The sequence below is a fragment of the Azospirillum sp. SYSU D00513 genome, from assembly GCF_017356015.1.
Lineage (GTDB): Bacteria > Pseudomonadota > Alphaproteobacteria > Azospirillales > Azospirillaceae > Azospirillum.
In genome coordinates this window covers 1-93,998 of record NZ_JAFIQV010000032.1, presented here as the reverse complement: position 1 = coordinate 93,998, position 93,998 = coordinate 1, and the positions used below count along the sequence as shown (strand labels likewise).

Annotated in this window: 86 protein-coding genes and 3 pseudogenes; 47 read left to right on the top strand and 42 right to left on the bottom strand. The window is 67.6% G+C overall.

Features of this window, described 5'->3' with window-relative positions; translation table 11 throughout:
* The first annotated feature begins 321 nt into the window (after positions 1-321).
* From ytfR to JUB11_RS22220, 6 genes are all read left to right on the top strand, one after another.
* Positions 322-1,842, top strand: coding sequence for a galactofuranose ABC transporter, ATP-binding protein YtfR (gene ytfR, locus JUB11_RS22245; protein WP_207460934.1), 1,521 nt, complete (start codon positions 322-324; stop codon positions 1,840-1,842).
* A gap of 5 nt (positions 1,843-1,847) precedes the next feature.
* Positions 1,848-2,849 carry an ABC transporter permease gene (locus tag JUB11_RS22240; RefSeq protein ID WP_207460945.1) on the top strand — a complete coding sequence of 334 codons (1,002 nt, stop codon included), beginning with the start codon at positions 1,848-1,850 and terminating at the stop codon, positions 2,847-2,849.
* On the top strand, positions 2,846-3,823 hold the full coding sequence (yjfF, locus tag JUB11_RS22235) for a galactofuranose ABC transporter, permease protein YjfF (RefSeq protein WP_207460932.1): 978 nt from the start codon (positions 2,846-2,848) through the stop codon (positions 3,821-3,823). Before JUB11_RS22240 ends, yjfF begins: the two co-directional genes overlap by 4 nt.
* Before the next feature lie 10 nt (positions 3,824-3,833).
* Positions 3,834-4,595, top strand: coding sequence for a FadR/GntR family transcriptional regulator (locus JUB11_RS22230; protein WP_207460930.1), 762 nt, complete (start codon positions 3,834-3,836; stop codon positions 4,593-4,595).
* Positions 4,596-4,679: 84 nt separating this feature from the next.
* Entirely contained in the window at positions 4,680-5,114 is a 435-nt protein-coding gene (locus JUB11_RS22225; protein WP_207460928.1) for a cupin domain-containing protein, read from the top strand.
* Positions 5,115-5,423: 309 nt separating this feature from the next.
* Positions 5,424-6,002, top strand: coding sequence for a manganese efflux pump MntP family protein (locus JUB11_RS22220; protein ID WP_207460926.1), 579 nt, complete (start codon positions 5,424-5,426; stop codon positions 6,000-6,002).
* Positions 6,003-6,046: 44 nt separating this feature from the next.
* On the opposite strand, the gene JUB11_RS22215 is transcribed toward JUB11_RS22220, so the two are convergent.
* Together JUB11_RS22215 and JUB11_RS22210 are read right to left on the bottom strand one after the other, a co-directional pair.
* Positions 6,047-6,547, bottom strand: a complete 501-nt coding sequence (locus JUB11_RS22215; protein WP_207460925.1) for a DUF892 family protein — start codon at positions 6,545-6,547, stop codon at positions 6,047-6,049.
* Positions 6,548-6,669: 122 nt separating this feature from the next.
* Positions 6,670-7,713 carry a zinc-dependent alcohol dehydrogenase family protein gene (locus tag JUB11_RS22210; RefSeq protein WP_207460923.1) on the bottom strand — a complete coding sequence of 348 codons (1,044 nt, stop codon included), beginning with the start codon at positions 7,711-7,713 and terminating at the stop codon, positions 6,670-6,672.
* A gap of 280 nt (positions 7,714-7,993) precedes the next feature.
* On the opposite strand from JUB11_RS22210, the gene JUB11_RS22205 reads away from it, so the two are divergent.
* The 5 genes from JUB11_RS22205 (at position 7,994) to JUB11_RS22185 (ending at position 12,975) form a co-directional block, all read left to right on the top strand.
* Complete coding sequence (locus JUB11_RS22205; RefSeq protein ID WP_207460921.1) at positions 7,994-8,230, top strand: hypothetical protein; 237 nt, start codon at positions 7,994-7,996, stop codon at positions 8,228-8,230.
* Positions 8,223-9,659 (top strand): DEAD/DEAH box helicase, encoded by a 1,437-nt coding sequence (locus tag JUB11_RS22200; protein WP_207460919.1) that lies wholly within the window; start codon positions 8,223-8,225, stop codon positions 9,657-9,659. Before JUB11_RS22205 ends, JUB11_RS22200 begins: the two co-directional genes overlap by 8 nt.
* A 120-nt stretch (positions 9,660-9,779) precedes the next feature.
* Positions 9,780-10,253: a (2Fe-2S)-binding protein gene (locus JUB11_RS22195; RefSeq protein WP_207460917.1), complete on the top strand. Its 474-nt coding sequence runs from the start codon at positions 9,780-9,782 to the stop codon at positions 10,251-10,253.
* Complete coding sequence (locus JUB11_RS22190) at positions 10,253-12,544, top strand: xanthine dehydrogenase family protein molybdopterin-binding subunit (RefSeq protein ID WP_207460916.1); 2,292 nt, start codon at positions 10,253-10,255, stop codon at positions 12,542-12,544. The genes JUB11_RS22195 and JUB11_RS22190 overlap by 1 nt, the downstream gene beginning before the upstream one ends.
* A gap of 17 nt (positions 12,545-12,561) precedes the next feature.
* Positions 12,562-12,975 carry a hypothetical protein gene (locus JUB11_RS22185; protein WP_207460914.1) on the top strand — a complete coding sequence of 138 codons (414 nt, stop codon included), beginning with the start codon at positions 12,562-12,564 and terminating at the stop codon, positions 12,973-12,975.
* A 76-nt stretch (positions 12,976-13,051) separates the two neighbouring features.
* Here the strand turns inward: JUB11_RS22185 and JUB11_RS22180 are convergent, their stop codons facing one another.
* The 3 genes from JUB11_RS22180 to JUB11_RS22170 all read right to left on the bottom strand — a co-directional run bounded on the left by JUB11_RS22180 (position 13,052) and on the right by JUB11_RS22170 (position 15,755).
* Positions 13,052-13,306 carry a hypothetical protein gene (locus tag JUB11_RS22180; RefSeq protein ID WP_207460913.1) on the bottom strand — a complete coding sequence of 85 codons (255 nt, stop codon included), beginning with the start codon at positions 13,304-13,306 and terminating at the stop codon, positions 13,052-13,054.
* A 111-nt stretch (positions 13,307-13,417) separates the two neighbouring features.
* Positions 13,418-15,178 (bottom strand): thiamine pyrophosphate-dependent enzyme, encoded by a 1,761-nt coding sequence (locus JUB11_RS22175; RefSeq protein ID WP_207460911.1) that lies wholly within the window; start codon positions 15,176-15,178, stop codon positions 13,418-13,420.
* A gap of 121 nt (positions 15,179-15,299) precedes the next feature.
* Positions 15,300-15,755 carry an Rrf2 family transcriptional regulator gene (locus JUB11_RS22170; RefSeq protein ID WP_207460908.1) on the bottom strand — a complete coding sequence of 152 codons (456 nt, stop codon included), beginning with the start codon at positions 15,753-15,755 and terminating at the stop codon, positions 15,300-15,302.
* Positions 15,756-15,922: 167 nt separating this feature from the next.
* Between JUB11_RS22170 and JUB11_RS22165 the strand changes: the two genes are divergently transcribed.
* Both JUB11_RS22165 and sugE read left to right on the top strand, forming a co-directional pair.
* On the top strand, positions 15,923-16,825 hold the full coding sequence (locus tag JUB11_RS22165; RefSeq protein ID WP_207460907.1) for an NAD(P)/FAD-dependent oxidoreductase: 903 nt from the start codon (positions 15,923-15,925) through the stop codon (positions 16,823-16,825).
* Positions 16,826-16,986: 161 nt separating this feature from the next.
* Positions 16,987-17,307 carry a quaternary ammonium compound efflux SMR transporter SugE gene (sugE, locus tag JUB11_RS22160; protein ID WP_207460905.1) on the top strand — a complete coding sequence of 107 codons (321 nt, stop codon included), beginning with the start codon at positions 16,987-16,989 and terminating at the stop codon, positions 17,305-17,307.
* Between the two features lie 239 nt (positions 17,308-17,546).
* Here the strand turns inward: sugE and JUB11_RS22155 are convergent, their stop codons facing one another.
* Together JUB11_RS22155 and JUB11_RS22150 are read right to left on the bottom strand one after the other, a co-directional pair.
* Positions 17,547-17,906 carry a zinc ribbon domain-containing protein YjdM gene (locus tag JUB11_RS22155; protein ID WP_207460903.1) on the bottom strand — a complete coding sequence of 120 codons (360 nt, stop codon included), beginning with the start codon at positions 17,904-17,906 and terminating at the stop codon, positions 17,547-17,549.
* 106 nt (positions 17,907-18,012) lie between these two features.
* On the bottom strand, positions 18,013-18,966 hold the full coding sequence (locus JUB11_RS22150) for an NAD(P)-dependent oxidoreductase (RefSeq protein ID WP_348771488.1): 954 nt from the start codon (positions 18,964-18,966) through the stop codon (positions 18,013-18,015).
* Positions 18,967-18,977: 11 nt separating this feature from the next.
* On the opposite strand from JUB11_RS22150, the gene JUB11_RS22145 reads away from it, so the two are divergent.
* Positions 18,978-20,159 carry an FAD-dependent monooxygenase gene (locus JUB11_RS22145; protein WP_207460899.1) on the top strand — a complete coding sequence of 394 codons (1,182 nt, stop codon included), beginning with the start codon at positions 18,978-18,980 and terminating at the stop codon, positions 20,157-20,159.
* 23 nt (positions 20,160-20,182) lie between these two features.
* Here JUB11_RS22145 and JUB11_RS22140 read toward each other — a convergent pair whose 3' ends face one another.
* From JUB11_RS22140 to JUB11_RS22115, 6 genes are all read right to left on the bottom strand, one after another.
* Positions 20,183-20,941: an amino acid ABC transporter ATP-binding protein gene (locus JUB11_RS22140; protein WP_207460896.1), complete on the bottom strand. Its 759-nt coding sequence runs from the start codon at positions 20,939-20,941 to the stop codon at positions 20,183-20,185.
* On the bottom strand, positions 20,938-21,597 hold the full coding sequence (locus JUB11_RS22135; protein ID WP_207460943.1) for an amino acid ABC transporter permease: 660 nt from the start codon (positions 21,595-21,597) through the stop codon (positions 20,938-20,940). The genes JUB11_RS22140 and JUB11_RS22135 overlap by 4 nt, the downstream gene beginning before the upstream one ends.
* Positions 21,598-21,654: 57 nt before the next feature.
* Entirely contained in the window at positions 21,655-22,428 is a 774-nt protein-coding gene (locus JUB11_RS22130) for an amino acid ABC transporter substrate-binding protein (protein ID WP_207460894.1), read from the bottom strand.
* Positions 22,429-22,593: 165 nt separating this feature from the next.
* Positions 22,594-23,709 (bottom strand): glycine oxidase maturase GoxB, encoded by a 1,116-nt coding sequence (gene goxB / locus JUB11_RS22125; protein WP_207460892.1) that lies wholly within the window; start codon positions 23,707-23,709, stop codon positions 22,594-22,596.
* The gene (gene goxA, locus JUB11_RS22120) at positions 23,706-25,781 is read right to left on the bottom strand and encodes a CTQ-dependent glycine oxidase GoxA (RefSeq protein WP_207460886.1); all 2,076 of its coding nucleotides are present in this window, start codon (positions 25,779-25,781) and stop codon (positions 23,706-23,708) included. Before goxA ends, goxB begins: the two co-directional genes overlap by 4 nt.
* A 160-nt stretch (positions 25,782-25,941) precedes the next feature.
* Entirely contained in the window at positions 25,942-26,487 is a 546-nt protein-coding gene (locus tag JUB11_RS22115) for a hypothetical protein (RefSeq protein WP_207460879.1), read from the bottom strand.
* Positions 26,488-26,841: 354 nt separating this feature from the next.
* Between JUB11_RS22115 and JUB11_RS22110 the strand changes: the two are divergent.
* Positions 26,842-27,896 (top strand): annotated as a pseudogene (locus JUB11_RS22110) (IS481 family transposase).
* On the opposite strand, the pseudogene JUB11_RS22105 reads toward JUB11_RS22110, so the two are convergent.
* Together JUB11_RS22105 and JUB11_RS22100 are read right to left on the bottom strand one after the other, a co-directional pair.
* Positions 27,883-28,644, bottom strand: a pseudogene (locus tag JUB11_RS22105) (transposase). The pseudogenes JUB11_RS22110 and JUB11_RS22105 overlap by 14 nt on opposite strands.
* A gap of 39 nt (positions 28,645-28,683) precedes the next feature.
* Positions 28,684-29,124, bottom strand: coding sequence for a hypothetical protein (locus tag JUB11_RS22100; protein ID WP_207460878.1), 441 nt, complete (start codon positions 29,122-29,124; stop codon positions 28,684-28,686).
* A gap of 274 nt (positions 29,125-29,398) precedes the next feature.
* Here JUB11_RS22100 and JUB11_RS22095 point away from each other — a divergent pair, with 274 nt between their 5' ends.
* Both JUB11_RS22095 and JUB11_RS22090 read left to right on the top strand, forming a co-directional pair.
* Complete coding sequence (locus JUB11_RS22095; protein WP_207460876.1) at positions 29,399-30,178, top strand: S8 family serine peptidase; 780 nt, start codon at positions 29,399-29,401, stop codon at positions 30,176-30,178.
* Entirely contained in the window at positions 30,111-31,259 is a 1,149-nt protein-coding gene (locus JUB11_RS22090) for a S8 family serine peptidase (protein ID WP_207460874.1), read from the top strand. The genes JUB11_RS22095 and JUB11_RS22090 overlap by 68 nt, the downstream gene beginning before the upstream one ends.
* A 395-nt stretch (positions 31,260-31,654) precedes the next feature.
* Here the strand turns inward: JUB11_RS22090 and JUB11_RS22085 are convergent, their stop codons facing one another.
* Together JUB11_RS22085 and JUB11_RS22080 are read right to left on the bottom strand one after the other, a co-directional pair.
* Positions 31,655-31,843, bottom strand: a complete 189-nt coding sequence (locus tag JUB11_RS22085; protein WP_207460873.1) for a hypothetical protein — start codon at positions 31,841-31,843, stop codon at positions 31,655-31,657.
* A gap of 165 nt (positions 31,844-32,008) precedes the next feature.
* Positions 32,009-32,800, bottom strand: a complete 792-nt coding sequence (locus JUB11_RS22080; RefSeq protein ID WP_207460872.1) for a trypsin-like serine protease — start codon at positions 32,798-32,800, stop codon at positions 32,009-32,011.
* A 255-nt stretch (positions 32,801-33,055) separates the two neighbouring features.
* On the opposite strand from JUB11_RS22080, the gene rpoH reads away from it, so the two are divergent.
* From rpoH to JUB11_RS22060, 4 genes are all read left to right on the top strand, one after another.
* A complete protein-coding gene (gene rpoH / locus JUB11_RS22075; protein ID WP_207460871.1) occupies positions 33,056-33,958 on the top strand; it encodes an RNA polymerase sigma factor RpoH in 903 nt (300 codons plus the stop codon).
* Positions 33,955-34,641, top strand: a complete 687-nt coding sequence (locus tag JUB11_RS22070) for a nitroreductase (RefSeq protein WP_207460870.1) — start codon at positions 33,955-33,957, stop codon at positions 34,639-34,641. The genes rpoH and JUB11_RS22070 overlap by 4 nt, the downstream gene beginning before the upstream one ends.
* A gap of 70 nt (positions 34,642-34,711) precedes the next feature.
* Positions 34,712-34,981, top strand: a complete 270-nt coding sequence (locus JUB11_RS22065) for a BrnT family toxin (RefSeq protein ID WP_207460869.1) — start codon at positions 34,712-34,714, stop codon at positions 34,979-34,981.
* Positions 34,968-35,294 carry a helix-turn-helix domain-containing protein gene (locus tag JUB11_RS22060; protein WP_348771487.1) on the top strand — a complete coding sequence of 109 codons (327 nt, stop codon included), beginning with the start codon at positions 34,968-34,970 and terminating at the stop codon, positions 35,292-35,294. Before JUB11_RS22065 ends, JUB11_RS22060 begins: the two co-directional genes overlap by 14 nt.
* A 9-nt stretch (positions 35,295-35,303) precedes the next feature.
* Here the strand turns inward: JUB11_RS22060 and JUB11_RS22055 are convergent, their stop codons facing one another.
* Genes JUB11_RS22055 through JUB11_RS22045 form a run of 3 tightly spaced genes read right to left on the bottom strand, consistent with a single transcriptional unit; the run spans position 35,304 to position 38,286 of the window.
* Positions 35,304-36,446 (bottom strand): thiolase family protein, encoded by a 1,143-nt coding sequence (locus JUB11_RS22055; RefSeq protein ID WP_207460868.1) that lies wholly within the window; start codon positions 36,444-36,446, stop codon positions 35,304-35,306.
* Positions 36,428-37,861 (bottom strand): AMP-binding protein, encoded by a 1,434-nt coding sequence (locus JUB11_RS22050; protein WP_207460866.1) that lies wholly within the window; start codon positions 37,859-37,861, stop codon positions 36,428-36,430. Before JUB11_RS22050 ends, JUB11_RS22055 begins: the two co-directional genes overlap by 19 nt.
* Before the next feature lie 23 nt (positions 37,862-37,884).
* Positions 37,885-38,286, bottom strand: a complete 402-nt coding sequence (locus tag JUB11_RS22045; protein WP_207460865.1) for an antibiotic biosynthesis monooxygenase — start codon at positions 38,284-38,286, stop codon at positions 37,885-37,887.
* Between the two features lie 121 nt (positions 38,287-38,407).
* Here JUB11_RS22045 and JUB11_RS22040 point away from each other — a divergent pair, with 121 nt between their 5' ends.
* Complete coding sequence (locus JUB11_RS22040) at positions 38,408-39,118, top strand: helix-turn-helix transcriptional regulator (RefSeq protein ID WP_207460864.1); 711 nt, start codon at positions 38,408-38,410, stop codon at positions 39,116-39,118.
* Between the two features lie 67 nt (positions 39,119-39,185).
* Here JUB11_RS22040 and JUB11_RS22035 read toward each other — a convergent pair whose 3' ends face one another.
* Entirely contained in the window at positions 39,186-39,542 is a 357-nt protein-coding gene (locus tag JUB11_RS22035; RefSeq protein ID WP_207460863.1) for a helix-hairpin-helix domain-containing protein, read from the bottom strand.
* 157 nt (positions 39,543-39,699) lie between these two features.
* On the opposite strand from JUB11_RS22035, the gene JUB11_RS22030 reads away from it, so the two are divergent.
* From JUB11_RS22030 to JUB11_RS22020, 3 genes are all read left to right on the top strand, one after another.
* On the top strand, positions 39,700-40,131 hold the full coding sequence (locus tag JUB11_RS22030) for a hypothetical protein (RefSeq protein ID WP_207460855.1): 432 nt from the start codon (positions 39,700-39,702) through the stop codon (positions 40,129-40,131).
* Between the two features lie 19 nt (positions 40,132-40,150).
* Positions 40,151-40,564, top strand: a complete 414-nt coding sequence (locus JUB11_RS22025; RefSeq protein WP_207460853.1) for a hypothetical protein — start codon at positions 40,151-40,153, stop codon at positions 40,562-40,564.
* Between the two features lie 182 nt (positions 40,565-40,746).
* A complete protein-coding gene (locus JUB11_RS22020) occupies positions 40,747-41,517 on the top strand; it encodes a hypothetical protein (protein WP_207460851.1) in 771 nt (256 codons plus the stop codon).
* A gap of 19 nt (positions 41,518-41,536) precedes the next feature.
* Here the strand turns inward: JUB11_RS22020 and JUB11_RS22015 are convergent, their stop codons facing one another.
* Both JUB11_RS22015 and JUB11_RS22010 read right to left on the bottom strand, forming a co-directional pair.
* Entirely contained in the window at positions 41,537-42,490 is a 954-nt protein-coding gene (locus JUB11_RS22015) for a response regulator transcription factor (protein WP_207460849.1), read from the bottom strand.
* A gap of 1 nt (position 42,491) precedes the next feature.
* Complete coding sequence (locus tag JUB11_RS22010) at positions 42,492-45,968, bottom strand: ATP-binding protein (protein WP_247887238.1); 3,477 nt, start codon at positions 45,966-45,968, stop codon at positions 42,492-42,494.
* Positions 45,969-46,261: 293 nt separating this feature from the next.
* Between JUB11_RS22010 and urtA the strand changes: the two genes are divergently transcribed.
* The 5 genes from urtA (at position 46,262) to urtE (ending at position 52,035) form a co-directional block, all read left to right on the top strand.
* Positions 46,262-47,515 (top strand): urea ABC transporter substrate-binding protein, encoded by a 1,254-nt coding sequence (urtA, locus tag JUB11_RS22005; protein ID WP_247887243.1) that lies wholly within the window; start codon positions 46,262-46,264, stop codon positions 47,513-47,515.
* 290 nt (positions 47,516-47,805) lie between these two features.
* Positions 47,806-49,434, top strand: coding sequence for an urea ABC transporter permease subunit UrtB (gene urtB / locus JUB11_RS22000; protein ID WP_207460845.1), 1,629 nt, complete (start codon positions 47,806-47,808; stop codon positions 49,432-49,434).
* A 3-nt stretch (positions 49,435-49,437) separates the two neighbouring features.
* The gene (urtC, locus tag JUB11_RS21995; protein WP_207460843.1) at positions 49,438-50,571 is read left to right on the top strand and encodes an urea ABC transporter permease subunit UrtC; all 1,134 of its coding nucleotides are present in this window, start codon (positions 49,438-49,440) and stop codon (positions 50,569-50,571) included.
* Positions 50,572-50,576: 5 nt separating this feature from the next.
* Positions 50,577-51,323, top strand: a complete 747-nt coding sequence (gene urtD / locus JUB11_RS21990; RefSeq protein ID WP_207460842.1) for an urea ABC transporter ATP-binding protein UrtD — start codon at positions 50,577-50,579, stop codon at positions 51,321-51,323.
* A 16-nt stretch (positions 51,324-51,339) separates the two neighbouring features.
* Positions 51,340-52,035, top strand: a complete 696-nt coding sequence (urtE, locus tag JUB11_RS21985) for an urea ABC transporter ATP-binding subunit UrtE (protein WP_207460841.1) — start codon at positions 51,340-51,342, stop codon at positions 52,033-52,035.
* A 947-nt stretch (positions 52,036-52,982) separates the two neighbouring features.
* Here urtE and JUB11_RS21980 read toward each other — a convergent pair.
* Entirely contained in the window at positions 52,983-54,425 is a 1,443-nt protein-coding gene (locus JUB11_RS21980) for a hypothetical protein (protein ID WP_207460840.1), read from the bottom strand.
* A 133-nt stretch (positions 54,426-54,558) separates the two neighbouring features.
* On the opposite strand from JUB11_RS21980, the gene JUB11_RS21975 reads away from it, so the two are divergent.
* Entirely contained in the window at positions 54,559-55,137 is a 579-nt protein-coding gene (locus JUB11_RS21975) for a hypothetical protein (protein WP_207460839.1), read from the top strand.
* 106 nt (positions 55,138-55,243) lie between these two features.
* Here JUB11_RS21975 and JUB11_RS21970 read toward each other — a convergent pair whose 3' ends face one another.
* Positions 55,244-56,224, bottom strand: a complete 981-nt coding sequence (locus tag JUB11_RS21970; protein WP_247887237.1) for a LysR family transcriptional regulator — start codon at positions 56,222-56,224, stop codon at positions 55,244-55,246.
* A 318-nt stretch (positions 56,225-56,542) separates the two neighbouring features.
* Here JUB11_RS21970 and JUB11_RS21965 point away from each other — a divergent pair, with 318 nt between their 5' ends.
* The 11 genes from JUB11_RS21965 (at position 56,543) to JUB11_RS21915 (ending at position 68,436) form a co-directional block, all read left to right on the top strand.
* A complete protein-coding gene (locus tag JUB11_RS21965) occupies positions 56,543-57,838 on the top strand; it encodes an ArgE/DapE family deacylase (protein ID WP_282189132.1) in 1,296 nt (431 codons plus the stop codon).
* Positions 57,839-57,852: 14 nt separating this feature from the next.
* A complete protein-coding gene (locus JUB11_RS21960) occupies positions 57,853-58,614 on the top strand; it encodes a class II aldolase/adducin family protein (protein WP_207460837.1) in 762 nt (253 codons plus the stop codon).
* A 98-nt stretch (positions 58,615-58,712) separates the two neighbouring features.
* On the top strand, positions 58,713-60,341 hold the full coding sequence (locus JUB11_RS21955; protein ID WP_207460836.1) for an ABC transporter substrate-binding protein: 1,629 nt from the start codon (positions 58,713-58,715) through the stop codon (positions 60,339-60,341).
* 100 nt (positions 60,342-60,441) lie between these two features.
* Positions 60,442-61,422: an ABC transporter permease gene (locus JUB11_RS21950; RefSeq protein ID WP_207460834.1), complete on the top strand. Its 981-nt coding sequence runs from the start codon at positions 60,442-60,444 to the stop codon at positions 61,420-61,422.
* Positions 61,419-62,261, top strand: coding sequence for an ABC transporter permease (locus tag JUB11_RS21945; RefSeq protein ID WP_207460833.1), 843 nt, complete (start codon positions 61,419-61,421; stop codon positions 62,259-62,261). The genes JUB11_RS21950 and JUB11_RS21945 overlap by 4 nt, the downstream gene beginning before the upstream one ends.
* 46 nt (positions 62,262-62,307) lie before the next feature.
* Positions 62,308-63,993: an ABC transporter ATP-binding protein gene (locus tag JUB11_RS32890; protein ID WP_207460831.1), complete on the top strand. Its 1,686-nt coding sequence runs from the start codon at positions 62,308-62,310 to the stop codon at positions 63,991-63,993.
* Positions 63,990-64,967: a 2-dehydropantoate 2-reductase gene (locus JUB11_RS21935; RefSeq protein ID WP_207460829.1), complete on the top strand. Its 978-nt coding sequence runs from the start codon at positions 63,990-63,992 to the stop codon at positions 64,965-64,967. The genes JUB11_RS32890 and JUB11_RS21935 overlap by 4 nt, the downstream gene beginning before the upstream one ends.
* 45 nt (positions 64,968-65,012) lie before the next feature.
* On the top strand, positions 65,013-66,080 hold the full coding sequence (locus JUB11_RS21930) for a histone deacetylase family protein (protein ID WP_207460827.1): 1,068 nt from the start codon (positions 65,013-65,015) through the stop codon (positions 66,078-66,080).
* Entirely contained in the window at positions 66,077-67,000 is a 924-nt protein-coding gene (locus JUB11_RS21925) for a DMT family transporter (RefSeq protein ID WP_207460825.1), read from the top strand. Before JUB11_RS21930 ends, JUB11_RS21925 begins: the two co-directional genes overlap by 4 nt.
* Positions 67,001-67,141: 141 nt before the next feature.
* Positions 67,142-67,537, top strand: coding sequence for a lactoylglutathione lyase (gene gloA / locus JUB11_RS21920; protein WP_207460823.1), 396 nt, complete (start codon positions 67,142-67,144; stop codon positions 67,535-67,537).
* A 47-nt stretch (positions 67,538-67,584) separates the two neighbouring features.
* Positions 67,585-68,436: an SDR family NAD(P)-dependent oxidoreductase gene (locus JUB11_RS21915; protein ID WP_207460822.1), complete on the top strand. Its 852-nt coding sequence runs from the start codon at positions 67,585-67,587 to the stop codon at positions 68,434-68,436.
* 32 nt (positions 68,437-68,468) lie between these two features.
* Here JUB11_RS21915 and JUB11_RS21910 read toward each other — a convergent pair whose 3' ends face one another.
* The gene (locus JUB11_RS21910) at positions 68,469-69,395 is read right to left on the bottom strand and encodes a LysR family transcriptional regulator (RefSeq protein ID WP_207460820.1); all 927 of its coding nucleotides are present in this window, start codon (positions 69,393-69,395) and stop codon (positions 68,469-68,471) included.
* 190 nt (positions 69,396-69,585) lie between these two features.
* On the opposite strand from JUB11_RS21910, the gene JUB11_RS21905 reads away from it, so the two are divergent.
* Positions 69,586-72,189 carry a tetratricopeptide repeat protein gene (locus JUB11_RS21905; RefSeq protein ID WP_207460818.1) on the top strand — a complete coding sequence of 868 codons (2,604 nt, stop codon included), beginning with the start codon at positions 69,586-69,588 and terminating at the stop codon, positions 72,187-72,189.
* 30 nt (positions 72,190-72,219) lie between these two features.
* Here JUB11_RS21905 and JUB11_RS21900 read toward each other — a convergent pair whose 3' ends face one another.
* The gene (locus tag JUB11_RS21900; protein WP_207460816.1) at positions 72,220-73,851 is read right to left on the bottom strand and encodes a histidine kinase dimerization/phosphoacceptor domain -containing protein; all 1,632 of its coding nucleotides are present in this window, start codon (positions 73,849-73,851) and stop codon (positions 72,220-72,222) included.
* A 269-nt stretch (positions 73,852-74,120) separates the two neighbouring features.
* Here JUB11_RS21900 and uvrB point away from each other — a divergent pair, with 269 nt between their 5' ends.
* Entirely contained in the window at positions 74,121-76,283 is a 2,163-nt protein-coding gene (gene uvrB / locus JUB11_RS21895; protein WP_207460815.1) for an excinuclease ABC subunit UvrB, read from the top strand.
* Between the two features lie 87 nt (positions 76,284-76,370).
* Here the strand turns inward: uvrB and JUB11_RS21890 are convergent, their stop codons facing one another.
* Positions 76,371-78,029: a methyl-accepting chemotaxis protein gene (locus JUB11_RS21890; protein WP_247887236.1), complete on the bottom strand. Its 1,659-nt coding sequence runs from the start codon at positions 78,027-78,029 to the stop codon at positions 76,371-76,373.
* A 546-nt stretch (positions 78,030-78,575) separates the two neighbouring features.
* On the opposite strand from JUB11_RS21890, the gene JUB11_RS21885 reads away from it, so the two are divergent.
* Positions 78,576-78,800 carry a hypothetical protein gene (locus JUB11_RS21885; protein WP_207460813.1) on the top strand — a complete coding sequence of 75 codons (225 nt, stop codon included), beginning with the start codon at positions 78,576-78,578 and terminating at the stop codon, positions 78,798-78,800.
* 9 nt (positions 78,801-78,809) lie between these two features.
* Here the strand turns inward: JUB11_RS21885 and JUB11_RS21880 are convergent, their stop codons facing one another.
* The 10 genes from JUB11_RS21880 to JUB11_RS21835 form a co-directional block, all read right to left on the bottom strand.
* Positions 78,810-79,421 (bottom strand): chemotaxis protein CheX, encoded by a 612-nt coding sequence (locus JUB11_RS21880; protein WP_207460812.1) that lies wholly within the window; start codon positions 79,419-79,421, stop codon positions 78,810-78,812.
* Positions 79,422-79,438: 17 nt separating this feature from the next.
* Positions 79,439-80,629, bottom strand: a complete 1,191-nt coding sequence (locus tag JUB11_RS21875; protein ID WP_207460811.1) for a histidine kinase dimerization/phosphoacceptor domain -containing protein — start codon at positions 80,627-80,629, stop codon at positions 79,439-79,441.
* Positions 80,630-81,157: 528 nt separating this feature from the next.
* A complete protein-coding gene (locus JUB11_RS21870; RefSeq protein ID WP_207460810.1) occupies positions 81,158-83,611 on the bottom strand; it encodes an EAL domain-containing protein in 2,454 nt (817 codons plus the stop codon).
* Positions 83,612-83,830: 219 nt separating this feature from the next.
* Positions 83,831-84,100 (bottom strand): hypothetical protein, encoded by a 270-nt coding sequence (locus JUB11_RS21865; RefSeq protein ID WP_207460809.1) that lies wholly within the window; start codon positions 84,098-84,100, stop codon positions 83,831-83,833.
* Positions 84,101-84,409: 309 nt separating this feature from the next.
* Entirely contained in the window at positions 84,410-84,868 is a 459-nt protein-coding gene (locus JUB11_RS21860) for a PRC-barrel domain-containing protein (protein ID WP_207460808.1), read from the bottom strand.
* Positions 84,869-85,018: 150 nt separating this feature from the next.
* Positions 85,019-85,225 carry a hypothetical protein gene (locus JUB11_RS21855; RefSeq protein WP_207460806.1) on the bottom strand — a complete coding sequence of 69 codons (207 nt, stop codon included), beginning with the start codon at positions 85,223-85,225 and terminating at the stop codon, positions 85,019-85,021.
* A 135-nt stretch (positions 85,226-85,360) separates the two neighbouring features.
* A complete protein-coding gene (locus JUB11_RS21850) occupies positions 85,361-85,573 on the bottom strand; it encodes a helix-turn-helix domain-containing protein (protein ID WP_207460804.1) in 213 nt (70 codons plus the stop codon).
* Positions 85,563-85,811: a hypothetical protein gene (locus JUB11_RS21845; RefSeq protein WP_207460802.1), complete on the bottom strand. Its 249-nt coding sequence runs from the start codon at positions 85,809-85,811 to the stop codon at positions 85,563-85,565. Before JUB11_RS21845 ends, JUB11_RS21850 begins: the two co-directional genes overlap by 11 nt.
* Positions 85,812-86,091: 280 nt before the next feature.
* Positions 86,092-86,274: a hypothetical protein gene (locus JUB11_RS21840; RefSeq protein WP_207460800.1), complete on the bottom strand. Its 183-nt coding sequence runs from the start codon at positions 86,272-86,274 to the stop codon at positions 86,092-86,094.
* 410 nt (positions 86,275-86,684) lie between these two features.
* Positions 86,685-87,212 (bottom strand): CYTH domain-containing protein, encoded by a 528-nt coding sequence (locus JUB11_RS21835; protein WP_207460799.1) that lies wholly within the window; start codon positions 87,210-87,212, stop codon positions 86,685-86,687.
* A 329-nt stretch (positions 87,213-87,541) separates the two neighbouring features.
* On the opposite strand from JUB11_RS21835, the gene JUB11_RS32885 reads away from it, so the two are divergent.
* Together JUB11_RS32885 and JUB11_RS21825 are read left to right on the top strand one after the other, a co-directional pair.
* On the top strand, positions 87,542-89,593 hold the full coding sequence (locus JUB11_RS32885) for a HAMP domain-containing methyl-accepting chemotaxis protein (protein ID WP_247887235.1): 2,052 nt from the start codon (positions 87,542-87,544) through the stop codon (positions 89,591-89,593).
* A gap of 189 nt (positions 89,594-89,782) precedes the next feature.
* Positions 89,783-90,145: a hypothetical protein gene (locus tag JUB11_RS21825; RefSeq protein WP_207460798.1), complete on the top strand. Its 363-nt coding sequence runs from the start codon at positions 89,783-89,785 to the stop codon at positions 90,143-90,145.
* A gap of 360 nt (positions 90,146-90,505) precedes the next feature.
* Here JUB11_RS21825 and JUB11_RS21820 read toward each other — a convergent pair whose 3' ends face one another.
* The 4 genes and pseudogenes from JUB11_RS21820 to JUB11_RS21805 form a co-directional block, all read right to left on the bottom strand.
* Complete coding sequence (locus JUB11_RS21820; RefSeq protein ID WP_207460797.1) at positions 90,506-91,126, bottom strand: hypothetical protein; 621 nt, start codon at positions 91,124-91,126, stop codon at positions 90,506-90,508.
* Positions 91,116-91,553, bottom strand: coding sequence for a hypothetical protein (locus JUB11_RS21815; RefSeq protein ID WP_207460796.1), 438 nt, complete (start codon positions 91,551-91,553; stop codon positions 91,116-91,118). The genes JUB11_RS21820 and JUB11_RS21815 overlap by 11 nt, the downstream gene beginning before the upstream one ends.
* Positions 91,543-92,664 (bottom strand): hypothetical protein, encoded by a 1,122-nt coding sequence (locus JUB11_RS21810; RefSeq protein WP_207460795.1) that lies wholly within the window; start codon positions 92,662-92,664, stop codon positions 91,543-91,545. Before JUB11_RS21810 ends, JUB11_RS21815 begins: the two co-directional genes overlap by 11 nt.
* Positions 92,665-93,140: 476 nt before the next feature.
* Positions 93,141-93,881 (bottom strand): annotated as a pseudogene (locus JUB11_RS21805) (IS1595 family transposase); the annotation flags it as partial.
* Positions 93,882-93,998 lie beyond the last annotated feature (117 nt).

The following is a 93,998-nucleotide window of genomic DNA, read 5'->3' as shown; positions in this document are numbered from 1 at the left end:
AAGATGCCGTAGAAATCGCTGCTTTCGATCGAGCACTCCGCGCCTATGGCCGAGATTACAAGCCAGAAGCCTAATCAAACAGGCTCTGAGGGTTTAAGAAAGCACGGGTCGATCCCCTCTCCCGTCCCGGGAGAGGGTTGGGGTGAGGGTGCGAATTAGGCGAAGGGACCATCGGTCCCTTCGCGGCTTCTGGAGGACGCCTTGCCCTCACCCTCCCACCGCTTCGCGGCGGGTCCCTCCCTCTCCCCGGCGGGGAGAGGGGTGCACCGGGCCATGTCCTTCCTGATTCAGTGCTCGCCCACCTGCCTTCAAGAGGCCTTCATGACGGCATCGACGGACAGCCCGCCGCTCCTTCAGGTGCGGGGGCTGGTGAAGAGTTTTCCGGGCGTGCGCGCCCTGGACGGCGTGGATTTCACCCTGCGCCATGGCGAGATCCACGCGCTGCTGGGCGAGAACGGCGCCGGCAAATCGACGCTCATCAAGACGCTGACCGGCGTCTACCAGAAGGACGGCGGGTCCGTCCGGATGGAGGGGCGGGAGATCGCGCCGCGCGACGTCGCCGACGCCCAGCGGCTCCAAATCGGCACCGTCTATCAGGAGGTGAACCTGCTGCCGAACCTGTCGGTGGCGGAGAACCTGTTTCTGGGGCGGGAGCCGACACGCTTCGGCTTCACCGACGGGCGGGCCATGCGGCGCCGCGCGCGCGAGATCATGCGCGGCTACGGCATGGACATCGATCCGGCGGCGTCGCTCGGCGACTTCTCGGTCGCGGTGCAGCAGATGGTCGCCATCGCCCGCGCCGTGGACCTGTCCGCCCGCGTCCTGATCCTGGACGAGCCGACGGCGAGCCTCGACGCGCAGGAGGTCGCCATGCTGTTCGACGCCATGCGCCGCCTGCGGGGGCAGGGCATGGGAATCGTCTTCGTCACCCATTTCCTGGACCAGGTCTACGCGGTCAGCGACCGCATCACGGTCCTGCGCAACGGCCGGCTGGTGGGGGAGCGGGTGACGGCGGATCTCGACCGGCTGGACCTCGTCTCCATGATGCTGGGACGCGAACTCGCCGCCGAGGCGCACCACATCGCCGCCGCCCCGGACCTTCCCCAGGGAGAGCCGCTGGTCTCCTTCAAGGGGTTCGGGCGCCGCAAGTCCGTGGAGCCCTTCGACCTGGAGATCCGTCCCGGCGAGGTGGTCGGCGTGGCCGGCCTGCTCGGCTCCGGCCGGACGGAGACGGCGCGGCTGCTGTTCGGGGTGGACCGTGCGGACACGGGCGCGGTCACGGTCGGCGGCCGCAAGGCGCGGCTGCGCTCGCCCCGCGACGCCGTCGCCCACGGCTTCGGCTACTGCCCGGAGGACCGCAAGGTCGAGGGCATCGTCGGCGAGCTGTCGGTGCGCGAGAACATCATCCTCGCCCTCCAGGCCCGGCGGGGCTGGCTCCGCCCCCTGCCGCGCCGCGAGCAGGAGGAGATCGCCGACCGCTTCATCAAGCTGCTGGACATCCGCACCTCCGACGCCGAGAAGCCGATCCAGAACCTGTCGGGCGGCAACCAGCAGAAGGCGATCCTGGCCCGCTGGCTGGCGACCGAACCGCGTTTCCTGATCCTGGACGAGCCGACGCGCGGCATCGACGTCGGCGCGCACGCGGAGATCATCCGGCTGATCAACCGGCTGCGCGGCGACGGGCTGGCCCTCATGGTGATCTCCTCCGAGCTGGAGGAAATCGTCGCCTACGCCCGGCGGGTCGTCGTGCTGCGCGACCGGCGGCACGTCGCCGAGCTGCGCGGGCCGGAGGTCACCGTCGACCGCATCATGACCTCCATCGCCGCGGGGAGCCCGACGTGAGCGCCATGTCCATTCCATCCTTTCCGGCCCTGTCGCGCAGCCTGCCGCAGGTCGCGGCCCTGCTGGCCGTGATGATCGCCAACTGGCTGGTCTTTCCCGACTTCTTCGACATCCGCTTCCAGGACGGCCGGCTGTTCGGCAGCCTGATCGACGTGCTGAACCGCGGCGCGCCGGTGGCGCTGCTGGCGCTCGGCATGGCGCTGGTGATCGCGACCAAGGGAGTGGACCTGTCGGTCGGCGCCGTCATGGCCATCGCCGGGGCGGGGGCGGCGACGCTCGCCCAGGACGGGCACGAGCTGCCGGTGATCCTGCTCGTCTCGCTCGGGATCGGCGTCGCCTGCGGCCTGTGGAACGGCATCCTCGTGGCGGTCCTGCAGATCCAGCCGATCATCGCCACGCTGATCCTGATGGTGGTCGGGCGGGGCATCGCCCAGCTCATCACCGAGGGGCAGATCGTCACCTTCACCGACCCGGCACTCGCCGCCGTCGGCAGCGGCGCCTTCCTGACCGTGCCCATGCCGGTGGTCATCATGCTGGGGATGCTGGTGCTGACCGCGGCGGTCGTCCGGCTGACGGCACTCGGCCTCTTCATCGAATCGGTCGGGGTGAACCGGCTGTCCAGCGCCTACGCCGGCGTCAACACGCGGCTCGTCACCATCGCGGTCTATGTCTGGTGCGGCCTCTGCGCCTCGGTCGCCGGGCTGATCGTCGCCGCCGACATCCGGGGGGCGGACGCCAACAACGCCGGGCTCTGGCTGGAGCTGGACGCCATCCTCGCGGTGGTCATCGGCGGCGCCTCCCTGTTCGGCGGTCGGTTCAGCCTAGCCCTGGCGGTGGTCGGCGCGCTCATCATCCAGGCGATGAACACGGGCATCCTGCTCAGCGGCTTCAAGCCGGAATTCAACCTCATCGTCAAGGCGACGGTGGTGATGGCGGTGCTGCTGCTCCAGTCGCCCGCCCTGAAATCCATCCTCGCCCGCCGCGCCAACCGGAGGGACCGGGCATGACCCGCCGCTACCTGCCGCTGATCGCCACCATCCTCGTCTTCATCGCCGGCTATGCCTTCTGCGCGATGCAGTTCCCGAACTTCACCTCCACGCGGGTGCTGGGCAACCTGCTGACCGACAACGCCTTCATCGGCATCGCGGCCATCGGCATGACCTTCGTCATCATCTCCGGCGGGATCGACCTGTCGGTGGGATCGGTGATCGCCTTCACGACCGTGTTCCTGGCCATCGCCATCGAGCAGCACCAGGTTCCGCCCTGGCTCGCCTTCGCGATGGCGCTGGGGCTGGGCGGGCTGTTCGGCGCCGCGATGGGGTGGATCATCCATTACCTGGAGATGCCGGCCTTCATCGTCACGCTGGCCGGCATGTTCCTGGTCCGCGGCATCGGCTTCCTGCTGACCACGGATTCGGTGCCGATCAACCACCCGCTCTACGGCGAGCTGAACGACGTGGCTCTGGCCCTGCCGGGCGGGGGACGGCTCAGCCTCATCGCCATGGCGATGCTGGCGCTGTTCTTGGCGGCCATGGTTCTGGCGCATTTCACGCGCTTCGGCCGGAACGTCTACGCGATCGGCGGCAACCGGACCTCCGCGCGGCTCATGGGCGTGCCGATCGCGCGCACGACGGTGCTGATCTACACACTGTCGGGCGGTCTGGCGGCGCTTGCCGGGATCGTCTTCTCCCTCTATACCTCCGCCGGCTATCCGCTGGCCGCGACGGGGGTCGAACTCGACACCATCGCCGCCGTGGTCATCGGGGGCACGCTGCTGACGGGCGGGTACGGCCATGTGATCGGCACCTTCGTCGGCGTGCTGATCCAGGGACTGATCCAGACCTACATCACCTTCGACGGGACGCTCAGCAGTTGGTGGACCAAGATCGCCGTCGGAGTCCTGCTCTTCGCCTTCATCGCGCTCCAGCGGCTGCTGCTGGTCGCCTGGCCGGCGCGCGGCGCGGTTCCCGCCCGTGCGTGAGGCCCTGGTCATGAGGCGGCGCGGCGCGGCGGACGTGGTCCGCTCGGCCCACAGCCTCATCACCCGGTCCATCGGCACCAGCATCCTGCGCGGGGACTACGCCGCCGGATCGCTGCTGCCGTCGGAAGGCGAGTTGCTGGAGCGCTTCGCCGTCTCGCGCACGGCGCTGCGGGAGGCGCTGAAGACGCTGACCGCCAAGGGGCTGGTCGTGTCCAAGACCAAGGTCGGCACCCGCGTGCTGGCCGAGAACAACTGGAACATGTTCGATTCCGACATCCTCGCCTGGCGGCTGGAGCTGGGCATGGACCGGCGGTTCCTGGGCAGCCTGTTCGAGATCCGCCAGGCGCTGGAGCCCTGCGCGGCGGCGCTGGCCGCCACGCGGCGTGGCGAGACCGACCTGGAGCGGCTGCGCGCCAGCCTGGACCGGATGGACGCCGCCCGGTACGACCTCGAACGCTTCACGGCGGCCGACCTGGATTTCCATCTCGGCATCATCGAGGCGGCCGGCAACGGCTTCATGCAGTCCATCGAAAGCCTCATCAGCACGGCGCTGACCTCGGCCTTCACGCTGAGTTCGCCGGTGGACAGGCCGGACGACCACGAACGCTCGGTGCGCCAGCACCGGGCGGTGTTCGACGCCATCGCCGGGCGGAACCCGCAGGCGGCCGGCGACGCCATGTGCGCCGTCATCTCGCAGGGCGCCCGCTCCGCCGGCGTGCTCGACGACGAAAAGACCATCGCACGGCTGGACCTGCGCGCCTACGGCGGCTGAAGCCGCTCCTGGAAGAGATCCGGGTGGACGCCCGAGCCTGCCTGCACGACTATGGCAGGGAAGGATCTCGGCCGGGAGGATGCCATGAGGACGCAGGACGAGGACAACGTGGTGCGCATGGGGGCTCTCGAACTCCGTTTCCTCGTGGACGAGGAGCAAAGCGCGGGCAGCACCGTGACCTTCGAATTCGTGGTGCCCACGAACGCCCGGGTTCCGGCACCCCACTATCACGAAGCCGTGGACGAGGTGGTCTATGGGCTGAGCGGAACGCTCACGACGACCATCGACGGCCGGAAGCAGGCGGTCCGGCCGGGGGATTGCGTCTTCATTCCGCGCGGCAGCGTCCACCATCACGAGAACCCTCATCCGGAGACCGCGCGCGCCCTGGTCGTCCTGACGCCGGGAACGATCGGGAAGCGGTATTTCGTGGAATTGGCGGAGCTGGTGAACGGCCCGGGCAAGCCCGATCCCGACAGGGTGAAGGAGATCATGCATCGGTACGGGCTGGTCACCGTTTGAGCCATCCGTTCGATGCGCCGGGGGCTTCGCCCCTCCTCTTTTGAACCCCTCTAAGTATATGAATAGCTGTTCATATGCGTTGACGTGCGTGCCGGGCGCCTGTAGGGTCCGGCCACCATTGGGGAGTAGCCACCCTCTGCGGAGGGGCGCGTGCCAACAGACTCAGGACCCGCTTCAAGACGGGTCCTGTGGTGCGTGCGGTGCCGGACGGATCCGGCGGCTCGGCGAGACCGATGGCGCGACCGCCATCCCGAAGGCCAGCCGGGGGTGGGCGCGCTGTCGCGTGTCGTATGGCCCGGAGTGCTGCTCATGTTCGGTGCGACTTCCCTCGCGCTCGCCGTCAGCCTGTCCATGGACAGCTTCGCCGCCGCCCTCGGGCAGGGTGCCGCGCGGTCGCGCACCGGCATTCCGGAAGCCTTTCGCGTCGGCCTCGCCTTCGGCGCCTGCCAGCTTCTCATGGCGGTGGTCGGCTGGGGGCTCGGCGTCGCCTTCGCCGACCTTGTCCAGGCCGTCGATCACTGGATCGCCTTCGGCCTTCTGCTGGTCATCGGCGCCTCCATGGTCCGCAACGCCGTCGCCGGGGAGGCCGATGACGCCGCCGCCGCGAAGCGGTCGGGCTGGCTCTCCCTGCTGACCATGGCCGTCGCCACGAGCATCGACGCCAGCGCGGTCGGGGTCGGCCTCGCCATGGCCGACATGGACATCGCCACGACGGCGACGCTGGTCGGCATGGTCACCTTCCTGATGGGCTTCGCCGGCGTGCTGCTGGGCCGCGCCGCCGGCCCGCTGCTGGGCCGCCGCGCCGAGTTCGTCGGCGGCCTCGGCCTCGTCGCCATCGGCGCCAAGATCCTCGTCGAGCACACGCTGATCGAGGGCGTCCCCTTCTGAGGGGAACGCCCGCCACCTGACCTCCGCCGAGCCCGAAAGCGCGGTCAGGCGGCCTTCAGCGCCTTCTGGTTGATGTCCTCGACCGCGAGCCGGTTCAGCTTCTCGTCGGTCGAGCGCTCCTCGTCCAGCGTCTGCTCCAGGAGCTTGGCGATCTCCGTCTCGCCCATCGCCTCCGCGAAGGCGTGCACCGTGCCGTAGCAGGCGATCTCGTAATGCTCGATCTTCTGCTGGGCGGCGATCAGCGCGGCGTCGAGCAGTTCGGGCGGCAGGTCCATCTCCAGGACCTCCTTGGCTTCCTCGATCAGCCCCTCGACCGCCTGGCAGCGGCTGCCATGAACGCGGACATCCAGCGTCTCGAAGATCTGCACCAGCCGCTCGATCTGCTCCTGAGTCTCCTCCTGGTGCTGTTCGAAGGCCTGCTTGATCCGCTCGTCGGTCGCGGCACGCGCCAGCTTCGGCATGGCCTTCAGGCTGCGGCGCTCGCCGTCGTAGATGTCGCGGAGGCTGCCGATCAGAAGATCCTGCATGGTGCGCGTCTTCGCCATGGATGAAGGCTCCTTGAGATGTTGCCGCGGCAAGAGCCGCGATGGCGGAGCCTCCAACAGGGGGCGGGCAGGGCGGTTCCCGGCCGCCCCAAGAGGACGGGTCCGGGAACCGCGAAGCCGGATCAGAACCGGTCGATCACCGTGATTCCGGCACCGGTGTAGCCGTTCATGGCGGCCAGCGCGGCACCCGCCTCCTCCAGCGGGATGGTCTTGGTGATCAGCCGCTTGGGGTCGAGCCGCCCGCTCTCGATCATCGCCAGCAGGGCGGGGAAGCGGCTCGACGGGATGCCGCGCGTGCCCATCAGCGTGATCTGCCGGGAATAGACCAGCTCCAGCAGCGGGATCGTCGGTTCGGCGTGACGGCCCAGCGGCATGCCGATCTGCACGTGCCGGCCCAGCTTGCGCAGGCCCCGGATGGAATTGTGGAAGGTGTCGGTGATGCCCAGCGCGTCGATGGACACCCGCGCCCCGCCGTCGGTCAGGTCCCGCACGGCCGCGCCGACGTCCTGGATGCCCGTGGCGTTCAGCGTCTTGGTGGCGCCGAGTGCGCGGGCCATGGCCAGCGCCTCCTCGTTCACGTCGATGGCGAGCACCGGCGCGCCGATGGCCGCGGCGATCATGACGGCGGACAGCCCGACGCCGCCGCAGCCATGCACCGCCAGCCATTCGCCGGGCTGGAGTGCCGCCCGGTCCACGAGGCCCCGGAAGGCGGTCGTGACCCGGCAGCCCATGCCCGCCGCCTCGACGAAGCCGAGCTGGTCGGGAAGCCGGACGAGGTTGAAGTCGGCGCGCGGGATGGCGATGCGCTCGGCGAAGGCGCCCCAGGAGGAGAAGCCGATGACGTGCTGGTCGTTGCAGACCGTCGGATCGCCGCCCACGCAGTCCGGGCAGTGACCGCAGGCCAGGATGAAGGGGGCGGTGACCCGGTCGCCCACCCGGACGCGCCGGCAATCCGGCCCGACCGCCTCGACCACGCCCGCGAACTCGTGGCCCGGCACATGCGGGGCGGACACGTCGGAGTCGGCGCCCGTCCAGGCGTGCCAGTCGGACCGGCAGACCCCGCAGGCCTCGACCCGGACGACGGCGCCGTCCCTGGGGCAGTCCGGGTCCGGCACGCTCACCACCTCGAGCGGTCCGTTGAAGCGGTTGAAGATCGCGGCTTTCATGGCGGGAACGGTTCCATATGGTCCAAACGGACCGGGACCATGGAACCGCGCGCGACGGCCTGTCAACGGGGCCGGTCGAAGGACCGAACCTGCGCCGTGATGGCCGCCCTTGCCGATGCGGGCGGCACCGTCCGCGCGGGCGAACTGGGCGCCGGATGCCGACCGACGCGGCCATCGCAAAAGCAGGCCGGAAATCCTATATTCGAGCTGTGTGGCCGCCGTGCCCCGCTCTTCCGGGACGGGCCGTGGCGCACGATAACGAGAACTTCGGTGTAAGTGTATGCAGATCAACGAGTATCTGGGCTTTCGCAAGGGCGACGAGGTCCTCGACGCGGCGGAGCTGACCGCCGGGACGGCGCGCATCAAGGAAATTCACCTGGCCTTCGACGACATGGGGCTGGCGGCGGTCGCCATCATGGAGAACGGCGCCGAGCGCTACATCACCCAGCTCAAGAAGGTCCGTTCCGCCCCGCAGGCGGACGGCAGGCCGAACAACGTGACCGCCCTGCATGGCTGAGGCCGCCGGTCCGGCGGCCTTCATCCCCCGCGCCCACCAGATCGAGGCGCGCGACGCGATCCTCGCGCGCCGGCGGGCGGGGCGTTCGGGGTTCCTGCTCGGCGACCGCACGGGCCTCGGCAAGACCCTGTCGGTCTGGCTGGCCGTCGCGGCCATGCCGGAAGAGGACGTTCTGGTCGTCTGCCCGAAGAGCGCCCTGGCCCACTGGCGCCGGACCATCGCCCGGTCCGGCTGCGCGCCCAAGCGCGTCACCCTCACCAATTACGAGCGCACCAAGTCGCTGCTGAAGCCGGTGGAGGGCAGCACCCGCCGCTCGGCTCGGGCGAAGAACAACGAACTCGCCAGGCAGGGTGAGCCGAAGCGCGTCTGGCCCATCGTCATTTTCGACGAGAGCCACCGGCTGCGGAATCCCTACGCCCAGCAGACCATGGCCTGCCGCACCGTCGCCGACGCCGCGGCCTTCCGCATCTACATGAGCGCCACGGCGGGACAGGCCCCGCACGAGCTGGCCTATCTCGGCCCGCTGCTCGGCCAGGCGGCCGGGCTGGACACCGCCGAGCTGGGCGGCTTCCGTGACCTGATGAAGCGGCTCGGCATCGGCAAGGCCAAGGGGCGCTGGACCAACTGGAAGTGGGAACCCAACGAGCGGGACTGCCGCGTCATGGCCGACCTGCTCTACCGGGGGCCGGGCTCGGTCGGGCTGCGCCGCAGCCCGGAGGACATCGAGGGCTGGCCCGAGGTGGAGCGGGCGCTGGCCCCGACCGAATTCGACCGCGAGGAACGGCGCCTCTACGAGGCGACATGGCGCGAGTTCCGGCGGGAGTTCGGGCTCGCCGGCGGCGGCACGCGCCGGCCGCAGGGCTGGGCGGCCGACCTGCGCTTCCGGCAGAAAGGCTCGCTGCTGCGCGTGCGCGGCACCGCCGACCTCCTGGAGGAGCTGCTCGCCAACGGCCACAAGGCCGCTGTGTCCGTCGCCTTCCTGGAGACAGGGGCGATGCTGGAGGAAACCCTGAAGGGCCGGGGCTGGCGCGTCGCCCGCATCACCGGGGAAAGCGGGATGGACGCCAACGAGGCCACGCGCGTCGCCTTCCAGACCGGCGAGCTGGACGTGGTGGTCTTCACCGTCACGGAATCCATCTCGCTGCACCAGGGCGAGATGCCCGGCGGCGAGGCGCCGCGCGCGCTGGTCGTCCACGACCTGCGCTACTCCGCCATCCAGATGCAGCAGATCGAGGGCCGCTGCCACCGCGACGGGCGCAAGGCGACGGTCTGGTACGCCTACGCCGAGGACACGGTGGAGGAGCGGGTGGCGGAGGCCGTGGTCGCCCGCATGCGCTCCATGGACGCGATGGCCGGCGACGACACCGGACTGCTGGACGAGATCTACGGCGTGCTCCGCGCCGAGCTTGGCGAAGAGCAGCCCGCCTGACCTTCCGGATAGCTCCGGAAACTCTCCCGCCCCGGGGATGTTGATGCCCGTATGTCCGTCTCCCGCGCGTCGTTTGCGGGGGCGGAACGATTCGCATGCGTCGGGAAAGGACGAGCCCCCATGATGACCCTGACCGTGAATGGCGTCGAACACCGGTTCGACGGCGATCCGGAGATGCCCCTGCTGTGGTACCTGCGTGACGAGCTGGGCCTGACGGGCACCAAGTTCGGCTGCGGGGTCGCGCAGTGCGGTGCCTGCACCATCCATGTGGACGGGCAGGCCGCCTTCTCCTGCGTGACGCCCATCGGCACGGTGGAAGGGACGAAGATCACGACCATCGAGGGGCTGTCCAGCGACGGCAACCATCCGGTGCAGACCGCCTGGCGCGAGCTGAACGTCTCGCAGTGCGGCTACTGCCAGGCCGGCCAGATCATGCAGGCCTCCGCCCTGCTGGCCGCCACCCCCAACCCGTCCGACGAGGACATCGACGGGACGATGAGCGCCAACCTCTGCCGATGCGGCACCTACACCCGCATCCGCACCGCCATCAAGCAGGCGGCGCAGGGCCAGTCCGCCGAGCGGAGGACCGAGTGATGGGCGATCTCTCCCTCAGGAACGTCAGCCGCCGCGGCCTGCTCGGCGGCATGGGTGCGGCCGCCTTCGTGCTGGCGGTCGGGCTGCCCGTCCTGTCGCGCGCGCAGGAGCAGGAAAAGAAGAGCTTCGGCGCCGACGCCATGCCGAACGGCTGGAAGGACGATCCGCACCTCTTCGTTTCCATCGCCAAGGACGGGGCGGTGACGATCACCTGCCACCGGTCGGAAATGGGGCAGGGTGTCCGCACCTCCATCGCCATGGCCATCGCCGACGAGCTGGAGGCCGACTGGGCGCACGTCAAGGTCGCCCAGGCGCCCGGCGACGAGGAGCGCTTCGGCAACCAGGACACCGACGGCTCGCGCAGCCTGCGCCACTTCTTCATGCCGATGCGCCGCGCCGGCGCCGCGGCCCGCGCCATGCTGGAGCAGGCGGCGGCAAAGCAGTGGGGCGTCCCGGCCGCGGAGGTGCGGGCCGAGAACCACAAGGTCGTCCACGCCGCCTCTGGCCGTTCCATCGGCTACGGCGATCTGGCGGAGACCGCCGCGGCCCTGCCGGTTCCAGCGGGCGACGCGGTCCGGCTGAAGGACCCGAAGGACTTCCGCTACATCGGCACGGAAAAGATCGGGCTGGTGGACAACTGGGACATCACCACCGGCAAGGCGATGTACGGCATCGACACCCGGCTGGAGGGCATGCTCTACGCCGTGATCGCCCGCCCGCCGGTCTTCGGGGGCAAGGTCGCCACGTACGACGCCGCCGAGGCCCTGAAGACGCCGGGCGTGGTGAAGGTCGTCGCCATCGATTCGCCGCAGATCCCCTCGGAGTTCGAGCCGCTCGGCGGCATCGCCGTCATCGCCCGCAACACCTGGGCGGCCATTCAGGGCCGTGAAAAGCTGAAGATCCAGTGGGACGACGGGCCGAACGCCGGCTATTCGTCCGACAGCTACCGCAAGCAGCTGGAGGAAGCCGCGCGCAAACCGGGCAAGCTGGTGCGCGCCCAGGGCGATTTCGACGGCGCGATGGCGAAGGCCGCCAAGCGCGTGGAAGCCGAATATTACATCCCCCATCTCGCCCAGGCGCCGATGGAGCCCCCGGCGGCCGTCGCCCGCATCGTGGACGGGCGTTGCGAGGCCTGGGCCTGCACCCAGGCCCCGCAGGTCACCCGCCTGCGCCTCGCCAAGCGGCTCGGGCTGGAACCGGACAAGGTCACGGTCAACGTCACGCTGCTGGGCGGCGGCTTCGGCCGCAAGTCCAAGCCGGACTATGTGCTGGAGGCCGGCATCCTCAGCAAGGCGATGGACGGCGCGCCCGTGAAGGTCACCTGGACGCGCGAGGACGACCTGCACCACAGCTACTACCACACCGTCTCGGTCGAGCGGCTGGAGGCCGGCCTGGACGAGCAGGGCAAGCCGGTCGCCTGGCTGCACCGCAGCGTGGCGCCCACCATCGGCTCGATCTTCGCGCCCGACCCGAAGCACGAGATGCCCTTCGAGCTGGGCATGGGCCTGACCAACACGCCCTTCCCGATCGCGAACTTCCGCGCCGAGAACCCGGAGGCGCCGGCCCATGTCCGCATCGGCTGGTACCGGTCCGTGTCCAACATCCCCCACGCCTTCGCCATCCAGTCCTTCGTGGCCGAACTGGCCCATGCGGCCGGACGCGACCCCAAGGACTATCTTCTGGAGCTGATCGGCCAGCCGCAGCGGATGGATCCGACCGAGCTGGGCGACGTCTGGAACTACGGCGAGAACCCCGACCGCTACCCCATCGACACCGGCCGCTTGAGGGGCGTGGTCGAGGCCGCCGCCAAGGGCATCGGCTGGGGCCGCCAGCTGCCGAAGGGCAGCGGCCTGGGCATCGCCGCCCATTACAGCTTCGTCTCCTACGTCGCCGTCGCGACGGAGGTGGCGGTGGGCGAAGGCGGCCGCCTGTCGGTCCCCCGCGTGGACATCGCCATCGATTGCGGCCCGCAGGTGAACCCGGAGCGCATCCGCTCGCAGATGGAGGGGGCGGTCATCATGGGCCTCGGCCAAGCCTTGCGGGCCGAGATCACCTTCAAGGACGGGCGCGCCCAGCAGAACAACTTCGACGGTTACGAGCTGGTGCGCATGGACACGTCCCCGCGCGCGATCCACGTCCATCTGGTCAAGCCGGCCGACCCGAACGTGGCGATGGGCGGCGTCGGCGAACCCGGCCTGCCGCCGGTGATGCCGGCCGTTGCCAACGCCGTCTTCGCGGCCACCGGCAAGCGCATCCGCCAGTTCCCCATCCGCGACCAGCTCGCCGTCTGACGGCAGGGAGACCAGTCATGAAGCCAGCCCTCACTCTCGCGGCCGCCTTCGCCGGGCTCCTCGCCTGCGGCCCGGTCCTCGCCGCCTCCTGCACGGAGCGGATAACCGCACTGGAGGCCAAGCTGGACGAGGCGGCGGAATCCGCCATCTCCACCTCCTCCGCCGGCCAGGGCGTCGCCGGCGCCCGCGAGGGGCAGGCCATCCACGCCGAGAACAAGGACGTTCCCGTCGGGGCGCCCGCCGTCCCCTACCAGAAGGAGAACAAGGAAGCCGGCGCCGTCCGCTCCGCCGAGAACGCGGGCGGCGCCGGCGACCGCGTCATGCAGGCCAAGGCCTCGCTGAACCAGGCCAAGAGCTTCGACCAGCAGGGCAACGCCGCCAAGTGCGACGAGGCCGTGGCGGAGGCGCAGAAGCAGCTCGATCCGGACTGAGCGCGGACGGGCGGTAGGTGATGCACATGGCCCGCCGTGGCCGCCTCGGGATAGGAGGCGGGCACGGCGGGCCTTTTCATTCGGCTGTATGGCCCGCCGGGTTTGGTCCACCTATCTTGGAAAGATGATTGCTCGGATCACGCATGGGGTCGTCGTGCCCGCCGACTACCCGGAACTGGCTCTGCTTGCCTGGAACCGTGATCCTGCCCGCCCGATCGACGCCGAGGAAGCGTTCGCCCTTTATGAGCGGAACTGGCGGCACGTCGATAAAGAGCACCTCACCGCTCGGGAAGCGGACCTCATCCGCGACCTCACGGAGCGTTTCGGGCATGGGTACTTGCTCACGTCCTGACGCGGAGGCGGGACGTGTTCCGGAGCCCTGAACGTCGGGTTATCGCGCCGGCGCGTGCGGCCATGAACGCGCCGATCTTGTCCCTTCCCGTCACTCCTTCACCGCCGTCCGCGCCGGTTCCTCCGAGAGAGCGCGTTCGATCTGCTCGCGGCCGGGCGTGCCGGCGTCCAGCGCCTGTTGCAGGTGCTTCATGTATTCCTCGCGGCGCTTGGGCGGCAGCATGGGTTCCCACTGGTCAACGACGGCGTCCACCAGCACCGGCCCCGGCTCGGCGAAGGCGCGGTCGAGGATGGCCGCGCAATCCTCGGACCGCTCGATCCGGTAGCCTTTAAGCCCCAGCCCCTCCGCGACCTTGGCGAAGTCGATGGGCTGCAGGTCGCAGCCGAATTCCGGGTTGCCGAGGAACATCATCTGCTCCCACTTGATCTGGCCGAGCGTGGAGTTGTTGATGACGATCACCTTCACCGGCAGGCCATAGCGCCGGCAGGTCGCCAGCTCCCCCAGCGACATGGCGAGGCCGCCGTCGCCGACGCAGGCCACCACCTGCCGGCCGGGGAAGGCGAGCGCCGCCGCGATGGCGTAGGGCACGCCGGCCCCCATGGAGGCGAGGGTGCCGGACACGCCGAATTTCTGCGTTCCCCGGATCGTCACATATTGGGCGGCGAGGCCGGTGTTGTGGCCGCAGTCCGTGACGATGATGGCGTCGTCGGCCAGCCGCCGGTCGAGGTCGCGCACGACGCGCTGGGGCTTCATCGGCTCGCCCGGCCGGTCGGCTCCCTCCTCCAGCGACCGCAGCCACTCCGCCTTGGCGGCCTGGACGCGCTCCAGGAACGTGCGGTCGGACTTGCGTTGCAGCTTCTCGTTCAGGGCGCGCAGGCTCTTGGCCACGTCGCCGACGACCGCCGCCTCGGCCGGGTAGCGCAGGCTGATGCGGGTGGGGTCCAGGTCGATCTGCACCGCCCGCGCCTGTCCGGGCTTGGGGTAATATTCGATGTAGGGGAAGCTGGAGCCGACGATCAGCAGCGTATCGCACTCCTCCAGCCCCAGCTGCGACGGGCGAGTGCCGAGATAGCCGACGCCGCCGGTGACGTGGGGGTGGCCGTCGGGCAGCACCGCCTTGCCGAGCAGCGCCTTGGCGATGGGTGCCCCAAGCAGTTCCGCCGTGCGCAGCAGCTCATCGCCCGCGCCGAAGGCGCCCTGGCCGGCCAGGATCATCACCTTCTTGCCGGCGTTCAGCACCTCCGCCGCGCGGGCGATGGCGTCCTCCGTCGGCTCGCGGGCGGACTCCACATAGGCGGTGCTGGTGTGGCCCGGCTTGTTGCGGGGGGAGAATTGCGCCTCCTCGACGGACTGCTCCTGCACGTCGGCGGGCACGGCGACATGGGTGGCGGCGCGGTTGGACAGAGCCGTCCGGCAGGCCAGCGACACGGCGTTCTGCACATGGGCGGCGCTGAAGATCTGCGCCGAATAGGCCGTGGCGTCGGTGAACAGCCGCGTGTGGTCGATGTCCTGCTGGGTGTAGGTCTGGTTCAGGTCCTGATAGGGCAGGCCGGTGATGGCTATGACCGGCGCGCGGTCGAACTTCGCGTCGTACAGCCCGTTCAGCAGATGCACCCCGCCCGGCCCGGTGGTGGCAAGGCAGCAGCCGAGCTTGCCGGACCATTTCGCGTAGGCGCAGGCCATGAAGGCCGCCGCCTCCTCGTGCCGGGCCTGCACGAAGCGGATGCGGTCCTGCCGCGTGCGCAGGGCCTCCATGATCCCGTTGATGCCGTCGCCCGGCATGCCGAAGACGGTGTCCACGCCCCATTCGATGAGCGTTTCGATCAGGATGTCGGAGGTGTTCTGCGCCATCGGCCGGGCTCCCGCGGGTTGGCCCCGGATCCGGTCCGGGGCGTGTTGCGCGGGAAGAACAGGGCGGCGCGGCGCTTTGTCACCGCCCGGCCGCCCGCATGGCAGGGGCGCGGAGGCGGGTTCAGCCCTCGTCCTGGAGCGGCGGGCGTCCGGACGCGCCGAAGCGCCGGTCGAAGTCGCGGGCGAGGTCGGCCAGCGTGACCTGGCCGAAGCGCGCCAGCAGCATCGCCTCCGCCTCCCGCAGGGCGTCGGCCAACGCCGCGTTGACGGCCTGCTCCACGAGGCAGTCCGGCTGGTCGTCGGCCGGCCCGATGGCGAAGACGGACGGGTTGCCGAGCGCCCGGTGGATGTCCAGCAGGGTGATCTCCTCCAGCGGGCGGGCGAGCGTCCAGCCGCCGCCATGGCCCTTCTCCGACCGCACATAGCCCTGGTCGCGCAGCCCGGCCATGGTCCGGCGGACCACGACGGGGTTGGTGTTCAGCATGCCCGCGATCGTCTCCGACGTGGCGCGCTCCCCCTGCCGGTCCATGTGGATCAGCACATGCAGCATGCGCGACAGGCGGCTGTCGTTCCTCATCGTTCCCACATCGTCCCGCTCGTTCCGGCGCCCCCGAGGATAGCGCGCCGATAAATACGCAACAAGAAAAGTTACGGGAAGGCTTGACCGTGCCCGTTTACGTAACTTATCAAGATGCGAGAGCGGGCCGGGCGCTTCGGCCGCCAACGGAGAGAGGGGATCAACCTATGTCCTATGATGCGATCATCATCGGCGGCAGCTTCGCCGGCCTGTCCGCGGCCATGCAGCTCGCCCGCGCCCGCCGCCGGATCCTGGTGGTGGACGCCGGCCTGCCGCGCAACCGCTTCGCGGAGGCCTCCCACGGCTTCCTCGGCCAGGACGGCATGCCGCCCCACGCCATCATGCGCGAGGCGGTCCGGCAGCTCGGCGTCTACCCGACGGTCGAGTTCGTCCGGGGCGAGGCCACCGCCGCCCACGCGGTGGCGGAGGGCTTCACCGTGGCCCTGGGCGATGGGCGGGAGGAGCGGGCGGCGCGGCTGGTCCTCGCCACCGGGCTGCGGGACGAGCTGCCGCCGATCCCCGGCATGGCGGAACGCTGGGGCGTGACGGTCCTGCACTGCCCCTACTGCCACGGCTATGAAGTGTCCGGCCAGCCCCTGGGCGTCGTCGCCAGCCAGCCCTTCTCGGCGCACCAAGCCGCGCTGATCCCCGACTGGGGGCCGACCACCTATTTCACGCAAGGGCGGTTCGAACCGGAGGCGGAGCAGGCGGCCCGTCTCGCCGCGCGCGGCGTGCGGATCGAGCGAAGCCCGGTCGTGGAACTGCTGGGCCGGGCGCCCGACCTAGAAGGCGTCCGCCTCGCCGACGGCCGGGTGGTGACGGTCGGGGCTGTTTTCACGGCGCCCAAGACCAGCATGGCGAGCCCGCTCGCGGCCGACCTCGGCTGCGCCTTCGAGGAGGGGCCGGCCGGTCCATACCTGCGTGTGGACGGCTGGCAGGAAACCACGGTGCCCGGCATCTACGGCGCCGGCGACGCCGCGAGCCCCCGGCACAACGCCACATTGGCCTCGGCCTCCGGCGTGCTGGCGGGCGTCGGCGCGCACCAGTCGCTCGTGCCGGGCCTGCGCTAGGCCGCGCCGCCGCGCTTCCGGTCGGGTGTCCCGTTGGTCAAATGCCTTGATGTTGGGCTCTATATGCCTAGTATTTGGACACTGCTTCCGCGGGGACGACCCCGCCTCCGATCCGGGAGCCCCGGCCGGGACGACCCGGTCTCCGGTCAGAAGACCCTTCCATGTCCTGGTTCATTCTCTTCGTCGCCGGCCTGCTGGAGGTGGGCTGGGCGGTCGGCCTGAAATACACCAACGGCTTCACCCGCCCGATCCCGACGCTGCTCACGCTCGCCTCCATGGTGGCGAGCCTCGGCATGCTAGGCCTCGCGCTCAAGACCCTGCCGCTGAGCATCGCCTACGCGGTGTGGACCGGCATCGGCACGGTCGGCACGGCGCTTCTCGGCATCCTGCTCTACAACGAGCCGGCCGACGCCGTCCGGCTGGCCTGCATCGGCCTGATCCTCGCGGGCATCGTCGGGCTGAAGCTGGCGGCACCGCACTGACCGGATGCCGCCATCCCGGCATGGATGTTGCTGTGCTCCCCCCGGGCTTTCAGCCGGGGGAGTGGCACATGCGCGCGTGGCAGCGGTTGCGAGGGATCTATGGAACGTCATGCGTCCGCATGCGGGGCGGCGCGCTCGCCCTGATCCAGGCGCGGGCGAGCGCCATGCATCCGTGGCTGTTCAACAAGGCGGACGGTCCGGGGGCGTAGACGCCAAGCGCCCGTAGGCCTGCCGTTCCGTCAGGCCTTCTTGACGAACTCCGACTTCAGGTTCATCGCGCCGATCCCGTCGATCTTGCAGGCGATGTCGTGCCCGTCGGCGCCCTCCACCAGCCGGATGTTCTTCACCTTGGTCCCGCCCTTGACGACCAGGGACGACCCCTTGACCTTCAGGTCCTTGATCACGGTCACGCTGTCGCCGTCGCTGAGCGGATTCCCGTTGGCATCCCGCACGTCCCGTTCCTCAGCGGCCTCCGTTCCGGAGCCGGACGCCACGGCTTGCGGGTTCCATTCATGCGCGCACTCCGGGCAGATCCACAGGCTGCCGTCCTGGTAGACATGTTCGGAGTCGCACTGCGGGCATTTCAGATCGTCGGCCATGGTCTTCCTCTTCTGGAGGCGGCACCCTAATGCACCGGGCCGGCGGTCCGGAAACACAAAGCCGCCGGTGCCGCCGGTTTTCCCCCGCCGATCCGCAGCCCTCCGCTCAGTCCAGCCCGGCCCGGCGGGCGGAAACCCTGGCGAGTGCTGCCCAGTCCTTGTCGGCGTCGCCATGGGCGACCGCTTCCAGAAAGCCGTCGCGCAGCAGGCTGGCGAGCGGCAGCGGCACGTTGGCCGCATCGCCAGCCGCCAGCGCCAGCCGCACGTCCTTCAGCCCGAGCGTCAGCTTGAAAGCCGCCGGGTCGTAGCGTTCCTCCGTGATGATCCCGCCATACCCCTTGTAAACCGGGGAGGAGAAGAGGGTGTTTGTCATGATCTCCAGCAGGTCGCCGGCGGCGATGCCGTGGCCGCGCCCCAGCGCCACCGCCTCGCCCATCGATTCGATGGCGGCGGCGATCATGAAGTTGCCGGCGATCTTCACGATGTTGGCCCGCAAGGGGTCGTCGCCCAGCGGCCAGGTCTTCTGCCCCATGGCGTCGAGCAAGGGCTGCACCCGCTCCACCGCCGCCGGGTCGCCCGCCGCCAGGATGTTCAGCTTGCCGGCAGCCGCCACGTCAGTCCGCCCGAACACCGGGGCGGCGACATAGCCGAGGCCGCGTTCCGCGTGGGCGGCCATCAGTTCCCGCACGAAGGCGGCGGAAACGGTCGCCATGTTCACGTGGATCAGCCCCTTCGCCGCCCGGTCCAGCGCGCCGCCCGCCAGGAACACGTCGCGCATGGCGCTGTCGTCTGCCAGGATGGACAGCACCGCCTCGCCCTGCATGGCGTCCTCGACGCGGGCGACCGGCTCGGCTCCCGCCGCGCGCATCTCCTCCGCCGGCCCGGATGAGCGGTTCCACACCCGCACGCGATGCCCCGCCTTGACGAGGTTGGCCGCCATGCCACGGCCCATGCCGCCCAGCCCCACGAAACCGATGTCCATGCCACGCTCCCGTCCGTTTGATCGTTCCCGCTCCCAACAAGGTGCCGGATCGGCTGTTGTCCTTCCAGCGGAGGCCACGGGAGGCAGCCATGACGGACAGTCCGGAACGGACCGACATTCCTGAGGAAACCGACGTGCTGATCGCCGGCGCGGGGCCGACCGGGCTCGCGCTGGCCCTGGCGCTCCGGCGGCTTGGTGTCGCGGCGCTGTTGATCGACCGGCAGGCGGAAGGGGCGAACACCTCGCGCGCCGCTGCCGTGCACGCCCGCACGCTGGAGGTGCTGGAGCCGCTGGGCGTCACGCCGGATTTGCTGGCGCAGGGAATCCGCGTGCCGGTCTTCCGCGTGCGGGACCGGTCGCGGGTGCTGCTGTCGGTGCCCTTCGCCGGCCTTCCCACGCACTATCCCTTCACCCTCATGTGCCCGCAGGACCGGACGGAGGCGGCGCTGCTCGCCCGGCTGCGGGCGCTCGGCGGCGGCGTCCTGCGCCCGGCGGAGCTGGCGTCGCTGCAAGAGGACGGCGACGGCGTTCTCGCCGTGATCGTCCGGAACGGCGTGCGCCGGACCGTCCGCGCCCGCTGGCTGGCCGGCTGCGACGGCGCGCACAGCCTCGTCCGGACGGAAGCTGGCATCGCGTTCGAGGGCGGCACCTACGGCCAGGACTTCGTGCTGGCCGACCTGCGGATGGACTGGCCGTTCCCGCGCGAGGAGGTCAGCCTTTTCCTGGTGCCCGGCGGGCTGATGGTGGTGGCGCCGCTTCCCGACGACCGCTTCCGTATCGTCGCGACGGTGGAGTCCGCGCCGGAAGCGCCGCGGCCGGGCGACGTCCAGCGCATCCTGCGAGAGCGGGGTCCCGAAGCCGCCGAGGCGCGCCTGCGGGAGATGGTCTGGAGTTCCCGTTTCCGGGTCCACCACCGGCTCGCGGCCACGATGCGCCGGCGGCGGGTGCTGCTTTGCGGCGACGCCGCCCACCTGCACAGCCCGGCCGGCGGCCAGGGCATGAACACCGGCATCCAGGACGCCGTGTCGCTCGCCGAACCGCTGGCCCAGGCGCTGCGGACCGGCGGGGAGGAGGGGCTGGATGCCTGGGCCGCCCGGCGCCGCGCCATCGCGGGGCGGGTCGTCGGCTTCACCGACGTCATGACCCGCACGGCCACCCTCTCCTCCGCCCCGGCGCGGAGCTTGCGCAACGGCGCGCTGGCCGTGCTGGGCCGCCTGCCGCCGGTCACCCGGCGGATCGCGCGCGGGCTGGCGGAGCTGGACAACGTATAGCCAGTATCAGGGTCTGACCGGCGTCAGGCGCCCGGCACCGCCTGCGTTAGGGTGGAGATGAAGCGCTTCGTGCGCTCCTGCGCCGGGCGGTCGAACAGATCGCGCGCGGGGCCGGTCTCGACCACCGTGCCGGCCTCCAGGAACACCACCTCATGCGCGATGGCCGAGGCGAGGCGGAGGTCGTGGGTCGCCATGACCATGGTCGTGCCCTCGCGGGCGAGCTGGGCCAGCACCTCGACCACCTCGCCCGACAGTTCGGGGTCGAGCGCCGAGGTCGGCTCGTCGCAGAGCAGCACGCGGGGGGAGGGCGCCAGCGCGCGGGCGATGGCGACGCGCTGCTGCTGGCCGCCGGACAGGGTGGCCGGCCAGGCATCGGCCTTGTGCGCCATGCCGACCTTCTCCAGCAGCTCCATGGCCCGCGCCCGCGCCCGGTCGGCCGGCCATTTCAGCACGGTCACCAGCCCTTCCATGACGTTGCCGGCAGCCGTCTGGTGGGGGAAGAGCTGGAAGTTCTGGAACACCATGCCGGTCTGGCGGCGGATCGCCTGGACCCCGGCCCGGTCGGGCTTGGCGCCGGGGCGGAAGGCGAGTTCGGCGTCGCCGATCCGCACCGTGCCGGCCGTCGGGATCTCCAGCAGGTTGATGCAGCGGAGCAGCGTGCTCTTGCCGCCGCCGGACGGGCCGATCAGGGCGGTGACGCTGCCCTCCGCGACGGTCAGCGACACGCCGCGCAGCACGGCCAGCTCGCCGAAGCGCTTCTCGATGCCGGTGAGGCGGATCATGACCGGGCCTCCAGGAATCCGCCGTAACGGTTGAGCCGCTTTTCCAGCCGGACCTGCAGCGCCGACAGGACCGAGCTGAGCGCCAGGTAGATCAGCGCCGCCTCGATGTAGAGGATCAGCGGCTCGTAGGTGGTGGCGACGATGCGCTGTGCGGCCTGGAACAGCTCCGGCACCGTGATGGCGGCGGCCAGGGAGGTGTCCTTCACCAGCGAGATGAAGGTGTTGGACAGGGGCGGCACCGCCACCCGCGCCGCCTGGGGCAGGATGGTCCGGCGCATGGCCTGGGACCAGCTCATGCCGATGGAATAGGCGGCCTCCCACTGGCCGCGCGGGACCGAGGCGATCACCGCGCGGATGATCTCCGAGGTGTAGGCGCCGACGTTCAGCGTGAAGCCGATCAGCGCCGCCGGGAAGGCGTCCAGCACGATGCCGACGCTGGGCAGCCCGTAGAAGATCAGGAAGAGCTGCACCAGCAGCGGCGTGCCGCGGATGATCCAGACGTAGAAGCGGACCAGTGCCGCCAGCGGCTTCGGCCCGAACAGCCGGATGACGGCCGACGCCAGCCCGACCAGCAGGCCGAGCGCGAAGGAGGACAGGGTGAGCGGCACGGTGAAGACCAGCCCGGCCCACAGGAGCGGGCCGAGCGAATCCACCATCAGCGCAAGCCAGTGCGGCACGGGACGAAGACCTTTCGGGTAAGCCGGAGCCTCAGCTTACTTCGAAACGTCCTGGCCGAAGTATTTTTCCGAGATCGCCTGATAGGTGCCGTCGGCCTTCATCGCCGCCAGCGCCTCGTTGATGGCGGCCAGCAGCTGCGGCTCGCCCTTGCGGATGATGACGCCGGAATAGTCGGCCTTGTCCTGCGTCGCCGCGACCTTCACCCGGGCGTCGGGCTTGTGCTTCTTGAAGTCCAGGAAGGACAGGTTGTCGTTGACGGTCGCGTCGGCGCGCCCGTTCAGCACGAGCTGGATCGACTGGTCGAAGCCGTCCGTCGCCACGAGCTGGGCGCCGTTGCTCTCCGCCAGCTTGCCGAAGTTGCTGGTCAGCGACTGCGCCGCCCGCTTGCCCTTCAGGTCGCCGAAGCCCTTGATAGCCTCGTTGTCGGCGCGCACGATCAGCGCCGCCTTGCTGGCGATGTAGGGCTCGGAGAAGTCGTACTTCTGCTTGCGGGCCTCGGTGATGCCGACCTGGTTGATCACGGCGTCGTAGCGCTTGGCGTCCAGCCCGGCGATCAGCCCGTCCCACTTGCCTTCCAGGAACTCCGCCTTCACGCCCATCCGCTTGGCGATCTCCCGCCCGATCTCCACGTCGAAGCCGACCAGCGCGCCGGACGCGTCATGGAAGGTGAAGGGCGCGTAGGTCCCTTCGGTGCCGATCTTGAAGACCCCGGCCGTCTTGATCTGGTCGAGGTTCGACTGGGCATGGACGGGCGCCACGGCGATCGTCTGGAGCGCTGCGGCGACGAGGAGCGACTTCAGCCATTTCATGATCGGGCAACCTGGGATAAGGGAAGGGCAATTCGATTAAGATCTAGGCGGCGGGACGCTAAGAGCAATCCTACGCGTTCGCAAGACATTATTTTTCATAAATACCGAATGGTTTTGTAGATAAGCGGTGCAGCAAAAGGCCGACCGCGCCGGGCACCGGCGGGATCAGGCCACCGGCGCGTCCGGCATCTCCGCCCTGCGCCGCCAGAAGGGCTGCCCGGCGAAGCGCCGCACCTCGGCGTAGACGGCCCGGCGCTGCTTCAGGAACTCCCCGACCGCCCCATTGAGCGTGGCCGCGTAACGGTCGAGCGGTCCCGCGTCGCCGTCCAATGCCGCCAGTGCCGCCTGTGCCGCGCGGCGACCGCCCCACAGAGCCGAGGTCAGTCCGTGGGAGGAAAGCGGGTCGAAGGCCGCCGCCGCGTCGCCCGCCGCCACCCAGCCGTCCCCCGCGGCTCGCTCCAGCCAGAGGGTGCCGGCGCTGGCGAGCCTGGGCGCAGCAAAATCCTCATAGCCGGCGCTGTCCAGCCAACGCGCCACCCATTCCGTGTCCTTCAGCATGGCCCGCCACAGGCCGGGGTCGCGCGACAGGCCGCGCGGCAGCCGGTCGGGGTCGGAGAAGAAGGCGAGCGCCAGCCGCCGGTCCGGCAGCAGGCTCGCGTACCACCAGCCCTCCGCCACCGCCTCGATCAGCGTGGCGGGGGTCGGCTCCACATCCTCGTCCCGCTGCGTCAGGAAGCCATAGGCCGCCACCAGCCGGTCGGCGCGGCGGCGGGCGGAAAAGCGGCGCGCCACGACGGCGGCCCGGCCGCTCGCGTCGATCAGGAAGCGCGCCTTGTGTTCCGTTCCGTCGGCGAGCGTCAGGCGCCACGTCCCGCCGTCCCGCTCCACGGCGGCGAGCGGGGAGGCGAGCCGAGGCACCCCGGCGCGGGCCACGGCGCCGGAGAGCGCGTGCTGGAAGGCCGGGCGGTCGAGCACGCGCCCCGGCCCCTCCGTGTGGGTGATGGCGCTGCGCTGGGCCAGCAGCGGCGCGGTCCAGGCCGCGTAGGTGGCGTTCGCCACCCGGTGCGGGCCGGAATCGACCAGTTCCGCCAGCCCGAGTTCCGCCAGGATGGCGTTGGCGGCCGGGGACAGGAACTCGCCCGGCCGGTCCTCCGGTCCCTCTTCCGGGCCGATGCACAGCACCGTCCGGCCGGCGCCGGCCACCGTCAGGGCGGCGGCGGCACCGGCGACGCCGCCGCCGATGACGGCGACGTCGGCAACATCCGCGCCGGCGGCGCTCATGTCGGGTTGCGGGCCGCCGGGGAGGTCTGGGTCTGCTGCGGGCTCAGCGGGGTCAGGCCCCGGTTCGGCGGCTGGTCCAGGAACAGATCCATCGACCCGCGCCCGACCTCGACATAGAGGGTGCCCGGAATCGCCTCCGGCCGGCCCGCGTCCGTCGGGCCGGGGCGGCTCACCACGAAGCCCATGCGGTCCCACAGATAGATCATCTGGTTCAGCCCGTCGGTGTAGCTGGCCTCGGCGTGATAGCCGATACCGGCGACGCCGCGCGACCAGGCCACCCGGCTTTCGAAGAACTTCAGCCGCTCGGCCGGAGCCAGGTCCTTGTCCATAAGCTTGTCGTAATAGAGCTGCGGCAGCACGTCGATCGGCAGCAGGGCCGGCCACCATGTGGCGGCGGGGAAGTCGTTGGAGAAGACGACCTGCTGGCAGCTGAAGGCGTCGCACTGCCAGGGCAGACCCATCCAGCGCGTCAGGTCGCCCGGCATCTGCGGGGCGACGGCGGGCGGCGTCTTGCCATGCCCCTGGAAGGCCTTTTCCGGCGTCAGCAGCAGGCCGAGATCCTGGATCAGCGACGGGTCGCGCGCCGTGGACAGGGCGATGCGGAAGGGGCCGCGGTACAGCTCCTTGTGACGCAAGGGCCATGTCAGCTCGACGCCGGGGTGGAAGGCGCCGCCCGAGCAGGGCTCCAGCGCGGCGCGGGTCAGCGCCTCGGGCCGTTCGGAGAGCGGGATGGAGTCGAGATCGACGACGGCCGGCGCGCCGTCCGTCAGGTCGTTCTCGAACTCGCCCTTGGCCCAGGCCGCCAGCAGGGCGTATTGCGCCTTCGGCATCTTGAACCAGCGTAGCGGCGAGGCGCTGTAGTTGATTCCGTCGCCCGGCATGTAGGGCAGCTTGTACTGCTGCTGGTCCTCGCTGTTCGGATCGCGGATCGCCGCCAGCACGCCCTCGCGGAACGTCTGGTTCGCGGGGGAGGGGTCCGCCAGCCGTTTCATGTAGGCGGGGTCGGAGAAGTCGCCGATCCTGATCCAGCCCTGGTCGAGGTTGGAGGCCGCCGCCACCCAGTCCATCAGCGCCAGCCGGTGGAACAGTGGGTAGATGTACTTCTGGAAGGACAGCTTGCCCTGCGGCGGCTGGGTCCAGCCCGCCTCGACGTTCAGGTCGTTGATGACGTCGTAGAGCGAGATGAAGGGGGGAATGTCGGGGGCGAAGTCCGGGCCGCAGCAGGCGACCCAGCCGTTCTCGACCTCCAGGTTCGGCCCGCCGCCGGTGAAGGTGACCTTCGCCTGGACGACGCCGTCGCACCAGTCGTCCTGCCAGCCGTCATTGTCGGAGAAGTTGCTGATCGGGTTGTTCGGCACCGCCGACTGCGACACGCCGTCGCCGGGGAAGACGAGCAGCCGGCCCCGGTCGTCGGTGCGCAGATGGCCGAGCTTGATGTCCAGCTTCTTCCAGAAACGCCCGACCATGTCGTAGGCCGGGCTGGCGCCGTCGCCGTTCTCGCCGATGCCGACGATGGAACGCGGGCCGGGATCGATCACCAGCATTTCGGCGCGCTTGTCGTTCCCGATGACGAACTGGTTGCGCGGCTGGCCGGGCAGGCCCGGCGCCGCCTCGCCGTTGTCGAGCGGGTTGTTGAAGCCGTACCAGGCCGCCTTGGTGTTGGCGACATGGACGGTCCATTCGATCCGGGCCTCGGCCGCCGTCACCTCGCGGATGACCTCGCCCGCCTTGTTGAAGGCGTAGACGCGGAAGCGCTGGACCTGCTTCTTGATCCGCTGGTCGCCGTCCTTGTAGTCGCCGTTCGGCAGGGCGGGCAGGCCCGGCACCTCGGGCGCCAGGAACCAGCCCTCGCCCTGCTTGGGGTTGGTGCTGTTGCCGACGCGGCAGATGCCCAGCGGCGGATAGACAGCCAGCCGCGCGATGGCGGTGTCGGCCGGAGGCGTGGCCGGCGCGTTCTGCGCGAAGGCGGCCCGCGCCATGAGCGGCATCGCCATCGACGCCAGACCGGCGGTCGCCAGGAAATCGCGGCGCTTGATCCCGCCCGCCGGGCGGTTGCTGTTGTCGGCGGCCATCACTGCTCCCCCATATTGAGTACTGCTTTGGTGGGAGCATAGGATGGTTTCGTTAAAGGAATAAGCGCTTACCTGCCCCTAAGTCATGCGTATGTATTGCCAGGCATCTTTTCTTTGCGTTCTGCCGGGCGGCGGGGGGTTTGCCGCACCTGCGCCCGCATCAGTGGGCTTCGTCCCGCAGTTCGGCGACCTGGTTGAGATCGACCTTGGCGGTCCGGCTCTCGGCGGGGATGGCGAGGCCGAGCTTGCCGCGGGCGAAGTTCAGGTGATCCCGTGCTTGCGCCTGCTTACCTTGGGTGCTGAACGCCTGGGCTGCCTTCAGCGACGGGGCGGCGGCCTCACGGACGTCGCGGCCAGCACCGGACAGGGCGTCCATGGCTTCGGTCAGCTGCGCGTCGAAGCTCGCGGCGCCGACGGCCGGGCCGGCCACGACCGGCGTGGCGACCAGGGCCGAGCCGTTGGAAAGGCCGAGCTGGCCGCGGGCGTAGGCCAGGAAGTCCCGCGCCTGGGCCGTGTCGCCGAAAGCCTCGAGCGACCGGGCAGCCTTCAGGGCCGGCGCGACCGCCTCACGGACGTCGCGGTTCGCGGTCTGGCCGAGGATGGTGGCCTCGCGCAGGTCCGACGCGAAGTCGCCGGCAAGGGCGGTGCCCGACAGCAGGGCGGCGGCGGACAGCGCGGCGGCGGCAATGGTGTGGCGGATGGTCATCGGTCTTCTCCTTGGGTCCGGGCTCCGATCCGGAGCCCCTGGTTTGTGCCGGTGCGTCGTGCGCCGGCCGTGGACCAAGAAGTAGCCTTCCCTGGGTTGGCGATAAACGCGCTGTTCCGAACATGATTATTCAGATCGCGTGAACAATGGGTGGCCGCGCTGGCATCCGTGATGCATGTCTATAAAATGTAGCTAAGATAGAAATCTGCAATGAAGCGACAATCTTAGAGTACACTTAAAAGATCTTTGCAGGGCAGGCCATAGAACATTAATGGGAATTATTTGGCACGAAGTTCAGAGTCAGGACTCCGAAAATCATTGAAAAGCATTGGTTTGCTCCGGACTAGATGCGTTATAGGCCAGGTTCTCCACAGAAGCGCCACCACGCACAGGCGGTGCGTCGAGTGATGCAGCATAGTCAGAGAGCCTGATGGCTCTGGCTCGGCGGTACGGCATCAACCCGAAGATCTGGCGAAGTAGAAAAAGCATGAGACAGTTACGGACCGGCGGACGAGTCCACAGGAGGTGAAATCCACGGTACTATCTGCGGAGGAGGAAGCGACCATCCTCGCGTTCCGCCAGCATACGCTTCTGCCCCTGGACGATTGCCTGTATGCCCTGCAGGCGACCATCCCTCACCTGACCCGCTCATCCTTGCACCGCTGCCTTCAGCGCCACGGCATCAGTCGCCTGCCCGAGGTATCAGGCGACAAGCCCGACAAGCGCAAGTTCAAGCCCCACCCGATCGGCTATTGCCATATCGACATCGCCGAGGTGCGGACCGAGGAGGGCAAGCTCTACCTGTTCGTGGCGATCGATTGTACATCCAAGTTTGCGGATACCGAACTGCTTGAGAAGGCGACCACACGCGTCGTGGCGGATTTCTTGCGCGCCCTGCTCACAGCTATTTCTACCAGGTCTACACAGTGCTGACTAACAACGGGATTCACTTCACCATGCCTGGCAATACAAGTTCGGCGGCACCGGACATTAAGGCCGCGCTGGAAGGTGGGGAACGCCTCCGAGCGCACGCTTTCGAACCGTCCTGCGCTCAGGGCGACATTGATCACCGCCTGACCAAACCACGCCATCCCTGGACCAACGGTCAGGGAGAGCGCATAAACCGCGTGCTCAAAGAGGCCACGGTTAAACGCTACCGCTACGAAAATCACGACCAACTCCGGTGCTACCTCGCCGACTTCGTCGCCCCTTGCAACCTTGCCCGAAGGCTCAAAACTCTCAAGGGTCTGACACCTTACGAGTTCATCTGCAAAGCCTGGAAAAAGCTGTCGGATAGGGCTACCGCTCTTGGGTCGAAGTGGCGAGGTTCCGTCACGAATTTTTGCGACGCCAACCGCCACACTGCTTATGGCTCGCGGCCTCGGGCAGAAATCTTTAGAGGCTGTTAGGGACCTGGAGCGGCGCCACGACTTTGCCGAGCATGAGCAATGCGAAAACGACAAAGTGTAGTCCTGCCAGGGTTTCCGGCAAGCGCTCATAGTCGCGCACGAGACGTCGGAAGCGTGTAGCCCAGGCGAAGAAGCGCTCGATGACCCAGCGGCGCGTCAGCAGGACGCAGCTGCGCTTGGCCTCCGGCGTGCTAACGGCTTCCAGACGGATGCCGTGTTCGTCCTTGGTTGGCGCGGGGCGAGTTCGTCTCCGGTGCAGCCTTGGTCCACCCAGGCCAGTTCAACGCTCTGGCCGGTGACCGCCTGGACCGCCCGCGCCCGCGCATCGCGCCTACGCCCGATCCTGCTCGGTGGCCGCCGACATGCTGGGCCAGTGGATGGCCCAGCATGTCGGCGGCCACGTCGGTCTTGGAGCCGTTCTTGTGCTTGGCTCCATCATAGCCGGCGCGCCCTCCATTCTCCGGAGTCGAGCGCAATGTGCAGCTGTCGAAGAACACGGCGCTGAGGTCGGGCACCCGCCAGTCCGCCAAGCGCAGGGTGGCGCGCAGGTCATCCACCACGGCGGCAGGCCGTTCGGCATCAGGTGCCACGGAGCGCTGCTCTTCACGATGTAACGCAACCCGTTGAACACCTCACGCAACGCGTGGCGGCACCGACCGGCGTCTTCGGGCAAAAGGCTCAGGTAAGACGCGACGAAGCTCCACTCCGCGTCGCTCACGTCCGATCGGTAAGACTTGCGATCCGTCATGCCCCTTCATGTGGCAAACCAGAACGCGAAGTCCAAACCTCAGTCCCTGATGGCCTGCAAACGCAACGGCTTGCCAACCTCCACCGCAAGGACATGAGGATCCCGTTCGAGCAGCATCAGAGAGTCGATAGATGTCTCTCCCGTGAACATATTCCCGGAGACCCGCGAACGCACCGTCACGCCATTCGGGACGTACCCCGCTTCATTCACCTGAACAATCACTCTGACCTTGTTCCCTACCCTGCGGCCCGACAGACCCCGAGCTTCGAGTGCCATAGGAAGATCCAGCTTGCTAGCAGGTTCAACCTTCACCTTTCCAAATCTATGCACACCCGCAGAGGCAGCCGATGCAAGACGCATGGACGAGGTATGCCCAACCGGTTTCGCAGCCTCACTGCTTACCAGCACATAATTCTTCTTCTGACCCGGATCTAAAGGAGCGCCGCTATCTTTGATATAAATTCGGTTATTCTTTAGCATAAGATGGGGCTCCTTAATCGCCTTTGATGACCTGTTAACCAATTGCACGCCCGTTTGTCCCATGCCCTTACCCTACCACAACGATTTTACCCATGATACCTAACACAGGATGGGATCGCGTTGGCGTGATCGCAAGGTCAGTTGCGCTTCCCAGAAGGCGCTACCTATTATAATGTTTTGGTGGCGGACGAGCTCGTCCGGTCCGCGCCATATTGTCATTCCTCCACGGTTTCGTTAACATTCTTATTATAATTTTGGTAGCGGAGTGCATGTGATGCGGCGTCCCTTCGACCCTAGGCTGGAATTCGCATTGGATCGGCAAAGCAGGGGAGCGGCTGTGGCTTTCGGCTCGGCCGCCGACGCTGGCGAAGTAACTGTTATTGCCAAGGTCAAGAACCTCGATGCTTGGATGAAACGTACCGATGTCCGTCATGGCGTGATAATCCCGTTACCTGATGAATCGAGTAATATTGTAACTGCGCGTGTTCCTGTAGCTCGGTTAGAGAAGCTACACAACAGCGACGATATTCTGTCCATTGAGGCAGCACGACCACTGCGCCCCGAACTGGCACGGACCGCAACGGACATTCGGGCGGTAGCGCCGTCGAACGATCAGCGATATCGGGCGGACGGCGTCGTGGTCGGCATCGTCGACATCGGTTGCGATTTTGCGCACAGGAACTTTGTTGACGGCAAGGGTAATAGTGTGATTGCCGAGATCTGGGACCAAGATGGTCCGGTCGATCCGACCGAAGCCCAGAACATTCCAGAGGGCCGTGTCTATTCTCGGAGCGAGATAGAGGCGGCTCTGGCAACCTCATCTCCCTACGACACGTTGGGGTATGGTCCTGAGGTCGATCAGCCGCCTACCTCCATCGGAAGTCATGGCACGCACGTCATGGACATTGCTTGCGGCACGGGTATCGGGACGAAGGTGCCTGGGATTGCGCCCGGCGCTGAGGTCGTATTTGTCGATGTAGCCATCAATGATATCGCTTGGTCAGGTGAAGAAGTACTCGATTATAGCTTTTGGGGATTCGGCTATTCTCCTTGAGGGGCTCACGTACATTTTTCGTTATGCGGAGAAAGTGAATCGTCCTTGTGTCATCAATGTGAGCCTTGGCACCAACGGGGGACCGCATGACGGGTCCTCGCTAGTCGAGCAGGGAATAGACGCTCTTGTTACAGAAAAGCCAGGGCGCGCAGTCGTGCTTGCCGCCGGTAATGCGTATGATGACGGAATCCATTGCCAAGGGACACTCCAGCAGGGTGCGGCCGTGGATATCCCTTGGGTAATTCCTCAGATGGGCAAGACTCATTGCGAACTTGAGATTTGGTACGATGGCGCTGACGAGTTTGAGGTGGAACTCCTTGATCCCAATGAAAGTTCCGTTGCTACTGTAGCGCTTAATAATGTCGCGAGGCTTTATGAAACTGATGAGCAGGCAGCCATTGTCTTGACACACCGGGTCAAGGAACGTTTTGGACGGGAGCCCTTGAACCAAATCGGCGTTTTCATCGAGAAAGAGCTCGGAGGTATTTGGACACTTCGATTGCATGGGAAAAAGGTCGTGCACGGTGATTATCACGCCTGGATTGAGCGTCAGGATGGCAATCAGTCTTCTTTCCCTTTAGATAATCAGGACAGCACCTGCACGCTTGGATCGCTGTCCTGCGGCAAAGAAAGCATTGTTGTCGGGAGCTACCACGCTGGAAGGCCCGATGCACCTATCTCGTACTTTTCATCCGCCGGACCAACACGAGACGGCCGCGAGAAGCCGGAAATCTCGGCGCCAGGTCATGACGTTTTGGCAGCATGGTCACGGACCGGTACCAAGGTCGTGCGAAAGATGGGCACTAGCATGGCTGCCCCCGCGGTTACCGGAGCCATCGCAGCCATGTTGTCGTATGCTGCTTCACAGGGAGTGACACTTACTTCAACCGAAATTAGAAATATTTTAATCCAATCCGCCCGGCCCAATCCCGCCCAGGTCACGCCGTGGGATCCACGCTATGGCTACGGAATGGTCAACCTTCAAGCTATGCTGGAAGCTGTCGATAAGTTGGCAATTGCCCATCTTGGAAAAATTGCCAACATTGAGAATCCCGTTGGTGGTAATCCATCTCAGAATTGAAGGTAAGGATGAAACTCACTTCGGTGGTGCTTGGAGTGTGTTTGCTGTCGCACGTCTCGGATAGTGTTGGGTAGGATGCTGCTTTAGGCTGAACAGAGGCATCGTTGCAGGGGGATGGTCTGGTAGTTCCGCGGGCTTTACCCTGACCACATAGAACCGCACTCAATGGGCACAGCCATTTGCTCTGCAAACTTCGGCTTGGCATCCTAAAACGCGTTCTCGGACATTGGCACTTTCGTTGATAAGGAGCTGATTAAGTTTGTGAAGATGAAAGCGGCAGGTATGCGGCCGAGGCAGAGTTAAGACGACCAAACGGAAACGCCCCGGCTCTGGCGAGCCGAGGCGTTTCCGCAAGCTCCGGCCGGCCCGTGTCGTCGGGCCGGCCAGGGGTGGCGTCAGTCCACCGCCTTGTCGATGGAACGGCCGGCCTTCTCCATCGGGCCCGGCGGATCGATGGCATCCTTCACGCCCTGCGCGGCGTTGTCGATGGACTCGCCGGCGCGCTCGCCCGGACCTTCGCTGGAGCAGGCGGCGATCGCCAGGATCGGCAGGACGAGGGCGGCGGCACGCAACATGGTAACCATGAAAATCTCCACTGCTGTAAACGACGAGCGGCCCTGGATGGCCGGTCTCAAGCTTCGTTACACACGGTGGATTGAACGCCGCATTGGCGTGGATGGGTTCAAGACGCGGCTTCGTCCATCCATTATTTCCCTTCTTCGGCCCGGACGGAGTGCCCTTTCGGGCGATTACGGCCCCGCCAGCGTCGCGGCGGTGCCGGTGATCCAGTCGCGGACGGAGAGCGCGTCGGTGATGACGCCCGGACCGCGGCAGGCGCGGCCCGAGACGAAGGAGATGACGCCCAGCAGGTAGAGCCGGCCGCTCTTCTCCACATAGACCGGCCCGCCGGAATCGCCGGAACAGGCGCGGCCCCCGCGCGCGCTCACCACCATCTCGGTCTTCCCGCGCGGATGCACGATGCGGGTGGTTCCCTGCCGCAGGACACCGACGCCGCTGCGCGCCCGCGCGTCGTCGATGCCGTATCCCGCCAGCAGGATGCGGTCGCGGATGGTCAGGGTCATGTCGCCGGACAGGATCTCCATCCGGCGCGCCCCGGCCGGTGCCGTCCCCCGGAAGCGGACGAGCGCGATGTCGCCCCGGTCGCGCTGGCTGTGCCGCTCCCAGTTCGGGTGGAGCGTCCAGGACAGCACCTCGCGCCGTTCCGCGCCGGGATGGTTGATGTCGGTCCCGAACAGGACGGCGGAATGGGCCGGATCGCCCTGGATGCAGTGTGCCGCCGTCACCAGCACGCCGTCGGCGATGAGTGCGGCGGAGCAGAGGCCGAGGAAGTCGTTGCCGGCGTCGCCGAGTTTCACGGCGGCGGCCGACGCCGCGATGGCCTCGCCCTCCCGGACGTCCGAGCCCTCGATCACCGCGCGGGCGGGGCCGGCGGAGAGGAGCGGGGAGGCGAGCAGGCAGGCGGCAAGCAGCGCCGCCCGCCCGCGCGCAACACCTCTTGCCGCCGCCCTCTTCATCCTCATGCCGCCCTCACCACCGGTCCCGAGACCCATTTGCCATGCTACGGGCAGGCCGGTCCCGCGCGCAGCAAAACCATGGTCATACGGACGAATTTATCAACAGGGCAGGATTGCGGTGGGGTGGTGCAGCACCCACACGATGCCATTGACCGCCGCCGCGCGCTGATTAAAATCGCCCGTGCCTGCTCCGCCGGAGAGGCCCCGGTTCGCCATGTCGGGAACCGGGATCCGTCATATCGCTTCGCATGAGGATGTGACATGAGCACCGCGATTGCGCTTTCTTCGCCCGATTCCGGCGAAGCCCTGTCCAACTACATCCAGCAGACCCACCGCTACCCGATTCTCGGGTCGGAAGAGGAATACATGCTGGCGAAGGCCTGGCGCGAGCACGGCGACGTCCGGGCCGCCCAGACGCTGGTGCAGAGCCATCTGCGGCTGGTCGTGAAGATCGCCGCCGGCTACCGAGGCTACGGCCTGCCCCTGACCGACCTCATCAGCGAAGGCAACGTCGGGCTCATGGTGGCCGTGAAGAAGTTCGAGCCGGACCGGGGATTCCGCCTGTCCACCTACGCGATGTGGTGGATCAAGGCGACCATCCAGGAATACGTCCTGCGCTCCTGGAGCCTCGTGAAGATCGGCACCACGGCGGCGCAGAAGAAGCTGTTCTTCAGCCTCGGCCGGCTGAAGCGCAAGCTCGGCGAACTCGGCAACGGCGACATGGCGCCGGAGAATGTCGGGCTGATCGCCCGCGAGCTGTCGGTGACGGAGGACGAGGTCGTCGACGTAAACCGGCGCATCAGCCAGCCGGTCGCCTCGCTGAACGCGCCGGCCAGCGCCGACGGAGGCACGGAAATCCAGGACCTCATGGCCGACGACCGGCCGAGCGTGGAGGAGACGCTGATCGAGCGGTCGGAGGCCCGGCGCCGCAGCGCCCTGCTCCAGAAGGCGCTCGACGTGCTGAACGAGCGGGAGCGCACCATCCTCCTGGCCCGCCGCCTGTCGGAGCGCCCCCTGACCTTGGAGGACCTGTCGGCCCGCTTCGGCGTCAGCCGCGAGCGCATCCGCCAGATCGAGGAGAAGGCCTTCGAGAAGGTCGCCCGGCAGGTCCGGGCGCTGGCCGAGGCGGTGCAGGGCGTTCCGGGCGCGCTGGTCCCGGCATGACCGCGGGCGAAGGGGCGGGCGTCTTCGAGGCGCTGGCCGAGGGCCGGCGCTCGACGCGGCGCTTCCTCGACCGCCCCGTGCCGGACGACCTTCTCGAACGGCTCTTCGCCGCCGCGCGCCGGGCGCCCAGCGGCGCCAACCTCCAGCCCGGCGGCTTCGTCTTGGTCCGCGGCGCCGCGCGCGACCGCCTGACCGCCGCCCTGACCGAGGCCTTCCGGGCGGGTGCCGCCGAGCCGGAGGACTACAGCTACTTCCCCGACCCCATGCCCATGGCGCTGAAGAAGCGCCAAGTGGCCGCCGCCAAGGCGCTCCAGGACGCCGCCGGCATCCGCCGCGAGGACCGCGCCGCCCGCGACGCGCAGTTCGCCCGCAACTTCCGCTTCTTCGACGCCCCCGTGGCGCTGGTCGCCACCATCGACGCCCGGCTCGGCACCGGCTGCTACATGGATTTCGGCATGTGCCTCTACGGCCTGATGCTGGCCGCCACCGCGCAGGGGCTGGGAAGCTGCGGCATCGGCGCGCTGGCCTCCTACCCGACGGTGATCCGCCGGGCGCTGGACCTGCCCGACGACCAGCTCGTCGTGTGTGGACTGGCGATCGGCTGGCCGGACGAAACGGCGCCGGAGAACGCCGTGCGCACTGAGCGGCTGGCGGTCGGAGAGTTCGTGAGCGTGCGGGAGTAGGGCGGCGAAGCGCCCCTTTACGCTTGGCAACCCGCTTCCCTGCCATACGCCTTAAGCGTATGATTTTCCCATGCGGTATGAATGGGACCCGGCGAAGGACGAGGCGAACATCGCGACGCGCGGCCTCTCGCTCGCGCTGGCCGAACTGCTTTTCAATGGCACGGAGCGGATCGCCGAAGATGACCGTTTCCAGTATGGCGAGACTCGAATGGTCGCGCGCGGACTGATCGACGGACGGCTGTTCGTCTGCGTCTACACCGACCGTGATGATGTCCGCCGGATCATATCGCTGCGCAAGGCCAACAGGAGGGAACAGGATGCCTACCGTGCAGGGGAGTAGGGAGGCGGCGCTGCGGGCATTGCGGGAAACCGACTGGGCCGCGTTCGACGCGACGACGGACGAGGACATCGCCCGGCAGATCGAAGAGGATCCCGACGTCGCTCCCGACATGGCGCTGCCGTTCGACGTCGCGGCCGTGCGGCGGCGAACGGGCCTGAGTCAGGCGGCCTTCGCCGAAACCTTCGGCCTGCCGTTGCGCACGCTCCAGGAATGGGAGCGCGGGGCCAAAATGCCGAGCGGGCCGGCCAAGACGCTGCTGCTGGTCATCGACAAGGAACCCGACGCGGTGAAGCGCGCTTTGAAGGCCGCCTGACCGCAACTCCTACGCCCGCTCCACCACCACCGCCGACCCGATCCCGCCCGCGCCGGCGATGGTCGCCAGCCCCAGCGCGCCCGGCGGGGCGTCCCGATCCAGGTCGGCGAGCAGGCGGACGAGGCTGACGGCGCCGGACGCGCCGATGGGGTGTCCGCGGCCGAGCCCGCCGCCGCTGGGGCTGACGATGGCCGGGTCGAGGCCGAGGTCCTGCATGACGCAGAGCGCCTGCACGGCGAAGGCCTCGTGCAGTTCGAAAGCCCGGAGATCACCCACACCGATGCCGGCGCGCTCCAACGCGCGGCGGCAGGCGGGGAGGCAGGCGAGCATCGGTGTTTCCGGCGCGCCGCCGGACGAAGCGCCGGCCCGGTAGAGGGCGCGCGGCTTCACCCCCAGCCGCCGCGCCGCGTTTAGCGTGGCGAGCAGGACGAAGGCGGCGCCGTCGGCGCTGGGGGACGCCGCGATCCGGCTGAGGCCCGTGTCGCCGTTCCCGGTCACGAGCGGCATCCGCCGCAGCAGGGCGGGTGTCAGCGGGCGGGCGTAGGGGTCGTGGTCCAGCCCGTCGAAGGGCACGATCTCCGCCCGCATCGCCGCGCGCATCCCGAGCGCGCGGGCGTGGCTCTCCACGGCCCAGGCCTCCTGCGCCGCGCGGGTGATGCCGCGCCGGGCGGCGAGGTCCGCGGCCGCCTCGAACAGGTCGGGATCGCGCGCGGGGTCGGGGGCGAAGGGCGGGCGGTCGTAGGGCTCCGGCGCTTCCTCAGGGCCGGCGGGGCGGTGGAAGCGCAGGGGCGCCCGGCTCCAGGCCTCCACCCCGCCGGCCACCACCAGCTCCGCGTTTCCGGCGGCGATCAGGCCGGCCGCCGTGATCACGGCGTCGAGTCCGGCGCAGCACTGGCTGTCCAGGCTCAGCGCCGGGGTGCCGTCCGGCAGCCCCGCCGCCAGCGCCACCATGCGCGCCGGGTTGCCGCCGGCCCCCAGCGCGTTGCCGGCGACCAGCGCACCCACCGCCTCCGCCGGGACGCCCGTGCGCTTCAGCAGAGCCCGCACCACCGGCGCGCCCAGCCCATGCGGCGTCAGCCCGCGCAAGAGCCCGCCCACGGGGGCCACCGGGCTGCGCGCCCAGCCGAGGATGGCTAGATCCGGCGCAGGCACGCGGCCTCTCCGTCGCCTTTGCCATCGGCGCCGCCGAGCAGGGCGGCCAGTTCGGCGGCGATCCGCGCGTGGTCGGTCTTGCCGCCGGCGGTTCGCGGCCAGTCTTCGCGCGCGAAGAACAGGCGCGGCACCTTGAAGGCCTGCAGCCGCTCCCGGCAGAAGGCGGCGAGCGCCTTGTGGTCCAGCGCTTCGCCGGGCCGGGCCTGCACCACCGCCGCCACCTTCAGGCCACGCAGGGGGTCGGGCGTGCCGAGCACGGAGACCTCGGCGACGGCGGGATGGGTGGCGAGCACGCCTTCCACCTCCTCGGGGAAGAGGTTCTGGCCCTGGGTGACGATCATCCGCTTCTCGCGCCCGACCAGATGCAGCCGCCCCGCGCCGTCGAGAAAGCCCATGTCGCGGACGGAGATCCAGTCCCCGTCGCGCAGCAGGCTGCCGTCGTCGCCCAGCGCGTAGCCGTCGAACAGCATCGGGCTGCGCACGAAGATCAGCCCGGCCTCGCCGGCGGGGCAGGGCGTCCCGTCCGCCCGGCGGATCGACAGCTCGACATTGTCGAAGGGGCGCCCGACCAGCGTGCCGGGCAGATCCGGCGCGCTGTCGGTCCAGGCGATGAAGCTGGTCTCCGACGCGCCGTAGAACTCGACGACGCGCGCGTTCGGGAAGAGGGCGGCGAGGCGTGGCGTCTCCTGCCGCATCCAGCGCGCCCCGCTGATCAGGATCAGCCGCACCCCCAGGATCGGCGCACCCCCGCGCCGCTCCGCCGCCTCGAGCATCAGCATCAGCTGGCTCGGCACCGCCACGAGGCAGCCCGCGGCACCGGCCTCCAGCAGGTCCAGGCAGCGGGGTGCTGAGAAGCGGTCCTGGACATGCACCCCGCCGCCGGTCCACAGCCCCAGCAGCATGGCGAACAGGAACAGGGAATGGGACAGGCGCCCCGGCGCCAGGATGGTGGCGTCGGCGTCATGCCCGAACTGCTCCCGGCAGATCCGGAAGCTTTCCGTCCAGCTCCGGTGGTCGCGCCGGAAGCCCTTGGGCAGGCCGGTGCTGCCGGAGGTGAAGCCGAGATAGAAGGGGCTCTCCGGCCCGAGCGGCGGCACGGGACGGCGGCTCCCGCCCAAAGCCTCCTCCACCCGCGCGCGGAGCCGCGGCGGCCAGGACGGGTCGGACACGGCCGCCGCCCGGCCGGTCGCGGCGATGGCGCAGAAATCCACCAGACGGTCGATCTGGAACTCGGCGTCGCGCAGCCAGTGGACGGGCCCGTGCCCCTGCGCCTCGATCTCCGCCGCGCGGCGGCGCACCGCCTCGGCCAACTCCGCGAAGCCGAGCCGGCGCGCGCCGTCATCGACCGCCATGGCCGCGCCGCGGACCGCCGCCCAATGCGCCAGGGGCGCCGTCACCGTCGGGAAAGACTGCATCGGGGATGTTCTGAAAGGGATGGTCACGGCTGTCGACAAAGGCCCATGGCCGCCCGGCCTGTCAAAGCTTTTCCGCCCCCGCCGCCGTGATGGCGCCGGGAATCCTCCGGCGCCTGTTCCCGGTCAGCCAGCCCGTAGGCCCGGACGACCTCCGCGACGGACAGCCGGTAATCCTCGAACACGCCGCCGCGCCCCAACGCCTGCGCTTCCCGGTGCGCCGCGAGGCTGCGCCAGGCGCGGACCGCCTCCTCGTCGCGCCAGAAGGACAGCGACAGGATCTTCCGCTCGTCCTTCAGGCTCTGGAAGCGCTCGATGGACAGGAAGCCGTCGATCCCCTCCAGCAACGGCCGCAGCTCCGCCGCGAGGTCGAGATAGGCGGCCCGTGCCTCCGGACGCGGGACGACCTCGAAGATGACGGCGATCATGGCGAACTCCCGGCCCATGGAACGGAATGAGGATCGCATGGGACGGGCGGGGAATGCTTCGGCCACGGCCGAAGCGACGGGCGCGCCTTCCCCTGCTATCCTCGCGTCAGGAGGATGCCCCATGGTCAGCACGAACCGGATCGCCGAGGTCGCCACGCTGGTGGGGGAGCCCGCGCGCGCCGCGATGCTCTCCGCCCTCATGGACGGCCGGGCGCTGACCGCGACCGAGTTGGCCGGGGTGGCCGGGATCACGCCGCAGACCGCCAGCGGCCATCTGGCGCAACTCGCCGACGCGCGGCTGATCCTGGTGGAGCGGCAGGGCCGCCACCGCTACCACCGGCTGGCCACGCCGGACGTGGCGCGGATGATCGAGACCGTGATGCAGGTCGCCTCCGCCATGGCGCCCCCGTCGCGCGCCCTGCCGGCCGTCGGCCCGCGCGACGCGGCGATGCGCCGCGCCCGGCTCTGCTACGACCACCTCGCCGGCGAACTGGGCGTGGCCGTCACCGACGCGCTGCTGGAACGCGGCGCCGTCGAGTTCGAGGATGGGGCGGGGATCGTCACCGACGCGGGAACCGCGCTGCTCCGCGACCTGGGCATAGCGTTGGATGACTTGGGCGATGACGGACGGCGGCGCTCCTCGCGCCCGCTCTGCCGCCCCTGCCTGGACTGGAGCGAGCGCCGGCCGCACCTCGCCGGACGGATCGGGGCCGCCCTCTGCGCCCGGTTCCTGGAACAGGACTTCCTCCGCCGCATCGGCAACAGCCGTGCGCTGTCGGTCACGCCGAAGGGGCAGGGCGCGCTGCGCGAACTGTTCGGCATCCAGATGTAAGAACGGGTCCGCGGGATGACTCCCACGGACCCGTTCCGATCACGTCGCCGGATTCAAGGCGCCGGGATCACACCGTCAGCCGGTCGCGGTGGCGCGCCAAGGTCTCTTCCGGCACCAGCCCCTTGGAAACCAGTTCGTCCACCGACCGGAAGGGGCGGCTCTGCAGGATGCGCTTGGCGCGCGCCTTGCCGATGTGCTTCAGCGTCATCAGGTCGGCCGGCTTCGCCTGGTTGAGGTTGATCGGCCCGGTGGGGGCCGCCGCTTCCTGGTTCTGCTGGGCTAGCTTGGCCTTCCCCTTGGTCGGCTTCGCCCGCTTCTCGCCCTTTTCCGACTTGCCGAGCGTGGTGTAGGCCACGGCTGCCCCGATGGCGCCCACGGCCACGGCGGCCACGGCGCCGGCGATCGTCTTCTTGTCCAAATCCATAGCTTTGACCTCCCGATCTTTTCAGGCCCTGCAACGCTTTGGGGGTGGGGAGGGTTCCGCGCGAGGGCAGAGGCAGCAGTTCATGTCTTGCAAAACCTAACAGGTTGGGATATCCCTTCAGGCATATTTGAAACCCATCTTGTTAGGTTTATACTCCATGCCTATTGCTCAGGTTGGCAACATTGAAATCGTTGTTAAAACCCGTGGTGAGCATTGCCCTCCGCATGTTCACGCCGATTGCGACGCGGAGGGTTGGTCAGCTCGATTCAAATTCTACTTTGAATCGGACGATGTTGATTTTTGGGATCTGCGCCCAAGGAACGCCCGAAAAGCACCGCAGGCATCGGTTCTTGATGAGGTTGGTGAAGCGGTCTACCGGAACTTGGTTCAGGTTCGAAAGCGCTGGTGGGAGGTGATGGGCACCGTTTGCCTTTCGAACCAATATGTCCACTGCCGGGCGGGAAAAATCATCGTGTTGGAACGCTTCGAAAAAGGAGCACTCCAGATTTTGGAAGCGGCTTATGAACCAAGCAGGAAGACTCTAAGGGTCGGTCTCTCGGATGGATCCATATATGAACAACTCCTTTAGCAAGGTTGGGTAAACGGCAATGGCCTATAACAAAATCACGCCCGAGCAATATGAGGCTGGGCTTGCGGTTGGGCGAGCCCAGCTCGCAAAGGCGAGTCTTGCGGAAGGGGTGCGGTACAACGGTGCTGACGATGCAGTGATCATTGAGATGCCGAAAGCCACCATCGCGATCCCGCGTTCGGAAATCAGGGAGTTCTCTCATTTCACGCAGGCGGAAATGACAGAGCTGCGCTTGTCGGCTCTTGGGGACGCCCTTGCGGTCGGCTCATTCGACGTTCATGTCGATATTGGAGGGCTGTTGGCGGATCTGCTGCCGCTCGGCACCGTGTTTGCGCGCCGTGGAGGTGCCACGAAATCCGACGCGAAGGCCAGAGCGGCAAAAGAGAACGGCAAGCTCGGTGGACGTCCCCGGAAGGCTGCCGCCGCAGAATAACGGGTAAAGAATAGCGCCATTGGCTCTTTGGACTTGCGAATGGCGTAATCGGCCATGGAGCATACAAGAGAATTCGCCGGCACATGAAGTCCACTTGGATAGAGAATCCAAAAAGATTTACGTGAAATCCGTCCCCGGTTCAGGTCAACATGTGCCGAACATCCGGGGAGGAGCCTCCAGCCATGCGTGCCCTTGCCATCCTCTCCCTCGCCCTGCTCGCGGGTTGCGCCGGAAGTGCCGCGGTCCCGCCGGTCGCCACGGCGCCGGAGCCGCCCGACGCCCAGCAGCTCTACCTGACCGCGCTCAAGAACGCCGCCATCCCCGAACAGGCGGAGGTCTACAGTGGGCTGCTGGCGCTCACCCGTTCCACGCCGGGGCTGGTCTGGGACAGTGAGGGGCCGAACGCTCGGGTGAAGGTGGCGAGCTTCATGAACGAGGCAGCCTTCCAGAGATACTACGCGGCCGACCCGCCGGCCCGCACGGCCCCGGCGAGCTGGGGCACCGTGTGGGTCACGCCGGTGCCTCAGTTGCAGGCCTTCTGCAAGGCGGTTCCCGGCGACACCACCGCCAAGGTCTCACGGGTGAAGCAGTGGCTGGGGCTCCGTCCTGAGGCGGCTTACGACCGGGTGGTCGAACTCTGGATCAAGCCGTCGGACCTCGCCCGGCCCTGCCCTGACACGGAGGTGACGGACGGTTCCTGCTCGGTGGACACGGGCATGCCGCCAGCCGGCGCCGACCCGGCCTATACGGCCTGGTACAACGGCAATTTCCGCGGCTCCTACCAGGCCAACGGCTATCCCTGGACGCGGCTCGGCTACACCTACGACTGGGCGCCCGCCACCGACAGGCTGAACCCCGTGCGTCCGGTGGGCGGCAGCGAGTACATCATGCGGCCGAAGGCCTCCTACGGCATCGCCGGTCGCTACACGGTCGCGCAATATTGCGGGGGCTGAGCCGGGCGGGAACCGGGCCTCACGCCCCGCGCGCCGCCAGCGTCCGCATGGCGATGGCGGTGGCCGACGCCCGGTTCTCCACGCCCAGCTTGCTGAAGACCTGCTCCAGGTGCTTGTTCACGGTGCGCGGGCTGATGCCCAGGATCTCGGCGATGTCGCGGTTGGACTTGCCGCGCGCGATCCACAGCAGCACGTCGGCCTCCCGCGCGGTCAGGCCGTGGGCCTCCTTCAGGAACAGCTCGTCCTTGCCGGCGACGGGCTCGCTGAGGCGGAACAGGAACTCGCCGGGGTTGCCGGGGCTGAGGTAGGAGAATTCCAGCCGCCGTGCTTCCTCGGCCTCGGCGCCCTCGCCGCTGCCGCCAGTGGCGTCCACGTCCAGCGTGAAGGTGGCGCCGCCGCCGCCACCCTGCCGCAAGCGGGTCAGCCCCTCGGCAAGCCGGGCGGAGACCGCCGTCTCCGGCGCGTCGGCGCCGGGCAGAAGGCCGGCCAGCAGGCGACCGGCCTGGGGCGTGCACCAAAGAAGCCGCCCCCCGGCGTCCGTCGCCAGCAGGAAGCGGCCGGTGGCGTCCAGCGCCATGCGGGCGCCCTGGGCCGCGCGCGCGTTGGCGAGATGGACGCGGATGCGGGCCAGCAGCTCGTTCACCACAATGGGCTTGGTGACGTAATCGACGCCGCCGGCCTCCAGCCCGCGCACGACATGCTCGGTGTCGCTGAGGCCGGTCATGAAGATCACGGGCAGGTGCGACAGGTGCGCTTCCTGCTTCAGGCGGCGGCAGGTCTCGAACCCGTCCAGGCCGGGCATCACCGCGTCCATCAGCACCAGCTCCGGCGTGATCTGGCCCAGCAGATCCAGGGCGCTCTCCCCGTCCGTGGCGACCAGCACGGTCAGCTCCGCCGCCTCCAGCGCGTCCGTCAGGAATCCCAGCGTCTCGGGCGTGTCGTCCACCACCAGCACCATGCCGCGCTGCTGCATGTCAGGCGCCGTCCCCGATGGTGTTGGAGGGATTTGCAGCCGCCTTGGTCGTGTCGAGCAGCGTCATGAAGCCCTTCAGGTCGAACGCGCGCACCAGCCCCCGCGACCGCTCGACGAAGGGGCCGTTGGCCGGATCCTCCGCCTCCATGTCGCGCAGCTTGGTCTCGATCCCCCGAATATAGCCGATCCGGCCCAGTTGTCGCAGGTCGTCGATGTGGCGCAACGACGCAACCGGCAGGGCGGCCCGCTGCGGCTCGGGCGCCGGGACCGGCTCGGGGGCCGGCGGCACGGCGTGGGTCCATTCCAGCCCGGTCAGCGCCTGCACCTTGTCGAGCAGCGCCTGGATCTCGATGGGCTTGGCCAGGAAATCGTCGTGCGGCGCCCGGCCGTCGCCCGGCCCCTGCGCCTCGTAGGCGTTGGCCGAGACCATCATGATCCGCACGGCGTCGCCGCGCATCCCGCGGACCGCCTCGGCGATGTCCCAGCCGCTCTCGCCGGGCAGCGAGATGTCGAGCAGGGCGAGGTCCGGCTCGCACTGCGCGGCGAGGTCCAGGCAGCTCGTGGCGTCCGACGCGATGAACAGCTCGAACCCCAGAGGCTGGAGGATGTTGCGCATCAGCTCCAGATGGTGGCGGTCGTCGTCGGCCAGCAGCACCTTGATGCGCGGCCCGGCATAGCCGGCGGGCGGGCGCCGGTCGGCGTCGGAGCCTCCGTCGTGCATGGCCTCCGACAGCAGCAGCCGCACCTGGAAGCAGCTCCCCTCGCCGAAGCGGCTCGTCACCGTGATGTCGCCCCCCATGATCCGCGTCAGCAGCCGCGTGATGGTCAGCCCCAGCCCCGTCCCCGGCACGGCGCGCACCGCCGGCCCCTGGCCACGCTCGAAGGGCTCGAACACGCGCTCCAGATCCTCCTCGCGGATGCCGATGCCGGTGTCGGTGATGGAGAATTCGGCGATCTGGCTGCGGTAGCGCACGCTGAGCCCGACCGAGCCCTCCCTCGTGTATTTCACGGCGTTGGACAGCAGGTTGATCAGGATCTGCCGCAGGATCTTCTCGTCGGTGTGGACGTAGGCCGGCAGGTGCGGCGGGCGGGCGTAGGTGAAGTCCAGCCCCTTGGTCGCCGCCTGGATGCGGAACATGTCCACGATCTGGTCCAGCAGCTCGATCAGCCGCACCTTGTCGCGGTTGATGCGGCGCTGGCCGGATTCGATCTTCGAAATGTCGAGCAGCCCGTCGATCAGGTTCGAGAGATGCTCGGAGCTGCGGCGGATCACGCGCACCGCGTCCTCCGGCCGCTCGGCGGCCTTGCGCTCCAGAAGCTGGGCATAGCCGGAGATGGCGTTCAAGGGCGCCCGGATCTCGTGGCTGACGCCGATGATGTAGCGGCTCTTGGCGGCGTTGGCGGCCTCCGCCACCTCCTTGGCCTTCTGGAGGGCCGCGTCGGTGCGCTCGTGCGCCTCGATCTCCTCCATCAGCATGGCGGTCTGGCGGCTGGTTTCCTCCTCCGCCTTCTGGCGGCTCTCATGCGCCAGCACCAGCAGCCAGGAGGCCACGCCCGCCAGGATCAGCAGGCTGAAGAAGACGGTCAGGAGTGCGGCGTGGATGGCCGCGCGCTCGGTCGGGGCGGCGGCGCTGAAATGGAAGTCGATGATCAGCATCAGCCCGCCGATCACCAGCGTGAACAGGCTCATCACCCCGATGAAGTGGCCCGTGCGCTTGCGCACCCCGGCGGCGAGCGGGCGGGGCAGGGCCTTCTGGAGGAAATGGGCGATCTGGTCGCCGAAGCGGCTGTTCGTCTTGCACAGGTCGTGGCAGCGCGCCTCCAGCGAGCAGCAGAGCGAGCAGATGGGGGCGGCGTAGGCCGGGCAATGCGCCATGTCCGGCCGCTCGAAGCTGTTCTCGCAGATCGAGCAGCGCAGGGGCTCGGTGCCCTCCGGCAGCCCCTCGGACCGGCGGGCGATGTAGTGGCGTCCCCCCGTGGCCCAGCCGATGGCCGGCACGGCGGCCACGGCGACCAGCAGCCCCAGAAAGGGCGCCAGCGCCTGGAGCACCGGCCCGAACAGCCCGAAGAAGGCGAGCGTGGAGGACAGCACCGACAGCAGCAGCGCGCCGATTCCCACGGGGTTGATGTCGTAGAGATGCGCGCGCTTGAACTCGATGTGGCGCGGGCTGATGCCCAGCGGCTTGTTGATCGTCAGGTCGGCCGCCACCGCCCCCAGCCAAGCCACCGCCAGGTTGGCGTAGAGCGCCAGGATGCTCTCGATCACGCCGAGGATGCCGATCTCCATCAGCAGCAGGGCGAGCAGCGCGTTGAAGACCAGCCAGACCACCCGGCCCGGATGGCTGTGCGTCAGGCGGGAGAAGAAGTTCGACCAGGCGATGGAGCCGGCGTAGGCGTTGGTGACGTTGATCTTCATCTGACAGACGACGACGAAGATCCCCGTCAGCGCCAGCGCCGCGCCCGGCGACCCGAACAGGTCGAGGAAGGCCATGTGGTAGAGGATGGTCGGCTGGGCCGCGTCCAGCGCCGGGATGCCGTGCTCCAGCGCTACGAAGGCGAGCAGCGAGCCGATGGCGAGCTTCAGGCTGCCCACCACCACCCAGCCCGGCCCGCCGGCCAGCATCGCCCACCACCAGCTCCGCCCCGAGATGCGCGCGCGGTCGGGCAGGAAGCGCAGGTAATCCACCTGCTCCCCGATCTGCGGCAGCAGCGACAGCAGCATCGAGGCCGCCATGCCGAAGGGCAGCAGGGACAGACCCCCGTCCGACCGCCCCTCGATGCCCGGAAAGGCCGTCCAGGCCGCGAAGTCCGATCCGTCCAGCAGGAACAGATAGGCCAGGGGAACGCATTGCAGGACCAGCCAGACCGGCTGGGTCGCGACCTGCATGCGGCTGATGAAGCGGATGCCGTAGACGGCGATGGGGATCACCGCCAGAGAGCTGATCACGTGGGCCACCGCCAGCGGGATGCCCAACACCAGCTCCAGCCCGGCGGACATGATGCTCGCCTCGATGGCGAAGAGGATGAAGGTGAAGGAGGCGTAGACCAGCGAGGTGATGGTGGAGCCGAGATAGCCGAAGCCGGCGCCGCGCGTCAGCAGGTCGATGTCCACCCCGGCGCGCACCGCGTGGCGGGTGATCGGCAGACCGACCAGGAAGTTCAGGATCCCGACCGCCAGGATCGCGGCCATGGCGTTGGCGAAGCCGAAGGACAGGGTGATCGCGGCGCCGATGGCCTCGCAGGCGAGGAAGGAGATGGCGCCCAGCGCCGTGTGCGAGACCCGCCAGGCCGGCCAGCGCCTTGCCCGCTGCGCCGTATAGCGCAGGGCATAGTCCTCCAGCGTTTCGTCGGCGGCGAGCTGGTTGTACTGCCGCCGCTCGCGGACGATCCTCTGCGTGGCGCTCATGCCGTCCCGCTCCGCCCCGCCGCGGCCGCGCAGGCGCCGCCGCACCGCGGCATCCTGGATGCTCCAGGCCATGATGACAAGCCTCCGGCAATGTTGCGGCGCACGCGCGCCGTCTTCGGCTGTCTCATGGCACACCACCGGACGGGGGTCGGAGCATATGGGGCATTTGACGTAGATACGCGCACCGGACCCCGTGGGTAAAGTCTCCGGCATAGGGCTTCTGTATGGCGCGCGCCGCTCGAAGGCGCGCAGATCCAGGCTTTGCAGCCGAGCCGGCCCCGGCCAACGGGCACCGGTCAATGAACAGGGGAAGCAAGACGATGTTGAAGACCACCCGCACGCTGGCCGCCGCCGCCGGCCTCGCCATGCTCGCCGCCTCCGTCTTCGCGCCGGCCGTCGCCCGCGCGCAGGACACCATCAAGGTCGGCATCCTGCACTCGCTGTCGGGCACGATGGCGATCAGCGAGACGACCCTGAAGGACGTCATGCTGATGCTCATCGAGGAGCAGAACAAGAAGGGCGGCGTCCTGGGCAAGAAGCTCGAGCCGGTGGTCGTCGATCCGGCCTCCAACTGGCCGCTCTTCGCCGAGAAGGCCCGCGAGCTGCTGAGCAAGGACAAGGTCGCCGCCGTGTTCGGCTGCTGGACCTCGGTCAGCCGCAAGTCGGTCCTGCCGGTCTTCGAGGAGCTGAACGGCATCCTCTTCTACCCGGTGCAGTATGAGGGCGAGGAGTCCTCGCGCAACGTCTTCTACACCGGCGCCGCCCCGAACCAGCAGGCGATCCCCGCCGTCGACTATCTGCTGGCGAACGAGAAGGTCGAGCGCTGGGTGCTGGCCGGCACCGACTACGTCTACCCGCGCACGACCAACAAGATCCTCGAGGCCTACCTGAAGGGCAAGGGCGTCAAGGCCGAGGACATCATGGTCAACTACACGCCGTTCGGTCATTCCGACTGGCAGTCGATCGTGTCGGACATCAAGAAGTTCGGCTCGGCCGGCAAGAAGACCGCCGTCGTCTCCACCATCAACGGCGACGCCAACGTTCCCTTCTACAAGGAACTCGGCAACCAGGGCGTCAAGGCCCAGGACATCCCCGTCGTCGCCTTCTCGGTCGGCGAGGAGGAGCTGGCCGGCGTGGACACCAAGCCGCTGCTCGGCCATCTCGCCGCCTGGAACTACTTCCAGTCCGTGGACACGCCGGAGAACGCCGACTTCATCAAGAAGTGGCAGGCCTTCACCAAGAACCCCAAGCGCGTGACCAACGACCCGATGGAAGCCCACGTCATCGGCTTCAACATGTGGGTCAAGGCGGTCGAGAAGGCCGGCACGGTCGCCAGCGACGCGGTCATCGACAGCCTGATCGGCGTCACCGTCCCGAACCTGTCCGGCGGCTATTCGGCCATGATGCCGAACCACCACATCAGCAAGCCGGTCCTCATCGGCGAGGTGCAGGAGAACGGCCAGTTCGAGATCGTCTCCCAGACCCCGGGCCTGGTGGTCGGCGACGAATGGTCGGACTTCCTGCCGGACAGCAAGAGCCTGATCTCCGATTGGCGCGCCCCGATGTCCTGCGGCAACTTCAACACCGCCACGGGCAAGTGCGGCGGCAAGGGGTCGTGAGGATCTGAGGCTCTAGTTCGCCAGCCTTGGACAGCCCTCTTCCCTGCGGGGGAGAGGGCTCTCTCGCCGGATCGAAGCCTCTCCCCTTCATGCGTCATCCCCGCGAACGCGGGGATCCAGGGCAACTCGGGAACGTTGCCGCATTGGCCTGGATCCCCGCTTTCGCGGGGATGACGGAAGGGTAGGGCAAAGTCTCGGCTCGATAGGTCGGGGAGGTCTCGCGGCTTCCCGCACCCTGCTTCTCCCCTCCGGGGGAGAGGGCATCGACAGTTTGCCTGAGGAATTCCGCCATGCCACGCGCTCTCCGCCTCTGGGCGGCCATGCTCCTCGTGGTCGCCGCCACCGCCGCCACCCTGTCCGGGGCGCTCGCCGCCGATCTGAAGCCGCTGGTCCGCAACCTCGGCGCGGGCGGCTTCGCCGACACCGAAGCCGCCATCGCGGCCCTGGCCCAGACCGGGGACCCGGCCGTCGTGCCGGTGCTCCAGGCGCTGGAGGCCGGCGACCTCTATGTCCGCAAGGAGGACAGGGAGGTGGTCCGCGGCAGCGCGTCCAATGGCGGCTACACCCTGACCGATCCGCTCGGCGGCGCGGCGCTCGGCGAGGCCGGGCGCGGCGCGGTGGACAAGATCCGCATCAACAACAGCCTGCGCCGGGCCATCAGCGCGGCTCTCGGCTCGCTGACGCTGATGAGCCCCGACGCGGGTGCGCGCCGTGCGGCGGCGGACTCGGTGTTCAAGACCCGCAACCCGGACGGGCTGGCGGCGCTAGAGACGGCGCTCGGGCGCGAGAACGACCCGGCCGTGCGGAGCATCATGGAGCAGGCGCGCGCCGCCATCCTGCTGACCGCCGCCGGCACGCCGGACGCCGACCGGCTCGGCGCCATCGAGACCATCCGCGCGCGCGGCGACCAGGAATCGCTGGCCCTGCTGAACGCCGTGCGCTCGGCCGAGGGCGCCAGCGCGGCCGTCAGGGCCGCGGCCGACAAGGCCTTCGAGGCGGTGGAGATGCGCCTGTCGCTCTGGGGCATGGCGCAGAATCTCTGGTACGGGCTGTCGCTCGGCTCGGTGCTGCTGCTCGCCGCCATCGGTCTGGCCGTCACCTTCGGGGTCATGGGCGTCATCAACATGGCGCACGGCGAGATGGTGATGATCGGCGCCTACGCGACCTTCCTGGTGCAGGACGCCATCCGCACCTACGCGCCGGGCCTGTTCGACGCCTCCATCCTCATCGCCATTCCCGTCGCCTTCCTGGTGTCCGGCGCCGTCGGCGTCCTGATCGAGCGCACGGTGATCCGCTGGCTCTACGGCCGCCCGCTGGAGACTCTGCTCGCCACCTGGGGCCTGTCGCTGGTGCTCCAGCAGGCGGTGCGGTCGATCTTCGGCCCGACCAACCGCGAGGTCGGCGCCCCCTCCTGGATGTCCGGCTCCTTCGAGCTGGGCGGGCTGGTGATCACCCATGGCCGGCTGTGGATCGTGATCTTCGCCTTCCTGGTCTTCGGGCTGCTGCTGGTGGCGCTGAAGCGCACCTGGTTCGGCCTGGCGATCCGCGCCGTCACCCAGAACCGCAACATGGCGAGCGCCATGGGCATCCGCACGGCCCGCATGGACGCGCTGACCTTCGGGCTCGGCTCCGGCATCGCCGGTCTGGCGGGGGTGGCGCTGAGCCAGATCGACAACGTCAGCCCCAACCTCGGCCAGAGCTACATCATCGACAGCTTCATGGTCGTGGTCTTCGGCGGGGTGGGCAACCTGTGGGGCACGCTGGTGGGTGCCCTGGCGCTCGGCACCGTCAACAAGTTCCTGGAGCCCTACGCCGGCGCCGTGCTCGGCAAGATCCTCGTGCTGATCTTCATCATCCTGTTCATCCAGAGACGCCCGCGCGGACTGTTCGCGCTGAAGGGCCGCGCGGTGGAGGCCTGACCCATGCTGACCCGTTTCCTTCTCCTCGGCCTCGACAAGCGCGCCGGCGTGCTGCTGACGGTGCTCGCCGTCCTGGCGGTCGCGGTGCCGGTCATGGCGCTGGCCGTGCCGCCGGACTCGCCCTTCCACCTGCCGATGCATTCGGTCAGCCTGCTCGGCAAGTATCTGAGCTTCGCGCTGCTGGCGCTGGCGCTGGACCTCGTGTGGGGCTATTGCGGCATCCTGTCGCTCGGCCACGCGGCCTTCTTCACGCTCGGCGGCTACGCCATGGGCATGTACCTGATGCGCCAGATCGGCCCGCGCGGCGTCTACGGCCACCCGGAGCTGCCGGACTTCATGGTCTTCCTGAACTGGAAGGAGCTGCCCTGGTACTGGCAGGGCTTCGACCAGTTCTGGTTCGCCGCGCTGATGGTGCTGGCGGTGCCGGGCCTGCTCGCCTTCGCCTTCGGCTGGTTCGCCTTCCGCAGCCGCGTCACCGGCGTGTACCTGTCGATCATCACCCAGGCCATGACCTTCGCGCTGCTGCTCGCCTTCTTCCGCAACGACATGGGCTTCGGCGGCAACAACGGCCTGACCGACTTCAAGGAGATCCTGGGCTACGACATCCAGGCACCGGCCACGCGGGTGGGGCTGTTCGTCGCCACGGTGGCGGCGCTGGCCGCGGGCTACATGGTTGCCTCGTCGCTCGTCGCCTCCAAGCTCGGCAAGGTGCTGGTGGCGGTGCGCGACGCGGAGAGCCGGGTGCGTTTCCTGGGCTATTCGGTGGAGCGCTACAAGCTCTTCGTCTGGACGCTGTCCGCCTGCATGGCGGGTGTGGCGGGTGCTCTCTACGTGCCGCAGGTCGGCATCATCAACCCGTCGGAATTCGCGCCGGCCGCCTCGATTGAGGCGGTGATCTGGGTCGCCGTCGGCGGGCGCGGCACGCTGGCCGGCGCGGTGCTGGGTGCCGTGCTGGTCAATTACGGCAAGACCTACTTCACGGCGGCCCTGCCGGAGCTGTGGCTGTTCGCGCTGGGCGGTCTGTTCGTCCTGGTCACGCTGTTCCTGCCCAAGGGCATCCTGGGGCTGGCCGCCGACCGCTTCAGGAAGCGGGAGCCGGCCGCCGCCGTCCCCGCCGCCGCATCCAAGGGAGCCTGAGACCCATGTCCGCCGAGAACACCCTGCTCTACGTGGACGGCGTGTCGGTCAGTTTCGACGGCTTCCGCGCGCTGAACAGCCTGTCGCTGATCATCGGCCCCGGCGAGATGCGCGCCATCATCGGGCCGAACGGGGCCGGCAAGACGACCATGATGGACGTCATCACCGGCAAGACGCGCCCCAACACCGGCACCATCCTGTTCGAGGGCGGCACCGACCTCACCCGCATGGACGAGGCGGCCATCGCCAACCTCGGCATCGGCCGCAAGTTCCAGCGCCCGACCGTCTTCGAGAACCACACGGTCTGGGACAACCTGGAACTGGCCCTGAAGAACCCGCGCAAGACCTGGTCGGCGCTCGCCTACGGAATGAACCCCAAGGACCGGGCGCGGATCGAGGAGATCCTGGACATCACCCGCCTGTCGCCCCGGCGCGAACGGCTGGCCGGCAGCCTGTCGCACGGCGAAAAGCAGTGGCTGGAGATCGGCATGCTGCTCGCCCAGGATCCGAAGCTGCTGCTGGTGGACGAGCCGGTCGCCGGCATGACCGACGCCGAGACCGAACAGACCGCCCATCTGCTGAAGACCATCGCGGGCACCCGCTCGGTCATCGTGGTGGAGCACGACATGGTCTTCGTGCGCGAACTGGGCGTGAAGGTCACGGTCCTGCACGAGGGCTCCGTCCTGGCCGAAGGCTCGCTCGACTCCGTCAGCGCCAACCGCCAGGTCATCGACGTCTATCTTGGACGCTAAGGTTAGGATTGATGCCATGCTCGACGTTCAATCGGTCAACCTGCATTACGGCGCCGCCCAGGCGCTGCGCGGCGTCTCCCTGAAGGCGGAGGTGGGCAAGGTGACCTGCCTGCTCGGCCGCAACGGTGTGGGCAAGTCCAGCCTGCTGCGCGCCATCGTCGGGCTGAAGCCCGTGTCGGGCGGAACCATCCGCTGGGACGGCGGCGACATCACCAAGCTGGCGCCCTACGAGCGGGCGCGGCGCGGCATCGCCTATGTCGCCCAGGGCCGCGAGATCTTCCCGCTGCTGACCGTGCGCGAGAACCTGCTCACCGGCTACGCCCCGCTGCCGCGCGCCCAGCGCTCGATCCCCGAGGAGGTGTTCGAGCTGTTCCCCGTGCTGAAGTCGATGCTCGACCGCCGCGGCGGCGACCTGTCCGGCGGCCAGCAGCAGCAGCTCGCCATCGGCCGCGCGCTGGTGACCCGGCCCAGGCTGCTGGTGCTGGACGAGCCGACGGAGGGCATCCAGCCCTCCATCATCAAGGACATCGGCCGCGCCATCTCCTACCTGCGCGACCGGGGCGGCATGGCGATCCTGCTGGTCGAGCAGTATTACGAGTTCGCCCGCGACCTCGCCGACGACTGGGCGGTGATGGAACGCGGCGAGGTCATGCTCGCGGGCTCCCGCCACGGGCTGGACGAGTCCGAGGTGCGCAAGTACCTAACGGTGTGAGAAACCGCGATGCGGAGCAAGCAGGAATAAGGTTGTCGTGCCAGTTGGTCGTCACGTTTCAAGGCTGGCTGGTTTGGCATGCGCTCGACTGGCAGTTGACCGTTGGATTTCAGGCGGTTTTATTCTGGGTTAGGATGGATTTATAAAATTGACGCTAACGGGTGTAATAAAAACTGCGTCTGTGAGCGTGTGCATGGCGGCGGTGATGGCGGGTCGACCGGTCTGGTGTAGGAGCATAGGCAATAAAATTCAGCCAGCCGGCAAGAGTGTGGGCGAAAGAGGCGAACTCCCGGGAGGCTAGACTGACCAAACGACGAATTTGGAAGGCTTCCTTTATAGAACTTCGATAGTGTGGGCGTTTACCGTGTTTTCTAGAGCTTCAGCGTACGACCTTGGCTTTATCTGGAACTCACTAAAGAAATAGCTGTAAAATTTGATCCAGTTAACGGATGAAAGCTTGCATAGCATAATTTTGACAGCGCAATTCGGCGCTCGCCGCTTAATTTCTACATCTAGTCCTAGAGGTTGGCACGCACTGATATCTGCAATTCCTCGAAAATTAGGGCAGATATCTTTCGCTACTTCTGAGAAAGGTATCATTCCATTGGAGAACTCAAGGCGCCCACAAGAGCTGTGTGTGAAGAGTACGACGGGCTTATCATCCTTAAGATTGCACGAGAAGTCATGGGACGATGCATATCGAATGATCCGCAATCCGCTTCCTTTCTCGAAGACAGATAAATACGTTGTAAAAGCTCTGATAATGCAGTCCTCATACTGCGTGAAATCTTTGAAGTTGAGGCAGAATTCTCCATAGGCTTGTGCTTTTGTGAATTGTCGCCGCGTTGAAGGAAGGCCTGATATAAAAGTCCAGTCATTTGTGGAGTATAGAGTGCGGAAAATCGAAGGCGATCTACTTGTAGCCATTTCACGCTGCCCCTTTCATGCTATTCGATGCTGGCAAAGTTTCTTGCCAAAAAGTGCATTGGAATGCCGTATTCTACAATTTTTATCTTAGGAACTTGGCTTCCCATGAAAACTTCCATGCCGACAACGTTGTCTTCCTGCTTCTTGAGTTCTCTATTTTGGTAGTAGGCGCGTTGAATTGAATCTCTAATATCCCTTCTCAGCATTTCAACGGTCGTGGCATCCATTGCAGTTTGAGCCATTGGGTAGCGATTAAGGAAGCGGTCAGCTGTTACGATCAGGTGGGCCATCATCTCCGCAGTTTTAGAGAAAAAACGATATATAAAGTTCCCTGCTTTCATATCAGCTGAAAAACTATTATTGGCGCGTGTTATCTCAATTTCACGCCATGGACGCCCATCCTCAATGGATCCTAGTGAAGCCAAGCGGGGTTTAAGGCTTTCCGGAACTTTGAATGAGAACGAACTTTGTACATTTCCTCCGACTTTGAATGAGGCTGTATTTGAACGCGCACTGATTTCCAAGGTCAGGCGAGCAGCATCCATGTCATGTTCATCGGAGTCTCCGGACAAGATCAATACAGGCGGAGGAGCGCCCCCCTTGTCTTTCCAAGCTTTTTGTGCAACTGCTGCAACATTAGAAAGTGCGTCATTTCCTATTACCGCTACTGGCGGCTCGTTTCCGGTAAAAAGAAAATATTGTGGTGGGCCAGGCGGGTCTAGGAGTGTAGGATTCCCAGAAAAATCGACGTTGGCACCTACTCGTAGAACAATGAACCCGTTAGGCTTTCCCTGGGGAGTTTTAGAATTTGCAATTGATTGGTATTCCGACATGATCGGCAGTTCAACCGCATACCCTAAATTGCCGCTCCTTAGCAATGAGTAAATACCATATGGATCGGCATTTAAGCTTGCCATCTGAGTTGACAGGCCGAGTTGTGATACCATAATATTCTTTCGCATATCCCAAACTATATCTTGCGATAACTCTTTTTCTGCTTCCAGTGCTTTTAGCGCTTCGGAGACGTCCGAGGTACTCTCTCCAAATTCGGGAGTGACAACACTGTTTTTAGAAACATTTATTCGAATATCTTTATTGCTCACAAGGCTGATAAACTCTAATTCTTCCGTCGTTCCCGTGCCTCTGATGGCTAACAGTTTCTGGCTAATAGCCTGCTGCAAAGTTAGTGTTTTTCCTTCGATTTCAACAGATACATCCTGAAGCGTTGCGGACGCTCCAGAAAAAGTGTCAGAATTTGAGGGGGTGGAACGTGCTTCATCTAAGCAAAATGCATTCGCGCTGGTAACTCCGCCAGGCGAAATAGAGAAAGACTGCTGAGGCAAGAGCATGCGTTGAACCGCTGCCTGAGAATGCAGCGGGAAAAAGGAGGAAATGAATAAAATCACAAAGAACGCAATTGTATGCATGCTTGATTTGTATCGGATTTTAGGAAGGTATCCCATGATCTTCCTTGCCTCCTGCTTCCGTGCGTAGATTTCTTAATTGAGGACTCAAAAAAAGATAGAAGTCAAGGCCATTTTTCCTTATTAGATTGGCGTATAACCCTTCCCATTGGAACTCCCTCAGGAGAACAAAATGACTTTCAACAGAAACATTTTCACGCTTTCTGATGCGGCGCAAAGGCGTATGAAGCTAACAAAAAGTCCTTTTCATAGAGTTGGTCAGGAAGACAAACTGGCAGAGCCAGGACCCGTGGACGGACCCTCCCTAGGAAATAGACAGGATGGTGGACCATTTCTGGGAAAGGATGTTGACGTCCCGAAGGCGGTAGATCCTGATCAATGGCACCAAAGATTAATAAAATATTTTCCCGGGGAGGCGCTCAGTCTTTATCTTGCCTTGGATGGAATTCTCAGGTCTGCAGTATCTGGCTACGAATTAATTTTCTGGTTAGGTATAGTAACAATAACCTCCTGCGTTTTTAATGCATTGTATTTAAAAAAGGTCTGGAAAGTTAACCGCAAAGCACAGATCGCGATCTCAACGCTAGCGCTGTTAGTGTATATCTTCTCCATTGGCGGAGTATTTAAGGAGTTTCTGTGGTGGAAGCCCTTTTATGGATCCCTTGCTGTCATTTTGACTTCGGCGTTTTTGTCCTTCGTAGATCCGCCTGGACAAAATGCCACAGGCGATTTGTCACAAGATGGGACTTGAGTACGAGCCCGAGCGCACCTTGTGACTGGGGTGTGGCAACACACTGAGGTGTGGCGACACTACGATCGCGTATAGTAAGATGTAGACCTACGCTGCCCCGCCGCACTCAGGGCAGCCGTTCCTCCGGCGGGCGGCCGCGCACCTGGGCGAGCAGGAAGTCGAGGAACATCCGCTCCGCCCGGTTCAGCCGGCCCTGCTGGCTCCAGATGATGTGGACGTCCACCGGCGTTACGCCCTCGTAGGGCGGCAGCTCCCACAGCAGGCCGTCGGCCACGTCGCGCGCGGCGATGTGCTCGGGCAGCGGGCCGATGCCGAGGCCGCAGAGGATCATGCGGCGCACCTCGTCCAGGTTGGCCGAGGAGCCGAGGATGCGCCCGGCGAAGCCCTCCCGCGCGCGGAACAGGGTAAGCGGCGACAGGGCGCCGTCGATCTGGTCGGACGTGAAGGAGACGAAATTCTCCTGCCGCAGCTCCGCGATGTCGATGCCGGACTTGCCGAAGAAGCGGGAATCCGGCCCGCAATAGAGCCGGTAGGTCTGGTGGATGAAGACCTCGTTGGCGAGGCCCGGAATGGGCTCCCGCAGCAGGCAGATGGCGAAGGAGCCCACGCGCTGCTGGAGGGCGATGTGCGCGTCGGCCGAGGCCATGACGTCGATCCGGTAGGTCACCTGCGGGTGCAGCCGGTGGAACTCGCGCAGGCAGCGGTCGAGCAGGCCGGTCTGGATGCGGCTGGCCAGCAGGATGTGGACATGGCCGCTGACCTCTTCCCGTGCCTCCTGCACCAGCGCGCCCAGCCGCGAGATCGTGCCGAAGATCCCGACCACCTCGTCATAGACCTGCTCGCCGGCCGCCGTCAGCTCGAAGCGGCCCGGCGCGCGGTCGATCAGCTGCCGGCCGAACTGCTCCTCCAGCCGCTTCAGCGCGAGGCTGACGGCGGGCTGCGTCAGGTACAGCCGCACCGACGCCTTGGTGATGCTGCGCTCCTGCGCGATCACCATGAAGGTGCGCAGCAGGTTCCAGTCGAGCTGCGTGCCGAGCCGTTCGAGCGTCCGCCGGTCGAAATCCGTGCCGCCCGCCATCTGATCCATCCCGCCGCTCCGTTCCCTCATGCTTCAAAGCAGCATAAATCAAAATCATGTGGGCAATCAAAAATCCTTATTTGCCCCGCTGCCGCGTCACGGCGCCTAATTCCCGAGGCGGTCTTGCAGAAGATCTTCCAAGCATTGGGGAATATGCACTGAAAAAGACCGCCCGATGATGAAATTATGGGCTCGGCTCCGAAAAGGCCGTCTCCTCCTCATCTTGCGCCTGCCCGAAAGATCGGCAACTTTGGGAGATGTATAGTGGCGCCCGTTTCGAACCGTTCGACCATCCTGGCCCGCGACGGCGTCGTCGCCGACCCGGCCCTGCGCCAGGCCATCCTGGACGCCGCGGACGCCGCACAGCCGCGCTGCGTCGCGCATCTCTCGGACCTCGTGCGCCAGCCGTCGCTGCTGGGCGAGGAGGCCGGGGCGCAGGAGGTGATGGCCGAGGCCTTCGCCGGGCTGGGGCTGGAGGTGGACCGCTTCGCCATCGACGAGGCGGCCATCGCGCGGCTTCCCGGATTCTCGCCGCCGGTCACCTCCTATGACGGGCGGGAGAACGTCGTCGGCGTCCACCGGCCGCGCGAGGCCGCCGGCCGGTCCCTGATCCTGAACGGCCACATCGACGTCGTCCCGGCCGGCCCGGCGGAGCTTTGGACCAGCCCGCCCTTCGAGCCGCGCGTCCACGAGGGCCGCCTCTATGGCCGGGGCGCCGGCGACATGAAGGCGGGCATCGCCGCCTACACCGCCGCCTTCGCCGCCCTGCGCTCCATCGGCTACCAGCCGGCCGCACCCGTCTTTCTCCAGTCCGTGGTCGAGGAGGAATGCACCGGCAACGGCGCGCTGGCCTGCCTGCACCGGGGCTACCGAGCCGACGCCGCGATCATCCCGGAACCTTTCAACCACACGCTGATGACCGCCCAGCTCGGGGTGATGTGGATGCGGGTGACGGTCACCGGCACGCCCGCCCATGTGCTGGACACCTCGGCCGGCAGCAACGCCATCGAGGCCGCCTTCGCCCTGGTCGGGCACCTGAAAAAGCTGGAAGCGCTCTGGAACGAGCCCTGCCGGCAGCATCCGGCCTTCGCGGGCCACAGGCATCCCGTCAACTTCAACCTCGGCCGGATCGAAGGCGGGGAGTGGACCTCCTCGGTGCCGACGCGCTGCGAATTCGACCTGCGGGCCGGCTTCTACCCCGGCCAGGACCCGGCCGAGGTGCGGGCCGCCCTGGCCGGGGCGGTGGAGGCGGCGCGGCGCGAGGATCCGGCCCTGGCCGGCGTCGGGGTGGAGCTGTCCTGGCGGGGCTTCCAGGCGGAGGGCTGCGTCATCGACCCGGCCCACCCGATGATGCGTCTGCTGGCCGACAGCCACCGCGCCGTGCTCGGCGGGGAGCCGGCGGAGCTTGCCGCGACCTGCACCACCGACGCCCGATTCTTCAATCTCTACGGCGACACGCCGGCCACCTGCTACGGCCCCGAGGCGACGCGCATCCACGGCATCGACGAGTCCGTCTCGCTGGACAGCCTGCGCGACGTCACCCGCGTGCTGGCCCTCTTCATGGCCGGCTGGTGCGGGCTGGAACCCGCCGCCGCCCAGACCCTCGGAATCAAGACCCTCTGAACCGGGAGACACCCATGACCATCCTCCAGCCCCCCGCATCGGCGGCCGGCAACCGGTCCGAGGCGGAAGGAAAGACCCGCCGCGACCTCGCCGCCGCCTACCGGCTCTTCGACCGGCTCGGCATGACCGACCTGATCTACACCCACATGTCCGCGCGCATCCCGGACGCGCCGCACCATTTCCTGATCAATCCCTACGGCATGATGTTCCACGAGGTGACGCCCGAGAACCTCGTCAAGGTGGACATCGACGGCAACCTGGTCGAGACGGACGGCAGCGGCATCAACCCCGCCGGCTTCACGATCCACAGCGCCATCTACCAGGCGCGGCCCGACGTGGGGGCGGCGATCCACCTGCACACCACCGCCGGCACGGCGGTCAGCGTCCAGGCCGAGGGGCTGCTGCCGCTGACCCAGCATTCCCTGCGCTGGTACGGCCGCATCGCGTATCACGATTACGAGGGCATCGCCCTGGACCTGGAGGAGCGGGAACGGCTGACCCGCGACCTCGGCCGGCACCACACGATGATCCTGCGCAACCACGGCCTGCTGACCGTCGGCGCCGACGTGCCCGAGGCCGCCGTGCTGATGTACTACCTGGAGGAGGCCTGCAAGGAGCAGATCGCCGCCCTCTCCGGCAACCGCCCCCTGGCCTTGCCCTCGCCCGAGGTCTGCGAACGGACCGCCCTCCAGTACGAGAAGAACTACCCACGCGCCGGCGTCCTGGAGTGGGAGCCGCTGATGCGCTGGCTCGCCCGCCCGACCGCGGGCGAATAGCCGCAAGGCCGGCGCGGAAAGGAACAAGGCGGCCAACGCCGGGACCGGGGCGAAGACCCCCTCAAGCAACGAAAAACCGAACAGAAGAGGCAGAGCGCATGAAACACCGTCTCGCGGCCATTCACCGCCTCGTCGCCGGGGGCCTGCTGGCCACCGCCCTCGCCCTGCCGGCCGCCGCGCTGGCCGTCCTTTCCGCGGCACCCGCCCTGGCGCAGGAAACGCCGGTGCGCGGCGGCACCATGAACATCATCGTGCAGCCGGAGCCGCCGCTCCTGGTGCTCGGGCTGAACCAGCAGGGGCCGACCCAGACGGTCGCCGGCAAGATCTACCAGGGGCTCCTGACCTACGACCAGAAGCTGAACCCGATGCCGTCCCTGGCGAAGAGCTGGACCGTGTCGCCGGACGGGCTGACCTACACGTTCAAGCTCCAGGAGAACGTGAAGTGGCACGACGGCAAGCCCTTCACCGCCAAGGACGTGGTCTTCACCACCTCCAAGTTCCTGGTCGAGACGCACCCGCGCGGACGCGCCGTGTTCAGCCGCTGCTCGTCCATCACCGCGCTGGACGACCAGACGGTCGAATTCAAGCTGAAGGAGCCCTTCCCGGCCTTCATCCAGGCCTTCGAGGTGTCGTCGGCCCCGATGATGCCCGCCCACATCTATGAAGGCACCGACTACCGCGCCAACCCGGCCAACGCGACGCCCATCGGCACCGGCCCCTTCAAGTTCAAGGAGTGGGTCAAGGGTAGCTACATCCACCTCGTCCGCAACGACGACTACTTCAAGCCGGGCCAGCCCTATCTCGACGGCATCTATTTCCGCGTGATCCCCGACGGGGTGTCGCGCGCGCTGGCGCTGGAATCGGGCCAGGTCCAGCAGACCCAGTACAGCGACGTCGAGCCCTTCGACGTGCCGCGCCTGCGCCAGCTCCCGCATCTGGAGATGACCACCAAGGGCTACGAGTTCGTGGCGCCGATGTCCTGGCTGGAGATCAACCACCGCGTAAAGCCGCTGGACGACAAGCGCTTCCGCAAGGCCATCGCCCACGCCATCGACCGCACGTTCATCCGCGACAAAATCTGGTTCGGGCTCGGCCGCGTGCCGACCGGCCCCATCAACTCCGTCGTGAAGTTCCACGACCCCAAGGTCACGGTCTACGAGCACAGCCCGGACAAGGCCAAGCAGCTCCTGGACGAGATGGGGCTGAAGCCCGGCGCTGACGGGACCCGCGCCACGGTGAAGGTCATGCCGATGCCCTACGGCGAGACCTGGTCGCGGCTGGGCGAGTATCTGAAGCAGGCGCTCGGCAAGGTCGGCGTCAAGGTGGTGCTGGAAAGCACCGACGCCGGCGGCTGGAGCCAGCGCGTCGCCAACTGGGACTACGAGATCACCACGAACTTCCTCTACCAGTACGGCGATCCGGCGCTCGGCGTCGCCCGCACCTACATCTCCGACAACATCCGCAAGGGCGTGATGTTCTCCAACACCATGGGCTATTCCAACCCCAAGGTGGACGAGCTGTTCGCCGGGGCCGCCCGCGAGATCGACCCGGCCAAGCGCCAGGAGATGTACAGCGAGGTCCAGCGCATCCTGACCGACGAGGTGCCGGTCGTGTGGCTGCTGGAGATGGAATTCCCGACCTTCATCGACAAGCGCGTCAAGAACGCCAACACCACGGCCATCGGCGTCAACGACACCTACGACGACGTCTACATGACGGCCAAGTAGGCGGCCGTTCCGGAATGGCGGGGCCGGCTTCGCTCCGGCTCCGCCCCCGCGCGCCCGATCCTCCGCCCAACCCCTTCGTCCATAACGGGGACCCGAGGCCATGCTTGGATTGGCACAGCTCTTCGCCGGCCGGCTCGTCAAGGCCGCCGCCATCCTGATCACCATCGTGGTGCTGAACTTCCTGCTGGTCCACGCGGCCCCCGGCGATCCGGCCATGGTCATGGCCGGGGAGGCCGGCGCCGCCGACGAACAGTTCGTGGCCCAGCTTCGCGCGCAGTTCGGGCTGGACCGCCCGCTGACCGAACAGCTCGCCACATATGTCGGCAAGGTGGTCCAGGGCGACCTCGGCTATTCCTACCGCCAGCAGCGGCCGGTCTGGGACATCCTGTGGGAACGGCTGCCGGCGACGCTTCTGCTGACCCTCACGGCCTTCCTGCTGTCGCTGGCCCTGGGCGTGCTGCTCGGCGCGTTCGCCGCCGTCCAGGTCGGGCGCTGGTCGGACAGCGCCATCACCGTGCTGGCGCTTCTGGCCTACGCGACGCCGATCTACTGGACCGGGCTGATGCTGAGCCTGCTCTTCGCGGTCGAGCTGGGCTGGCTGCCGGCCTTCGGCTACGAGACGATCGGGGCGGGCTACACCGGCCTCGACCACGCGCTGGACGTGGCGCGCCACATGGTCCTGCCGGTGGTGACGCTGGCGCTCTTCTACATGGCCGCCTACGCGCGGCTGACCCGCGCCTCGATGCTGGAGGTGCGCGGCCAGGACTTCGTGAAGACCGCCCGCGCCAAGGGGCTCGGCCCTCTGCGGATCGAGACCCGGCACGTGCTGCGCAACGCCATCCTGCCGGTGATCACCGTCGCCGGCATCCAGGCGGGCCAGCTCGTCGGCGGCTCCATCCTCATCGAGACGGTCTTCGCCTGGCCCGGCATCGGCCGGCTCGCCTTCGAGGCCGTGCTCCAGCGCGACTATCAGGTGCTGCTCGGCATCTTCCTGGTCACGTCGGTGATGGTGATCCTCTTCAACATCCTGACCGACCTCCTCTACGGCCTGATCGACCCCCGCATCCAGGTGGCCCGATGACGAACCGCGATTTCTGGCGGGGCTTCGCCCGCAACAAGGGCGCCGTGCTCGGCCTGCTTCTGCTGCTGGCCGTGATGGCGCTGGCCGCCTTCGCCGACATCCTCTTCCCCGGCGACCCGTGGGAGATGGCGACCGCCCCCTTCCAGCCGCCCCTGTCCGGCGACGCCCTGCTCGGCTCCGACATGCTGGGGCGCGACATCGCCGCCGGCATCGCCCACGGCGCGCGCGTGTCGCTGGTGATCGGGCTGATCTCCACGGCGGTGGCCCTGCTGATCGGGGTGACGCTGGGTGCCGTCGCGGGGTTTCACGGCGGCTGGGTGGACGACGCCGTCATGCGCTTCACCGAGCTGTTCCAGACCATCCCCAACTTCGTGCTGGCGGTGGTGCTCGTGGCGATCTTCACGCCCAGCCTCACCACCATCGTGATCGCCATCGCGGTGGTCAGCTGGCCGCCGCTGGCCCGCCTGGCGCGCGCGGAGTTCCTGTCCCTGCGCTCGCGCGAGTTCGTGCAGGCCGCCGTCACCACCGGCCAGTCGAACCTCACCATCATCCTGCGCCAGATTCTGCCCAACAGCCTGTCGCCGATCATCGTGTCGGCCTCGCTGATGGTGGCGACGGCGATCCTGCTGGAAAGCTCCCTCAGCTTCCTCGGGCTCGGCGATCCCAACGCGATGAGCTGGGGCTACATGGTTGGTGCCGCGCGCACCATGATCCGGCAGGCCTGGTGGATGAGCTTCTTCCCCGGCATCGCCATCGTCCTGACGGTGCTGAGCCTGAACCTCGTGGGCGAGGGGCTGAACGACGCGCTGAACCCGAAGCTCGCCCGGTCGCGGGGCTGAGCGCATGACGCGTCCGACCGATTCATCCGTTCCGGAGACATCCCCCATGGCCTCCCTCCCGCAGGACTCCGCCACCCCGGCGGTGCCGCTCCTCGACGTGCGAGGCTTGAGCGTCGCGCTGCCGGACGGCGCCGACCGCCCCTTCGCCGTGGAAGGGCTGAGCTTCACCCTGAATCCCGACGAGATCCTCTGCATGGTGGGCGAGTCCGGCTCCGGCAAGTCGATGACCGCGCATGCCATGATGGGCCTGCTGCCCAAGCCCCATGTCCGCGTCGCCGGGGGCAGCCTGCTGTTCAAGGGCCGCGACCTCGTGACCCTGCCGGAGGCCGAACAGCGGCGCCTGCGCGGCGGCCGCATCGCCATGATCTTCCAGGAGCCGATGACCGCCCTGAACCCGCTGATGCGGGTCGGCGACCAGATCGAGGAGTCCCTGCGCGCCCACACGGCGCTGCGCGGTGCCGAGCGGCGGCGCCGTGTGGTGGAGATGCTGGATTCCGTCGGGCTGCCCAACCCGGCGGAGCTGTCCCGCGCCTATCCCTTCCGCCTGTCCGGCGGGCAGCGCCAGCGCGTGATGATCGCCATGGCGCTCGCCTGCGAGCCGGACATCCTGATCGCCGACGAGCCGACCACGGCGCTGGACGTCACGACGCAGAAGCAAATCCTCGACCTCATCCGCTCCATCCAGGCCCGGCGCCGCATGGGGCTGATGTTCATCACCCACGACTTCGGCGTGGTGGCGGAGATCGCCGACCGCGTCGCCGTCATGCGGCAGGGGCGGCTGGTGGAGATCGGTGCCGCGGACGAGGTGCTGAACCGCCCGCGCCACCCCTACACCCGCGCGCTGATCGGCGCCGTCCCGCACGGCATCTCCCACCGCCCGGAGGAACCCAGGCGGGGCGAGCCGCTGCTGGTGGCGGAGAAGGTGTGCAAGACCTTCCATGTCGGCGGCGGGCTGTTCCGCGCCGGCAAGCCGGTGGTGGCCGGCGAGGACATCTCCCTGACCATCCATCCCGGCGAGACGGTCGGGCTGGTCGGCGAATCCGGCTCCGGCAAATCGACCCTGGGGCGCAGCATCGTCGGGCTGATCCGGCCGGACGGCGGGCGCATTCTGTTCCAGGGGACGGACCTGCTGTCCTTGAGCCGCCGCGGCTTCCGGCCCTACCGCCGCGCGGTGCAGATGGTGTTCCAGGACCCCTACGCCTCGCTCAATCCGCGCCACACCGTCGGCGACATCATCGCGCAAGGGCCGGTGGCCTTCGGCGAGAGCACGGCCAGGGCGCGGGAGCGGGCGCGCGAGCTGCTGCGGCTGGTCGGGCTCGACGCCTCGGCGGCCGCCCGCTACCCGCATGAATTCTCCGGCGGGCAGCGCCAGCGCATCAGCATCGCCCGCGCGCTGGCGATGGAGCCGAAGCTTCTGGTCGCCGACGAGCCGGTCTCGGCGCTCGACGTGTCGGTGCAGCGCCAGGTGCTGGACCTGCTGGAGGACATCCGCAAGAGGCTCGGCCTCGCCATGCTCTTCATCACCCACGACCTGCGCATCGCGGCGCAGATCTGCGACACCATCGCCGTGATGCGGCGGGGCCGGATCGTGGAGATGGGGTCCGCACGCCAGGTCTTCTCCGACCCCCGGGACGGCTACACGCGCAGCCTGCTCGACGCCATTCCCGGCAAGGCGTGGCAGATCCCGGCGGAGCTTCGGCAAACCCAGGCGGTGGCGGAGGCGGCGCCGTGAAGGTCGCGATCATCGGGGCGGGCGCCATCGGCGGGCTGCTCGCCGCGCGCCTGTCCGCCACCGACGCCCGCGTCACGCTGGTCGCCCGCACGGCCGCCGCGAACGCCCTGCGGCGCGAGGGGCTGACGATGGTCACGCCGCTCAACCGGGTGGTGCGGGTGAACCCGCGCGTCACCGACGACCCGCTGTCGCTCGGCGTTCAGGACCTGGTGTTCCTCTGCGTCAAGAGCTATGCCCTGCGCGGCGTGGTGGATTCGCTGGCGCCGCTGCTCGGCCCGGACACGGCGGTGGTGCCGATGGTGAACGGCATCCCCTGGTGGTACCCGTACCGCCAGCCGGAGCCCCTGGCCGACCGGCCGCTCACCAGCGTCGATCCGGACGGGCGGCTGTGGCGGGCCATCGACCCCGGCCGGGTGGTGGGCGCCACCACGCTGGTCGCGGTGGAGGGCGACGGGCCGACCCGCATCCGCCATGTCAGCGACCAGCGCTTCACCTTCGGCGACGCCGCCGACCGCGAGCGCCCGGCGGTGGAACGCATCGTCGCGCTGTTCGGGCAGGCCGGCTTCCAGCCCGCCGTCGCCGCGAGCATCCGCGAGGCCATCTGGGTCAAGCTCTGGGGCAACCTCGCCTTCAACCCCTTGAGCGCGCTCACCGGCGCCACGCTCGGCACGCTCTGCAACACGCCCGGCACGCGCGAGGTCGGCCGCGCCATGATGCTGGAAGCCAAGGCCGTCGCGGAACGGCTCGGCATCGCCTTCGCCCTGTCGGTGGAGGAGCGCATCGCCATGGCCGGGGCCGTCGGCGACTTCAAGACCTCCATGCTCCAGGACTTCGAGGCCGGCCGGCGGCTGGAGCTTGAGGCCATCCTCGCCTCCGTCATCGACCTCGCCGGTCACGTCGGGGTGGAGGTGCCGATCCTGCGCACCGTCCTGGCGCTCGTCGATCTGCGCGCCCGCGGCCGCAACGCGGCCTGATCCGAACAGGCCCGCAACGCGGCTTAGACTCAACAGGAGCTTTCCATGCAGTTCGTCTTCCATCCCGACGCGCTCCTGCACCGCGCGCCCGTCTTCCTGGTGCGCGGGGAACAGCGCCCGGTGCCCGAGAAGCCGGAGCGCGCCGAGGCCCTCGCCGCCATGCTGGAGGCGCGCGGCGCGGCGCTGGTCCGGCCGGACGACCACGGCCCCGGCCCGCGCGCGGCGGTCCACAACCCCGATTATCTGCGCTACCTGGAAACGGCGCACGAGCGCTGGTCCAAGCTGCCCGGCGCCAGCGCCGCCGTGATCCCGAACGTGCACCGGCCCTGGCGCGACGCCTCCTACCCGGTGGGCGTCGTGGGCCAGGCCGGCTACCACAGCTACGACACCGCCTGCCCGATCACGGCGGAGACCTGGACCTCCGTCTGCGCGGCGGCGAACAGCGCCGTCCATGCGAGCCTGCTCGTCGCGCGGGGGGAGACGCGCGCGGCCTACGCGCTGTGCCGCCCACCCGGCCACCACGCCACCCGCGACATGGCCGGGGGCTTCTGCTACCTCAACCACGTCGCCATCGCCGCCCAGGCGGCGCTGCCGGTGCTGGCCGCCGCGGGCCGTCCGCCGCGCGTCGCCATCCTGGACGTGGACGTGCATCACGGAAACGGCACCCAGGACATCTTCTACGAGCGCGACGACGTGCTGTTCCTGTCGGTCCACGCCGACCCGTCCGAATTCTATCCCTTCATGGCCGGCTACGCGCGGGAACGCGGCAACGGGCGGGGCGAGGGCTACAACGTCAACCTGCCCCTGCCGATGGGCTCGGACGAGGCGACGGTGCTCGCGGCCATCGCGGATTCGCTCGGCACCGTGCGGCGCTTCGCCCCGGAGATCCTGTTCGTGTCGCTCGGCCTCGACACCTACGAGCATGACCCGCTGGCGGCCTTCGGCGTCACCACGCCGGGCTTCGCCCGCATGGGCGCCCTGCTCGCCGGCGCGGGCCTGCCGACGGTGCTGGTGCAGGAGGGGGGATACGCGGTGGACACCCTGGCGGCCAACCTCGGCAGTTTTCTGGATGGCTTCGAAGACGGGCTCAAAAAAGGGTCGAGGGGCGCATGAGCGCCGCGGCCCCGGCGGGCACCGGGCAGGCCGGCGGCTCCGTTCTCGTCAAATACCTGCTGATCGCGGCGGTCAGCCTGTTCTGGGGCATGAACTGGCCGGCCGTGAAGATCATCCTGACGCAGGTGCCGCCGTTGAGCCTGCGCGCCCTCGGCTTCACGGCGGGGGCGGTGCTGATGCTCGGCATGGCCTGGGCGGCCGGGCTCCGGCTGCGGGTGCCGGCGGCGGAGCGGCCGGCGCTGCTGGCGGCGGGGCTGTGCAACGTGCTCGCCTTCAACCTCTGCACGGCCTTCGGCCAGCAGCTCATGGCGACCTCGCAGGCGGCGATCATCGCCTTCACCATGCCGGTCTGGGCCACGCTGCTCTCCATCCCGCTGCTCGGCGACCGGCCGGGCGTGCGGCAATGGATCGGGCTGGCCTGCGGCATGGCCGGGCTGCTGGTCCTGCTGGGGCCGGGCGCCCTCTCGGCCCCGCCGGCCCAGCTCCTCGGTCCGGCAATCATGCTGACGGCGGCCATCTCCTGGGCGCTGGGCACGATCGTCATGAAACGGCGCAGCTGGACCACCCACCCCATGGTGATCACCGGCTGGCAATACGCGGCCTGCGCCCTGCCGATGCTGGTTCTCGCCCCGATGCTGGAGAACCCGCCGGCCCTGGAGGGCCTGGAGCTGCGGACGATGCTGGCGCTGGGCTGGCACCTTCTGTTCTCCCTCTGCCTCGCCCAGACGCTCTGGTACGTGACCGTGCGCCGGCTGCGCGTCGCCGAGGCGGCGGTCAGCACCCTGCTGATCCCGGTCGTCGGGGTGAGCGGGGCGGTGCTGATCCTGGGCGACGCCGTGACCCCGCAACTCGCGGCGGCGCTCCTCCTGATCCTCGCCGCCGTTGCCTTCGTGCTTTCGTCTTCGCCGGGCCGGCGCTGATGCGCCGATATTCATCATAGTGATGAATCGGCTTCATTCCAAAGCCGGTGCCATTCGGAGATCCGGAGCTATCTTAAGCCCGTCCTCCATCCCGGTCTGTTCCGAGAGGAGGACGCGAAACATTCCTCCGAAGGAAGCGACATGAGCGAATTCCGCCTTCTGCACACGATGCTGCGCGTGCTGGATCTCGAGAAGTCCCTGGACTTCTACACGCGCCTCATGGGGATGCGGCTGCTGCGCCGGACCGATTTCGAGGGCGGGCGCTTCACGCTGGCCTTCGTCGGCTACGGTGAGGAGTCCGACACGGCGGTGCTGGAGCTGACCCACAACTGGGACCAGACGGAGCCCTACAGCATTGGCTCCGGTTACGGACACATCGCCATCGGCGTGCCGGATATCTACGCCACCTGCGAAAAGCTGGCCGCCGAGGGCGTCAAGATCCCGCGCCCGCCCGGCCCCATGAAGCACGGCACCACCGTCATCGCCTTCATCGAGGACCCCGACGGCTACAAGGTCGAGCTGATCGAGCGCAAGTGAGCGTCACACCGCCAGACATGCCCGCAAGAACGGAAGGACACGCCACCATGCCTCATCTTGCCCTGACCCCCGACTCCGTCGCCGTGGTCACCGGTGGCGCCGCCGGCATCGGCCTTGCCGCGGCGTCGCGCTTCGCCAGGCTCGGCCTGCGGGTCTGCATCGCCGACCTCGGCCAGGACCGGCTCGACGCCGCGGCGGAGGCCATCGCCGCCGTTGCCCCCGGCGGCAGGGCGAACGTCCTTGCCGTGGAGACGGACGTCAGCAAGGCCGGGGACCTCCAGCGTCTGGAAGCTCTGGTGCGGGAGCGTTTCGGCGGCACCGATGTGCTGATGAACAACGCCGGCGTCCAGCCCGGAAGCGGCATGTTCGGTCCGGCCGCGAACTGGGAACGGGTGCTGGGCGTCAATCTGTGGGGCGTGATCCACGGCACCCAGGCCTTCGTGCCGGGCATGATCGAGCGCGGCCGGCCAGGGCTGGTCATCAACACCGGCTCCAAGCAGGGCATCACCACCCCGCCCGGCGATCCGGCCTACAACGTCTCCAAGGCCGGGGTGAAGGCCTTCACCGAAGCCCTGGCGCATGAGCTGCGCAACACGCCCGGCGCGCGGATCGGCGCGCATCTGCTGATCCCCGGCTTCGTCTTCACCGAGCTGACCGCGAACGGCCGGACCGAGAAGCCGGCCGGGGCCTGGACGCCCGAGCAGACCGCCGATTTCATGCTGGACAGGATCGGGGCGGGCGACTTCTACATCCTCTGCCCGGACAACGACGTGCCCCGCGCGCTGGACGAGAAGCGCATCCTCTGGGCGGCCGGCGACATCGTCGAGAACCGCCCGGCGCTGTCGCGCTGGCATCCGGACCATGCGGACGCCTTCGCCGCCTTCGTGAAGGGCTCCTGAGGGCCGGGCATCGCCAGCGACCGTGGGTCGGCTCATCCGGCCGCCAGATGGGACCTCAGCCCATGCTGGCGCCGGATGATGTCGATCAGCGGCTTCAGGGCGGGGTGGTTCGGCTTCCGGCCCGGGTAGTACATGTGGAAGCCAGGCCCCGGCGACGCCCAGTCCGGCAGGACGACCTCCAGCCCTCCATCCTCCAGCTCGCGCCGGACCCGCCTCTCTAGGACATAGGCCAGCCCGACGCCGTTCAGCGCCGCCTCGATCGTCGTCTGCGTGTCGTTGACCGCGCAAGGTCCTTGCACGTCGATCCGCATAAGGCTTTCCCCCTCGCCCAGTTCCCATTTGTAGACCGAGCTGTTGCCGAGCAGCAGCCGGATGCAGCGATGTTCCTTCAGATCCTCCGGCGCCCGCGGCCGGCCATGCTCCCGCAGGTAGCCGGGCGAACCCACGACGACCCAGCGCAGCGGCGGCGTCAGCGCGACCGCGATCATGCCGTCGGGGATCGTGTCGCCATAGCGGATGCCGGCGTCGAAGCCCTCCGCGATGACGTCCACCGGCCGGTCATCGACGACGATCACAAGGCGGACGGCCGGGAAGCGCGCCGTGAAGTCGGGCAGGGCGGGGCCGACCAGCAGGTGGCTGGCGTCCCGGGGAATGTTCAGCCGCAACTCGCCCGCGGGGTTGAGGCGAAGTCCCTCCACCTCGCTCAAGGCCGCGCCGATGTGCTGGAAGCCCGCCTCCAATTTGGCGGCGAGGTCGAGCCCGACCGCGGTGGGCACGACGGTGCGGTTGGTGCGGTTCAGGAGTTTCGTGCCGAGCCGCTCCTCCAGCCGCCGGATCGTGTGGCTGAGGGCGGAGCCGGTCACGCCCAGCTCAATGGCGGCGGCCTTGAAGCTCCGGCGCCGGACGATGGTCGTGAAGACGTTGAGATCGGCCAGATCGGACCGGGTGAAGGCGGGCATGGTGTATCGCGGTTCATCGTTCGGGTGAATGGGCCTCATTCCAGCCGGGATGCTGTTCCGCTTCAAGCGGTTTGCCGGCTCAAGTCCCGGGTCCGCTTCCTTCCCAAGAGCCTCGGCGCTGTGGCAGAAGGACGGGCAGGGGAGTCCTTCGTCGGGACGCCAGCGGGAAGAGGGGCGGCAAGAGGGACGGATGGACGCTGTCGCGCGCGCGAATGAGCTGGAGCGGGCCGGAAGGCTGGAGGAGGCGCGTGCCGCCTGGCTCCGCATCCTCGACGTCGATCCGCGCAACGCCGCCGCCCTGCACCGGCTGGGCGTGCTCGCCTCCCGGATGGGGCGGATGGGCGAGGCGCTGTCCATGCTCCAGAAGTCCTTGGCGATCCGCGAGGACCCGGAAGCCTTTCTCGATTTCGGCGCCGCCCTCGGGGCCATGGGGCGCTGGGACGCGGCGCTGGCGGCCTATGGCGCCGCCTGCCGGCTGGCGCCGTCCTCCATCGACGCCCGCTACGGGCTGGGGCTCGCCCACCACAATCTGGGCCGGCCGCGCGAGGCGGAGGAGCATTACCGCGCGGTGCTGGCGAAGCAGCCGAATCTCGGGGCGGTCCATGGAAATCTCGGGCACGCGCTCCAGGCCCAGGACCGCCTCCCTGAAGCCCTACAGGCTTATCGGGAAGCGGTGCGCGTCGCCCCGCGGAACACGGGATGCTGGAACGGGCTGGGCAACGTCCTGGTCAGGCTCGGCCGCGCGGCGGAGGCCGAGGCCGCCTACCGCGAATCCATTGGTCTGAACGCCGCCCAGACGGAGGCCTGGCACAATCTCGCCTGGCTCCGGCTGGGCGAAGGGCAGCCGTCCGGCGCGCTGCACGCCGCACGCCGCGCGGCGGCCATCGAACCGGCGGACGCGCGGACCTGGCAGGCGCTCGGCGCCGGGGCGGCAGGGATGGCGCGCCGGGACGTGGCGGTACGCGCCGGGATCAGGGCGGTTCGCCTGGCCCCCTCGGACCCCGGCGCCCGCGACGGCTTGGCGAAGCTCCTCTGGGACGGTGGACGGGCTCAGGAGGCCATGGCCCAGCACCGGGCCGGAATCGCCCTGCGGCCCGATTTCCCGGAGGCGCTTCTCAACCGCGCGCGGGCGCTGCACGCCCTGAAGGACGGCGGCGCCCTGGAGGTCCTACGCCGGCTGCTGTCCCGGCACCCAATGAGCGTCGAGGCCTGGCGGACAGTGGCGCAAATCCGCCTGGAAAGCTTCCGCCCCGCCGAGGGCGCGGAAGCCTGCCGTCGCGCCGTCGCCATCGCCCCCGGCAACCCGAGGCATTACCTGGACCTGGGCGTGGCGGCGGGCCATGCGGGCCGTCACGCCCAGGCCGCCGACGCCTATGGCCGGGCCTTCCGGCTCGACCCCGCCGACGGCAGCGCCGTCGCACAGCTGCTTCATCACCAGCGGCACGCCTGCGACTGGCGCGACCTGGAAATCCGCGAAGCGCTGCTTCTGAAGCGGCTGCGCGGGCAGGCCCGGACCGGTGATGCCGCCGAGCCGCTGCCGCCCTTCGGCCTGCTGGCGCTGGACACAACGCCCGCCGACCAGCGCGCCGCGGCGGAGCGCTGGGCGCGGCTGAAGGCGAGGGGAGTCGTTCCGCTTTCCCCGCTCGCCCGGGTTCCCGCCGCTCCTGCGGACGGGCGCATCCGGATCGGCTATCTGTCGGCGAACTTCCACGAGCACGCGGTGGCCAATCTCATCGCCGAGCTTCTGGAACTGCACGACCGCGGCCGTTTCGCCGTGACGGCCTATTCCACGGGCATGGACGACGGCAGCCCCATGCGGCGGCGCCTCGCCTCGGCGGTGGAGCGCTTCGTCGATCTGCGCGGCCGTTCGGACGCCGAGGCGGCCCGCCTCATCGCCGCGGACGGCACCGGCATTCTCGTGGATCTCATGGGCTACACGGCTTTCGCGCGCACGCCGATCCTCGCGGCCCGCCCCGCTCCGGTGCAGGTGAACTGGCTGGGCTATCCCGGCACCATGGCGGCGGACTTCATCGACTACATCCTCGCCGACCCGGTGGTGATCCCGCCGGGCGAGGAGGCCCATTACGGGGAAGCGGTGGTGCGGCTGCCGCACTGCTACCAGCCCAACGACCGAAGCCGTGCCGTCGGCGCCACGCCCACGCGAGCGGAATGCGGGCTGCCCGAGCAGGGCTTCGTCTTCTGTTGCTTCAACAGCCCCTACAAGATCGGGCCGGCGATGTTCGACCTTTGGGGGCGCCTCCTCCGGGCAGTGCCGGGGAGCGTGCTATGGCTCTTCGCGGGGAACGCGGCGGCGGAGGCCAACCTCCGCCGGGAGGCGGCATTGCGCGGCATCGCGCCCGAACGGCTCGTCTTCGCACCGCCCCTGCCGCTGGCCGGCCATCTGGCGCGCCACCGGCTGGCGGATCTCTTCCTCGACACGCTGCCCTACAACGCCCACACCACGGCCAGCGACGCGCTCTGGGCCGGGCTGCCGGTGCTGACCTGCCGGGGCAGGAGTTTCGCGGGGCGGGTGGCGGCCAGCCTGCTCGGCGCGGCCGGGCTGCCGGAGCTGGTGACGGAAAGCCTGGAGGATTACGAGGTGGCGGCCCTGTCGCTCGCCCGCGACCCGGCGCGGCTGCGCGCCCTGGCCGGGCGCCTGGCGGCGGCCCGGACCTCATGCCCGCTGTTCGACACGCCGGGCTTCGCGCGCCACATCGAGGCCGCCTATCAGGCCATGTGGGACCTGCATCGCGCGGGCGCGGCACCGCGCCCGATCACGGTCCCGGCCGGCTGATTCCCGGCGGTCGGATTCCCTGGCGCCCAATTACGCGGCGGGCGCCACCGGTGGGGCCTCCGCCGGGCGCCGCTCGGTCAGGGGGGCTTCCCCCGGCAGCGGGAAGGCCAGGGTGAACAGGGTGCCGCCCTGGTTGCGGAACTCGCACCGGCCGCCGATCTGCCGCGTCAACCCCTGGATCAGGCGGCTGCCCATGCCCGCCGAGGCGCCGGGGCGGTAGCCGACCCCGTCGTCCCGCACCGAAAGCAGGGCGGTCCCGGCGCCGGCCGCCTCGATGGTGACCCGGATGGTGCCGGAACGGCCGTTGGGGAAGGCGTGCTTGAAGGCGTTGGTGACGACCTCGTTGACGATCAGCCCGATGGACAGCGCCTCGTCGGCCCCCACCACGACGGAGGCGAGGTCGCACTCCACCGCCACGGACGGGCTGTTCCCTTCCTTCAGCCGGTCCAGCAGCGTCCGCACATAGTCGGCGACGTCGATCCGGTCGAACTGGTCGGAGCGGTAGATGTGCTCGTGCACGGCGGTCATGGCGGCGATCCGGCGCGTCAGCTCCTCCTTGGCGGCGGCAGGGCCGGGCTGCATCTGGATCAGCGAGGTGACCGTCTGGAGGTTGTTCTTCACCCGGTGGTGGATTTCCCGGAACAGCATCCGGTTCTGCTCCAGCGCGTCGGCGAGCGCCAGCCGCGCCTGCTCCTCCCGGTGCAGCAGCCGCACCGTGAAGAGAGACAGCACCAGGAGCCCGACCCAGATCGGGACGGCGACGGCCGCGATCTCGGCGACCCGGCGCCACACGCCGCTGTCCAGCGTGGCGAGGGGGACGCCCACCACCGTCACCAGCGGCAGCCCGGCGACGCGCCGGTATCCGACGATCCGCCCGACCCCGTCCGCCGGCGATGCGTCCTGGGCGTAGACGCCGCCATCGGGCGCGCGCGGCAGGATCTCCGTGAACAGGACATAGTTCGACAGGTTGAGCGGCCTGTCCGGAACCGGGTAGCGGGCCACGAGCCAGCCGTCGTCGCGTAGCAGCCCGACGGTCGAGCCGGGGCCGATGTCCATCGATTCCCAGAAGCGCGCCAGCAGTTCGGCGGGCACGAAGACCAGGGCGGCTCCGAGGAAGCGGCCGTCCTGCTCGATCCGGCGGGCCAGCGGGAAGCCCCGCACGCCCTCCGGCCCGGCCATGAAGCTGCCGATGGTCCAATCCCGCCCCTGCTTCAGCTCGGCGAAGAGGGCGCTGCCGGCGATGTCGGGAATGGCGGTGGCCGGTCCCCTGGACAGGACGGGGCGTCCCTCCGCGTCGAAGAGCCGGATACCGACCTCGCCGGGGAGTGCCGCGACGGCGTCGTCCAGCGTCTTCACGGCGGGTGCTTGCAGCAGCGACGGGTCGCGGGCGATGGAATCGGCGACCCGCTGGAGCGTCTGGAGGTTGGCCTCGACGAACCAGCGGACGTAGGAGGAGGCGGTGAAGGCGGCGCTGGTCGCCCTGGCCTCGACGGCGACGCGCGCGTCGCGCTGCCCCTGCCAGACGAACAGCCCGGTCAGCACGATCACCAGAACCAGCAGCAGCCCGGCCATGGCGACGGCAACCAGGGCCGCGCGGCGCCTCGGCCTCGCGGCGGCGGCGCCGTCGGCTCCGGGATCGGTCCTGGGAAAGGATACGCTCATTCCGTCCGTTTTTCCGCCCGTTTCCGCCTGTCCGCACCCGTCCAGCCGGAGGCCGCCATGGCGCTATCACGCGTCTCCGGGGCGGCCTTTGTCAAGCCGCCGCCGGTCCCGCGCGGCGCGGCGGTCCGAAAGAGCCGCTTCCGCCGGGGAAGGACCTATCCGGGTATGTCTGGGCCGCGTCCCGAACTCCGCCCTGGCATGGGCCTTGCGGCTGAACCATATATCCGGTTCACTTTCCGTACCGGTCCGCCAGCTCAGAGTCGCCGCCCATGGCCAGCCCCGTCCTTTCCGCCATCCCGCAGAAGCCCGCCGCCAAGCCGCTCGGCAAGCTCGAGCCCGGCAAGCTCTTCCAGATCGTCTCGGACTACACGCCCTCGGGCGACCAGCCCCGCGCGATCGAGGAGCTGATGGGCGGGCTGCGCCAGGGCGAGCGCGACCAGGTGCTGCTCGGCGTGACGGGCTCGGGCAAGACCTTCACCATCGCCCACGTCATCCAGCAGGTCCAGCGCCCGACCCTGGTGCTGGCGCCCAACAAGACGCTGGCCGCCCAGCTCTACGGCGAGATGAGGAGCTTCTTCCCGAACAACGCGGTGGAGTATTTCGTCTCCTACTACGACTACTACCAGCCGGAGGCCTACGTCCCGCGCACCGACACCTTCATCGAGAAGGAATCCTCGATCAACGAGCAGATCGACCGGATGCGCCACTCCGCCACCCGCGCCCTGCTGGAGCGCGACGACGTCATCATCGTGGCGTCCGTCTCCTGCATCTACGGCATCGGCTCGGTCGAGACCTACTCGGAGATGACCTTCGACCTGCGCAAGGGCATGGTGGTGGCGCTGCCCGAACTGCTGCGCAAGCTGACCGAGCTTCAGTACAAGCGCAACGACGTGGCCTTCGGCCGCGGCCTCTTCCGCGTGCGCGGCGACACGGTGGAGCTGTTCCCCGCCCACATGGAGGACCGCGCCTGGCGCATCTCCCTGTTCGGCGACGAGATCGACGGCATCCACGAAATCGACCCGCTGACCGGCGAGAAGCTCGCCAGCCTCGAGGCCGTGCGCATCTACCCGAACAGCCACTACGTCACGCCCAAGCCGACGCTGAATCAGGCCATCGAGCAGATCAAGATCGACCTCAAGGCCCAGCTGGAGCAGTTCAACGCCGAGGGCAAGCTGCTGGAGGCCCAGCGGCTGGAGCAGCGCACGACCTTCGACATCGAGATGATGGCCGCCACCGGCTCCTGCGCGGGCATCGAGAACTACTCGCGCTACCTCACCGGCCGTGCGCCGGGCGAGCCGCCGCCGACGCTGTTCGAATATCTGCCGCCCGACGCGCTGCTGATCGTCGACGAGAGCCACGTCATGGTGCCGCAGATCGGCGGCATGTACCGCGGCGACCTCATGCGCAAGACCACGCTGGTGGATTACGGCTTCCGCCTGCCCAGCGCCAAGGACAACCGCCCGCTGAAGTTCGAGGAGTGGGACGGCGGCCGCCCGCAGTCCATCTTCGTCTCCGCCACCCCCGGCCCCTGGGAGATGGAGCGCACCGGCGGCGTCTTCGTCGAGCAGGTCGTCCGCCCCACCGGCCTGATCGACCCGCCGGTCATCATCCGCCCGACCGAAACGCAGGTGGACGACCTGATCGACGAGTGCAAGCAGGTGGTGGCCAAGGGCTACCGCGTGCTCGTCACCACCCTGACCAAGAAGATGGCCGAGGCGCTGACCGAATACCTGCACGAGGCGGGGCTGCGCGTGCGCTACATCCACTCCGACGTGGAGACGCTGGAGCGCATCGAGATCATCCGCGACCTGCGGCTCGGCGCCTACGACGTGCTGGTCGGCATCAACCTGCTGCGCGAGGGGCTGGACATCCCGGAATGCGCGCTGGTCGCCATCCTCGACGCCGACAAGGAGGGTTATCTCCGCTCCAAGACCTCGCTGATCCAGACCATCGGCCGCGCCGCCCGCAACCTGGAGGGCCGCGCCATCCTCTACGCCGACAAGGTCACGGACAGCATGAAGTACGCCATCGACGAGACCGCGCGGCGCCGCGAGAAGCAGATGGCCTACAACGAGGCGAACGGCATCACGCCGGAATCGGTGAAGAAGGCCATCGGCGACATCCTCGACAGCGTCTACGAGCGCGGCGACCGCGTCACCGTGGACGCCGGCGCCGACAATCTGGTCGGCCACAACCTGAAGCAGGTCATCGCCGACATCGAGAAGCGCATGAAGGCCGCCGCCGCCGACCTGGAGTTCGAGGAGGCCGCCCGCCTGCGCGACGAGCTGCGCCGGCTGGAGGCCATGGACCTCGGGCTGGAACAGCCCGGCTCCATCGGCATCAGCACCGCCCGCATGGCCCGCGGCGTGCCCGAAGGCGCGCCCAAGGCGGCCGCCAAGGCGAGCAGGGGCGGGCGCCGGCGGAAGGGGTAAGAAAAGCCGGGAGGGCGCCGCCCTCCCGTGCCCACCCGCCAGGGGCCGGATGGCCCCTGGACCCCACTTGTGTTTGTCAGCGGGTCGTCACGCCGCGCGGATGCCCGACAGGAACTGCTCCACCTCCGACTTCAGCAGTTCGGACTGGCGGGACAACTCGCCGGCCGCGCCCAGCACCTGTCCGGCGGCGGAGCCGGTCTGGGTGGCGCCCTGGCTGACCTCGGTGATGTTGCTCGTCACCGCCTCGGTGCCGCGCGCGGCCTCCTGCACGTTGCGGGCGATCTCGCCGGTCGCGGCACCCTGCTCCTCGATGGCGGACGCGATGCTGGTCGCGATCTCGCTGATGGAGGAGATGGTCCCGCCGATGCCGTTGATGGCCGAGGCCGCCTCCCCCGTGGCCGCCTGCATCGCGGCGATCTGCTGGGCGATCTCCTCCGTGGCCTTGGCGGTCTGGTTGGCGAGGCTCTTCACCTCGCTCGCCACGACGGCGAAACCCTTGCCCGCCTCGCCGGCCCGCGCCGCCTCGATGGTGGCGTTCAGCGCCAGCAGGTTGGTCTGGCTGGCGATGTCGCTGATCAGTTTCACCACGTCGCCGATGCGCTGCGCCTGATCGACGAGGCCCTGGACGCGCGTGTTGGTCTGCTGCGCCTCGCCGACGGCCTGCCCGGCGATGGCCGTGGACCGCGCCACCTGGCCGCTGATCTCGGTGATGGACGCGCTCAGCTCGTCCGTCGCCGCCGCGACCGTCTGCACGTTGACAGAGGCCTGCTCGGCGGCGGCGGCGGTGCTGGCGGCCTGCCGGTTGGTCGCGTCGGCGGTCTGGGACATGCCGTGGGCGGTGGCGTCCAGTTCGGTCGCGGCCGAGGCGACGGTGCGCAGGATGCCCGTGACGTTGCGGTCGAAGCCCTGGACCAGCCGCTCGACCTCCGCGTTGCGCCGCTCCTTGGCCGCGCGCTCGACCGCTTCGGCGGCTTCCAGCCGCTCGCGCTCGATCGCGTTCCGCTTGAACACTTCCATCGCTCTCGCCATGCCTCCGATCTCATCCCGACGCCCCAGGCCGGGGACCGGCGCCGACGTGTCGCCGGATGCAAGGCGCGACATCGACTCGGTGATGCTGGCAATCGGGCGGGAAATTCCGGACCGGGCGACCAGAATGCTCACCAGCAGCGCCAACCCGATCCCGCCGACACCGACGACCATCATGGTGGTCATGATCCGTGAATTGAACACGCCCACCTCATCATTGGCCTGCTGGATGGCGTCCATATTCTGCTGCGAGCGGGCTTCCATGTCCTTTCCAAGCGCGGTGCGGTTTGCCCTCGACGTGGGGGTATCGCCAAGCTCCCGCGCTTTCTCGGGACCGGCTTCCATGCCGAGGCGGGCGACCTCATTTCGGATCCTGATGAACTCGTTCGCGTTCTGGCGAACCTCCTGGAAGCTTGCCCTGCGGTCCGCCGGCAACAAGCCCTGCCATTTCGCCAGAAGCTCATCCATCTGCTGCGTGGAACTCAGGATGGCCTTCGAGAAGGGAGCGGCGTTCTCGGCGTTTCCGGCGGCGTAGATGCCGCGGGAATCCATGACGATCTTGAAGATCAGCGAATTGACCCGCTCACCAAGCAGAGCGCGTTCGGACCGGGCTTGGATCTCGTCGACCTTCTCGTCGTAGGTGTGCATGCCGACATAGCCGATGGCCCCGATGGCTGCGGCGACGAAGGCCATCAGCCCCACGAGGACGTAGATTTTCAAGCTGACGCTTGCGCGTGACAGAAGACCGCTCATTTCCCCACCCCGTTGCATATGATAGTATGTCTCTGGAGAAGGCCTAAACGGAAAGGTCTAAACAATTCGTTACAAATTTTAAACATTACCGGCGTCGGCGCCTGTCTTGGCGGACCGATTTGCGCGCGAGGCCGGATGCCCGAGGCGTCATGGCCATCAAGGACGCGAAGAGTGCTGGCCCTTCCCCAAGTCATGGTGCGATGCGGGCCGCTCTCGGCAAGGAAGATAGAATGCCCCCAGAACCCCGGCAGACCACGCCTGAACGGTTCGGTACCCTGGGCGACTCTCCACGCGCGTCAGAACGCTTTTCCTTCTCTGCATCAGCATTGCCGGCCTGATCCGGGAGACGGGCAGGGGATCGGCCGGGGTCCGGTTCCGGCCGTTCATCCTCTTGCGCGGAAAAGCCTTTCCGAAAATTGCCACGGCCCTACCCCAAACTTGCAACAGGTGGCGCCGCCGATTCCGGTGTACGGCATTCGTCCTAAATCCCACGAATAGGCGAGAAGACCGAACATGGTTTCCATCAAGGAATTGGCCGACCCCAAGGGACATTACGCCGTGGTGATGCTCTGCCCGCGCGGGTCGGTGATCGCGACGCTTGCCGGGCCCATCAAGGGCAGCAAGGAAGCCTGGAAGATCGCGAAGGAAGAGCGCGACCGGATCGGCAAGGTCGGGCGCCGCAACGGCCGCGGCATCTCCCGCAGGCGCACCGATGCCCTGCCGGGGGCGGAGGCCTGAACGGGTGTCCTACAGGACGTTCCGGATGTAGCCGTTCACCATCGCCTTGAGCTGCTCGATCGAAAGATGGTCGATGGCCAGCGCGATGTAGCCGCGGATGGAGCGGCTCTTCACCGAGAAATCGACGTAGAGGAAGATCACCAGCCCCTCGGCCGCGCCGTCCGGGGCGAAGAGCTGGAAGGCGTCCCCGCGCGTGACGTAGGGGACCTTGATGTCCAGGTTCTCGCGCAACGTGTTGGCAACCACGGTGAGGCAGCCGTTCAGGATGACGTTGCCGACCTCCCTCAGGGCGTCCTGCTCCATCTCCTTCAGGGCGTCCTGCCCGACCGTATCGTCCAGCAGGCTGTGGGCCAGCTCCTGGCTGCTTTCCTCCGGGAAGATCAGCAGGGCGCGCCCGGAAAAGCTGCCCTCGAACTCCTGGCCGACGGCGACGAAGCTGTCGCGCCGGCCGGACGCCACCAGATGGGCGGCCTCGGACCGGCTGACGATGTCCACGCTCGGCACCGACAGGATCACCTGCTCGGACAGCATCCGGCTGAGGTTGGTGGCGGACCGGCTGACGCCGATGTTGACCAGCTCGGTCAGGGCGTCGCGTTCCAGGTCGGTTAGTCTGTTCGGCATGATCGGGTCCACCCTTCTCACACCGCGCCGGAAATGGGGAAGCGGACTTCCACCCGCGTGCCCCGCTCGATGGCCGGCCGGTCCAGCGTTCCGCCGACCTGCTGGGCCAGCCCCTCCAGCAGCATGCCGCCCATGCTGCCGGGCCGCGGCGGTCCCATGCCGACCCCGTCGTCGGCCACCGCCAGCAGCCCCTCCGCCAGATCCTGGTCGCAGCTCAGCTCGACCCACACCGTACCGCCGGTTCCGCCGGGGAAGGCGTATTTGGCGGCGTTCGTCATCAGTTCGTTGACGATCAGCCCCAGCGGCACCGCATGGTCCAGCGGCACCACCACCTTGTCCAGGGCGGTCTCCACCCGGAGCGACCCGTGCTGGAGGGCGAGGTTGCCCGCGAGCTGGCCCAGATAGGGCGCCAGGTCCACCGCCGTGTCCTGCTGCCGGGCGTTCAGCTGGTCGTGGGCCATGCCGATGGCGGTGACCCGGTCCATCAGCGCGCGCAGCCGCGCCTTCACGCCGCCGTCCGCGTGATGGCGCTGCTCCAGCAGCAGCATGGAGGAGATGACGGCAAGATGGTTCTTCATCCGGTGCTGCATCTCGCGCAGCCGCAGGTCCTTCACGCTCGCCGCGTCGGCGGCGGCGGCGGCCGCCGCCATCATGGCGCTGCGCGCCGCGTCGTGGTCGGCCGCCCGCTCGATCGCCACGCCCAGGATGTTCGCCATCGTCAGCAGGAAGCGCGCGTCGTGTTCGTCGAACCGGTCGGCGTCGGTGCTGTCCATCTCCAGCACCCCCCACACCACGCCGCCGCTGACGATCGGCGCGTTGACCAGCGACCGGATGCCGTGATCCCGCATGAAGTCGCTGTAGCGGAACTCCGCGCTGTTGGGCAGGTCGCCGATGAAGCTCGGCGTGCGCGTCTGGTAGGTCCGGCCCGGCGGCGAGGCGGCGTCGATGGAGAAGTGCGCCTGGCCGATGGCGCCCGGCTTCCAGCCCATGCCGGCCTCCAGCAGCAGGTCGCCGCGCGTGTCGTCGTGGCGCAGCACCTTGCTGTGCGAGATCCCGACCCCCCGCACCAGCCGCAGCGCCGTCAACGGCAGCAGCCGTTCGACCGGAATGTAGCTTGCCAGGAGGCGGCTGTAGTCCTGAAGGGTGCTCTGATAGTGCTGGAGTTTGGCGACCGTGGCCTCGAGCGCTTGGATCTCTGCCGACGTCATGCGGCCGTCTGCCTTTTCGGTGATGGCGGGGTAAGGGGTTGCCCGCGCGCAAGCGGCCAGCATGCCCCCTTTCGAACCGCCCCGCATTGACATGGATCAAGGCCGGGCGGGGATAAGTCACATGATCCGCCGGATGTCCGCAAGTGGTCGGAAGTTCGTATGAACCTCCGCCCAAGGCGCGCGCATCATTCCCGTGACAAAATTGGGGCGCGGGCAACGCTCCCCCGGCGGCACCGTTGTAGCGGGTGAGAGTTGGCTTTCCCCGGTCTCTCTCGACTGCACCACGGTGGCGAGGACCGCCGGCCGCCCCGGCGGCCCTCGCTCTCCGGGAATTCGGGCATCCGGCCCCCCGGTCATGCCCTGGTCCCACTCCTTTTCCCAAGCTGATTCGTTTTCGGGCCGCGCCATCTTCCTTGAAGGTGCAAATCCAGCAAGGAGGCCCGCGATGCAACGGATCGATGGACGGAACGGACGGGGACTCGGCTCCATGGACATCCTCATCCTCGCCGTCGGCGCGCTGGTCGCCGTCTACGCCCTGGCGAGCTGGCTGGGCTGACGGGAAAGCGGCTCGCCCGCCTTGCGGCCGTCCTGCCGGCGGGCGAGCCAGTCCCGGAGGTCGGCCGCCGGCATCGGCCGGGCGATGTGGTAGCCCTGGAGCATGTCGCAGCCCGCCTCCTCCAGGAAGGAGCGGTGTTCGGCCGTCTCCACCCCCTCGGCGACGACCGACAGCCGCAGCGACTGGGCGAGGCGGATGATCTGCCGGACGAGATCGGCGTCCCGGCTGCCCGGCCGCACGTCGGTCAGGAAGCTGCGGTCGATCTTGATGCTGTCGATGTCGATGCGCCGCAGATAGACGAGGCTGGAATAGCCGGTCCCGAAATCGTCCAGCGCGACCGTGACCCCCAGCGCCCGCAGCCGGTTCAGCGTCGCGGTCGCCCGCGCCGTGTCGGCGATGACGGCACTTTCCGTCACCTCGATCTCCAGCAGGGCGGGGTCGATGCCGTGCAGCTTGAGCGCGCGCTCCACCACCGCGCCCAGGTCGCCGCGGTTGATCTGGCCGGCGGCGACGTTGACGGCGACCCGCAGGGCGCCGAGGCTCTGCCCGTCCCAGCCGGCGATGAAGCGGCAGGCCTCGTTGATCACCCAGGCCCCGAGCGGCTCGATCAGCCCGATCTCCTCGGCCAGCGGGATGAACTCGCTGGGCGGAACCCAGCCGCGTTCGGGATGGTGCCAGCGCAGCAGCGCCTCGACCCCGCAGAGCTGCCCGGTCGCGGCGTAGATCTTCGGCTGGTAGACCAGCGTGAAATCAGCCTGGGCGACCGCCCGGCGCAACGCGCTCTCCAGCTCCAGCCGCCGCTCGGCGGCCTCCGTCATGGCCGGGCTGAAGAAGCGCAGGGCGTTCCGTCCGGCGGTCTTGGCCGCGTACATCGCCGTGTCCGCGTTCTTCAGCAGCGCCGGCATGTCCGCGCCGTCGTCGGGGAACATGGCGATGCCGATGGACACCCCGACATGCAGCTCCCGCCCCTCCAGGGAGAAGGGGGTGCGCAGCGCCGCCATGATGCGGTCGGCGGTGTGGGCGGCGTCCCGCGAATCCTCCAGCTCCTCGACCATCACCACGAACTCGTCGCCGCCCATCCGCGCCACGCTGTCGGACATCCGCACCGCCGCGCGCAGGCGCAAGGCCACGGCGGCCAGCAGCTGGTCCCCGGCCTGATGGCCGAGCGTATCGTTGACCGTCTTGAAATGGTCCAGGTCGAGGAACAGGAAGGCCAGCTTGCGGCCGTAGCGCCGCGCCGCCTGCACCGCCTGCTCCGCCCGGTCGGCGAGCAGGGCGCGGTTTGGCAGCCCGGTCACCCCGTCGCTGTAGGCCAGCTCCCGAACCTGCTGGTTGGACAGCTCCAGCGCCCGGGTCCGGTCCCGAACCCGCTCCTCCAGCACCCGCTCGTTTCCCCGAAGCAGGCCGTTGGCGCGGATCAGGGCGATCCGGGTGCGGTGCTGGCCGTTGCGCAGCAGGAACAGCCCGAAGGCGCACAGCAGGATGCCGGCCGACGCGGCGAGCGCCGAGCGCCGCAGGAACAGCGCGCGTTCCTCGGCGGCGGCGAAGACCTCCGCCTCGGTGAAGGAGACATTGGCGACGAGCGGAAATTTCGCGAGCCGCCGGTAGGCCAGGATCAGCCCCCGCGAATCGAGTGCCGCGGGCACCCGCAGCACGTCGGTCGCCGGGCGGGCCAGGTCGAAATAGGCCCGCTCCCCCGGCACCTCCTTCCCGATCAGGGCTCTCAGCGCGGCCCCCTCGGCGGGGCCGCTGTGCAGCATGCGGAAGACGCGGTCCATGCCGACGATGGACACGGCACCCTCCCGTCCGACCGGCAGGTCGGCGGCGAGGTCGGCGTATTTGAAGGGGTCGATCCCGATGCCCAGAACGCCGGCGAAGCGCCCGTCCGGCCCCTCGATGCGGCGGGTGAACAGCAGGACCCAGAGCTGCGAAACCCGTCCCAGCAGCGGTTTGCTGATGAACAGCGCGTCGGCGCCGTCCGCCGGCCGGTCGCGGTGCACCCGGAAATACTCACGGTCGCTGTAATCCGTCCCCTGCTGGTGCACGGCGGTCGAATCGACCAGACGGCCCTCCGCGTCCAGGATCATGAGGTTGATCAGGGCCGGGTCGTCGACATGGTAACGCAGGCCAGCCAGCCGCCCGCGAACAGGGCCGGGCTCCTCCATCATCTCCTGGCGGAGGTGCTTCAGCGCATGGTCGATCCGTTCGATCCGGTCCACCAGCCGGGCCTCGAAGGCGCGGGCGAGGTCGGCGGCCTGCTGGCGCGCCGCCGCTTCCGTGTTCGCGCGGTCGTGCGCGATCTGGGTCAGCGTGGCCGCCCACAGCAACACGAACATGATCAGGACCAGCCCGCCGATGGCGGCCTGCGTCCACCAGAAGGCCCTGCGCTCGCGCGGCTCGGCGTCGGGTTTGGACCACTCCGGCACTCTTCATCCCCCATGCATTCCGTCTTCACCGATACGTTGCGCCGGCCCGATCGGTTTACGCGAATACGTCAGTATGAGGACGAAGTTGAGAAACCGTGAAGGTTCCGGGCAAGGAAGGGGCCGCGCCGGATTGCTGGATGAATGATTGACGCGGCTTTCACGCGGCTGCCGGAAAGATTCCTCGCGGGCGGCGGAATTTTCGTTCCGCCGCCGTTTTCCTTACTTCTTTTTAAGCGCCTCCTTGGCCTCCTCCACCGCCTCGACGCACTCGTCGAACTCCGCCTCCTTCATTTCCCGCTCGGCTTCAGCCAGGGATTTCTGGAGTTTCTTCAGCAGCGGTTCGGCCGGGTTCTTGGCGATTTCCGCCCGGATCATCTCGACGCCGGCCTGGCAGGACTGGGCGTCGTCGGCCCGTGCGGGCGACGGGGCCAGGGCAAGCGCCGGCAGGGCGACGGCGAGGGCAAGGGACGCCAGAAGATGGCAACGCATGGTCTTCCTCCCAATTCGTGTTTCGGCCTTCGGCCGTTTCAGGAGGACCGCCAGCGCACCCCGGCCGGGCACCCACACCGGAAAGACCGTTCCGGAAAAGAACAGCTCTGAAAGAACACCAGGGCTCTCGCCCTGGCGTAGAGGTATGGGATGGTAAGCGTGCCCGGCCGCGTACAGCGCCGCGGCCCGAACGGGGCCTGCACCGGGGGGCGGGGCAGGCCCGCCGGGCGGGGAACCCCGCCCGGCGGGATCCTGTCTACCAGCCCAACCTGACCGCAGCCTGACACGAGCGTGGCCGCAAGCGGCCGCTCACTTCGGAAGGGACGTCTCGGGTGCCGCTTCCGGGGCCATGTCGCGGTTCAGCGACACCAGCGCGTCGTCATACTGGTAGTTGGGCAGGGCGCGCACCTGCGCGGCGGTCAGGTCGGTCAGGGTGATGGCGGTCTCGCCCGCCTCGAACCGGATTCGGGCCGGCGCCACGGCGATGGCCTGCGGCTCCTCGTCCGCCCCCACCGGCTTGGCGACGACGATCTCCAGCGGGTCGTCGCAGGCGTCGAGGACCACGTCCTCCACCTTGCCGACCGTCTCGCCGTCCTTGCTCACCACCGCTCGGTCGATCAGGTCGTCCAGGTCGGAGACGACGGCGTTGCCGACCTTCGGCGGCTCGTCGGCCCGTGCGCAGCCCGCTTCGCCCGCGAGGGCGGGTGCGGCCATCGACGCCGCGAGCAGGACCAGACCCGACAGGGACCCGAGGAAACGCTTCGACACGGCTGCTCTCCTTAGTTTCAAGCAGATTGTTTCAAGCACGCTGCCTATGGAGAGGAAATGGTTTGGCTGTGTTAGGGTTGCCACAGAATTTGGCCGAATCCCTGCTTTGTCACACGCGCATGGGTTAGCCGGGATTCGCTTCTGGCGCTTCTACACCAGCCAGCGCAGCCGGCTCTGCACCCGGCCGCCGGTGTCCGTCAGCTTCCAGCCGCGCGGTCGGCTGCTTTGCTTCACCAGCCCCATGGCGAGGCAACCCAGCACGACCAGCGCCGGCGCTCCCGGACTCAACTCCCGCGTCACGGGGTCGGCCGTGCGGAGCCACGACTTCTGTTCCTCGGTCAGCTCGACGACCTGCATGCCCACACCTCGAAGCCCGGCTGGAGGTCCATCACCAAGGGCCATCCCTATGGATGCCGGGCTTTAGGAACAGGAACGGCCGGGGTGAGTTCCAGGGTATGAAAGGCGCGCCGCGTGAAAGGGAAAATCCCCCGTTCAAAGCCCCGGCCGGCGCGCCGGCAACGCCCGCACATCGAGGCCGGCGTCCAGGAAGGTGCGCAGCAGCCGGCGGGCAACCGAGCGGTCCGCGGATGCGTCCTTCGCCAGGAAGGCGGCCAGTTCCGTCAGGCGCAGGCCCGCCCGGTCGGCGAGCTGCACCTGCGACCAGCCCAGCCTCTTGCGCGCCGCGTAGCACTGTTCAGGAGTCATGGCGTTCCCGGACCCTGGCGTACCGCAACGCCCGCGGCCTTAAAGGCGCCGGTCCGCGCAGCTCCCGCAGGGCCTCGCCCCCGGCGGCGGTGAGCTTCCACAGCTCGCCCGGCCGGTCGCCCGGTCGGATCAGCCCGTGCCGCAGGCACAGCTCCACCACCTCGCCGTCCGGACTCGTCTTCAGGTCCCAGCGGTCGGGGTGCGCCGTCGCCAGCCACAGTCTTTGATCGTTGGTCAAATACCGCCCCATCACCGCACCCGCTCGTCATCCAACCACTTGTTCGGAGCAGCGCCCTTCTTGGATCAGTCCGGGTGGCGAAAATCGCGCAGACCGATCCGTGATCGTCCCGCAGGTTGCGTCATACGCGGGGATGCCGCCACTGTCCTTTGGCGACAATTTGCTGCAATCCGGAAAAGAAAAACGCCCGGCTCTCAGGGGAGAGCCGGGCGTCGATCATGGGGATGCTCTTGGGGATGTCAGGCGCGCTCCGGTGTCGGCCGGGCGCCGCCGCTCCGCCTTAGGCGAGCACCGCGCGCACGTCGCCGAGCAGTTCGGCGGTGGTCGGCGCCGCCGCCGTGCCGCCGACCGCCTCGATGTGGCGCGACAGATGCTCCTCGACCCGGCGCAGAAGAGAGAGCGTCTCCTCCGAGGCGGAGTGACGTCCGACGATTTCCTTCTCCGCGACCATCATGCTGCTCATGTCCTGTCCCCTTCCGTGCCATGCCGCGCAAGGATGAAAACCCGATGACTATCCCGCGGATCGTCCCGCCCGGCTCGTGCGAGTGATACCAAGATCGGCCATTGTGGTTAACAGTCTATTACCGTGTCGTACATCAAAAGGGGTGGATGGAAGGGGCGAGCTGTCCGGTCATCGGCCGGCGGCGTTCAAGGCGCGGATCCAGAGCGGCGTCGGAGACAGGGATCGCGATAAGCCGGTGGCGGTCCACCGGTGCCCGTCCGTGGCGAGGGGCCTTCTTGCATCCGGGGCCGCCGCCCCCATATCGGCCGGCGTTGGTCGGCCAGACCATCAGACAACCCGCCTCGCCCGCCCGGCCCCGCCGTGGCGGGCTTTTTTTCGCCGCCGGCCCCCCTTCGCCCCTTACGCCGCCCTTACGCCGCGCGGAGCCCCGCGTCCGGCGCGTCCGTGCGGCCGGCAGGGAAGGGAACCAAGCCGTCCCAGCTCCCGTAGGGCTGTTTGGCGAGCATGGAGTTGCCGTAACGGCGGTCGCCGGTGATTTCGTCCGACACCCAGTCCGGCAGCTCGACCGGCTCCTGCGGGTGGTCGAGTTCGACCTCCGCGATGACGAGGCCTTCGTTGGCCCCGGTGAAGAAGTCCACCTCCCAGAGATGGTCGCCGACCGTCACATGGTGGCGGGTCTTCTCCACGATGCCGCCGACGCAGCGGGTTTTCAGAAGCGTGGCGGCGTTCCAGAAGGAAATGGGCGTGTTCCGCTCTTCCCGCACGCCCGGACCGACCCAGCGCTTGATGGTCATGACGGCGTCCTGCCCCGTGATGCGGATGCGGACATTGCCGCCGGAGCGGAGCGGTATGTAACCCTGCACGATGCTGACGGAATCGGATGTCCAGATCGCGTGGCCTTCACGGACCAGGAAGCGGCGCTCGATTTCCAGAGCCATCGGACGTACCGGCTGTTGGTGATGGCGGGACTGTTAACACAGCTTCAACCTTTCCGTCACGCGCAAGACATAGGCCCCGGGTGATAGCAGGCTTGCTTGGCCGTAAGACCTGCACGGCATGAGGCGTGGTGGCCCGGCGCATGCCCCTGCGTGCCGCCGCCCCCTCCCGAGCGGCGCCGACAGGAGCGCGTTGCACCCTCCGGTATAGGAAATCCCCTTCAAAGGCCTGTTTCCGTAACCTTCGGTTAAAGGTTCGACGCATACAGGAATAGGCAGTCTCGGGGCGATCAGGCCCCTTTCGGGCCGGAACCATCAAAATCGGGGGGAAAATGTCAGTCGTGGAGCGTGGGCGGCGCGGTGCGGGTGTTTTCGCGAATCTGAAGACGCGGACGAAGATCTATGTGGGGTTCGCCAGCGTGCTCGCCCTGCTGGTGGGCATGGGGGTGTCGTCCTGGCTGTCCGCGAACCGGGGGGAGGCCGACCTCCGCCGCTTTTCCGTGCAGTCCGGCATCGCCATCAACAGCGCGGAGGCCGACGCGAGCCTGATGGAGGCGCGCATCGCCGTGCGGCGCTACATGGAGGACGCCTCGGCCGAACAGGTCGCCGACTTCAAGGCGCACTGGTCCGCGTCCACGGAGAAGCTGGCCGCCGCCAAGGCCGGGATGCAGACGCCTGAGAACCTGAAGCGGGTGGAGGAGATTTCCGCCCTCAAGTCCCGCTACGAGGCCGAGTTCGGCGCGGTGATCGAGAAGACCGGCCAGCGCGACCGCCTGAACGAGGAGGTCCTGAACCAGCTCGGTCTCGAGCTTCGCGCGGTCCTGAAGGAGATGCGCGTCGCCGAATACAACGCCAGCAACGTGGTGACGCTCGCCGCCGCGGCGGAAGCGACGGAGAGCTTCCTTCTAGCCCGATTCACCGCGGCGCGTTTCTTCGCCGCCAAGGATAAGGAGGACGTCGCCCGCGTCTTCCAGGAGATCGACGCGACGGAGAAGGCCCTGACCGTCGTGGACCGTGGCAACCTGAACTTCGACACCGCGCAGAACGAGCGCGTCGCGCTGGCCAAATCCATGCTGGCCTCCTACCGCGCCGGGTTCGAGCAGCTCGCGGCGGTGACGCTGGACATCGAGGAGACGGTCGAGGGATCGATGACCTCCACCATGGGCGCGATCCGCGCGCTCTCGTCGGAGATCCGCGACACGGCGGGCCGGATGCAGCGGAGTGTGGCCGATGCCGCCGCCACCGAGGCCGCCGGCACCAAGACGCTGGCGCTCCTGCTCTCCGCCCTGGCTGGCGGGCTGGGCGTCATTCTCGCCTGGCTGATCGGCCGCAGCATCGCCGTGCCGGTGGTGTCCATGACGGCGGCCATGCGCCGTCTGGCGGGCGGCGACACGGCGGCGGAGATCCCGGCGGCCGGGCGCCGCGACGAAATCGGCGAGATGGCCGAGGCCGTCCAGGTGTTCCGCGACAGCATGATCCGCACCCGCGCGATGGAGGAAGAAGCCAAGGCCGCCGAGGCCCGCGCCGAGGCGCAGCGCAAGGCGGAACTGAACCGGCTGGCCTCCGCCTTCGAGCACAGCGTCCAGGGGATCGTGGAGACGGTCGCCGCCTCGGCCACGCAGATGCAGGGTGCGGCGACGGCCCTGTCCTCCACCGCTGCCCAGGCGAGCAGCCAGGCGACCGCCGTTGCCGCCGCGTCCGAACAATCCTCGGCCAACGTGCAGACGGTGGCCGCCGCGACCGAGGAGCTGGCCGCCTCCATCCTGGAAATCGGCCGTCAGGTCTCCACCCAGACCCGCATCAGCGGGGAGGCCGTGCGGGAGGCCGAGCGCACGACCGGCACCATGCGCGCGCTGGTGGACGCCGCGAACCAGATCGGGGCGGTGGTCGATCTGATCAACAGCATCGCGGGCCAGACCAACCTTCTGGCGCTGAACGCCACCATCGAGGCGGCCCGGGCCGGTGAGGCCGGCAAGGGCTTCGCCGTCGTTGCCAGCGAGGTGAAGAGCCTCGCCACCCAGACCGCCAAGGCCACGGAGGAGATCCAGTCCAAGGTGAAGGAGATCCAGGGGGCGACCGGCGGCGCCCGCGACGCCATCGTCGGCATCGGCCGGACCATCGCCGACATGAACGAGATCGCCACCGCCATCGCCGCCGCCATCGAGGAACAGAACGCCGCGACCGGCGAGATCTCCGGCAACGTCGCCCAGGCCGCGCGCGGGACGGAGGAGGTCAACCTCAACATCACCGGCGTGACCCAGGCGGCCACCGAAACCGGCACGGCCGCGGACGACGTGCTCGGCACCGCCAACAGCCTGGCGGTGGAAGCCGAGCGGCTGAAGGCCGAGGTGACCAACTTCATCGCCACCGTCCGCGCCGCCTGACCGGCGCAGGACGGACCGGACGGACGGGAAGGGCGCCCCACGCGGCGCCCTTTTCGCGACTCCAGGCACCCGTGGCGTCCCTTGTCCCGCTCCCGCGCGCCCGCACAAATGGCCGCCATGACGGAACAAGGTCGGCGTTACCCGTGACCTCCCGGCCCCGCGCGCTGTTCAATCCTTATGCCTTCGACCTTGCCAAGCCCCGCGCCGCTGATCGCCCCGATCCTCCGCCTCCTCGGCGCCGTCCGCCGCACGCTGCCGGGTCTCGGGACCGAACGCCGCGAACCCGACACCGAGCACGCGCCGCTGCTCTTCGACCCGACCCAGCCGGAATCGCTGGGCGCCGCCCGCCAGCGTCTCCAGACCATGACCGTCGGTGAGATGAAGGCCCTTTATCTCGCCGACGGCCCCGGCGAACCCATTCCCCGTTTTGACACCCTCACCGAAGGCCCGCCGGACCCCCGCCTCGCCCTGCGCATCCTGATCCGCCAGGAACTCCGCCGCCGCGGCCTGGACGCCAACGCCACCCTGGACCGGGACCCGCCCGTGGAGTGATGGGGGAAGAGTGCTTTGCCGGCCCTGCAGGGCACCGGATAGCCGGGGCAGGAACGGTGACGATCGCTCTCTTCCGGCGCGCCATCACCGAAGCGCCACGCCCCAAAACCAGCCCGTCCCAAAGCTCCCGAACAAAAACCTCTCCCCTCCGGGGAGAGGGGAGGGTGAGGGGGCTCTGCAAAGCGACAGCGAAGCGGTATTCGGTAGCAAACACACCCAGGGCGGAGAGGGGGTGGCGTTCGGGTGGGCGCGGGCGCGCGGTGGAGGCCGGTGAAGGCGGAGGGGTGAACAAGCCTATACGCGGAAATAAGTTAGGCGCGCTTCGCAGAATGAATAGCTTTGGAGAATCAGGGTGGTATCCTAGGCCAGTGGCCTAAAGTAAAGAGGCACAGGTATGTGCCTTACTTTCATAGGAATTCCGGTGGCCTCCTGCACGCCTTCAGTAAAAAAGCACATTCTATTAAGTGAACATTGCGAGGACGTGAGCCCTTTTTGCTTCTTTGTGATGTGCGCAGCCCACCTTGTCATCATTTGATCGGCGCGATCTTTGAAGGTGTAAATCAAAAGGCCGCCGCCATCCTGGTTCGGAAGGCCGCTTGCATAGCGCGTTACAAGCTGGTTGTAACCTTCAAAAAGCCAGTCATAAGATCCCTTATGTATTTTCGCTTCGCCAAGCCACAGATAGCCGCGAGCATCTTTTACTGTTATATCACAATGTCCATTGACCGCTGTGTCAAATGTCGCGTCAAAACCCATATGACTTAAAGCGGTTGTGATATGGAACGTTAGCTGATTTTCGTTTTGCCCTTTTAGGACATGGCGCCCTTCACACAACTTTGCCACAGCGCTGTCCAATGCTAAATGCAAAGCCTCCAAGAAGTCATGATAATTCTTGGCGAGCTTAGACTCTAGAAACGCCGTTTGGGAGCGTGGCGAAAACCCAGAATCAATGAACTCTTTCATAGTTAGCTTATCGAGCATGAACTTTCTTCTTCATATCTTTAAGCTTCTCTGAGGCGCAGAAATATATCAACAAATCTTCTTCATAATCCTCAACTAGATCTCCAGTTTTTGGATGAACAAGGCGCCCGTCCTTCTGTGCGGCTAGAACCTCATCGTTATCAACATCGTATTCTTCGTTGGAGTTTTTGTCATAAAACTTGAAGAAAATGTCCAAAAGATTAAGCCATGAGCCCGACAATATCTGCATGGCTCTGATAAATTCTATTCGGCCGTGTTTTTGACCCATAGCTGCGTACAGCGAGCCGTAGGACAGCATTTCCAGGCGCTCTGCTGGTGTAGTCAATAAATACTTTGTAGCGCTTAGGCATATCTCAGCCTCAGCGCCGCTCCCCAAGCGGCGCTCCAGTTCAGCAGCTAATTGCTGTGTATACTCGTTAAGTTCCATCGTTTGGAGCAAGGTTGCTAAGGAGGCGGAACGTAACCATACCATAATCGGCGGCACCCCACGAGCGACGAATTAGTGCATCATGTAGTTCAGGTTCGGTATGATCAATCAGCCGAAAGTGTCCCTGAATTTTGAGTTCGGGGTATGATGAAAAATCTGAGTTAATCTCATACTCCCAAAAAACGGTAATAAGGTGCGCTCGAATGTCGCCTTCAAGGGCGCCGACACCGGCTTCATGAAACCGCTCCTTTCTCAGGCATGTCTGAGACTTTCGCATTGTCTCATGTTTATGCGAGCCCGTGCCGGCCATAAAAGCCATTTCGGTAACTCGGCAATCCTCATCATTTATGTAAATGTTTTGAATGGCAGGGAAAAGGTTGACCGCTTTGTTTAGGACATTCAGTCCGACTGCTTCATTGAAATTTATCCTAAGTATTTCATGTGCAGCCATGGAGGTTTCGACTATTGGGCATGCATTTGCATCAACTCTAATTTCAATCGGACCCCCGTCATTAGGGATCCAAATTACATCAACAGCCTGTTTTTTGGAAACCTTCACTCCAATGACTTCGTCATACTTTTTGAAAGCTTCAGATATCCTTTCTTCCATTTCGTATGTGTTGATCTTTTCTCTAACGAAATGAACGCGGTTGGAGCAGTAATAGAGAGTTATTCCTAGAGGCGACCTTTCAACGGCGGACAGAACGGGATTGTTTGGCGCAATATTCGACAACTCAGACTCAGTGAGCATGTATGGGAAGCTTGCCGAAAACGGGCCTACTTCAGCTCGTGCGCTGTCAGCGTATGCTTTGATCTGGGGCCAAGAGGCGTCTCCAATGTCGTAGAAGCGAACGTATTTATCGCCATACGCCAAGTTCTCTTTGTAGCGTACAAAGAGCCTCCGGAGGTCCGCCTGCCCTATGGCGCCATTGGCAATCATCTCACGAAGCTTAAATATTGTGCCCTTCGCTCCACGTCCGAGACGCAGACCATGGTAACGAAGGATGTTGCTAGCGACAGGCCAATCCGTACGCTCGACGAGACTGCGGAGCAGCTTTGCGCCATCGATAGCGGGGGCGGACGTCGGACCAGGGGTTGCGCTTGCATTCATCGGTATGTCTTACAAACTAATTTCGACCAGCCACACTGGCCGAAGCCATTCAAGAAACGCAAGACAATCGTTAGATACGTGAAAGGGTTCCCTTTTACTCAGTACTTTTGAAGCAGGGGATCATTCGTATGCGTGTTCTGGTAGGAGATGAAAAATTCTGCGTGTTGTTTGATTAACTCCGATTGCCTTCGTTACGTCTGTGATGCAGCGTTTTGCCCGCAATTATAAGAATTGTAGATCCTACACTCTGGACCGGTTGCGATGCATATTTCGTTATAGAGGAAAATTTGCTGCCATCAGGGTGCCTGTACACCGAGCAGTCCGATTTTGGGGGCGACTCGGGGGGCGATCACACAGCCCTATGGCGCTGCCAGTACCCGGTGAAGTCCACCGATTGGCGGAGCGTGGCAGCCCGGCCCGCCCACGAGTCGGAGGAGCATGCCGTCCGACTCGTGGCGGTCGGGCGTCGGCATTGATTAGGCAGCCTTGCTGCGCTGCCAGTAGCCGGACCAATCCACGGACGGCGGCAGCGCGGCGGCGCGGAAGCCCATAGCGCGGAACTGGTCGCCGTTGCTGTCGCGGCGGTGATCCTCGCGCCATGCCATCTCAGCGGCGTAGCGGGTCAGGTACTTGCCGCTGATGCGGTGATGCTGGCCCCACTCGGCGCGGCGCAGACGGGCGAAGTAGCTTTCCGCCTGATTGGTGCAGGCCTCATCCGAGCTGTAGGCCTGTTGGTGGTTGATGCGCTTCATGTTGAAGCGGGCAAGGCTGTTCCAGCCAGCGGCTTCGTCGGCGTGCAGGGTCGAGGCGTGATCCACACGGCCCTTGATGAAGGCGGCGCCTTCCTCTTCCGACTTGAGGACCATGGTGAGGGTTTTGCCGCCGCGCTCGCGGGCGACGACGACGACCTGGCGCTTGCTGGTCTGGTTCTCGGCAAGGCGGCGGTCCTTGCGGTCCTTCTTCTCGTTCTCGGGCCGGACGTGGCCGCCGACATAGCAACCATCCACTTCCACGTCGGCGCCTTCCCCGCCCAGCACCACGCCCCGCATTTCGGCGGCCATGGCTTCGCACAGCTTGTGGGCCAGGACGTAGGCCGTCTTGTACTGCACGTTCAGGTCCCGCCCGAGCTGTAGGGCGCTGATCCCCTTCACGGCGTTGACGAAGATCACGATGGCGATCAGGTAGTCGCGGATCGGCAGCTTGCGCCACGCGAACAGCTACCGAATACCGCGAGTCTACCAGTGGGGAGATACCGTGATGCGGATCAAGCAGGAATAAGGTTGGGTGCCAGGGCGGTCGTCCCGCGTCAAGGCTGGCGCTGGCGCGCCACCGCC

Excerpts from the sequence above, each read along its gene's own strand:
- ytfR (WP_207460934.1), top strand. The coding sequence starts at position 322 with ATGACGGCATCGACGGACAGCCCGCCGCTCCTTCAGGTGCGGGGGCTG.
- JUB11_RS22240 (WP_207460945.1), top strand. The coding sequence starts at position 1,848 with ATGTCCATTCCATCCTTTCCGGCCCTGTCGCGCAGCCTGCCGCAGGTC.
- yjfF (WP_207460932.1), top strand. The coding sequence starts at position 2,846 with ATGACCCGCCGCTACCTGCCGCTGATCGCCACCATCCTCGTCTTCATC.
- JUB11_RS22230 (WP_207460930.1), top strand. The coding sequence starts at position 3,834 with ATGAGGCGGCGCGGCGCGGCGGACGTGGTCCGCTCGGCCCACAGCCTC.
- JUB11_RS22225 (WP_207460928.1), top strand. The coding sequence starts at position 4,680 with ATGAGGACGCAGGACGAGGACAACGTGGTGCGCATGGGGGCTCTCGAA.
- JUB11_RS22220 (WP_207460926.1), top strand. The coding sequence starts at position 5,424 with ATGTTCGGTGCGACTTCCCTCGCGCTCGCCGTCAGCCTGTCCATGGAC.
- JUB11_RS22215 (WP_207460925.1), bottom strand. The coding sequence starts at position 6,547 with ATGGCGAAGACGCGCACCATGCAGGATCTTCTGATCGGCAGCCTCCGC.
- JUB11_RS22210 (WP_207460923.1), bottom strand. The coding sequence starts at position 7,713 with ATGAAAGCCGCGATCTTCAACCGCTTCAACGGACCGCTCGAGGTGGTG.
- JUB11_RS22205 (WP_207460921.1), top strand. The coding sequence starts at position 7,994 with ATGCAGATCAACGAGTATCTGGGCTTTCGCAAGGGCGACGAGGTCCTC.
- JUB11_RS22200 (WP_207460919.1), top strand. The coding sequence starts at position 8,223 with ATGGCTGAGGCCGCCGGTCCGGCGGCCTTCATCCCCCGCGCCCACCAG.
- JUB11_RS22195 (WP_207460917.1), top strand. The coding sequence starts at position 9,780 with ATGATGACCCTGACCGTGAATGGCGTCGAACACCGGTTCGACGGCGAT.
- JUB11_RS22190 (WP_207460916.1), top strand. The coding sequence starts at position 10,253 with ATGGGCGATCTCTCCCTCAGGAACGTCAGCCGCCGCGGCCTGCTCGGC.
- JUB11_RS22185 (WP_207460914.1), top strand. The coding sequence starts at position 12,562 with ATGAAGCCAGCCCTCACTCTCGCGGCCGCCTTCGCCGGGCTCCTCGCC.
- JUB11_RS22180 (WP_207460913.1), bottom strand. The coding sequence starts at position 13,306 with ATGCCCGAAACGCTCCGTGAGGTCGCGGATGAGGTCCGCTTCCCGAGC.
- JUB11_RS22175 (WP_207460911.1), bottom strand. The coding sequence starts at position 15,178 with ATGGCGCAGAACACCTCCGACATCCTGATCGAAACGCTCATCGAATGG.
- JUB11_RS22170 (WP_207460908.1), bottom strand. The coding sequence starts at position 15,755 with ATGAGGAACGACAGCCGCCTGTCGCGCATGCTGCATGTGCTGATCCAC.
- JUB11_RS22165 (WP_207460907.1), top strand. The coding sequence starts at position 15,923 with ATGTCCTATGATGCGATCATCATCGGCGGCAGCTTCGCCGGCCTGTCC.
- sugE (WP_207460905.1), top strand. The coding sequence starts at position 16,987 with ATGTCCTGGTTCATTCTCTTCGTCGCCGGCCTGCTGGAGGTGGGCTGG.
- JUB11_RS22155 (WP_207460903.1), bottom strand. The coding sequence starts at position 17,906 with ATGGCCGACGATCTGAAATGCCCGCAGTGCGACTCCGAACATGTCTAC.
- JUB11_RS22145 (WP_207460899.1), top strand. The coding sequence starts at position 18,978 with ATGACGGACAGTCCGGAACGGACCGACATTCCTGAGGAAACCGACGTG.
- JUB11_RS22140 (WP_207460896.1), bottom strand. The coding sequence starts at position 20,941 with ATGATCCGCCTCACCGGCATCGAGAAGCGCTTCGGCGAGCTGGCCGTG.
- JUB11_RS22135 (WP_207460943.1), bottom strand. The coding sequence starts at position 21,597 with ATGGTGGATTCGCTCGGCCCGCTCCTGTGGGCCGGGCTGGTCTTCACC.
- JUB11_RS22130 (WP_207460894.1), bottom strand. The coding sequence starts at position 22,428 with ATGAAATGGCTGAAGTCGCTCCTCGTCGCCGCAGCGCTCCAGACGATC.
- goxB (WP_207460892.1), bottom strand. The coding sequence starts at position 23,709 with ATGAGCGCCGCCGGCGCGGATGTTGCCGACGTCGCCGTCATCGGCGGC.
- goxA (WP_207460886.1), bottom strand. The coding sequence starts at position 25,781 with ATGGCCGCCGACAACAGCAACCGCCCGGCGGGCGGGATCAAGCGCCGC.
- JUB11_RS22115 (WP_207460879.1), bottom strand. The coding sequence starts at position 26,487 with ATGACCATCCGCCACACCATTGCCGCCGCCGCGCTGTCCGCCGCCGCC.
- JUB11_RS22100 (WP_207460878.1), bottom strand. The coding sequence starts at position 29,124 with ATGCTAAAGAATAACCGAATTTATATCAAAGATAGCGGCGCTCCTTTA.
- JUB11_RS22095 (WP_207460876.1), top strand. The coding sequence starts at position 29,399 with ATGCGGCGTCCCTTCGACCCTAGGCTGGAATTCGCATTGGATCGGCAA.
- JUB11_RS22090 (WP_207460874.1), top strand. The coding sequence starts at position 30,111 with ATGATATCGCTTGGTCAGGTGAAGAAGTACTCGATTATAGCTTTTGGG.
- JUB11_RS22085 (WP_207460873.1), bottom strand. The coding sequence starts at position 31,843 with ATGGTTACCATGTTGCGTGCCGCCGCCCTCGTCCTGCCGATCCTGGCG.
- JUB11_RS22080 (WP_207460872.1), bottom strand. The coding sequence starts at position 32,800 with ATGAGGATGAAGAGGGCGGCGGCAAGAGGTGTTGCGCGCGGGCGGGCG.
- rpoH (WP_207460871.1), top strand. The coding sequence starts at position 33,056 with ATGAGCACCGCGATTGCGCTTTCTTCGCCCGATTCCGGCGAAGCCCTG.
- JUB11_RS22070 (WP_207460870.1), top strand. The coding sequence starts at position 33,955 with ATGACCGCGGGCGAAGGGGCGGGCGTCTTCGAGGCGCTGGCCGAGGGC.
- JUB11_RS22065 (WP_207460869.1), top strand. The coding sequence starts at position 34,712 with ATGCGGTATGAATGGGACCCGGCGAAGGACGAGGCGAACATCGCGACG.
- JUB11_RS22050 (WP_207460866.1), bottom strand. The coding sequence starts at position 37,861 with ATGCAGTCTTTCCCGACGGTGACGGCGCCCCTGGCGCATTGGGCGGCG.
- JUB11_RS22045 (WP_207460865.1), bottom strand. The coding sequence starts at position 38,286 with ATGATCGCCGTCATCTTCGAGGTCGTCCCGCGTCCGGAGGCACGGGCC.
- JUB11_RS22040 (WP_207460864.1), top strand. The coding sequence starts at position 38,408 with ATGGTCAGCACGAACCGGATCGCCGAGGTCGCCACGCTGGTGGGGGAG.
- JUB11_RS22035 (WP_207460863.1), bottom strand. The coding sequence starts at position 39,542 with ATGGATTTGGACAAGAAGACGATCGCCGGCGCCGTGGCCGCCGTGGCC.
- JUB11_RS22030 (WP_207460855.1), top strand. The coding sequence starts at position 39,700 with ATGCCTATTGCTCAGGTTGGCAACATTGAAATCGTTGTTAAAACCCGT.
- JUB11_RS22025 (WP_207460853.1), top strand. The coding sequence starts at position 40,151 with ATGGCCTATAACAAAATCACGCCCGAGCAATATGAGGCTGGGCTTGCG.
- JUB11_RS22020 (WP_207460851.1), top strand. The coding sequence starts at position 40,747 with ATGCGTGCCCTTGCCATCCTCTCCCTCGCCCTGCTCGCGGGTTGCGCC.
- JUB11_RS22015 (WP_207460849.1), bottom strand. The coding sequence starts at position 42,490 with ATGCAGCAGCGCGGCATGGTGCTGGTGGTGGACGACACGCCCGAGACG.
- JUB11_RS22010 (WP_247887238.1), bottom strand. The coding sequence starts at position 45,968 with ATGGCCTGGAGCATCCAGGATGCCGCGGTGCGGCGGCGCCTGCGCGGC.
- urtA (WP_247887243.1), top strand. The coding sequence starts at position 46,262 with ATGCTCGCCGCCTCCGTCTTCGCGCCGGCCGTCGCCCGCGCGCAGGAC.
- urtB (WP_207460845.1), top strand. The coding sequence starts at position 47,806 with ATGCCACGCGCTCTCCGCCTCTGGGCGGCCATGCTCCTCGTGGTCGCC.
- urtC (WP_207460843.1), top strand. The coding sequence starts at position 49,438 with ATGCTGACCCGTTTCCTTCTCCTCGGCCTCGACAAGCGCGCCGGCGTG.
- urtD (WP_207460842.1), top strand. The coding sequence starts at position 50,577 with ATGTCCGCCGAGAACACCCTGCTCTACGTGGACGGCGTGTCGGTCAGT.
- urtE (WP_207460841.1), top strand. The coding sequence starts at position 51,340 with ATGCTCGACGTTCAATCGGTCAACCTGCATTACGGCGCCGCCCAGGCG.
- JUB11_RS21980 (WP_207460840.1), bottom strand. The coding sequence starts at position 54,425 with ATGGGATACCTTCCTAAAATCCGATACAAATCAAGCATGCATACAATT.
- JUB11_RS21975 (WP_207460839.1), top strand. The coding sequence starts at position 54,559 with ATGACTTTCAACAGAAACATTTTCACGCTTTCTGATGCGGCGCAAAGG.
- JUB11_RS21970 (WP_247887237.1), bottom strand. The coding sequence starts at position 56,224 with ATGGATCAGATGGCGGGCGGCACGGATTTCGACCGGCGGACGCTCGAA.
- JUB11_RS21960 (WP_207460837.1), top strand. The coding sequence starts at position 57,853 with ATGACCATCCTCCAGCCCCCCGCATCGGCGGCCGGCAACCGGTCCGAG.
- JUB11_RS21955 (WP_207460836.1), top strand. The coding sequence starts at position 58,713 with ATGAAACACCGTCTCGCGGCCATTCACCGCCTCGTCGCCGGGGGCCTG.
- JUB11_RS21950 (WP_207460834.1), top strand. The coding sequence starts at position 60,442 with ATGCTTGGATTGGCACAGCTCTTCGCCGGCCGGCTCGTCAAGGCCGCC.
- JUB11_RS21945 (WP_207460833.1), top strand. The coding sequence starts at position 61,419 with ATGACGAACCGCGATTTCTGGCGGGGCTTCGCCCGCAACAAGGGCGCC.
- JUB11_RS32890 (WP_207460831.1), top strand. The coding sequence starts at position 62,308 with ATGGCCTCCCTCCCGCAGGACTCCGCCACCCCGGCGGTGCCGCTCCTC.
- JUB11_RS21930 (WP_207460827.1), top strand. The coding sequence starts at position 65,013 with ATGCAGTTCGTCTTCCATCCCGACGCGCTCCTGCACCGCGCGCCCGTC.
- JUB11_RS21925 (WP_207460825.1), top strand. The coding sequence starts at position 66,077 with ATGAGCGCCGCGGCCCCGGCGGGCACCGGGCAGGCCGGCGGCTCCGTT.
- gloA (WP_207460823.1), top strand. The coding sequence starts at position 67,142 with ATGAGCGAATTCCGCCTTCTGCACACGATGCTGCGCGTGCTGGATCTC.
- JUB11_RS21915 (WP_207460822.1), top strand. The coding sequence starts at position 67,585 with ATGCCTCATCTTGCCCTGACCCCCGACTCCGTCGCCGTGGTCACCGGT.
- JUB11_RS21910 (WP_207460820.1), bottom strand. The coding sequence starts at position 69,395 with ATGCCCGCCTTCACCCGGTCCGATCTGGCCGATCTCAACGTCTTCACG.
- JUB11_RS21905 (WP_207460818.1), top strand. The coding sequence starts at position 69,586 with ATGGACGCTGTCGCGCGCGCGAATGAGCTGGAGCGGGCCGGAAGGCTG.
- JUB11_RS21900 (WP_207460816.1), bottom strand. The coding sequence starts at position 73,851 with ATGAGCGTATCCTTTCCCAGGACCGATCCCGGAGCCGACGGCGCCGCC.
- uvrB (WP_207460815.1), top strand. The coding sequence starts at position 74,121 with ATGGCCAGCCCCGTCCTTTCCGCCATCCCGCAGAAGCCCGCCGCCAAG.
- JUB11_RS21885 (WP_207460813.1), top strand. The coding sequence starts at position 78,576 with ATGGTTTCCATCAAGGAATTGGCCGACCCCAAGGGACATTACGCCGTG.
- JUB11_RS21880 (WP_207460812.1), bottom strand. The coding sequence starts at position 79,421 with ATGCCGAACAGACTAACCGACCTGGAACGCGACGCCCTGACCGAGCTG.
- JUB11_RS21875 (WP_207460811.1), bottom strand. The coding sequence starts at position 80,629 with ATGACGTCGGCAGAGATCCAAGCGCTCGAGGCCACGGTCGCCAAACTC.
- JUB11_RS21865 (WP_207460809.1), bottom strand. The coding sequence starts at position 84,100 with ATGCGTTGCCATCTTCTGGCGTCCCTTGCCCTCGCCGTCGCCCTGCCG.
- JUB11_RS21855 (WP_207460806.1), bottom strand. The coding sequence starts at position 85,225 with ATGCAGGTCGTCGAGCTGACCGAGGAACAGAAGTCGTGGCTCCGCACG.
- JUB11_RS21850 (WP_207460804.1), bottom strand. The coding sequence starts at position 85,573 with ATGACTCCTGAACAGTGCTACGCGGCGCGCAAGAGGCTGGGCTGGTCG.
- JUB11_RS21840 (WP_207460800.1), bottom strand. The coding sequence starts at position 86,274 with ATGAGCAGCATGATGGTCGCGGAGAAGGAAATCGTCGGACGTCACTCC.
- JUB11_RS21835 (WP_207460799.1), bottom strand. The coding sequence starts at position 87,212 with ATGGCTCTGGAAATCGAGCGCCGCTTCCTGGTCCGTGAAGGCCACGCG.
- JUB11_RS32885 (WP_247887235.1), top strand. The coding sequence starts at position 87,542 with ATGTCAGTCGTGGAGCGTGGGCGGCGCGGTGCGGGTGTTTTCGCGAAT.
- JUB11_RS21820 (WP_207460797.1), bottom strand. The coding sequence starts at position 91,126 with ATGCTCGATAAGCTAACTATGAAAGAGTTCATTGATTCTGGGTTTTCG.
- JUB11_RS21815 (WP_207460796.1), bottom strand. The coding sequence starts at position 91,553 with ATGGAACTTAACGAGTATACACAGCAATTAGCTGCTGAACTGGAGCGC.
- JUB11_RS21810 (WP_207460795.1), bottom strand. The coding sequence starts at position 92,664 with ATGAATGCAAGCGCAACCCCTGGTCCGACGTCCGCCCCCGCTATCGAT.